Raw genomic sequence first — 108,949 nt, forward strand, 5'->3', positions numbered from 1 at the left:
GATCGAGCAACATCGTCGTCTCCAGGTTGGGTGGTATTGCAACCTCAGTCTGGCCTCAGACTTGGTCGCTATCCACTCCCCATGGAATCTTCGCTACGCTCGCAATGACGAAAAACTACTTCCTGCCGCCCCGCGTCAGCAGAAACACGCCCTGCTCGCCGAACAGATTCCACACCCACCACGGCATCCGCAGCCGCAGCGGGCGGCCGTAGAGGTCGAGCGCCTCGGCACGTTCCATCTTGACGTCGATCGCGTCGCAGAGCTCGACGAAATCCTTGATGGTGCAGAAATGAATGTTGGCGGTGTCATACCAGCTTGCGGGCAGATTTTCCGTGCGCGGCATGTGGCCTCCAATCAGGAGCTGGAGCCGCATCTTCCAGAAGCCGAAATTCGGGAACGACACGATGGCGCGGCGGCCGATGCGCAGGAGGTTCTCCAGCACGACCTTGGGCTGCCGCGTCGCCTGCAGCGTCTGCGACAGGATCACGTAGTCGAAAGCGTCGTCGGGATAATTGATGAGGTCGGTGTCGGCATCGCCCTGCACCACCGCGAGCCCCTTGGCGACGCAGCGGTTGACGCCCTCGCGCGACAGCTCGATGCCGCGGCCGTCGATGCCGCGGGTCTCGAGCAGCTGCAGCAGGTCACCCTCGCCGCAACCGACGTCGAGCACCTTCGAGCCCGGCTTGACCATCTCCGCGACCAGCAGATGGTCGGCGCGAAACTGACCGGATTGCCCGGTGGCAAGACCACCCAGCGGCAACGCTTCCTGTACAGACATGGCTATCCGTCCCTGAGGGTGAGTCCGCGGGCCTTGCCTGCCGATTGCAGGAAGGCGCGGGAGATATCAAGGAATTCGGGCACGTCGAGCAAGAAGGCGTCGTGGCCGCGATCGGTCTCGATCTCGGCGAACGACACCCGCGCGCTCGATGCGTTCAGCGCATGTACCAGCGCGCGCGATTCCGAGGTCGGGAACAGCCAGTCGCTGGTGAAGGAAACCACGCAGAAGCGGGTCTGGATTGCCGCGAACGCCTTCGCCAGCACGCCGCCATGGTCGCCGGCGATGTCGAAATAATCCATCGCCCGCGTCAGATAAAGATAGGAATTGGCGTCGAAGCGCTCGACGAAGGACGAGCCCTGGTAACGCAGATAGGACTCGACCTGGAAGTCGGCATCGAACGAGAAGGTCGGCAGTTCGCGGTCCTGCATGCGCCTGCCGAATTTGCGATGCAGCGCGGCGTCCGAGAGATAGGTGATGTGCGCCGCCATCCGCGCCACAGCGAGGCCGCGATGCGGATGGAGGCCGTGCTCGGCATAGCCGCCACTGTGCCAATCGGGATCGGCCATCACGGCCTGCCGGCCAAGCTCGTGGAACGCGATGTTCTGCGCCGAGTGCCGCGTCGAGCAGGCAATCGCCAGCGCGGAGAACACGCGACTCGGATACGCCGCGGTCCATTGCAGCACTTGCATGCCACCCATCGAGCCGCCGACCACCGCGAACAGCGTGTCGATGCCGAGCCGGTCAATCAGCATGGCCTGCGCGCGCACCATGTCGGGGATGGTGATGACAGGAAAATCGAGGCCCCAGACCTTCCCGGCCGCGGGATTGATCGAAGCCGGACCGGTCGAGCCCATGCAACCGCCGATCACGTTGGAGCAGATGATGAAGTAGTGTTGAGGATCGATCGGTCGGCCGGGGCCGACCAAGGTGTCCCACCAGCCGGGTTTGCCGGTGACGGGATGGACGTTGGCAACATGCTGGTCGCCGGTCAGCGCATGGCAGAGCAGAACAGCGTTGGAGCGATCGGCGTTGAGCACGCCATAGGTTTGATAGGCGATCTGGAACGGGCTGAGATCGACACCGCAATCGAGCCGCAGCGGCTGCTCCGTGCCGAACTGCGCGACCTGCGAGCTCGGATGATCCACCTCGTGCGACCGCTCGTCGGCAGTGATCGCGGGACTCGGAATTGACTGGACGCCAACCATCTGACCATCGACCTTGTTTGCGATCGTAGTGGTGACCGCATTGACATCAGGCCATAAAAAACCCGGCCTGAACGATAGGTTCGGCCGGGATCGAAAGGGTCCCCGGCCTGTTTAGCGAGTTTTTTAACGTGGCTGCAAGCCGGCCGGCTCAAATGACCACGGAACGCGTAAAAGCTACCGTCTTGGACGGTTTTCGTCAAGTCGCGGCCCGGATCAACCAAATTCGCCTGTCGCGCCATCGGTGGAACGGGTCCCATTTCCCTTTGCATTTCTCTTTGCTTTCGCGGCCCTGACTGCCTAATCAGGACAGATAGCAGCGGTGTCGGCTCGACTGATCCGCATTGGAACGCCCTCAACAACGCCTGTCAGACATGTCCCAACGTCCGCCCGCGCCACCATCTCTCCAGGAATTGCGCAAGGAGATCGACGCGATCGACGAGGGCATGCACCGTCTGTTGATGCAGCGCGGCGACATCATCGATCGCCTGATCCAGGTGAAGCAGACCCAGGAGGTCGGCTCGGCGTTCCGTCCGGCGCGCGAGGCTTCCATGATGCGTGACCTCGTCCAGCGTCATCGCGGCATCCTGCCGCTCGACACGGTCGAGAGCATCTGGCGCGTCATCATCGCGACCTTCACCTATGTCCAGGCGCCGTTCTCGGTGCACGCCGACATCTCCGCAAGCGAGCCGGCCATGCGCGATTCCGCGCGATTCCATTTCGGCTTCACCGTGCCTTACGTCGCGCATTTCAGCGCGCAGGCGGCGGTCGAGGCCGTCGCGAAGTCCAAGGGCGATCTGGCACTGGTCTCGGCGACCTCGAGCCGCACGCCATGGTGGCTGTCGCTGGAAGAAGCCGGTGCGCCAAAGATCATCGCGCGGCTGCCCTTCGTCGAGCGCGCGGACCATCCGGCGGCGTTGCCCGTGTTTGCGGTCTCGCGCGTCGCCGACAGCGCCCTGGTGACGGAGGTCGAGACCTTCAGCGTGCGCGTGTCGGGGTGGAACGCCGAGGTCGCGCGCGCCCTGTCGCCGCTCGCCGAGATCGTGGCCGTGCCCGATATCGCCTTCGACGGCGCCGCGCTGCTGGTCTCGATCACCGCGACGAGCAGCCTCGACAAAATCAAGACTGCCCTGATCGAAGCGGGGGCCTCGGTGCGCTCCACGGCCCTCGTCGGCAGCCACGCAACGCGCTATACGGTGCCCCCGACCGGGTCGAAATCGTAAGTCGCGAACCGCCTAAGCCACTCCGGAGTTGAAGATGTCCCGCCCCATGCCGAATCCCGGCATTCTCGATATTGCGCCCTACACACCCGGCAAGAGTCCGGTGGCGGAGCCGGGCCGCAAGGTGTTCAAGCTCTCGGCCAACGAGACGCCGTTCGGGCCCTCGCCGAAGGCGATCGAGGCGTTCAAGAACGTTGCGGATCATCTGGAAGACTATCCGGAAGGAACCTCGCGCGTGCTGCGCGAAGCGATCGGGCGCACCTTCGGGCTCGATCCCAATCGCATCATCTGCGGCGCCGGCTCGGACGAGATCCTCAATCTGCTCGCCCACACCTATCTCAGCCAAGGCGACGAGGCGATCTCCACCACGCACGGCTTTCTGGTCTACCCGATCGCGACCATGGCGGTCGGCGCCAGGAACGTCGTTGCAGCGGAGAAGAACCTCACCTCCGACGTCGACGCCATTCTCAAGGCCGTGACGCCGCGGACAAAACTGGTCTGGCTCGCCAACCCCAACAACCCGACCGGCACCTATCTCCCGTTCGACGAGGTCAAGCGCCTGCGCGCCGGCCTGCCCTCGCACGTGCTGCTGGTGCTGGACGCAGCCTATTGCGACTACGTCTCGCGCAATGATTACGAGATGGGGATCGAGCTCGTCGCCACCACCGAGAACACGGTCGTGACGCACACCTTCTCCAAGATCCATGGTCTTGCGGCGCTGCGCATCGGCTGGATGTTCGGCCCCGAGCACATCATCGACGCGGTCAACCGCATCCGCGGGCCCTTCAACGTGTCGACGCCGGCGATGTACGCTGCCGTTGCCGCGATCGAGGACACCGGTCACCAAGCCATGTCGAAGCAATTCACCGAGACCTGGCGCAACTGGCTGACCGAGGAGATCGGCAAGCTCGGGCTGAACGTGACGCCGAGCGTCGCCAATTTCGTGCTGATCCACTTCCCGACCGAGGGCAAGACCTCGGACGCGGCCGACGCCTTCCTCACCAAGCGCGGGCTGGTGCTGCGCGGGTTAAAGAACTACGGCCTGCCGCATTCGCTGCGCATGACCATCGGCACCGAGGAGGCCAATCGTCTCGTCGTCGAGGGCCTGCGCGACTTCATGGCCGGCAGATGAGCGCGACCCCGCACTTCCAGCGCGTCGCGCTGATCGGCTTCGGCCTGATCGGCGGCTCGATCGCCCGCGCTGCCAAGCTCCAGGGCCTGGCCGGCGAAATCGTCACCACCGCGCGCTCGGAGAAGACGCGCGCACGCGTGATGGAGCTCGGCATCGTCGACCAGGTCGTCGCGACCAATGCGGAGGCGGTGAAGGACGCCGATCTGGTCATCCTTTGCATTCCCGTCGGCGCCTGCGGGCCGGTGGCGCAGGAGATCGCCGCGCATCTCAAGCCCGGCGCGATCATCTCCGACGTCGGCTCGGTCAAGGGCGCTATTGTCAGGGACATGGCGCCGCATTTGCCGAAAGGCATCCATTTCGTGCCGGCGCATCCCGTCGCAGGCACCGAGCATTCGGGCCCCGATTCAGGCTTCGCCGAGCTCTTCATCAATCGCTGGTGCATCCTGACGCCGCCGGAAGGCGTTGATGCCGCTGCCACCGATCGCCTGCGCGCGTTCTGGACGGCGATGGGTGCCAAGGTCGAGGTCATGACGCCAGATCATCATGATCTCGTGCTTGCGATCACCAGCCATCTGCCGCATCTGATCGCCTACACCATCGTCGGCACCGCCGACGAGCTCCAGCAGGTGACGGAGTCCGAGGTCATCAAGTTCTCCGCCGGCGGCTTTCGCGATTTCACGCGCATCGCCGCGTCCGATCCGACGATGTGGCGCGACGTGTTCCTCGCCAACAAGGAAGCCGTGCTGGAGATGCTCGGCACCTTCACCGAGGACCTAGCCAAGCTGACGCGTGCAATCCGCCGCGGCGACGGCGAGGCGCTGTTCGACCATTTCACCCGCACCCGCGCCATCCGCCGCGGCATCGTCGAAATTGGCCAGGATTCGGCCGCGCCCGACTTCGGCCGGCCGCATGCGGCGCTGAAAAAGCCGTAGCCACGCTCTCACCTCCTTATTGCGAGGAGCGCAGCGCAATCCAGACTGTTTCCGAGGAGAAAGTTTGGATTGCTTCGCTTCGCTCGCAATGACGGAGGAATCAATACAGCGGCGGGATCTGGCCGACCTTGATCGGGCCGAGCAGCACAGCGCCGTCGACGAATTTCAGCGGGAAGCTGCGGGCCTTCTTGCCTTCCAGCGTGCTCTCGGTGCCAATCGAATTGATGCCGGCGGCAACGCCGGCATTGGCATTCTGCTTGATGACCTTGCCGAGCCCGGGAACGGCACGGTCGAGTGCACCGAACAGATTGTTGAGGTCCTGCGACTTCACGCCGGGGGCGACGCGATCGAGAGTGGCCTGCGGCACACCCTCCTCCAGCATCTTCTCGATGCCGAGCGCGGGGATCACGCGCTCGAGGCCCGTCACCGTCATCTGCAATTCACCGTCGAGTCGGCCATTGGCCGAGAGCCCGAGCGTGCCGGCCGCGACCGCGATCATCTCGCCCTGCTGGATCCGCGACTGCACGATCTCGATATGGCCGCCGGCGGCCTGGATCTCGCGGAAGCGCTGCGGCCACGGCTTTGGCGTGAGGTCGGACAGACCGGTGATCTTCGCCCGCGTGTCGGCCTCGAACGGCTCGGCGAGCAGCGGATGAACGCCCTGGATGCTGCCCTGCGCGATCTGAAACACGGTCTCGATCACGGGATGATCGGACGGCGATCCGTCCGCGAGGCGTCCATGCAGCTCGACCTGTTTTGCGCGCGCGAGCGGCACCTGCACCGTGCCGTCGAGCCGGTTGACGGTGGGATCGTCGAATACGACGGAGGCGCGCTCGGGCACGGCGGGCAGGCCGACCACGCTGCTGCGACCCTTGCTCCAGTTCACCACGAAAGTGCTTTGCGTGACGCCGTCGGTGAGCGTTGCCGGCGCAGAGAACTCGGCGATGATGCGCTTGGGATCGTAGACCTGGGCGACGACCAGGATGTTGTCGAGCTTCGCCGTGAACGGCGTCTTGCTGGCGTTCTGCGATACCAGAGCGACGCTGGCGCCGGAACATTGGACCTCGAAGCGGAACGGGAAGCCTGCGATCGAGCGCTTCGCGCAATCATAGATGCGGCCGGATTTGGCCTCCTGCGCGCGCCAGGCGTCGGCGGCGATTTCGGCCTGCGACGCGGCATAGAACCAGAAGCCGCTCCACGCGACGGCGAGGATCAGGAGGATAATGGGGGCAATGAAAAGGCCCCAACGGGAGCGCCGGCCTGCGGCAACGGTCATATCGGACATGCGGCGATCCCTTTGACCCCTGATTTTGTCAAATGTAAGCGAGGTACAGCTACAACGAAAGGCGGAGAATTCGCTTCGCTTGGGAGCGCGGTTCTGGTAGCCGTGCCCGAAATGTCGGAAATCACCCTTCCCTCCGTCACCGCAGCCAAAGGCGACCTCTGGGTGTTCGGCTACGGCTCGCTAATATGGCGGCCGGGCTTCGAATTCGAGGAACGCGTCCCGGCGCGGCTGGTCGGCGAGCATCGCGCGCTCTGCGTCTATTCCTTCGTGCACCGTGGTACGCCCGAAAAGCCGGGTCTGGTGCTTGGGCTCGACCGCGGCGGCGCCTGCCGCGGCATCGCCTTCCGTGTTGCCGAGAAGAGCCGCGTCGATGTGGTCGCCTATTTGCGCGCGCGCGAGCAGGTGACGTCGGTCTATCGCGAAGTCACGCGCTCGGTGTGGCTGGAGAACGACGCGCGGCAGCGCGTCTCCGCGCTCGCCTATGTCGTCGACCGCGGCCACGTGCAATATGCCGGTCGGCTGTCGCTCACCGACCAGCATCGCCACGTGCTCCAGGGCCACGGCCAGTCCGGCGCCAACCGCGACTACGTGACCGCGACGGTGAAAGCAATTGAGGCCGAAGGCTTTCGCGACACGCAGCTGCATCAGCTCGCGACCATGCTGCATGGTGATGCGCATTCCCCGCACGCGCCGGCTCCCACAGAAGATCGAGAGAGCCGCTAATTCTCCGACGGCGCATAGCTCGGCGAATTGCCCATCAACTGCTCCTGCTCCTTGCGGCCCGCTTCGACGAGGCGGCCGGTCGCGTCTTCGATCGCCGTTTGCACGCGGGAGAGAAACTCGTCCTTCCGCAGGCCCGGCGGCAGCGGATCGAGGAACTCCACCACCAGCGTGCCGGGATAGCGCATGAACGTGCGGCGCGGCCAGAACAGGCCGGAATTGAGCGCGATCGGCAGGCACTGCGCGCCGCAGGACGAATAGATCTGCGCAAAGCCGGTCTTGTAGTCCGGTGGCGCGCCCGGTGCGCGGCGCGTGCCTTCGGGAAAGATCACGAGCTGCCCGCCGCTGCGCACCGCCTCGCGCGCCCGCCGCGTCATGTCCAGCAGCGCCTTGACGCCGGCGTTGCGGTCGATCGCGATCATCCCGGTCTTGACCAGGAACTGGCCGAACACCGGGATCTGCATGAGCTGACGCTTGAGGATGAAGATCGGGCGATCGAAGAAGCCGGGCAAGACGAACGTCTCCCAGAACGACTGGTGTTTCGCGACGATCACCAATGGCCCCGTCGGGATCTTCTCGACGCCGCGGAATTCCACCTTGATGTTGCAGACCGCCCGCATCAGGAACAGCGTCGCCTTCGCCCACCATTGCGCGACCGTGAGCATGGCGCGCGGCGGCAATGCGAAGGTCGGCAGCGCCACGATCGCGAGGCACACCAGCACGGTGTAGAACAGCACGTTGAACACGAGCGATCGCAAGAAAATCAAGAACATCGAGGATCCAATCAATTGCCGATCAATTGGCCTGTGCGGTGGCGGGACGCTTCGGCTGCAGCCCGGGAGGCTGCTCCGACATCTCGGGCGAAAGGTCAATCCCGAAATCCTCCAGCCGCACCCTGAGCTCGGCCGCGATGTACTTGACATATTCGGACAGCAGCAGCCGCAAGGTGGACGCCGAGGTCCACCACGGCTCCTCGCGCCATTTTTCGCCGACCACCACGAACGGGACCAATGTAGTCTCCGGCATCGCATGCGAGAATTCCACCAGCGCGCGGGGCATGTGATAGTTCGAGGTGACCACGATCAGCGATTTGAAGCCGCGCCCCTCGGCCCAGCGCCGCGCTTCCGCGGCATTGCCGCGGGTCGAGACCGCGGTGCGGTCGAGATCGACGCAGCAACGCATGAAGGACTGGCTCTCCGGCAACGTTCGGGAGATGTCGCTCGCCGTCGAGGTCGGGTGCACGCCGGAGATCAGGAGCCTCCTGCCGTAGCCGGCAGCGAGCAGCTCCATCGCATCCGAGACCCGCGAGGAGCCGCCGGTCAGCACCACGATGCCGTCCGCCTTGCGGTCCGGCGCGATCTCGGCGCCGCGCAATTGCGACAGGAACGCGATGAAGCCCGCCGCCGCGCCGACGAAGGCGAGCGCAATCGTCGACATCACGGCCGCGCGCAGCCAACCGCGCGGCAGTTTCGGCGATCGATCGTCGGTCGGCGCGGTCATGCGATGTCGGTGGTCCCTTCCCCGGACGATTTTAGGACGTTTTGAGGCGAAGTGGAGTCCGGTTTATCGGCCTCAATCGACATCGTTCAGTGTCGCGAACAGTGTCTGGCGCGAGGCGACTGCGGTGATGGCGCCGATCAGCACGGCCTGCACCGCGAGCACGATGTAGCCCGACGGTCGTAGCGAGAAGGTGCCGAGCAGCGCGGCGAACTGATCGCCGACGGGGGTGCCGGAAAACCACCCTGCAATCGACTCGGAGAAACCGAACACCAGCATGGCGGCGCCGCCTCCGATGACGCCGCCCTCAAGGCCCAGCCTGAGGAAATGGCGCAGGAAGCGGTTGGCGATATAACGGTCGCCGGCACCGACGAAATGCAGCACCTCGACGATCGGACGGTTCGCCGCCATGGCGCCGCGGGTCGCGAACGACACCGAGATGATGGTGGCGATAATGACGAGCGCGAGGATGCCGAGGCCGGCGAGCACGGTGGCGTTGGTCATCGAGCGCATGCGCTCGATCCAGGCGCGGTGATCGTCGACGCTGGCGCTTGGCGCCACCTGGGTCACGCGGGCGCGCAAGGCGCCGAGATCGAGCGGCGTGCCGGGTTGCACGCGCGCGATGATCATGCGCGGCACCGGCAGATCGTCCAGCGACAGGCCGGTGCCGAGCCAGGGCTCGAGCAACTTGCCGCTCTCGTCCTTGGTGAACGGCTTGACCTCGACGATGCCGGCTTGCGCGCGCATGGCCTCGGTCACCGCCGCGGTGTCGCGTTCGAGATCGCGTCCCGTCTGCGGCCGGACCTGGATGGTGATTTCGCTCGCAACGTCCGACTGCCATTCGGCGGCGGAGGCGCTCACCAGCAGCACCGTGCCGGTCGTCATCGACGCCAGGAAGGTCATGATGGCGACGACGGCGACCAGCGCGCGGCCATGGATCGAGGCGCGCGGCACGATCGGCGACATGTTGCGCGCCTTGGCCGGCAGCTGCGGACGCTCCTGTCCGAGGTCGACCAGCACGCCGCGCTCGTCGGGCCTACTCATAGACGTGCAGCCGTCCCTGGTGCAGCACGAAGCGGCGCGCCTCGTACTGGTCCATCAGGGCGATATCGTGGGTGGCGATGATGACGGCGGTGCCCGATTTGTTGAGCTCGATGAACAGCCGCAGCAGGCGGCGGCCGAGCGTCGGATCGACGCTGCCGGTCGGCTCGTCTGCCAGCAGCAGCTGCGGCCGCGAGATCACGGCGCGCGCGATCGCCGCGCGCTGCTTCTCGCCGCCGGACAGGATCGGCGGCAGCGCGTCCATGCGCTCGCCAAGCCCGACCCATTTCAGGAGGTCGATGACCTCCTTGCGGTAGCTCGATTCGCTGCGGCCCATGACGCGGAACGGCAGCGCGACGTTCTCATATGTCGTCATGTGGTCGAGTAAGCGGAAATCCTGGAGCACGATGCCGATGCGCTTGCGCAGATCCGCGACCTCGTCCTTGCCGAGTTGCGAGATGTCGTGGCCGAACAGATTGACGAGGCCGCGCGTCGGTCGATGCGAGAGGAACAACAGGCGCAGCAGCGAGGTTTTGCCGGCGCCGGACGGGCCGGTGAGAAATTGAAAGGAATGCGCCGGGATATGGAAGCTGAGGTCGCGCAGGACCTCGGGCCCCAGGCCGTAACGCAGTCCGACATTTTCGAACCGAACCAAGTTCAGCTCCGTTCGAGTGAGGGCGCGGGCCACACGGCTGTGCTCCGCCACACGCGATCAACGGGTTTTGCGACCGTTATGGTTTCCGGTTCGTTAACGGTCGCCCTGTAGCATAATTGGCAGCATTCCTGTCCCTCGGTTCTCCGCGACCGTGTCATCGTCAAGTCCCGTCCATGCATCAAGGCTCGTCCATGCATATCGTCTGCCCTCATTGTACGACATCCTACGCCATCAAGCTTGCGAGCCTCGGGGTGAACGGACGGACGGTCCGCTGCTCCCGTTGCAAGGAGACCTGGGTTGCCCATGCCGAGGATGCCATCGAGGAGGCGTCCATCCCGGCAATGGCCGCGGCCAGCCAGGCCGACGACCAGTCCGATCTCGCCGAGCAGTGGAACTCCTATGCCCGGGACGACGGCGCCGCCGATGCGCCCGTTGTCGACAGCCCCTCGATCGCCAGTGACTGGCCGGACGAGGAGGCGAGGGACACCGAGGACGAATGGTCGGCGGCGGCCCGGTCCGCCGAGGAGGAAGTCGTCGGCGAACAGCACCAATCCTGGTTCCGCGGCCTGTTCGGCCGCCGGCGCGGCGCGCGGGTGAGCCGTCCGGTCGCCGTCACGGCGCCGCGAAAATCCCATTTCGGCCTGCCGACAGCCTGCGCCGCCATGGGCGCGCTGGTGCTGGCGCTGATGATCTGGCGCGGCGACATGGTGCGGCTGCTGCCGCAAACGGCCGCATTCTACAAGATGGTCGGCCTCGAAGTTAATCTGCGCGCGCTGGCCTTCAAGGACGTCAAGCTTTCCAGCGAGACCGTGGACGGTAAGCAAGTGCTGGTGATCGAGGGCGTGATCGTGGGCCAGGGCAAGAAGCCGCTCGACATTCCCCGGCTGCGCTTCGCGGTGCGCGACGCGCAGGGCGCGGAGATCTACGCCTGGAACACGGTTCTGGAGCAGACCGTGCTACAGCCCGGCGAGCGCGCCTTCTTCCGCTCGCGCCTGGCCTCGCCGCCGCCGGAGGGCCGCAATATCGACGTTCGCTTCTTCAACCGGCGCGACATCACCGGCGGCAGCGTATAATCGGTTTCGCAGCTCTCGCAGGAAAAGCTGGTCGCGAGGTTGGTCTCAAGGTTGGTCTCATGCCCAAAATCCTGATCGCCGACGACGAGGATTCGATGCGCCAACTGGTGGCGCGCGCCATCGCCATGGACGGCCATGAGATCGTCACCGCGCAGGACGGCGCCGAGGCGCTTGAAATCCTGACCCGCGCGGACGGCGCATTCGACCTGCTGCTCACCGACATCCAGATGCCGGTGATGGACGGCATCGCGTTGGCGCTTTCCGTCGCACGCGATTTCCCCGACCTGACCATTCTGCTGATGACCGGCTTTGCCGACCAGCGCGAACGCGCCTCGAACCTCAACGCGCTGGTGCATGACGTCGTGACCAAGCCGTTCTCGGTCGCCGACATCCGCACGGCGGTGGCAGATGCGCTGGCGGCGAAGAAAGCATAGCGGCGGGCAGGATTGTAGCCCGCATGAGCACAGCGACATGCGGGACCGGCGGCCCCGGATATCGCTGCGCTCATCCGGGCGACGAAAGCTGCGGCAGCCTCTAAAAATCCTTCAGCAGCCGCTCGATATAGTCGAGCTCGATCTGCGGGCGCGAGCTATCCCCCAAGCGGCGGCGGAGCTCTTCGAGGATGCGGCGGACGCGCTGGGCGTCGATCTCGCCGGGGATCTTGACCGTGTAGTCGTCGCTTAGATCTCGGCCGTGAAGGGGGCGGCCGAGCGGATCGGTCTGATTGCCGCCGCTCTGCTGACGGCCGGCACGATTGCCGGGACCGTCGCCCTGCCCGTCGCCATCGCCGTGCTGCATCGCCTCGGCCATCTTCTGCGCGCCCTTGCGCAAGGCGTCGAGAGCTTTCCCTTGCGCGTCCACGGCGCCGTCGGAATTGCCCTCGCCAAGCTGCGAGCCGGCATCGCCCATGGCCCCGTCGGCAGCGTCCAGACTGCCGTCGTCATCGCCCTGGTCGCCGTCCTGATCGCCATCCTGGCCCGGCTGTCCCTGCTCACCTTGCTGGCCCTTCTGGCCTTTCTGATTCTGACCCTTTTGCCCCTTCTGCGTGAGGCCGCGCTTGGCGAGCTCGTCCTGCAGCTTCTTCAGGCGGTCGCGCAGCGACTGCTGATCCTGCTGGAGGTCCGACATCGACTGGTCGCCCTGCTGCTTGCCGCGCGAGCGCTCACGCCGGGAGTCCTGGCCCTGCTTGAAAGTCTTGTCGCGCAATTGCTGCTGCTTGCGGATCATGTCGCTGAGCTCGTTGAGCGCCTGCTCCATGTCGCTGTCGCCGGACTGTCCGGGCTGCGCCATCTGGAGATTTTCCATGATCTGCGCGAGCTGCTCGAGCATGCGCTGGGCCGCCTCGCGATTGCCTTCGCGCGCCGCCTTCTCGATCTGCTTCAGGAGCTCGTCCAGGTCGCGTTGCGTGATGACGGAACGATCGCGATTGGAGGATTGGCTTTTTTCCGTCGCGCGCTTGTAGTCCTCGAGCTTCTGAATCGCATCGGATTGGTTGTTCAGGCTGCGTCCGGACTCCTTTTGCCTGAGGCTGTCGCCGGACTCCTGCATCGCCTTTTCCGCGCTGTCGAGCAGCGCGTCGGGATCCTGATCCTGCTGGGCCGAGACCGCAGCGGGGAAGCCTCCCAGGAGGAGGGCGAGACAGGCGATCGACATCGCCTTCAAGGCTGGCACGCGCGCTAGCTTCCGCATTTCCGGTCCCGCGTAAACTGATTGGCCCCGTCCTCGCCCCCCTTCGCCCGGCTGCCCGCCGACTTCCGATAGGCCTGCAGCTGCTGGCGCAAGACGTCCTGCTGCTGCGCCAGCTCTTCGAGCTGCTCGGGCGTGGCATGCTGGGTCTTTTGTCGCAGCTCGACCGACTTGTCGAGAATGAGCTGAACCTCTGCGGGGAACGGCTGCCGGGGTCCAAGCGGATTCTGCTCGGCGCGCCGCGCGAGATCGCGCACCTTGCCGGCCATCGCCTCGCGCAGCTTTTGCGTCAGCGCTTTGATCTCCTCCTCACTGGCGCCGCGTTCCAGCGCCCGCTTGAGCGCATCCTGCGCCGAGCGCAGCGCGGCGTTGACGCTGCCGGCGGCACCGTCGTCCTCTATGGTGACCGCAAACGCCCACATGCTTCCCACCACCTCGCGCAGCGCGTCGTCGGTGCGGGCGGCTTCCACCTGGAGCGCCAGGCTGCGCAGGCCGAGATAGCAGCCTGCATCCGGCGTGAACAATTCGGGCGCGATCATCAGCGCGTCGAGCGCGGCATAGACATCCGAGTTCTTGTTGGCGTCGAGCGCGAGGATGCGGCGCTGCTCGATCAGCGCGCGCGCCAGCGAGTTGGTGAACAGCCGCTCGGGCAGGCGCATGTTGAAGGGTTCGCTTTTGGCCTCGTTGCCGGCCTCGTCCTTGGCGGTGAGGGTCAGCGTGACGTCGGCGCCGGCATAGGGGTCCTCGCTGAGGTCCTTCACCGTCTGGCCGACGCCGTTGCGGGTGCGCGCATTCGGCAATACGAGCGGGAATTGCGGCGGCTGGAATAGCGGCCGCGCGGCGACCTTGGTGTCGGCATCCCTGCTACCGTCTTTGGCTTCGGCGGGCCGCAGGCCGATTTGCGCGGCGGCGCCGGTGACGCCGTAATCGTCCTCGATCTTGTAGGAGAGCTGGAGCCCACCGCGGGCCTGACGCTCGGGATCCTTCGCAAGGGCGATCGTCGGCGCGCGGTCCGGCGTTGCCGCAAACGCCCATTGCGGCTGGCCGGAGGGCGCGCGGACATGCGCGGTGCCGTCACCGGTGATGGCAAAATGCTTCTCGTTGGTGCCTTTGGGCGTGGCTTCAGCGGGGGCGACCTCCTTGAGGCCGCCGGAGATCACGACATCGAGGCTGCCGCCGGAGGAGCGCACGATCAGGGTCGAGCCGGCGGGAACGGCAAGCGGGCCGCTGGCGGGCAGCGCCGCGGCCTCCTTGTTGGCGGCCGACAGGATGACCGGCGGCTTGCCGGTGTAGAGCGGCGGCGTGACCCAGGCGTCAACGCGAACGTTGGTCGGCGCCAGCACGCCGTTCCAGTCGAAGGCTGCGCCCAGCCGCATCGCACGCTCGTCGCCGGCGGCGAAGAAGGTCGCTACCAACATCACCATGACCAGCGCGCGGAGCGCCCAGGGATCATGCAGAGCGAGCCGCGGGTTCGGCAGACCGGCGCGGATGCGCTTGATCGAAGCCAGCGTGCGCTCGCGCTGTGCCTGCCACAACGCCTGCGCAACCGGATCCCGCGAGCTCAACGTGTCCGTGAGCGTGGTGGCCGGCCGATGACGGATGCCGGAGCCGCGGTCGAGCCGGGCAAGCGCCTCCTCGCGGCTCGGCCAGCGGAAGCGACGCACCGGGAACAGGACGGCAATCGCCATTCCGGCGAAAACGACGAGACCGATAGCGCGGGCAACGAACGGCAGCACCAGCCAGAGGCCGGCCCAGGACACCACCAGGAACAGGCCGACGACGGTGAGAAGCCGTGCCAGATTCGGCCAGCCACGCTCCCACGCGATGGCATAAGTGGCCCGCTTCAGGGCCTGCGCCAGCTTCAGCCGCGACAGAGCGTCGCCATCGCGGATCGGGTCTGACGGCTCGGGGATGACGCCGTTCAATCAACTCTCCAGGTTGCCCGGTAGAGAAGCTACCACAACGGCAGCACCGAGGCATCCGTTCCTGTGCGGGAGACACCCCTTTTCCCGCATAACACGAGGACGTGACTGCCCCGCCGCAACCCCCTAATTTCCGCGCCGCCATCCAAGGAAACCGAAGGAAACGCCATGGACAAGAAGATGCACGACAAGGGCCTGGAAGTCCGCAAAGCGGTGCTGGGCGAGGCCTATGTCAACAACGCCCTGAAGAGCGTCGATGATTTCAACCGTCCGTTCCAGGAGATGCTCAACGAATATTGCTGGGGCACGGTGTGGGGCCGCGAGGAGCTGCCGCGCAAGACCCGCAGCATGCTCAACATCGCGATGATCGCGATCCTCAACCGCCAGCACGAATTCCGCGCGCATCTGAAGGGCGCACTGACCAACGGCGTCAGCCGGGACGAGATCCGCGAGATTCTGATGCAGGTCGCAATCTATGGCGGCATGCCGGCGGCGGTCGACAGTTTTCGCATCGCGCGCGAGGTGTTCGCGGAGATCGACGGGAAGGCGTGAGCTAGACTAAACCGCTCTCAACTCTATTGCTCCGTCGTTGCGAGCGAAGCGAAGCTTCGTCGCTTCGCTCCTCGCAATGACGACGGGAAGGAAAACACCATGGACATCGGATTCATCGGCCTCGGAAACATGGGTTTCCCGATGGCGCGGCGGCTGATCGAGGCGGGACACAAGCTGATCGTGTTCGACACGCGCCAAGAGGTCCTCGACAAGCTGGTGGCGCGCGGCGCCAGCGCTGCGACATCACCGAAAGACGTGGCCGACCAGGTCGAGACAGTCATGGCCAGCCTGCCCTCGCTGCAGGCTTCGCTCGCGGTTGCGACGGGGCCGAACGGCGTGATCGAGGGAAGCCGCGCAAAACGCTTCATCGATCTCTCCACCGTCGGCTCGCAGATGGCGGCGAAGATTCACGGCCTGCTCGCCAAGCATGACATCGTGCAGATCGACTGCCCTGTCTCCGGCGGCGTCGGTGGTGCCGAGAAGGGCACGCTGGCGGTGATGGTCTCTGGGCCGAAAGCAGACTTCGAACTGCTCAAGCCCGCGCTCGACGTCATCGGGAAGGTGTTCTTCATCGGCGAGAAGCCAGGCGCGGCGCAGACCATGAAGCTCGCCAACAACTTCCTATCGGCAACCGCGATGGTGGCGACGTCGGAAGCCGTCGTGATGGGCGTGAAAGCCGGGCTCGATCCCGCCGTGATGATCGACGTCATCAATGCCGGGTCCGGCATGAACACCGCGAGCCGCGACAAATTTCCGCGCGCGGTGCTGCCGCGAACGTTCGACTTCGGTTTCGCCACCGGACTGATGGTGAAGGACGTGCGGCTGGCACTGGAGGAGATGAAGCAGCTCGGCCTGTCGATGGAGGTCGCGGATGCGGTCGGCCGGTTGTGGGAGACCGTGATCAGCGCCGAAGGCGCCGAGTCCGATTTCACCGCGGCGATCAAGCCGATCGAGAAGAAGGCCGGTGTTGTGGTTGGCGGGACAATCGCCCGCAGCTAGGACCGGCGCAAGCGCAGCGCTGGTGACTGGCACTGCGCTGCGCTGCTTGGCTCGGTCGATCGAGCGTGGAAGGAAGCCTATGTGTGGGCCGGGCACGGCGTGCGCCTGCGGCCGGGTTCGATGTCTTGACGAAGATGCGGCTCAAGCCTTGGCGAGGTAGGGAATCGTGCCGGCCAGATCGGTGTCGTCGATCAGCTGGAAGCGGCTCTCGCTGCCGCCCCGGCGCGCCGCGGCGAAGCGGCCATAGGCCGGATCGGTCACGAAGGATTCCGCTGCCTTCGCCGTTGGAAACGACATGATCGCGATCAGGGAGGTGTCGAGGGGAGCGCCTTCGAGGGTTTTCACGTTGCCGCTGCGGGAAAGATATTTGCCGCCGTGCTTGTGCACCAGTTCGTGGACGGACGCCGCGTAATCCGGCACCCACTTTCCGTCAGTCACTTTAATGTCCGCGATCAGATACGCTGTCATGTCGTGTCTCCTGGCTCGAGTTCAGCTCCGCCTTGATAGGGGCGGGCATGACTTGGGTGCCAGAACACGGCGGCGGCTCGCCAGTACGGGAACTGTAGCGGGCCGATATAAATACTGAATCGAGCCGCCCTGCATCAGCTCGCCAGCTTGCGTTCCTTGGCGAACGGGCTGAGGCCCAGCCAGCTTTGCATGGCTGCGGCAAGCTGCCGTTCGCCAGTAAGCAGCATCCGCCGGCTGGCGATGGCCGCGCGCACGGTATCGAGCCCCATCCAGATCGCCGTCATGGTGCGCAGATCAACCGACACGTAAAGATCGACGTCGAAACCGGGATCAATCGAGCAGAGGTCGACGCTGTCGTCGGGATCGACAATCAGCCACCACAATCGCTGCGTTGAGGGCAATTCCGGATAGGCGAACTGCAGCACGCTGCGGCGGCTCGGCATCGGAGTCGTGTTCAGATTCCGCCGCATGTCCCACATCAGCAGCTGGACATCGAGATGCTGAAGCGACAGATCCGATTCGATGCGGCGCTGCCCCCAGATGCCGAACGCCTCGACGATGGGACCGAGTTCGCGTCCGGCGGCGGTCAGCTGATACTCGATCACGCCGCGCTCGGAAGCCGACGGCTGGCGGATGACGATGCCTGCGGCTTCGAGCTCCTTCAGGCGCTGCGAAAGCAGCGCAGGCGACATGCGCGGAACGCCGCGGCGCAACTCGTTGAACCGGGTCGAGCCGGCGACGAGCTCACGTAGCAGCACGACGGTCCAGCGCGTGCATAATATCTCGGCCGCCATCGCGACCGGACAGAACTGCCTGTAGCTGCCGATAGTCATGCGGGCCTCCGTGACAAGCGAGAGCGGAACCTTAGGGCCGATGCGCGCGGCTTCCTAGTTCAGATTCTGTATTGCGCTCGGTTCATTTGCTGAACTGGCCGCGGACGGCGGGCATCGTCTATCCGACCGGCATTGCAAGCCAGACCGGCCGCCGTCGCGTTCCATCAGACAACGGAGATTGATATGAAGAAGCACGTTTCAGCGGCGTTCAGACCCCTTGCCTCGCTAAACAAGGCGGCGATTTGCGTGATCGGCCTCGGCGCCGGCGTGATGCCGGCTTCCGCAGCCAACCTGACGCGCAGCATTGAGGTCAGCGGCGCAGCGGCCGAGGTGTGGTCTGTCATCGGTCCATTCTGCGCGATCAAGGACTGGCTGCCGCCGGTCGGCATGTGCATCGAGGACGGCAAATCGCCGCCGACCCGAACGCTCGTGACCAAGGACGGAAAGGCCGCGTTCGTCGAGGCGCAGACCGGGCGCGACGACAGAAGCTACAGCTATTCCTACGCGTTCCTAACCAGCCCGTTGCCGGTGAGCCAGTACAAGTCGACCATCAAAGTCACCGCGAGGGGCGAGGCGGTATCGGTGGTGACCTGGACCGGAATCTATACCCCCGTTCCCGGCAAGGAGAAGGACGCGATCGACGCTTTGAGCGGCGTCTACGATTCCGGCCTCGCCTCGATCAGGGACAAGTTCAAGAAGTAGGCCGGACGCCTAGCCGGCTGGATGAGCGCGGACGGTGTCCGCGCTCATCGGGCGCAAGGCGCCGACGTGATGCTCACAGCCACGGCGCCGGCGTATCCATCGCGATCAGCTGCTCGACCTCGATGCGCGGACGCACGACCGCGTATTGGTCGCCCTTCACCAGCACCTCGGGCACCAGCGGCCGCGTGTTGTAGGTGCCGGCCTGCACCGCGCCGTAGGCGCCTGCGGTCATGATGGCGAGCAGATCGCCAGCCTTCGGCGTCGGCAAAGTGCGATCGAGGGCGATGTAGTCGCCGGTCTCACAGACCGGGCCGACGACGTCAGCCGCGATCGTGGCCGCGCCCTTCGCCGGCTGTGTCACCGGCAAAATATCGTGATGGGCTTCGTACAGCGTCGGGCGGATCAAATCGTTCATGGCGGCGTCGATGATGACGAAGTTCTTGCCGTCACCGTGCTTCACATAAATGACCTTGGCGACGAGGATGCCGGCATTGCCGACGATCATCCGGCCCGGCTCGAACATCAGCGTGCAGCCGAGATTGTGGCTGACGCGCTTGACCATGGCGGCATAGGCGTCGGGCGCCGGCGGCGCCTCGCGGTCCATGTAATAGGGAATGCCGAGACCGCCGCCGAAATCGACATGCGAGATGTTGTGGCCGTCTGCGCGCAGCGTCTGCACGAATTCGGAGAGGATGCGGAACGCGATCTCCATCTTGGAGAGGTCGGTGATCTGGCTGCCGATATGCACGTCGGTGCCTGTGACCTCGATGCCAGGCAGCTTCGCGGCGCGCGCATAGACCTCGCGGGCATAGGCGATGGGGATGCCGAACTTGTTCTCGGACTTGCCGGTCGAAATCTTTGCGTGCGTGCCGGCATCGACATCAGGATTGACGCGGATCGAGATGCGCGCGGTCTTGCCCGCCTCGGTCGCGAGCCGCGACAGCAGCTCGAGCTCGGGCTCGGATTCGACGTTGAGGCAGAGGATGTCGGCGGCCAGCGCCGCTCGCAGCTCGTCTTCCGTCTTGCCGACGCCGGAGAACAGGATCTTGCTTGCCGGGATGCCGGCGGCCAGCGCGCGCTTCAATTCGCCGCCGGAGACCACGTCCGCGCCGGCCCCCAGCTTGGCCAGCGTGCGCAGCACCGACTGGTTGGAGTTCGCCTTCATGGCGTAGCAGACCAGCACCTTCTCGCCGGCGAAGGCGTCGGTGAAAACGCGATAGTGTCGCTCAAGCGTTGCGGTCGAATAGCAATAGAACGGCGTGCCGACGGTTGCAGCCAGCTCGGACAGGTTAACCGCCTCGGCGTGCAACACGCCGTTGCGATAGTCGAAATGGTTCATGGCGTTGGCTCGGTTGCTCCAGCCTATCGGCTGGGTCTTTCGTCCAGGAGCGGGTCGAGGATGAACGGTCTCTTTTTGCCCTTGGTCGCCGCCGGCGCGGCGTCCGCGCCGTAGGTGGGATTGAACACGCTCGGCGTCTTCTGGGCTTCGGTCTCGGTGTCGGTCGGCGGCGCGACGTTGGCCGTGGACGCGCTGGAGGCGGTCGGCGGCAGATCCAGCGGGCCCTTGCGGCCACAGCCGGCAAGCGCGAGCGCCGTCAGGCTCAAGACAATGATGGCCCACCCCGAGCCGGCCGGGCGAAACTTTGACGTCACGACGAAATCCCCACTATGCGGCGCACCATACAGAGATTGGCGCGCTCTGGCGAGAGCCGGATGACCATGAAACATAAGCGAAATTTTGCCCCTCAGCCCAATTTTCGCTCTTTTTCCAACCGCTTCAGCCAGGCCTTGGCCTGCGATGCCACGTTCTTCGGCGCGGTGCCGCCAAAGCTGGTCCGGCTCTTCACCGACGATTCGACCGAGAGCACGCCGAGCACGTCTTTCGTGATGTCAGGTTCGATCGCCTGCATCTCCCTCAGCGGCAGTTCGTGCAGCGCCACGCCGCCCTCGGCGGCTTTCGCGACGATGCGGCCGGTGACGTGGTGGGCCTCGCGGAACGGCATCTTCAGCGTCCGCACCAGCCAGTCGGCAAGGTCGGTCGCGGTGGCGTAGCCTTCGCCTGCAGCAAGCTTCATCTTCGCTTCATCGGGGACGATATCGCGGACCATGCCGGTCATGGCGCGGATCGCGAGCGACAGCGCGGCGAAGCCTTCCATGGCGCCTTGCTTGTCCTCCTGCATGTCCTTTTGATAGGCGAGCGGCAGACCCTTCATCACGATCAGCAGGCCGTTGAGCGCGCCGATGACGCGGCCGGTCTTGGCGCGCACCAGCTCGGCGGCGTCAGGATTCCGCTTCTGCGGCATGATCGAAGATCCGGTGGTGAACTTGTCGCTGAGGCGGATCATGCCCACCAGCGGCGAGGTCCAGATCACGATCTCCTCGGCAAAGCGCGACATGTGCACGGCGCAGATCGAGGCCGCCGACAGCGTCTCCAGCACGAAGTCGCGATCGGAAACCGCATCGAGCGAATTCGCCATCGGACGATCAAAACCGAGCGCCTTCGCCGTGGCGTGCCGATCGATCGGGAATGAGGTGCCGGCGAGCGCGGCAGCTCCGAGCGGAGATTCGTTGAGCCGCTTGCGCGCATCCTGGAAACGGCCGCGATCGCGCGCGGCCATCTCGACATAAGCGAGCAGATGATGACCGAAGGTCACGGGCTGCGCGGTCTGCAGATGAGTGAAGCCGGGCATGACCGTTCCGGCATGCTCCAGCGCGCGCTCCACCAGCGCCTGTTGGAACGCGGCGAGCGCGGCGTCGGTCGCATCGAGAACATCGCGGACATAGAGACGGAAATCGGTCGCGACCTGATCGTTGCGCGAGCGCGCGGTGTGGAGACGGCCGGCGGCCGGGCCAATCAGCTCGGACAGGCGGCTCTCGACATTCATGTGAATGTCCTCGAGCGCACGCTTGAATTCGAAGCTGCCCTTGCCGATCTCTGACAAAATCGTGTCTAGACCCTTGCCGATATTTTTCGCATCAGAGGCCGTGATGATGCCCTGTGCGGCAAGCATCGCGGCGTGGGCCTTGGACGCGGCAATGTCTTGGGCAAAGAGGTGACGATCGACGTCGATGGAAACGTTGATCTCTTCCATGATCTCATCGGGACGTTCCGAGAACCGGCCGCCCCACATCTTGTTGCTCATGATCGCCTGCTCACGCCTTGCCTGTCGCCGCCGCACGTTTGCTGACTGCTGCCAGCCGTATTAAGAGGCCTCTGATAGCCATATCTGCGACCGGATGACAAACGATATGCTCGACCCCAACGACATGCTCGACCCAAGGAAAGCGCGGTTAGCCACGCGCCGGATCCCCGTCGTCATCGCCACCGTGGTGGTCGGGGGCCTGGCAGGCTTTGCTGCGCTGTACGGGCTGGGCCTGAGCCGGGCTCCATCCGGCGATCCGGCCTGTCGGGCGGCCGTGGCGACGGCCTCGCGGATCGCCCCCCTCGCCCATGGCGAGCTGGCGGCCCTGACCATGGCGAGCGCGCCGTTGAAACTGCCGGACCTCGCCTTCGAAGACGCCGACGGCAAGCCGAAGAAGCTGTCCGACTTCCGCGGCAAGACGCTTCTGGTAAATCTCTGGGCCACCTGGTGTGTGCCCTGCCGCAAGGAGATGCCGGCGCTGGACGAGCTTCAGGGCAAGCTTTCGGGCCCCAATTTCGAGGTGGTGGCGATCAATATCGACACCCGCGACTCCGAGAAGCCCAAGACCTTCCTGAAGGAGGCCAGCCTGACCCGGCTCGGCTATTTCAACGATCAGAAAGCCAAGGTTTTTCAGGATCTTAAGGCGATAGGCCGGGCGCTGGGCATGCCAACCTCGGTGTTGGTCGACCCGCAAGGTTGCGAGATCGCGACGATCGCGGGACCGGCGGAATGGGCAAGCGAAGACGCGCTCAAGCTGATCCGGGCTGCGACAGGCAAAGCCGCCGCGGCGTTCTAGGCGGAAATATTGAGATTGCCGCCGACGCCGGCACCGACATTGGCGAGCGAAGGTTGTCCGGCGCCGAGCAGCGTCAGGACGGTGGATTTCTCCGCATCCGCGCTCTGCTTCATCAGCGTCGCCGAGATATTCGACTGCAGCGCGCCTTGCTGAGCGGCCAGCATGCTGCTGACCATCGCCATCATGTCCATTACGCGAACCCTCGTACTGGGCGTAACCTAGAGGCGAGCGGTTAACGCGACATGAATTGTCACGAAGCGGATGCACGCAGGATGGGTGGTGCCTGTGTCCCGGGCGCGGCGCGACGCAGAGCCGGGATCCATGCTTCAGCTTGCACGCGGCCTCTGGGCTCCCGGCCTGCAGCGCTTCGCGCTGCGTCCGGGGCACAAGACCCCTCTACCTTGTCGGAACCGGCTTGGCGCCGCGGTAGTCGTAGAAGCCGCGCTGGGTCTTGCGGCCGAGCCAGCCCGCCTCGACGTATTTCACCAGCAGCGGGCACGGACGATATTTGGAGTCGGCGAGACCCTCGTGCAGCACCTGCATGATGGACAGACAGGTATCGAGGCCGATGAAATCGGCGAGCTCCAGCGGGCCCATCGGATGATGCGCCCCGAGCTTCATCGCCGCGTCGATCGCCTCGACGTTACCCACGCCTTCGTACAGCGTGTAAATCGCCTCGTTGATCATCGGCAGCAGGATGCGGTTGACGATGAAGGCCGGGAAATCCTCGGAGACCGCGACCTGCTTGCCGAGCTTGGCGACGAATTCCTTGGACGCCTCGAAGGTGTGGTCGTCGGTGGCGATGCCGCGGATCAGCTCCACCAGCTCCATCAGCGGCACCGGATTCATGAAGTGAATGCCGATGAAGCGCTCGGGCCGGTCGGTGGCGGCGGCAAGCCGCGTGATCGAGATCGAGGAGGTATCGGAGGCGACGATCGCCTCCGGCTTCAACACCGCACAGAGCTCGTGGAAAATCTTGCGCTTGACCTCTTCCTTCTCGACCGCGGTCTCGATCACGAGATCGCAGTCCGCGAGATCGTCCAGCTTCTCGCCAGCCACGATGCGCGCCATCGCCGTGGCTTTGTCGTCCTCGCTGACGGCCTTCTTGGAGACCTGGCGCGCCAAATTGCCGTTGATCGTGGCCATGCCTGACTTGAGGCGGTCGGCCGAAATGTCGTTGAGCACGACGTCGAAGCCGGCCAGCGCAGCGACATGCGCGATGCCACTGCCCATCTGCCCAGCGCCGATCACGCCGACCTTCTTGATTACTGCCGCCATAATATCATCCACCGGAACGGCGCGCTGCTAACCGCGCCTGCCTATCCCCTGAGCCGGGAAGTCTGATTTAATCAGAAACTCGATTAGATCAGAATCCTGCCTCGAAACCTAGATTGGATCGCTTCGAAGGCGTGCCCCACGCCAAAGAAAACGCCATAAAAAGCAACACCGGCCGGAGTTTATACCTCCGGCCGGTGTTTTTACGCGTTTTACTTGCCGAGCTTGCCGAGTTCGGCCGTCAGCTCCGGAACCGCCTGGTAGAGGTCAGCGACCAGGCCGTAATCGGCAACCTGGAAGATTGGCGCGTCCTCGTCCTTGTTGATCGCGACGATCACCTTGGAGTCTTTCATGCCGGCCAGATGCTGGATCGCGCCTGAAATGCCGATCGCGACATAGAGCTCGGGGGCCACGACCTTGCCGGTCTGGCCGACCTGCCAGTCGTTGGGCGCATAGCCGGCATCCACCGCCGCCCGCGAAGCGCCGACGCCGGCGCCGAGCTTGTCGGCGAGCGGCTCGATGTACTTTGCGAAGTTCTCACGGCTCTGCATGGCACGACCACCGGAAACGATGATCTTGGCCGAGGTCAGCTCCGGACGGTCGCTCTTGGCGACTTCCTCGCCGACGAAGGACGACAGGCCCGGATCGGCGGCCGCTGCGACGCTTTCGACCGACGCGCTGCCGCCTTCACCCGCCGCAGCGAAGGTGGAGGTGCGCACCGTGATGACCTTCTTGGCGTCCTTCGACTTCACCGTCTGGATGGCGTTGCCGGCATAGATCGGGCGCTCATAGGTGTCGGGGGCGACCACCTTGGTGATCTCCGAGACCTGCATGACGTCGAGCAGCGCGGCGACGCGCGGCATCACGTTCTTGAAGCGCGAAGTCGCGGGAGCGACGAACGCGTCATAGGACGGGGCCAGCGAGACGATCAGGGCGGCCAGCGGCTCGGCAAGATCGTGCGCGTAGAGGTCGCCCTCGGCGACGAGCACCTTGGCGACTCCGGCAAGCTTCGCGGCAGTATCCGCCGCAGCCTTGGTGCCCTGCCCGCCGCCGGCAACCAGCACGTGGACGTCACCGCCGAGCTGGGAAGCTGCGGTCAGCGCCTTGTTGGTGGAGTCCTTGAGGACCTCCTGTTCGTTTTCGGCAATCAGCAACGTCGTCATCAGAGCACCCCGGCTTCGTTCTTGAGCTTCGACACCAGCTCGGCGACGTCCTTGACCTTGACGCCGGCCTTGCGGCCCGCGGGCTCCGTCGTCTTGAGAACTTCGAGGCGTGCGGTGACGTCGACGCCGTAGTCGGCGACGCTCTTGTCCGCGATCGGCTTCTTCTTGGCCTTCATGATGTTGGGCAGCGAGGCGTAGCGCGGCTCGTTGAGACGGAGATCGGTGGTGACGATCGCCGGTCCCTTCAGCTTCACTGTCTGCAAGCCGCCGTCGACTTCGCGGGTGACCTTGAAGTCAGAACCATCGACCTCGAGCTTCGAGGCAAAGGTCGCCTGTGACCAGCCGAGCAGCGCGGCCAGCATCTGGCCAGTCTGATTGCTGTCGTCGTCGATCGCCTGCTTGCCGAGAATGATCAGGCCCGGCTGCTCTTCGTCAGCGATCTTCTTCAGTATCTTGGCGACCGCGAGCGGCTCGACCGCGCCGTCGGCCTTCACCAGGATGCCGCGATCGGCGCCCATGGCGAGACCAGTGCGGATCGTTTCCGACGCCTGCGCCGGTCCGATGGAGACCACCACGACTTCGGTCGCCTTGCCGGCTTCCTTCAGGCGCAGCGCTTCCTCGACTGCGATTTCGTCGAACGGGTTCATCGACATTTTGACGTTGGCGAGTTCAACGCCCGATCCATCGCTCTTGACGCGAACCTTGACGTTGTAATCGACCACCCGCTTTACCGGCACCAAGACCTTCATCGATCCTCTTTCACTCAATTCAGGAGGGGGGTTATCAACTGGCGCGGAACCTAAAGGCCTGATCAGGCCCGGTCAACGCGCGAAGGGGGCTAATTTTGCCTCCCAGAAGTGCGCCGCTCAACGGGTCAGCGATTCTGCCCGGGAACCCAGAGCACGTCGCCGGCGCCGTCATGGTTGGCAGCACGGCTGGCCACGAACAGAAAGTCCGACAAACGGTTCATATACTGGATGCCAGCCGCGCCGACGGGCTCGCCGGGCCGGGCCGCCAGTTCCACCATCACGCGTTCCGCCCTGCGGCAAATCGTGCGGGCGACGTGTAGGTAGGCGGCAACCGGCGTCCCGCCCGGCAGCACGAAGGAAGTTAGCGACGTCAGCTTGTCGTTGAGCGCGTCGATGTCGCGCTCCAGCCGCTCAACCTGGCTCGCCACCACCCGCAGCCGCTCAGCTTTGCCTTCACGCTCCGGGACCGCAAGGTCGGCGCCGAGATCGAACAAATCGTTCTGGATCCGCCCGAGCATCGCGTCGAGCTCGGACGCGTCCTTTGTGTACAGACGAACGACGCCGATCGCAGCATTGGTCTCGTCGACCGTGCCATAGGCCTCGATGCGCAGATCGTATTTCGGCCGGCGCTCGCCCGAGCCGAGCGCTGTCGTGCCGTCGTCACCGGTTTTCGTATAGATGCGGTTGAGCACGACCATGTTAACGCCCCATCGCCCACACGGCGAGCATCGCGATGACGATCGCCACGAACTGAAGCAGCACGCGCCAGCGCATCAGCTTCTGCGAGGTGTTGGGCGAGCCGCCGCGCATCATGTTGATGAGACCGAGCAGCAGCACCAACGCCACGGCGCCGACCGCGATTGGCAGGATGAAAGTACTCAGGAGGGATGCCATCCGAGGGTAGATAACACCCTGCGCGCCGGTCCGCCATGGCGTTCCCGATCTGGCTTTTAAGCCAATAATATCAGAAGCTAGCTGGATGAATCTGGATTTGCGCGAATTGCCCATCCTCCTCGCCGATCTCCGCTTGCGGGGCGAGGCCGGAATGCGCTTCCCGCGCGCGGGAAGAAGAAGCGGCAACAGCAGTGTAGGTGGCACGTGAAGGCGATCCGCACCATCTACGTCGTCGTGATGGACGCGTTCTACACGTTCCTGGCCGACGATGGCTGGGCGATCGCGAGCCACATCGCACTGTCGACGCTGATGGCGCTGTTCCCGTTCCTGATCGTGCTGACCTCGCTGGCCGGCTTCTTCGGCTCCAAGGAACTCGCGGACCAGGCCGCAAGCCTGATGCTTCAGGTCTGGCCCAAGCAAGTCTCCGATTCGATCTCGGGCGAGGTGCACGACGTTCTGACCACGACCCGCTCCGGCGTACTGACCGTCGGCGCAGTGCTGTCGGTCTACTTCGCCTCGAACGGCGTCGAGGCACTCAGGGTCGCGTTGAACCGCGCCTATGCGGTGGTCGAGATGCGGCGCTGGTACTGGCTACGGCTGGAGTCGATCGGCTACACGCTGGTCGCCGCCTTCACAGCACTTGCCATGGCGTTCCTGATCGTGCTCGGCCCGCTCCTCATCGAGGCGGCGCGGCGCCACATTCCGCTGTTCGTCGAGTCCAACGAGAGCATCCTCACCTGGCTGCGCTACGGCATCACCGTGGGCGCGCTGGTGGTGGCGCTGCTCATCCTGCACGCCTGGCTGCCGGCGGGGCGGCGCGGCTTCCTCCAGATCCTGCCCGGCATCGTGTTCACCATCGTGGCGTCGCTGATATCAGGCATCGTGTTCGGGCAATATCTGGCGCGCTTCGCCAACAATTACGTGACGATGTATGCGGGGCTCGCCTCGGTGATCATCGCGCTGGTGTTCCTGTACTTCATCGCCGCGATCTTCGTTTTCGGCGGCGAGCTCAACGCCGCGATCATCAAGTCGCGGCTTCCTCACGGCGTGTCGCTTCAAGCAGCGCAGTCGCTAAAGCCCGCGGAGACACAGGCTTGACCAGAAAAGCGTCGGCGCCGGCCTCGCGTGAGGCGACTTCGTCCTCGCCGCGACCGGACACCCCGATGATGGGGATCTGAGCCAGCGGCTTCGCCATGGTGCGGATCCGCCTGATCGCCTCGACGCCATTGATGCCCGGCAGCACCATATCCATCAGCACCGCGTCGAAGGCGCCTTGCGCGAGCCGGTTCACCGCGTCCTCGCCGCGCCCGATGAACTCGGCATGATGGCCGAGCTCGGTCAAAATGGTGTTGAGCACGACGCGGCCGAACGGATTGTCCTCGACGCTGAGCACCCGCAGCGCCGCGACCGCATCCGCCTCGGCTTCGCCCTTCGATTTGCGGGGCTTGCCCGATCCCGTCGCGTCCAGTGACATCGTCAGCGTGAAGGTGGCGCCGCCACCGCGACGTGGGGCGACGGTGATGTCGCCGCCCATCGCGCGCGCCAGTTGCTTCACCGAGGACAGGCCCAAGCCCGCGCCGCCGAAGCGCGAGGCGATGGTGACATTGGCCTGGGTGAACGGGCGGAACAGCCGCTTGATCTCGGCCATGGTGAGGCCGATGCCGCTGTCGGACACCGCGAAGGCGACACCGACCCTGCCTTTGCCCTTTGTTTTGCCCTTGCTCTTGTCCTTGCTCTTGGCGGAACGCCAAGGCGCGACCGCGAGCGCCACGCCGCCGTGCTCGGTGAATTTCACGGCATTGTCGATCAGATTCTCGAGCGCTGCCCGAAGGCGGACGGGATCACCGACCACCAGCCCCGGCAGCTTCTCGGAGATGTCGACCTCGGCCTGGAGGCCCTTGGCCGCAGCGCGACCGGCCAGCGAATCGCCGGCGTTGCGGGCCAGCGTCCGCAGGTCGAACAAATCCTGCCGCAGCGTGCTTCCACCCCCGACCCCCTTGCCGGCCCCCTTGCTGGATCTGGCCGCATCCACGAACAGAGTGGCAAGGCTGGCCAGATGCTCAGCACCGGCCTTGATCGTGTCGGCCCAGCGCCGTTCCCGCTCGCCGAGATCGGAGGTCGCGAGCAGGTCGCTGATCGCGAGAATACCGGTCAGGGGGGTGCGGACTTCATGGGCAAAGGCGGCAAGCGCGGCCTGGACTACGTCCGGCTTGGCCGCCTTGGTGCTGCGCTTAGGCAGCCGGGCGGCCGGCCCTGACCGCTTCCGAGCCACTCGCTTGGACGTCCGCGTAGTGCGCGCTGCGCGCGTTTTCGCCGCCATAACTCCCCTTCGAAGTATCCCCTTCGAACCCCGGGCCGTCGCGCGAGCATGGCATGGCGGCACGCCCGGAGTCACGGCGGCGTTTGGCTAACCCCCAGAGAAACTTAACCTAATCCCACCAACCGGCGGATACCGGCCGGCGTGACGTCTGCCGCGCGCAACTCGCGCAGACCGGTCGCCCGGGTCGATTTCGACAGCTTCCGCCCCATCTCGTCGCAAATCAGCCGGTGATGGTGGTAGGCGGGCTCCGGCAGGCTGAGCAGTATCTGAAGCAGGCGGTGCACCGAGGTGGCGTGAAACAGGTCCTGGCCCCGTACGATCTCGCTGACGCCCTGGAGCGCGTCGTCGACGACCACCGACAGATGGTAGCTGGTCGGGGTCTCCTTGCGGGCCAGAATGACGTCGCCCCAGGCTTCTGGCCGCGCCGGGACGATGCCGCGCTCACCATCGGGCCCCGCGCCCAGCTCGTTCCAGGTCAGGCCGGCGGCGCGGCGGCAGGCGGCCGCCATGTCGAGCCGAAGCGCATAAGGCGCACCGATGTCGATGAGCCGCTCGCGCTCGCCGGCGGACAGCGATTTTCCGTCGCCGGGATAAAGCGGCGCGCCGTCGGGATCGCGCGGCCATGGCCCATCCGCTTCGCGGGCCGCAACCCGCCTTGCGATCTCGGCGCGGCTTTCGAAGGCGGGATAGACCACGCCGAGCGCCGAGAGCCTGTCCAGCGCCGCGCGATACTCGCCGAGACGCTCCGACTGCCGCCGCACCGGCGTCTCCCAGGCGATGTCGAGCCAGGCGAGGTCCTCGTAGATCGCCGTCTCGAACTCCGGCCGGCAGCGCGTCGCATCGATATCCTCGATCCGCAGCAACAGCCGCCCGCCGGCGTCGCGCGCGCGGTCGGAATTCAACAGCGCCGAATAGGCGTGGCCGAGGTGCAGGTGGCCGTTCGGACTGGGGGCAAATCGGAAAACGGGTGGCGACATATGCACAGATCTCGTCATGGCCGGGCTTACCCGATCATCCATCTTCCAAGACTCTGTTACGATAGGAGATGGATGCGCGGGTCAAGCCCGCGCATGACGAGTTGAGCAAGCAATGACCATCCACCTCGAAACCCAGTCCGATCTCGAAGAGGCCGTCCACGCGCTGATCAAGCGCGATCCGCGGCTCAAGCCGGTGCTCGCGACGGCCGGCATGCCGGCATTGCGGCGGCGCGAGCCGGGTTTTGCCGGGATCGCGCATATCATCTGCGGGCAGCAGCTCTCGACCGCGAGCGCCGCGGCGATCTGGGGCCGGCTGTCCACAGCGTTTGATCCGTTCGATCATGAGGCGGTGCGCCGCGCCCGCACCGACCGGCTAGGGCGGCTCGGTCTGTCCGCCGCCAAGATCAAGACGCTGAAACATCTTGCGCGCGAGATCATCGCGGAGCGCGTGAACCTCGACGTGCTGGCGGAGGAAGATGCCGACGCCGCGCATCACACGCTGATTTCGCTGCCCGGCATCGGCCCCTGGACCGCAGACGTCTATCTGCTGTTCTGCCTCGGCCATGGCGACGCCTGGCCGGCCGGCGACCTCGCCGTGCAGGAAGGCATCCGCATCGGGCTGGGTTTGCCGGCGCGGCCGACGGAGAAGCAGATGGTGCCGCTCGCCGAACCCTGGCGTCCCCTGCGCGGCGCCGCCGCGCATCTGTGGTGGAGCTACTACCGCGCGGTGAAGAAGCGCGAGGGCGTGCTGACGGCCTGAGCAGCCGAACGGCGTTTTAAACTATGTTGCTGTTGCAAAAGCATCATCGGTGAATGATGAGATGCCGACGAACAGAGCCGGGATCAAAGCCATGACATCGATCGACTTCGTCGTTGCGAAAGATGACCTCGACCAGTGCAAGGTGATCGCGACCGAGCTTCCCGGCGCGGATGCGCTGCCGCCTGACGCCCTGCTCGTGAAGGTCGAGCGCTTCGCCTTCACCGCCAACAACATTACTTATGCGGTGATGGGCGACGAGTTGAAATACTGGCAGCTCTTTCCCGCGCCGAACGGTTTTGGCAACATTCCGGTGTGGGACTTTGGCGAGGTGATTGCCTCCAGGCATCCGAACGTCGCCGTGGGCGAGCGGCTGTTCGGCTATTTCCCGATGGCGACGCATCTCGTCATTGAGGCCGCGGACGTCAACTAGCGCGCTCTTCGTGACGGCGCCGAGCATCGCAAGCAGGTGTCGCCGGTCTACAATCTCTATTCCCGCGTTACGGGCGATCCTGCCTTTGCCGGCCATCAGGGCGACCTTCAGGCGCTGCTGCGGCCGCTATTCATGCTGTCGTTCCTGGTCGACGATTTTCTCGCCGAGAACGACGATTTCGGCGCGCGGACCGTGCTGCTGTCGAGCGCTTCAAGCAAGACCGCGTTCGGGCTCGCACATCTCCTGCACACGCGCGGCCGTAGGGTGATCGGACTGACCTCGGCCGGGAACACGGACTTTGTCACGTCGCTCGGCCGCTATGACCAGATCGTCACCTATGACCGCGTGACGTCGCTGCCGCCGGACGTTCCCGTCGCCTTTGTCGACATGGCCGGCAACAGCGCCTTGCGCGCCGGACTGCACCGACATTTCGGTGAGCGGATGAAATGCTCGGTGCGCGTCGGATTGACGCATCGCGCCACTGACGCCGACGAAGGCGAATTACCCGGTGCCAAACCGCGCTGGTTCTTCGCGCCCGACCAGATCCGCAAGCGCGCCAAGGAATGGGGCCCGGGCGGCATCGAGCAACGTTTTGGTACGGCATGGTCCGGCTTTGCGTCGCTCCTGGAGAGAAGCCTGACCGTGGTCGATAGCCACGGCCCCGAGGCGGTGCGGCAAATCTACCTCGACACGCTGAAGGGCCGTATTCCGCCTGAGCAGGGCCACATGCTCTCGCTGCTCGGGTAAAGCGCTTTTGGCGTAGGCTTATCCAGTATAGCGTCGACCTCAGAGGAAACGCCGCGAAGACGGCAAGAGGTCGCGCATGCTCGACAAGACCAAGGATATTTATGCATCTGCGCAAGCCTGGCTTGATCAGTTCGAGCGCACGCTGGGTGAGGCCGGCACGCTGGATGGGCTGTTCCTCGCCGACAGCTTTTGGCGCGACGTCCTGGCACTGAGCTGGAACCTGCAAACTATCGCCGGCCGCGACTCGATCAAGCGGGAGCTGACAACGCTTGCGGCAAAGGTCGCGCCGGGCAGCTTCAAGATCGCGCCGAACCGTGCGCCGCCGCGCTGGGTGACGCGCGCCGGCACCAACAATATCGAAGCAATCTTCAATTTCGAAACCGTACTGGGACGCGGCAGCGGCATCGTCAGGCTTATGCCCGACGCTGCCGACGGCGACCGGTTGAAAGCGTGGACGCTACTCACCGCGCTCGACGAGCTCAAAGGGTTCGAGGAACAGATCGGCACCTCGCGGCCGCGCGGCCAGGCCTATTCGCGCGACTTCCGTGGACCGAACTGGCTCGACCTGCGCAACGCCTCGCGCGACTACACTAATCGCGATCCCGTCGTGCTGGTGGTCGGCGGCGGCCAGGCCGGCCTTGCGATTGCGGCAAGGTTGAAGCAGTTGGGAGTCGACACCCTGATCGTCGATCGCGAGGCGCGGATCGGGGACAATTGGCGCAAGCGCTATCACGCGCTGACCCTGCATAACCAGGTGCAGGTCAATCATTTGCCCTACATGCCGTTTCCGCCGAGCTGGCCGACCTATATCCCCAAGGACAAACTCGCCAACTGGTTCGAAGCTTACGTCGATGCGATGGAGCTGAACTTCTGGACCGGCACCGAATTCGAGGGCGGCGCCTACGACGATGCAAAAGGCCACTGGACGGTCACACTGCGGCACGCCAACGGCAGCAAGCGCATCATGCATCCGCGCCATGTGGTGATGGCGACCGGCGTCAGCGGCATCGCAAATGTGCCTGTTATTCCGACCCTCGATAACTTCAAGGGCACGCTGCTGCATTCGAGCCGCTACGAGGACGGCGAGAACTGGACAGGCAGGCGCGCCATCGTCATCGGCACCGGCAACAGCGGCCACGACATCGCGCAGGATCTCCACTCCAGTGGCGCGGAAGTGACGCTGGTGCAGCGTTCACCCACGCTCGTCACCAATATCGAGCCGTCGGCCCAACTTGCTTATGCCACCTACAACGAAGGCACGCTCGAGGACAATGATCTGATCGCGACCTCGATGCCGACGCCACTCGCGAAGAAGACCCATGTGATGCTGACGGAGCAGTCGAAGGAGCTCGACAAGGAGCTGCTCGACGGACTCTCCCGCGTCGGCTTCAGGCTCGATTTCGGCGAGGCCGGCACCGGCTGGCAGTTCAAATACCTCACCCGCGGCGGCGGCTATTACTTCAACGTCGGCTGCTCCAACCTGATCGCCGAAGGCGCGATCAAGCTCAGGCAGTTTTCCGATATCGAGGGTTTCGTCACCGAGGGCGCGCGAATGAAGGACGGCACGACCCTTCCGGCCGACTTGATCGTGCTCTCGACCGGTTACAAGACGCAGGAATATCTGGTGCGGAAACTGTTCGGCGACGACGTCGCCGACCGGGTCGGCCCGATCTGGGGCTTTGGCGACGGCCTCGAGCTGCGCAACATGTATGCGCGCACCAGGCAGCCCGGCCTCTGGTTCATCGCCGGCAGCCTCGCACAATGCCGGATCAACTCGAAATATCTCGCACTCCAGATCAAGGCGATCGAGGAAGGGATTTTGGCGTGTGAGGCGGGCGCAACTTGAGCCTCTCCGTCATTGCGGATGCAAACGAGCACGACAGAAATAGCCATAGGAAGGGACTACCCATGCCAGCCATTCTCGGCACCGGCGAACACCGCTACCGCGTCGTCGAAAATTTCGCGAAACTTCCCGACGGATGGCAGCTCACCGACGTCGCTTCGGTCGCGGTCGACAGCAAGGACCGCATCTACGTCTTCAATCGCGGGGCCCATCCGATGGTCGTACTGGACCGCGAGGGCAGTTTTCTCGGCGGTTGGGGCGAAGGTCTGTTCTCGCGCGCCCATGGCCTGCACATCGATGCCGACGACAATCTCTATTGCACCGACGACGGCGACCACACCGTGCGCAAATGCACCACCGACGGCAAGGTGCTCCTGACGATCGGCATTCCCGAAAAACCATCACCGTTCATGAGCGGCGATCCCTTCCACCGCTGCACCCACACCGCGCTGTCGCCGCAGGGCGAAATCTATGTCTCCGACGGCTATGGCAATGCGCGCGTGCACAAGTTCACGCCCGATGGCAAGCTGATGAAGAGCTGGGGTGAGCCCGGCACCGATCCCGGCCAGTTCAACATCGTGCACAACATCGCCACCGACTCCGACGGTTTTGTCTATGTCGCCGACCGTGAGAACCACCGCGTGCAGGTGTTCGACGGCAACGGCAGGTACGAGACGCAGTGGAACAATCTGCACCGCCCCTGCGCGCTGTGCTGTTGCGGCGGCGGCAAAACCCCGACCTTCGTCATCGGGGAACTCGGCCCCGGCCTCGCCGTCAACCGCAAGGTGCCCAATCTCGGCCCGCGGCTGTCAATCGTGGATGCGAAGGGCAACCGCATCGCGCGGCTCGGCGGCGAGGAAGGCCCCGGCGTTGCGAGCGGAAAGTTCTTGGCCCCGCACGGCATCGCGCTGGATTCTAGAGGCGACATCTATGTCGGCGAGGTCGGCGTCACCGACTGGAAGACCAGCTTTCCGGACGAGGAGATGCCGGCGGCGGTGCGCGGGACGCGATGTTTGCAGAAGCTGGAGCGGGTGCGGGAGTAGCTGCCCCAGCAACGCCGCGACGCGCTGTCAGGAAGACGCCGGCTCCCCCGACGTCGTCCTCATTCCCGTAAATCACGGCGTTTTTGGGCGCTTTGCCACTCCCCGGCCGCATTGCTTTGCGCCGGAATAACTCGCTCAACGGGCTTCACAATCCCGTCACGCTGCATGTAGTATGTCAGTACATGCTGCTTCGCAGCGTACATTGGAGGCCAGGAGCGTTACTTGAACGCACATGTCTCGCAAGGTCATTGGCCGGTGTTGGTGCTGAATGCGGACTTCCGGCCGCTGAGTTACTATCCACTGTCTTTGTGGTCGTGGCAGGACGCGATCAAGGCGGTGTTCCTCGACCGCGTCAACATCGTCGCGCATTACGATCAGGCGGTGCATAGTCCCACGCTGCAAATGCAGCTGCCGAGCGTCGTCTCGCTCAAATCCTTCGTCAAGCCGACCACCCACCCCGCCTTCACCCGGTTCAACGTCTTCCTGCGCGATCGCTTCAACTGCCAATATTGCGGCTCGCCCGAAGACCTCACCTTCGACCACATCATCCCGCGCAGCAAAGGCGGCCAGACCACTTGGGAGAACGTGGTCGCGGCCTGCTCGCCTTGTAATTTGCGCAAGGGCAATCTCACGCCGGTCCAGGCAAAAATGTTTCCGCGCCAGCACGCCTTCGCGCCGACCGTGCACCAGCTCCACCGCAACGGCCGGCTGTTTCCGCCAAACTATCTGCATGATAGCTGGCTGGATTATCTCTACTGGGACACGGAGCTGGATCCGTAGGGTTCAGAGGCAGCGCCTCACACCCCGATCGCATTCCTTGCCACCACGTCGCGATAGAACGCCGCACTGAGTTTCGGCACGCGCCGCTCGCTCGCATCGGAACGGGCAAGAGCAGCCCCGCGACCGTGCGCCAATTCGGGAGCGCAGTGCGCAGGCGCGACCCACATTTCCGTGCGCTTAAAAAAAGAAGCCACGGCCATGGACAGGGCCTAGCGGGGCGAGCGCCGGGGGACGGAACCCGAAGCGCCGGCATCCGTTCAGAGTCGAGGCCGGATGTCTTGCGAGCGCCGACTGTCCGCGACAGACATATATGGCCTCGCCACAGCAAAAGGGGAGAATGGTTATGCCTACAAGCGAGACGGATCACGTCTACAAAATCCTGGAACTGGTCGGATCGTCGGAGACCTCGATCGAGGATGCGATCAAGAACGCGATCAGCCGTGCCGCCAAGACTCTTCGCGAGATGAAATGGTTCGAGGTGGTGCAGACGCGCGGCCACATCGAGAACGGTGCCGTGCGCCACTACCAGGTCACGCTGCGCGTCGGCTTCACGCTGGATGGATGATACACGGCAACGCCAGGCGTCGTGCACCCTGTCCTGACCGCCGCAGCTGCGGATGACGTTCGCGACGCACGCGGCGGCCATAAAGACGGAACTCTGGGCGCTCAGCAATCCGGCGCTGTCTCGCATTTGTCTCCTGGGTTCGGGCAAGATATGACTAAGGATCACGGCCGGATGTTCGGCCAATCCGAGCGTGCTGCTGTGACTGGTGGGATCAAACTCGTCCTCTTCGACATGGACAATGTCCTCTGCGACTACGACAGGGGAAAGCGTGTCGCATGGCTGGCGAAGCTTGCGGGGGCCACGAGCGAATTCGTCCACAAGGCGATCTGGGACAGCGGCTTCGAACTGCTCGGAGATTCCGGCACTCTCGATGCCGGGGACTATTTGCGGGGTTTCGGCGAGCGCATCGGCTATCCGCTGTCACTGGACGAGTGGATCGAGGCGCGACGCCGTTCAATGCAAGCCGATCCTGAGATGCTGGAGATTGCCGGCAGCTTATGTAAAGCCGTCGACATTGCCGTCCTGACCAACAACACCACGCTGGTCGCCGACCATATCAATATGCTGCTGCCGGAATTGCCGCCGCTGTTCGGCGCGCGAATCTACACGTCGGCCCGGTTCAAGACGGCGAAGCCGGACCCGCGCTGCTACCGCCTCTGTCTGTCGGAGCTCGACGTGAGGCCGGAGAACGTTCTGTTCGTCGACGATCTCGTGGCCAATGTCGCCGGCGCGCGCGAAGCGGGTCTGTTCGCGCATCACCACACCTCGGTGGAGACTTTCAGGCTGGCCCTTTCGGAGTACGGCCTGCTTCATGCATGAATACGCGCTTCGCTTTCCTCGGCCTCACGCCAGATGGCACGCCACAAAATGCCCCCCTGCGCCTTCCCTCAGCTCAGGGGCGCTCTCCGAACAGCGCGGCTGGGCGATCGGACAGCGGGTGTGGAAGTGGCAGCCTGACGGCGGCTTCATCGGGCTCGGGACGTCGCCCTTGAGACGGATGCGCTCGCGCTTGAGCCTGGGATCGGGCACTGGCACGGCGGACAACAGCGCCCTGGTGTAGGGATGCTGCGGGTTACGATAGAGATCGCTGGCCTTGGCAAGCTCGACGATGCGGCCGAGATACATCACCGCGACGCGGTCGGAGATGTGCTCGACCACCGACAAATCATGCGCGACGAAGAGATAGGTGAGGTTCAACTCGGCCTGAAGATCTTCCAGCAGGTTGATGACTTGGGCCTGAATCGACACGTCGAGCGCCGACACCGGTTCGTCGCAGACGATCAGTTTCGGCTCGACCGCGAGCGCACGCGCGATCACGATGCGCTGGCGCTGGCCGCCGGAGAATTCGTGCGGATAGCGGCGCATATGCTCGGCTTTGAGCCCGACCTTCACCAGCAGGCTCGCGACGCGATCCTCACGCTCCTTGGCCGATGAGCCAAGCTTATGGATGATCAGCGCCTCGCCGAGGATCGCGCCGATTGTCATGCGCGGGTTGAGTGAGGCGAAGGGATCCTGGAACACGAGCTGCATGTTCCGCCGCATCGCGCGCAAATCAGTGCCGCCGAGCTGGCGGACGTCTTGGCCGTCGAACACCACCTCGCCGTCGGTCGGCTCGATCAGGCGCAGCACGCAACGTCCCGTCGTCGACTTGCCGCAGCCGGATTCGCCGACCAGGCCGAGCGTCTCGCCGCGATTGACCGAGAACGAGACGCCGTCGACCGCGTAGACGCTGCCGACCTGGCGCGACAACAGCCCGCCGTGTACGGGGAAATATTTCTTCAGGCCGCTGACGCGCAGCAGGGGTTCGCTCATGCCGCACCTTCCAACTGCGTATCGCCGAGATGACAGGCCATGCGGTGGCCGGGCGCGATCTGGCGCAGCAGCGGCTCCTTCTCGGTGCAGACGTTCATGGCGTGGCGGCAGCGCGGGGCGAAGCGGCAGCCGACCGGCGGATTGATCAGGATCGGCACCGAGCCGCCAATCGCCTCCAGGCGCGTCTTGTGCTCGCTGTCGAGATCGATGCGCGGGATCGAGCGGATGAGTCCTTGCGTATAGGGATGGCCGGGATTGCTGAAGAGGTCGTCGACAGGCGCCTCCTCCACCACCTTGCCGGCATACATCACGACGACCCGCTGCGCGGTCTCGGCGACGACGCCCATCGCATGGGTGATCAGCATCACCGCCATGCCGAAGCGTTCCTTCATGTCCTGCAGCAGGTCGAGGATCTGTGCCTGGATGGTGACGTCGAGAGCCGTGGTGGGCTCGTCGGCGATGATCAGCTTCGGCTTGCAGGCGAGCGCCATCGCGATCATCACGCGCTGGCGCATGCCGCCGGAGAACTGGTGCGGATAGTTGTGCACGCGGCCTTCGGCGTTGGGAATCTGCACCAGCTTCAACATCTCGATGGTGCGCTCGAGCGCCTGCTTCCTGGTCACCGCTTCGTGGCGGCGCAGGCTCTCGGCGATCTGCTCGCCGATGGTGAGCACCGGATTGAGCGAAGTCATAGGCTCCTGGAAGATGAAACCGATTTCCTTGGCGCGGATCTCGTCGAGTTGACGGCTCGTCAGCGGCACCAGATCGCGGCCCTCGAAGATGATCTCGCCCGCCGCGATGCGGCCCGGCGGCATCGCGATCAGCTTCAGGATCGACATCGCGGTGACGGTCTTGCCGCAGCCGGATTCGCCGACGACACAAAGCGTCTCGCCCCTGTTGATGGAGATGTCGACGCCGTCGACGGCCTGGAGGATGCCGTCGTCGGTGGAGAAGTGGGTCTTCAGTCCCTTGATCTCGAGCAGCGGCGCCATCAGATCACCCGCCGCGCATCGAGCGCGTCACGCAGGCCATCGCCGATGAAGTTGATGGCGACCACCGCGATGAAGATCGCGCCGCCCGGAAACAGAGCCCAGTGCGGCCCGATGTCGAGAAAGTCCTTGGCGTCATAGAGCAGCCGACCCCAGGTCGGTGTATCCGGAGGGAAGCCGAGGCCGAGGAAGGACAGTGTCGATTCCGCGATGATGGCGGCGGCGACGTCGATGGTGCCGGCGATGATCACCGGACCGAGCGCATTGGGCAGGATGTGGCGGACCACTTGCCGCACCGGGCTCGCCCCGAGCGCGCGCGCGGCTTCGACGAATTCCTTCTCACGGATCGACAGGAACTGCGCGCGAACGAGCCGGGCGACCGGCATCCAGCGCAAGCCACCGATCACGAGTACGATCAGGATGAAAATGCCGCCCTCCGGGCCGAACGCGGACTTCAGCCCGTCGCGGAACAGATAGATCAGCAACAACAGCAGGGGCAATTGCGGCAGCGACAAAAAGAGATCGGTGAGCCACATCAGCCCATGCCCGAGCGCGCCGCGCGACATGCCGGCGAGCGAGCCGATCAGCACGCCAACAAAGACCGAGACCAGCATCGCGGCGAGGCCGACCGCGAGCGAGATGCGCCCGCCATAGATCATGCGGGCGAGGATGTCCTGTCCGAGATCGTCGGTGCCGAAGGGATGGGCCAGCGACGGCCCCTGCATGCCCGCCACAATATCGATGTCGTCGATCTTGACCCGCCAGACAAAGGGGCCGGCCACCACCGCCAGGATCAGAATGAGGAGCAGGAACGCACTGACCACGGCAAGCTTGTGGCGGCTATAGCGCCGCCACGTCTCGCGCCAGGGCGAGTAGACCCGCCGCTCAGCGGAGGGAGATGCGAGGGTCAAGCCAGCCATAAAGAACGTCCGCGATGAGATTGAACAGCACGACGAGGCACGCAAAGACGAAGGTGACGGCCATCACCACCGGCGTGTCGTTTGAAAGGATGGAGGAGATCAGCAGCGAGCCGATGCCGGGGATGCGGAAAATCTGCTCGGTGACGATGGCGCCGCCGAACACCGCCGGGATTTGCAACGCGATGAGCGTGACGACCGGGATCATCGCGTTGCGCATCACGTGCTTGACGATCACCCGTCGCTGGCCGATGCCCTTGGCGCGCGCGGTGGTGACGTAATCCAGCCGAATGACGTCGAGCATCGCCGAGCGCACGAAGCGCGTCATCGACGCAGCCTGGAACAGGCCGAGCACCGCTACCGGCATGATCGCCTGACGGATCATCTCCAGCACCCAGTGAACCCCCGTGCCCTTGATGTCGGTCGTGTAGACGAAAGGCAGCCAGTCCAGCGTGACCGAGAAGATCAGGATGAACAGGATGCCGGTGAAGAAGGTCGGCAGCGAGAAGCCGACAAAGGCGAGCGTGTTGGCAACCTGGTCGAACAGCGAATAAGGTTTCGTCGCGGCATAGACCCCGACCGGGATCGCGATCAGGAGCGCCAGAATCTGCGCCGAGCCGATTACGTAAAGCGTCGTAGGCAGTCGCTGGAGAATGAGCGTGTCGACGTTCATCCGGCTGACGAAGGAGAAACCCCAGTCGCCGTGCAGCATGGCGTTGAGCCAGTGCAGGTAACGAAGGTAGATCGGATCGTCGAGGCCGAACCTCGCCCGAAGCGCGGCTTGCACTTCGGGCGGCACGTTCGGATTGGTCGCCAGTTCCGAGAACGGATCGCCCGGCGCTAGTGCGAGCACGACGAAGAGCACGAGCGAAATTCCGAGCAGGCTCGGAATCGCGATCAGGAGGCGACGCAGGACATACTGACTCATGAGAGAAGGACCCGCTCTAGGCGCGCGTGATCATTCCTCGCGATACCAGTCGAACAAATTGTCGGTCTCGTTGGCCCAGCCGGAAATGACCGGGCGCAGATTGGTGGCGGCCGCCTCGACCTTCAGGCGGTGCTGCACCGGGATGAACACGGTGTCCTGGTACATGAGGTCATTGGCCTTGATGTAGAGCGCCGCGCGCTTGACCGGATCCATCTCGCCGTCGGCGGCCTGGATGGTCGCGTCGTAGTCCTTGTTGACCCAGCGCGGGAAGTTGGTGCCCTGCCACTTGTTCTCCTTGGTGGCGACAAGGTTCGAAAGGTAGCGACGCATGTGTTGCGACGGATCGGGCTGGCTCAGCGGGATCTGGAACATCTCCATGTCGGCGTAGAACTTGGAGTAGGTATCGGGATTGCCGACGTCGGAGGAGAAGAACACGGAGGCGACGACCGATTTCAGCTCGACTTCGATGCCCGCCTTCTGGCAGGCCTGCTTGACGATCGCCTGGGTCTTCTGGCGCGGGCCGTTGATCGAGGTCTGGTAGACGAGCTTCAGCTTCTTGCCGTCCTTCTCGCGGATGCCGTCGGCGCCCGGCTTCCAGCCGGCATCGTCGAGGATCTTCGAGGCCTTCTCCACGCTGAACTCCCATGAGGTGTTCTTGGAGACGAATTTTTCCGGCCCGTTGAGGAAGTTGGCGGAGGTGCGGCCGGCGCGGCCGTAGATCGCCTTCTTGACCGACTCGCGATCGATCAGCAACGAGAGCGCCTTGCGCACCGCCGGATCGGAAAACAGCGGGTGCTTGGTCTTCATCGAAGAGCGTTCGCCATCGACCTCGGTGTTGGGATCGGTGAAGTTCAGTGCGATGAATTCAGTGTCGCCGCCGACTGCGTAGACGGTCTTTCCCTTGCCGCCCTTCTCCAGGCGCAGCAGCACGTCATCCTCGACCTGAATGTTCCAGCCGAAATCATACTCGCCGGTCTGGATCACCGCGCGCGCGGCAGAGACGGCATCGCCGCCGCCCTTCATCTCGATCGAATCGAAATAGGGGCGGTTCGCCATGTGATAATCGGGATTGATCACGCCGCGGACAACATCGCCCGGCTTGAACTCGACGAACTTGTAGGGGCCGGTGCCGACCGGCGAGAGGTTGCTCGGCGCCTCCCGCGATTTGGACCCCATATAGTCCTTGAACAGATGTTTCGGGATGAGGGTATTGGGAGCCCCGACAAAGGCGTCGGCCCAGAACGGCGTCGGCTTGTTGAAGACGATGCGGACCGTGAGGTCGTCCACCTTCTCGACCGTGATGTCGCGGAGCGTCCCGATCGTCAGCGCGGAGGTCGCCGGATCCTTGCCATATTCCCAGTTGAACACGACGTCGTCGGCTGTGAACGGCGTGCCGTCATGCCATTTGACGCCGGGTTTGAGCTTCCAGGTCACCGACTTGCCGTCGGCGGCGAGGCCGCCGTTCTGGATCGAGGGAATTTCGGCGGCCAGAACCAGCTTCATGTTGCCGTCGGGATCCCAACAGGCGAGGGGCTCGTAGAACAGGCGCGCGCCGTCCTGGTCCTTGGTGCCGGTGGCAAAATGCGGATTGAGCAGGGTCGGCCCCTGCCACCACAGCAGCTTGAGCGCACCACCGCCGCCGCGCTTGGTCGGCTTGTAGGTCGAGACGCCCTCAGCCATCGCGACACCGCCAAGCGCGAGAATCTGGTTGGCCAGAGGCGCGGTGAGACCCACGGCAGCCAGGCGCTGAATGAAGCCGCGGCGATCCATCCGCCCGTCCTTCACGTCACCGATCATCGAACGTAGTTCTTTATCCAGCATGGTTGTCCCCCGTCTGGTTCCCGTATGGATGCAGGCGGTCGCGCGAGGCGACCACCGGGCTTGGCTGGCGGTAGATGGCACCCCGAATGGGGTGCGCGTCAACAGCGAGCGTGTGTATGCAAACGGTCTTCTGACTGTCTGTTGGGCAAAACCATATTCCGCAGCCCATCCGTTCGGCAATCCAGCATCAAAACAAGCTGGATTCCGCGCTGCACTGCAGAAAATTTGTTCGCCGGATCAGACGAAGTATCGAGGCGAAATTCTACGCCACGGACATGTCGAGCGGTGGCGCGATGTGGTCCGGCAGCGGACAGACGTAAGGCGTCTTGGCCGTCCGCTTCTCGAGGTCAGCCTTGGCGGCCTTGATCAGCTCCGGCTCCGTCAACGCCTTGATGCCGATGCCGGCCATCGCCTTGGCGGCCTGCGCCATGGCCTTGTGCGCATGCGCGCTCTTGCCCTGCGCAACCACCTGCCAGGTATGGAAAGGCGTGCCGATTGCAACCGTGGGTGAATGGACCTGCACGGTCGGCACCACCCAGCTCACATCACCCACATCGGTCGAGCCGACCTGCGGGTTACGCTTGGCATCGAGCGGCACCAGGAAGTCGGCCAGCGGCCGATCGGTCGGCTCCATGCCGATCGCATAATAGACCGCGGCGATGTCCTTGTCGCTCAGCGTCGCGCGGATTTGGGTCGCGAAGGTCTTGTCGGCGTCGTCGAAATGCGGCGGGCCGAGCTCTTCCATGACCCGGTGCAGCGCCTGCTCCAAGGGAGCATTGGGCAGGATGTTGGAGACCGCGGAAATGACCTTCATCTCCATCTTGGTCTCTGTCATCAGGGCTGCGCCCTGCGCGATCTTGTTCACGCGCCCGACCAGCTCGTTCATGCCGGACAGGTCGCGGGCGCGGATCGAATAGCGCACGCGCGCATGGGCCTGCACCACGTTCGGCGCGATCCCGCCGGTATCGAGCACCGCGTAGTGGACGCGAGCATCGCTCGGCATGTGCTCGCGCATATAGTTCACGCCGACATTCATCAGCTCCACCGCGTCGAGCGCGGAGCGGCCGAGATGCGGCGAGGCTGCCGCATGCGAGGTACGGCCGGTGAAGATGAAATCGGCGCGCGTGTTAGCGAGGGACGGCGTCACCGCCACCTCCCATAAGCTGCTCGGGTGCCAGGTGATGGCGACATCAGCGTCCTCGAACGCGCCGGAGCGGACCATGAATGCTTTTGCTGCGCCTCCTTCTTCCGCCGGGCAGCCGTAATAACGCACGCGGCCCGGCAACTTGTTCTCGGCGAGCCAGTCCTTCACCGCGGTTGCGGCCAGCAGCGCCGCCGAGCCGAGCAGATTATGACCGCAGCCATGGCCATGGCCACCGGTCTCAATTGGCCGATGTTCCGCGACGCCCGCCTCCTGGCTCAGGCCCGGCAGCGCGTCGTATTCCCCCATGAAGGCAATGACCGGTCCGCCCTCACCCCACTCGCCCAACACCGCGGTCGGAATGTCCGCGACGTTCTCGGTGATGCGAAAGCCCTGATGACGCAACTCGGCGAGATGCTCTGCGGCTGACCGCGCCTCGGTGTAGCACACCTCGGGCATGCCCCAGACTTTGTCACTGAGGTCGATGAAACGCGCCTTGATCGTGTCGATGCCACGCCAGATGTCGCTGCGGTTGTCCATGCTTCGGTCCGTGATCCCTGCGTCAAACGAAGCGGCAATGGTTAGCAGCTTCATTGTACCGCGCCTAGCACCTCGCCGAACAGCAGCCATGCGGCCAATACCGGAGGCCGCTCTGCCGACCGAGCATGAACCGTTCCATTGCCGTTCAAAGATTTCACACGGCGTTCTCCGGAATTGTTGGGGAACGAGGCTTTCAAGACGGCCTCCTCCAGCCTAAATTATGCGTGCTTCGCGCGCCGTTCCGCTAGCCACGGCGGAGCAATACTCTCAGCCAGGAGAACTCGATGCCCGCCCTGACCGAATGGAGAGTACCGCTGGCCAATCAGCCGCGTGCGAGCGATTATGGTTTCGATCTCGACCGCGCGCTCGCGTCCGTGGTCGGCCTGCATGCCATCATCCCGCCGGACGCCTTCAGCGCCGAGACACTGGGCACCGAACGCGCCGGCAACGGCGTCGTGATCGACGACGGGCTGGTGCTCACCATCGGTTATCTCATCACCGAAGCAGAGTCCGTGTGGCTGCATGTCGGAGACGGGCGCGTGGTGGAGGGACATGTGCTCGGCTTCGATGCTGTCACTGGCTTTGGCCTGGTGCAGGCGCTCGGCCAACTCGACGTCGAACCCTTGCCGCTGGGTATCTCGGCCGAGACCCGGCTCGGCGACCGCGTCGTGGTCGGCGGCGCCGGCGGACGCACGCGTTCGGTTGCGAGCCAGATCGTGGCCAAGCAGGAGTTCGCCGGCTATTGGGAATATCTGCTGGACGAGGCCATCTTCACCCTTCCCGCACACCCGAACTGGGGCGGCACGGCGCTTCTCAACGAGCGCGGCGAGCTGATCGGCATCGGCTCGCTCCAGCTCGAACGCGAGCGCGACGGCAAAGCCGAGCACGTCAACATGATCGTACCGATCGACCTGTTGAAACCGATCCTGGATGATTTGCGCAAGTTCGGCCGCGTCAACAAGCCGGCACGGCCATGGCTCGGACTCTATTCGACGGAGATCGACAACCGCGTGGTGGTGATCGGGATCTCCGCCAACGGCCCGGCCGCCCGTGCCGAGCTCAAGACCGGCGACGTCATCCTTGCCGTGGACGGCGAGAAAGTCACGAGCCAGACCGGCTTCTACAACAAGATGTGGGGGCTCGGCGGAGCCGGCGTCGACGTGCCGCTGACTGTCCATCATGAAGGCGTCACCTTCGACGTCACGGTGACCTCGACCGATCGCTTCAAGCTCTTGAAGGCGCCGAAGCTGCACTGACAAACCGAACTCAAGCAAGGAAGCGACGATGACCGAGGCCGTCGTTGACGACATCGTGGCCGTGCTGCCGCCGCTGCTCAACGCGCTGGAAGCACTCGGCTTCTTCCAGCGACATTTGCACCCGCCGGCCTTTGCCACCGTGATGAATGCGATCGGCGCGCCGGATGAGGCGCTGCAATCAGCCCGCGCGGCGATCAACGCCTGGCCGGAACAGTTCACCGGACTGCGCGAGCGGCTCGATCGTGCCTGCGACGAGACGCTCGCCGCCTTTGCCGGTATACGCGAGGTCGAGCGCGGCAATGGCGATCTCGTTGCGGTCTTCCGCGCGCTACGCCACGTGCCGCGCGCGCAGGAGGCACTTTATCCGCTGACGGCGCAGTTTCCGCCGGTGAGCGGCTTCTTCCTCGACGCCGCCAATCGCGAGAATGCGGACCTGTTGTCGCGGCTGGAAGCCGGCGCGGGCGAGCACACCGGCATCATCCACGACCACAATGAGCCCGGCAGCCGCGGCGGCTTTTCGGTCTACGTGCCCGAATATTACACGCCCGACCGCGCCATGCCGCTGGTGATGGCGCTGCACGGCGGCAGCGGCAACGGCCGCGGCTTTCTATGGAGCTGGCTGCGCGACGCCCGCAGTCTTGGTGCGATCCTGGTGGCGCCGACCGCGACGGGCCCGACCTGGGCGCTGATGGGTGACGATTCCGACACGCCCAACCTCATGCGCATTCTCGAAACCGTGCGCAACCGCTGGACCATCGACGCCTCGCGCATGCTGCTCACCGGCATGAGCGACGGCGGCACCTTCTGCTACGTCACCGGGCTAGAGGCCACCTCGCCCTTCACACATCTCGCGCCGGTGTCGGCGACCTTTCATCCGCTGATGGCGGAGATGGCCGACGCCAAGCGCCTGCAGCGTCTGCCGATCTTCATCACCCACGGCAAGCTCGACTGGATGTTTCCGGTGCAGACCGCGCGGCAGACCCAGGCAACGCTCTCCGCCGCCGGCGCCGTCATCACCTATCGCGAGATCGACGACCTCAGCCACACCTATCCGCGCGAGATCAACGCGGAAGTGGTGCAGTGGCTGAACGCATGGCCGACGCCATCATAGCAAGCCCTGCCGCAGAGACACATCGGGCAACACGCCGACACGATCCCGAGCCTCACGCAGGATTCGGCGATCGGCAGCACCCAAGCTGCGAAGATCTCCATCCTCGAAGAAGCCTAACGCGCGCAGCACTTGCGCTGGCTCACCGCCAAACATTCCCCTGAATGCTGCGAGCCCGCGTGGCAGCGACACTCCGGCAGAAACCATTTCAGCAATGTCCCGATAGTCCTTGGCCTCAGCACGATCGAGCGTGGCCTTGAGCTTGGTCGCCAGCAAGTCTTCCAACGACGCCACGAGTATCATGCCGTCGGCCGTCTGCATCGGGTCGTTGACGCGACCAAATCCGATATGTCCGGAAAAAGGAAATTTTCACCGAGCCCGAGGGCATATCGGCCAAGATGACCATCGTATTGGGCGCATCCTGAAGGATGGCAGCGCCGTTGAGGAAGCCGAACTGCGCGCGGACGTCCCCCTTGTCCAGTGGAGCGGAGCAAAAGAAGTCGAAATCGAGCGACTCTCGATGTCCGAGTTGGAGCGCCACGGCGGTGCCGCCATAGAGGACGAGTCGCAGACGCAGCGCCGGAGCAAGTAAGGGCCAAACTTCGCGCTGAGCGGCAGGCAGGATCGATAATTTTGGCTCAAAACGTCGCGGCATCGAACGCCCTTCGTGGCGCATGCTCCGGCAGCGCTGCACCTGTCGCAAAGGACAGGCGCCCGCGCCAGAATTCCCAGGAACGATCGCTGAACCAACCGGGCTCGGCGTGCAGCATGACATCGACGAGATGCGCGCTCCCCAGCGCTGCCTCCAACTGGAGAATGTCGTCGTACGTTCCGAGGTTCATGATTTGCGAAACGATGCGCCGCTCGGCAAATGGCTCCCCGTCGACCGGTCGCCACCAGAGATATTTGCGGCCGAGCTCGCGGATCAGGCTTTGTGCAGTGTCGCTTGTCATTGGTAGGAGTATAGCGTTTCCAGCCACCTTAATCCACGACCATACGGCCGATCCGGTCCGAACTTGCCTCCCGGTTGCCGACGGAACTGTCCTTGGCGATCCACGTTATCGCCCGTCACCGGAGGTTCGCCATGCAGACTTTTTTCGGAATGATCTTGGGCGCGCTGCTGCTCGGCTGCGGCGTGTACGTCTATGACTCCATGCAGACGTCGTCGGTCGCCAATGGCGAGGTCGCGACGACCAATCGCACCATCGTGAACTGGGATGTCGCCAAGGCCGACTGGGACGCGCTACGCGATCGCGCGCACAAGGACTGGGTCCGCATCTCCTCGAAATAACAACACCGTATCGAGAATGAGGCGCCGTCGCGGGTCCGCGGCGGCGCCTTTCTGTTGCGCAGTGAAGATCGCTCGCGTCAGTTCATCTTGGCCTTGCGGGCGTCGGCGATGATCCGCTCGAAGTCGTTGATGCTGAGCACGCCAGGCACGCGGTACTTGCCGACGATAAAGGACGGCGTGCCGCGGAAGCCGAAGGCCTCAGCCTGTTCGTTATTGCGCTTGAGCACGGCATCGATGTCCTTGCCATGGTCGGTGAGATCGCGCTTCAGGCGGTTCATGTCGACGCCGGCGGCCGCGAGCAGCTCGTCGAGGCGCGACTCGGTCAGGCGCGAGCTGACACCCATCATGGCGTCGTGGGCCGGATGATATTTGTCCTGGTATTTTGCCGCGAGAGCGATCCGGGCGGCCGTGACCGAAACGGGCCCGAGAATCGGCCAGTCCTTCATCACCAGCCTGACCTTGCCGTCGTCCTGGACGACCTGACGCAGCTCCGGCTCGAGCTTGCGGCAATAGGGGCAATTGTAGTCCGACCATTCGATAATGCTGATGTTGCCGTCGGGATTACCGGCGACGGGAACGTCGGGGTCGCGCAGCACCTTGGATTCGGTCAGCACCTCGTCATTGTCGGTGGCCGCCAACGCCGAGGCGATCGCGCCTGTCGCGAGCGCGCCGGCTCCGATCAGCGTCAATGCCGCGCGCCGCGTCGGCAAAAGGCTCTTGTTCCTGATTCCGGCCATATCTCGCCCCGTTTCGGTCCCATCGCCGCAAATACGGCTCGGGGCCGGGAATTGTTACGCGTCATATAATGCGTTGCGGGCGCGATGTCATCGCCGCGCTATGCGGGGATCGCGGCCGGCGCTTGCGAAGCCGTAACGCGGGGCAGCATCGCCATCAGCGTTCCGGTCATTGTGGCGATCAACGTGCTCTTGCCGTGCTGCTCGGCAAACGCCTTGGCCTCGCAAAAGGTCAGCGTGCGGCCGGGCTTGACCACCTCTGCCTTGAAGACGAAACGCTCGCCCCGGGCCGGTGCGAGCAGCGTCGTCTTAAACTCGACGGTGAGGATGTCCGCCTCGCGCGGCATCAGGGTGAAGGCGGCGACGCCGCAGGCATTATCGAGCCCAGCTGTAATAATGCCGGCGTGGATAAAACCGTTCTGCTGCGTGAGGGCCGGCGAGTGCAGCATGGCCAGCTCAACCTCGCCCGGCGCCAGGCGGACGATCACAATGCCGAGCGTGTGCATCGCCGGCTGGCCGTCGAACATGGCGACGGCAGCCGCGCGATAACCCGGGTTCTTCGGCTCGTATGCGGCCATGGCTCAGGCCTCCGCCGGCCCGGCGAGATGCCTCATGGCGATCTCGCGGATGGCATCCGTGAACGGCACCGATTTGCGCTGGCTACGGTCCATGTGCACGACCGTGATCTCGCAGAATGCGGCGATCTCGCGGGTCCCGGCATTCATTGCCTTTGATTCTGATACGGTAGCGTATCAGCCTCGTCCCGCGTTAGCAATACGGCACCGTATCAAGCACTGGTGAGGCTTCCTTCATGAGCGACGGCAAGGGCGATGTCTGGGTCGAGGCGGGGTTCACCGAGCTCGCCCGATCGGGGGTCGAGGGGGTGCGGGTCGAGGTGCTCGCCAAGAACCTGGGCGTCACCAAGGGCGGCTTCTACCGCCGCTTCGCCGACCGTGCCGCACTGCTCGGTGCCATGCTGGAACGCTGGCGCGAGGGGCGCTCAATGGCGATCGCGCAGCAGACCAGCCTCGATGGCGAAGAGCCCCGTGAGCGGCTGAGGGCTGTGATCCAGCTCTATTCCGAGCGGCTCAATCCGGACGGGATGGCCATCGAGCTTGCGATCCGGCAATGGGCCCGTTCGGACGAGGGCGCCGCGGCAGCGGTGGCAAGCGTGGACGCAGCGCGGCTGAAGCACGTCGCCGAGCTCTACCGCGCGACTGGCCTGGAAGCCGAGGCGGCTGAAGCGCAGGCCTTCCTGTTCTACTGCTTCATCTTCGGCCAGAGCCTGCTGTTCGTCGAGCGCGGCCCGCGCAAGCGATCGCAGCTCGTGGCGAAATCGGCCGAGAAGCTACTAGATTAAAGCGAGAGGCCGGAGCTTGGCTCCGGCCTCTGCATCGTCGTGAAGCTTCAGGCGGCGCCCTTCAGCTTCTTGTTGCATTCGCTGTAATAGCCGCCGCCCTTCTCGATCCACTTCATGCCGCCATTGCCGTTGGTGGCCTTGTTGGCGTTGTACTGGTCGACGCAGGTGTGGAGGCGCGCCTTGCCCGCGGTCTCCTTGGCGTATTTCGGATCGACTGCGTTCGGATAGATCGCAGGGCCGGCCGGCAGGGTCGGGGCGGCAGCGGGGGCTGCCTCCTTCTTCGCCTGCTTCGGCTCGGCGGGAGTCCCGGGCGCGGCAGGAGCAGCCGCGGTCGGAGCGGCGGCAGGCGTTGCGTCGGCACCGCACTGAGCCTTGCGGAAGTCATTCCACTTCGTGGTGCCGAGCGAGCCGTCCTTCTTGGCGGCCTGATATTTCGCGCTGCACTCCTGGGAAGTCAGCGCCTGCGCCGGCGCACTCGCCACCAGCGCGGCAAAGCCCGACAGCGCAACTGCACACAGCATTTTTGATTGAATGGTCATCCGTGGTCCTCCTCCTTGATCTTCCCCCGAGGGAAGTGAAACGAGGATTGCTATCCTAACGTGCCGCCGGCTTGCGACAAGGAAGCGATGGCTCCTGCCGCCAAAATATAGTGATCCCTCCCGTTCAGATTGTTCATGTTGCGTTCAGCAATGCGAGCCGACGTTCCCAACCTTTCGCAATTCTCGCAAAGAAAAGAAGAGTGCAACACCATGACCTTCACCTCTCGCCTCGCCGTCGTCGCCCTCGCCTCCCTGCTCGCCACCGGCACCGCCTTCGCGCAGACTGCCGCGCCGGCGGCCAAAGCCGACACCAAGACCACTGCCGCGCCCGCCGATAAAAAGGCGCCGAAGGAGCACTCGGCCGAGTCACTCGAATGCTCCAAGCAGGCGGATGCCAAGGCATTGAAGGGCAAGGAGCGCAAGAAATTCCGCCGCGAATGCATGAAGGAAGCCAAGGCCGGCACGACCGCCGCCCCCGCTGACAAGAAGTAAACCCATCACGGTCTTTGCCGGCTCTCGGCGAGAGGCGCGCGCATTGCGGCATGACGTGGCCGCAATTGTGCGCCTCTTGCTGATTTGCGATAAGGCGGTGTGAAGCAAATCACCGCCTCCCTGCCGTTCGAATTGCCAAGCCGTGCCAAGATCTTGAGCACAGTGGAAACGCTCGTCATCGGCACCGCGGGAGGCCTCGCGTTTCTGCTCGCGGGCCTTCCCGGCGGATTGATCTCGGGCTCGATGATCGCGGTCGGGATCGCTGCGATCGCCGGACGCCAATTGACGCTGCCGCCGATCCTGACCCAGACCGTGCTGGTGCTGCTCGGCATTTCGTTAGGGTCAGTCGTCTCGCGCCATCTGCTTCAACAGGTCGGTGCCTATCCGCTCACCATCGGCCTGCTTGCGCTCGCGACCTTCTGTTCGACCTTCGGCTCGAGCTATTATCTTCAGTGCGTCCACGGCTGGGACCGCACCTCGGCCTTCCTCGCCGGCAGCCCCGGCGCGCTGTCGCAGATCACGATTTTGGCGGTCGAGCGCGGCGCCGATTTGCCGGGCATCGCGGTGGTGCAGACCATGCGCGTCATCATCCTCACCGCGGCGCTGCCGATGGTGCTGGCGTTCGCCGGCGTCGCGCCCTCCGTCGCGCCTTCCCTGACGACGACGATCGCCTCGCCGCTCGACCTCGTCGAGTTGGTCGCGGCCTCGCTGGCCGCGGCGCTCCTGCTACGGCTGATCAGGTTTCCGGCGAGCTGGATGTTCGGCGCGATGATCGGCTCAAGCGTGCTGCATGGCGCCGGCTGGGTCGAGGGCGGTCTGCCGGACTGGGTACGCGGCGTGGCGCTGGTCGGCATCGGCGCCCTGATCGGCAGCCGCTTCGCGCGGATGCGGATCAAGACGCTGGCCGGCCACATCAATGCGGCACTGGGTTCGTTTACTGTCGCCATCGCCGTCTCCGCGATCTTCATCGGCATCGTGGCGCTCACCACACAGGTAAAATTCTCCGACGTGGTGGTCGCCTACGCACCGGGCGCGATGGACGCCATGCTGGCGCTGGCCCTGACGCTGCACATCGACCCGATCTTTGTCGGCGCACATCACCTCTCGCGTTTCGTCTTCGTGACGATCGCGACGCCGGGCATCGTGCACCTGTTCGGCCGCACGCAGGACGATGTGGATGATTAGCTAGCGCTTCGCCGTCCGCACAAATCCCCACGCGGCGATCGCCGCCATCAACAACGAGATCAGCAAATTGTAGCCGGCGAGCGAGAGGCCGAGGAAGCGCCACTGCACCTCATCGCAGCGGACCACCTTCACGGTGTCGAGCCGCGACAGCAGATCGGTGGCGCTGCCGAGATTGACGACCGGACCGGAGCAGTCGGTCGGTCCTTTCCAGAAGCCCCATTCGACGCCGGAATGATAGGCGCCGAGCCAGGCATTGGCGAGGCTCGCCAGCGCAAGGATCGCAAGGCCCGCAAGCAACAGCGGTCTCGGCGCACCGCCCCGCACCGCGAGTGCGATGAGCAGGCCCAGCGGGATCGCAAGGTAATAGGCGTAGCGCTGCTCCAGGCAGAGCGGACAGGGCACGATCCCGAGCACCAGCTGGAAGAACCAGGCGCCCGCGATGGTCGCGGCTGCAATCAGCGTGATCGCGAGCGAAGCGGCCAGCGCCGGGTTCGTGGCCGCCGGTTTGAACGCAGATATTGCGGCACTCTGGGTCGTCACGGCAGCCTCTTTCGGATGGACGCTGACTTTAAGCCTCTAACCCCGCCCCATGCGGCTGTCGAGAACGGCGGGATCACTTTGGCGCGGGTTGACCCCGTCCGGTCCATGGCTATAGTCCGCCGGCTTCGCGACGCCCTGTTTGGGGCTGACCGAGGGCCCCTGTGGCGGAACTGGTAGACGCGCTCGACTCAAAATCGAGTTCCGCAAGGAGTGCTGGTTCGATTCCGGCCAGGGGCACCAGCCTTCGCTGCTTCGCAGCTACGGCTTCGCAAGCCAGGCTAAATCCTATCCATGCGAAGCAGCGAAGGCTGTCCCGCCGAAGCCTTGGCGGAGGCGGACTGGGTCAACGAGTCCAGTCCCTCCCCCTCCACTAGCCATCGTCACATCCCCACTGTATAAGCCGGTAGCTTCTTCACTTGACCGAAGAGGCTCACATGAACGACCTGCACGCGTGGCTTTCGCAACAGCACCACGGCCTGCGAACCTTCCGTATCTTTCAGCAAAAGCTCGAAACGCTCGGCCGGGACGATCCTTCCCAGCGCGGGCTGTGCCGCATGTTGAGCGGCCTTGTCGACAATTATGTCGAGGCCTTTGACGAGGCCCCGCTGCCGGTCGAAATCGCCGATGGCGCGTATCACCGCCTGCTCACACTGGTTGAGGGCATCGACCTTCAGGGCGATGCCGACCGCCGGCTCGCCGACATCAACCGCGTGGCGGAGACTCGGATCTGGCAGTAAGGCGGAAGTGCCACTCGCCGCAGGCGTTCGACTTCGTCCGGCCAGTGCCTATATCGTGTGGCAACGCGTACTGATGCAGCGAGCAGCTTCAATGGCCAGGAGACGCACGACGGAAGCGGACGCCGACGACCTCCCCCGCTTCTTCGTCTGGGTCCGGGGCCTCGAAGGCCCCGAGCCGCAAAAATGGATGGCGATGGATTTCGGCGTCCGCGACTGGAAGCGGCCGCTGGTGCTGGCGTATCTGGAACTGCCGGAGGGCGAGCGACACTTGCCGTTGTCGGCGCTGGCCCGGCGATATCCGGCGCCGCGGGGAGAGGCTTCGTAGAGATGCCTTTCGGGAGAGATTTCGAGGGTCTCCTCCCGTAAGTCAACCCATCTGTGGCCTACCTCACTTCCCCCGTGCCGCCGTCGGCGTCAGGCCGAACCTCCGGCGGAAGCAGCGGTTGAAATAAGACAGGTCGTTGAAGCCACAGGCGAAGGCGATGTCGCTGATGCGGTCTTCGCGATGGGCGAGAAGATCGGCGGCCTTGCGCAGGCGCAGCTCGTTGAGGCGCATGGTGAAGCTGGCGCCGGCCTCGAACAGCAGCTCGTTGACGTAGCGTTCGGAGAGGCCGGCAGCGGCGGCGAGTCTTTGCGCGGAAAACTCCGGCTCGTGGAAGCGCGCCTCGAGGATCGACAACACGGCCTTGAGCCGCACGGCGCGCAGGCCCCGGCGTCGCGCGGCGACGGCGACATCGCTGCGGGCGCCGAGACCGATCGCCGCGAGGTCGAGCAGATGCGCGGCGATGGCCATGCCGGCTTCGTCCGCAGCGGTCGAATGGCGCAGCAGGAGATCGCTGTAGTCCATCGCCAGCGACAGCGCGCCGCCGGGCTCGAGCTCACAGCCGACGAGATCGTCGACGTTGGCGACCATCGCGCGCAGCGTATCGACCGGCAGATGCACGTTGGTGAAGCGCTTGTGGCTCGCGCCGTCGGCGGCGAAGAACGGCTCGTCCAGCTTGAGCAGCACCATCGATCCCGGCCGCATGGTGAATTCGCGGCCGCGATGGACCACCTGCGATGGGCGATCGCCCGTGCTGCGGGCGAGGCAAAAGCGGTCGTCGCCGGTCTCGAGCACCTGACGCTTTTCGCGCCGGACCGTGACGAAGCTGCCGTCGCAGCGTCCGAGCATGGTGGTGCCGATATGAATTGAGTTCATCGTGGCGCGAAGCGGCACGTCGGACGCCGGATCGAGCTCGCCGGTGTTGGAGAAATGCTCGAATAACTCGGCGAAGCGGATGAAGCGCTGCCGGTCGGACAAGTCCTGCGGCAGCATGTCGGTCGAGAGCGCCTTCCTGATGACGGACATCGAAAGAACTTCCAAAGGGACTTTTGGGAAAAGCTCGTGCACGGAAGCGTGCCGAAACTGTCGGGCCTGAAATGAACGCCTTCCAAACACCAGGGAGCGGCAAGCTATCAGCACGCCAACGTGAATCAAGCTGCGCCGGTCAGTCCAAGCTGCGTCGCCGTCGGCCAGTCCAAGACGGCCCGCACAGCCGGGCCCTATTCAGGCGGCGGGTGCGACTTCTCGGCACATAGGGGACTGCATCCGGGCAAACGGGCGGCCCCAGCCTGACGCCTGCTGGAGGAGACGACGACATGCGAACCTCTCTACCCCGCAGCCTCGTGCTCGGCGGCGCCATCGCGACCAGCCTCTGCATCGGTTACGCGCTGGGCGCGCAGCCGCACATGGACGAAGCCATCGCGATCCTGCAATCGGCGCGCGTCGAGCTCGGCAAGGCCGAGCCGAACAAGGGCGGCCATCGCGAGAAGGCGATCGGGCTGATCGACCAGGCCATCGCCAAAGTGCGCGCCGGCAGTGCGTTCGCCGCCGGCCATTGAAAGCAGCGTCATTCGGGAGGACAAGACATGATGCGAACAATGTTTGCCGCAGCTCTCGCGCTCGGCGCGATCACAGGCTCTGCCCAGGCCATGCCGCTCGCCCCGCTCGGTGCGGGCGCGAATGGCGACGTCATCGCAGTCGCCGGCGGCTGCGGCGCCGGCTGGCACCGCGGTCCCAATGGCGGCTGCCTCAGGAACTATGCCAACCCGGCCGCGCATGCTTGCCCGCGCGGCTACCATATCGGCCCTGGCGGCGCGTGCCGTGGCAATGGCCGGTAAAGGCTGAACACTCCGCCTCTCCTCGTTCGCCGGGAGGCCCCTGCCGCGACGCGTTCCTGCTTGCTACCTCAGCGGGATCGTGTGCAGAATGCACCTGCATTTTCACGACGCAACCATTGCATCCATTAATTGACTCCGGGGAGTGCTGCCCGGCTCGGGCCTGAAGCGCGCCCCCGTCGAATTGCCGGAGGGGCTCATGCCACACCATGATGGTGCGCCGAACGCCGATTCTGCCGGACCGGAACAGGCGCATATCGAGACGCATGCCGGCGGGACCACCACCGCCATCCCGCCAAAGCGCAAGCTGGTGTTGTTCGCCGACGGCACCGGCAACGCGTTCACCAGCCAGGAATCCAGCGTCTGGCGTCTCTACGAAGCGCTCGACCACACCCAGCCGGACCAGATTGCCTACTACATCAAGGGCGTCGGCACCGCCGGCTGGGCGCCGCTCGCCGCGCTCGACGGCGCCACGGGCATCGGCGTGCCCGGCAACGTCCGCAAGCTGTACCGCTTCCTGTGCTGGAATTGGCGAGAGGGCGACGAGATCTACATCTTCGGCTTCAGCCGCGGCGCCTTCACCGCGCGCACCCTGGCATCGCTGATCGCGAGCCAGGGCCTGGTGCCGGCGGAAATCGGCGGCACGCCGGTGTCGCATGAGGAGATGGAGCGCAACGCCATGGCCGCGTGGCGGGAATACCGTCGCGATACCGTGCCGTTGAAGAAGAGCCTGCCGACGATCTGGATCGCGCGCTTCATCCGCGATGTCCTGCTCTATCTCTATCATGCGATCTGCCGGCACCGCTCCTACGCCGATGTCCGCTCGGCGATGAACGGCCGCAAAGAGATCGACATCGAATTTCTCGGGCTGTTCGACACGGTCGAGGCTTTCGGCGTCCCGATCGAGGAGCTACGGGTCGCGATCGACTGGGCGATCTGGCCGATCTCGTTCCGCAATCACCGGCCTTCGCGCAAGGTGAAGCACATCTCGCATGCGCTGGCGCTGGACGACGAGCGAACCACCTTCCATCCGCTGCGGATCGACCAGAGCCATTTGGCGCCCGACCAGACGGTCGAGGAGGTGTGGTTCACCGGCGTGCATTCCGACATCGGCGGCGGCTATCCGGAATCCACGCTATCCTTCGTGCCGCTGGTCTGGATGGCCGATCAGCTCGACGGACGGCTCCGCTTCCAGGACGGCGAGATCGAACACTTTAGGAAATACCAATCGGCGACCGGACCGAAGCACGATTCGCGCAGCGGCGCTGCCGTGCTCTACCGCTACGGGCCGCGCCCGATCCTCGCTGGTCAGGTCAATGGCGGGCTGCCGGTGGTGCACTTCGCCGTCATCGAACGCATGCTGTTCGGCTGCGACGACTACGCGCCGATCATGCTGCCGGCGGACGCGCTGGTGCTGACGCCCGATAGCAGCAAGCTGAACCTCGTCGAGGACGGCACGCGCGAGGCCATGAAACAGGCCTATCTGGCGAAGGCCCAAGACCCGCGGCGCGAGACGGAGGCCGAAGCCTTCACCCGCATGAACACGCCCAGTGCCGAAATGGCCAGGCTCACCCGCGACACCGTGTGGTGGCGGCGCGTCGCCTATTTCTCGCTGCTGTTCATGGTCGGTGTAATCGCGGTCTGGCCGTGGATCGCCCGCAGCCTGATCGGGGTGTCGAAGGACAATGGTCTGCAAGGCACAATGGTGCTGCACGCCATCGCCACCATCGATTGGCTCGTTGGCGCCGTGCTGGGGCCGCTGGCCAATCTTGTCAGGAATGTCCTGCCATCCTATGCGGCGCCGTGGCTCGACATCACGCTGTACTATCCGTTCGCGACCTCGATCGTCCTCGTCATCACCTACCTGATCTGGCGCAGGAACACGGTGCTCCGCGACACCATCCAGGAACGCGCGCGGCTGGCCTGGAGCAGGCCACACCGCATGGCAAGCCAGCGGCATCTCGACGAGCCCGGCTTGCTGCTCCGCTTCGCCCGATGGATGCGGCTGAATGCGGGACCGGCGCGCCTTCTCTTCACCAAGCTCGTGCTGCCCGGCATCTTTCTGTTCATCATCTTCTACTCGGCCCTGCTCATTGGGCGACCAGCGTCTTCACCGCCCGCACCGCGACCGGAAATATCTGCACGACTCCGGGGTCAGAGGCCGGCACGCCGGTGCTCGACGAACCGATCCATGCGCGCGGCCGCTTCGCGACGAAGGAGTTTTGCTGGTGGAGCGGCCTTTCGGTCGAGAAAGGCCGCTCATACCGCGTCTGGGTCGAGATCGAGGATCCCTGGTTCGACCGGACCATCTTGAGCGGCACAAATGGCTTCAAGACCTATTTCACGGCTCACTACCTCGCCCTGCCGACGCTCCGTCAGTTCGGCGCCGCCTGGTTCCAGCCCGTCGTGCGCGTCGGTACGAAGGGAATGAGCGACGTTCCGCTGAAGGCCGTCTACGTCATGCCGGCCGACGAATTGCCGCGCCGGATGAATCCGACCATTCCGGTCGAAGACGATGCGGATCAGACCAAAGGCAGGTATCCGACCCAGCTCGACAAGACGAAAGGGTTCGCGGCACTTCCCGACGACGATCCGTTCAAGCTCTCAGTGCGCAAGCTCGGGCCCTTCGAGCCGGTGCCGAATGATCCGACCGCGCGCGCGATCTGGGACGAACAGAGGCTGTCGGGACGGCTGGTCGCGGAATTCGTCGCGCCCGATGCCGGCGATCTGTTCTTCTACGTCAACGACGCCGTCCAGATTTATCCGACGCTGCTCCCGGCCGCGTTGCGCCCGGCGAAGCTCGACGTTGTCCTGGGGCCCTATGAGCAGTTCTACAAGAACAATGCCGGCACCGCGCGCATTGTCGTGCAGCGACTGCCGAGTCCGCCCATGCCGCAGGATAAACCGGCCGCGACGAAGCCGTAGACACCGCGTCGCGGATGCCAAGTGGTCGCCGTGCGCCCCCATGATTATGGGTGTCGCGGTGTCCGCGCCGCGGCTAGGCTTAGGCTCTCGCCGCGGGGGACACGCGGTGCAGGACGATGATCATGACCGAACAGGGCGAGACGGGTGAAGCCATCACCATCCTCCTCGTCGAGGACGACGCGCCGACTTGCTGGCAGCTCCAGCACTCGGCTCCTGGCGCGAGCGCGCGACCGCGCAATTGCGCCCGCACGAGATCGCGCTCGACTGGCAGGTGCGACGCCGCGCGCTGCGGGGCGACACTCAATCTCAGTCCGGATTCCTCAGGCACGCGCGTGCGGCTGCAATTGCCGCAGATTTTTCCCGACAGCGATGCTGCCAACGGCTGAAATGCCCCCCCTCCGAACGTGTGGGACGCGCGGAGAGAGGGACGGGCCGGATAATTTGCCTGCGGAGGACGGGGGGTTCGTCCGCAAGGCTCCTTCGCCCGAACTCTTTCGTCGTTCTCAGCGCACGCCGACGCGATTGACCGGACCACCGCCATTCATCGGCGTGCCCGCGCGCACGCCGACACCGGGCGCACCGACACCCGGCGTCGCCACCACGACCGCGGCGGCCGGCGCAACCACCACCGCTGCTGTCGGCCGCACCACGCAGCCCTTGGGTATGCCGACCGTCTTGCAATAGACCACAGCTTGCGCCGGGCTCGTGCCCAGCGACACCATCGCCGCACCTGTCAGCGCCAAAATCGTCAGCCCGGCGCTCAGCGCTCCCGCTCTTTTCGACATCTTGCTCTCCTGCTTCCCGTTCGGCGTCCCGATGCAATCACCGGGTCTCGCAGCCGACGTGCAGCCTGAATGACAAAAGACGGCGCGCGGATACATGCCATGAAAATGGGGGTACGGCGTCCGGGCGGGCGGGCCGATGCCATGAACATGGCATGGACCAGCGTGCGGCCTTCGCGAGATGGTCCGGCTCGCTTGATCCCAGGCGAGGCCAACGACCTTCTCAAAGAGGTGTTTTATGAAATTTTCGATTCTTACCGCGCTGCTGCTCGCCACCACCGCCCTGCCCGCCGCTGCGCAATCCGGTCCGACCCCGCAGGAGCAGATGGCCTGCCGCAGCGATGCCGGCAAATTCTGCGCCGAACACATCGGCAAGCCGCCGCAGATGAATGCCTGCCTGCGCGAGAACAAGTCGAAGCTTTCGGATGGCTGCCGCAAGGTCGTGGAGTCCCACGGCGGGTGAGCAATTGCGTCCACCGCACAAATCTCGCCGGCGCTATTGCGTCAGGCCGTAGACGTCAATGCGCCCGTCATAGGTCGGGCGATAGATGCGGCCTTTCCAGACGATCGGACGATTGAACTTGGGATGCGTGAAGGCATGCTCGGGTCCCCAGTTCTCGCTGTCCCAGATCACCTGGAGCCGCCTGGAGCCGTCGGGATTGGTGGCGAAATTCTGCGCGTCGTAGATCAGGAAGCGGCCCGGACTGAGCAACATGTTGCTGTCCTGATAGGGCACCATCGCCACGATGATGCCATCAGCGCCGTTGTTGGCGGCAAGCGTGATGCTCCAGCCGGGCATGCCGCCCGGCGGACGCGGCGATTGCGGCGAGGCGATCTCATTGCCGCCGGCGAGATAGGCCGTGGTCCCGTCGGCTGCGATCGACCACGCCCGCAAGGCGCTGTTCTCGCCGCCGACAAAATGCATCGTGCCGTGGACGGCGGACTGAAACAACAATGGCGTGCCATGCAGGTGACGCGTCGCGCCGCCCGGAAACAGGTTCAGCTCCATCGGTGACGCCGGCGCCGGCGGCACGCCAGGATCGAAATACGTGTACAGGATCGGCGGCATGCGAAGCTTGTCGTAGTTCGCCGCAAAATGGCCGGCCGCAAGATCGCCCGGTTGCGTGTCGCCAAGCGCATTGGCATTGCCGGTGTAGAGGACTCCATCCTTGCCCGCTGCCAGCACGGCATGGGCGGAAGCGACATAGACCGGACCGCCGGAACCGAAATCCTGGTCGCTCCACATCGACTCGTTCATCGCCTCCATGTGATGCGCCACGATCGGCGCGATCTGCGCATCGGTTGCACTGCGACCTGACGTGACCGCGACATGCGGCATCTCGCGCGCATGACGAGGCTTGAGCGGCATTCCCATGCGCCTGGCATGCGCAATCACGGAAGGCAGGGATACGTTGGACGGCAACGCCGCCTCGTCATCGTCGTCCGCGGCCGCTGCGACCGCGGCGGCGCCGACCCGGTTAGCGTCGGTCCATGGCGCCCACCACGACATGACCTCGAAATGCGCGTGGTTTCCCGTGCGCAAGGCGAGCCGCACGATGCTCTCGCCGAAATCGCCGTGTTGCGGCGAGAACGCCCCGTTGCCGGTGATGATATAGATCGAACCGTCGGGAGCAACGGCAGGTCCCGCCCCGCTCTGCCACAATCCGCCGCCGGAGCCGGTGACGGTGGAGCACCATGTGGCAGCGAGCCGCCAGGCATGGACGTCCACCGCAATCAACCAACCACGCGCCGTCTTCGACGTCTCCGCGATCGTGCCGAAGGGAATCAGCACGTGGTTCTGCGTCAGCGTCAAGGCGCTACGCTGCTTGCGTTGCGCCGAGACGAATTTCTGCATCGGCAAGCCGCCCGGCGGCGTGTAGACCGCGCCCTCGAGGTTCAAGAGCCCGTGCACCTTCGAGCCGTCGCGAATCCGCAGCGCTGCGAGAAAGTGCTGCCCCTTGGCGACGCTGCCGTCATTGCTGATCCAGGCGCAGGCATAGAGAATACCTGCGCCTTCATCGATCACGGGCGTCGAGAGAATGCCCCAACGGACGTTGGTCATGTGGCCGTCGATCGCCCTCGTTCCGACGATCGGACGTCCGAGATTCGTCGCCCAGATCTGGTGGCCGGTCACAGCGTCGAATGCATAGACCCAGTTGCCCATGCTGGCCTGGAAGATCAAATCGCGGGTCTTGCCATCGGCCATGTGCACGCCGCCGACCGCCAGCGGCTGCGCCTCGAGCCTTGGATCGTCGGGAATCCGAAGGCTGAAGAGTTTGACGATGCCCTTCGTGCGGACGGCGGTCGCCGTCAGCACCGTTTCCGAATTGTTCGCACCGGTACGGGCGTGGTCGTAGCTGCGGGTCGTGACGGAAGTGGGCATGGTTAGCCCCCGAATGCCAAAACGCTTCCAGCGACAAGCAGACAGGCCCCGGCGAACGACCGTCCGCTTTCAGTACTCGCGTTGCACCAACCGGACGCCACGGCTCCGCACGAAAATCCGAGGCCAGCCATCGCGGCGCTCGACAGCGCCACAAGGCCGACATGGTCCGGCGCGTGCGACACGATATTGTCGATCGCAAGCAGCGGCGGCAGGACGTAGACCCAGCCCGCCGCCTGTATCAGGCGATGTGCGATCGGAAGACGCAGGACCAACAACGCGCCACACGAGATCAGCGCGACCGCGGCAAGACCGCCTTCGGCGGGCACACCGACACCGAGCGCAGAGCCTAGTGCGTCACAAACGCCGAACATCAGAATCAGAGGCAGCGCATGCCATCGCGGAACGATGAATGCGAGCGCGAAGGCCACGATGAGGCTATCGGCGGACGTCCACAACAGATGCACTGACATGGAAACCATGACGCGGCCTCTGGCTGGCTACGTCAATCATGCATTGAACGGAGATCGTCTGGAAGTTGAAAGTGGAGGCAAGCGCCTCCCCGGAACGAACCGCCGCTCACGATCGCGTGCGCGGCGGCGGACAGCGTAGTTTCAGGCGCTAATCGTCGTCGGCGCCGAACATCCTGATCTGCGGGAAGCCAATGCCCGGACGGATCACGACGTCCCGAGTGCTGGAATCTTCACGAACGTTGCGCGCGACATCGTCCCAATCGGTCTGATCGCGCATGCCGCGTTGCTCGCGGGGGTCGTAACGACGGCGCTCGGCCCAACGCTCGCGGCGATCCATCCGGCGCCGTTCGGACGTGGCACGCTTCACGTCAGAATCCCTGGCCTTGGCATTGGCATTGTCCTTGGCATTGTCAGATGAAGAGGACGGCACCGTCGAAGCCTGCTGCTCGGCGGGTTTTACGACTTGCGGAGGCGAAGCGGCTGCCGGCTTGAATTGCTCCTTGGGCGGCTCGACTGCGGCTGCTTGCGGGGGATGCGGCGCGGGCGATTCAGCGTTTGCCTGGGTAGTCTGCGTCTCGGATTTGGGCTCAGGCTTTGCTTCGTCCTGCGCCTGCGCAGGCACGACGACTATCGCGCCGAACGTTTTTGAGCCGGTGAGATATTGGACGCGCTCCAAGGGCGCACTCGTTGTTGTCGGTGCGGCGACTGGTTCAGCACGCTGCGCCATCTTGCCGGTATCCGGCCCCTGCTTGGGCGCGATTGGGTGCATGATATTGCCGGCGACGATGCCGCCGCCGAGACCAATCGCCATGGCGGCGACGATCGTTCCGGCACCGACGAAATAAGCTATCGAGGCGCGCATCGATCCACTCCCTCTTTGGAGCGGGTAACGCCTTGGGATTGCCCGATGTTCCAGAAGCGAGCGCGCGGTTCCCTAATCTATGCGTCAGATTTGCTGCGCGACCTTCTCGAGCCCGATGATGCGGGCAAGCTTGCGCACTTCCTCTTTCTGGTCGTCACGCAGCTGGAACAGCAGCGGCATCGCGGCCGACTTCAACTGCTGGACCTCGTCGCAATTGGGATCGATCGGCACGCCCTGCACGTTCGGATTGGACAGCTTGTTTGCCGAGATCTTGCGGACAACGTTGCGCAGCGCTGTCTCGACCGAAGGCCAGTAATATTCCTGCGACGACGACAATTTCAGACGGTCCCGGATGCCCGAGATCTGCACGTCGGAAAGCAGCGAATAGGATTTCTGCGGCTGCGGCTTGGCCACGACCTTCGGCTTGGCCGGGACTTCGACGGCCGGAACCTCTGAAGCGGCCGGAGCCTCGTTCACGTTCGCCTTGGATGTCGGGAAATCGGACGGCGTGGCGGCAGCGAACGCCTGGCGCAGCGGCTCGGCCAGCACGGGCGTTTGCGAGAGCTTGTCGGCTGGAACCTGAACCGGGTCGATTGCGGCCGAAGCCAGCGCCAGCGTCGGAACCAGACGGTCGGCCTTGGCAGCCCGGTTGGTTGCAAGCGGCTTAGGCGGCGTCTGCGAGATCATCTCAGCGCTGACGCTTGGCACGCTGTCACGGCCGAGAATGGCAGTGGTGGCGGCGCCGAGGACGAGGAAGCAGGTCAGCACGACGATGGTGATGGCTTTCGACAAACGTCTCTCCGCGTCCGACTTCAAGTCCACGTGATCACTGCTTGGAAACTGGGCGATAATTAAGGCCTAACCGAGCCATTGCGGCGGCAATCGCGCAGACTGCGGCGACATCGCCCGAAAAACTCAAGAAGATCAGGCAGCTAGCGCCAGATCGTAGGCGTCCTGGATGTCGGCCACGATCTCCGAGGCCTCCCAGACGCCGCGCGGCTCGACCGATTGCAACGTCACCGTCCAATTGCCGCCCCGGCGGGTGCGGGGGACACTGACAATGTCGAAGCGCACACTGCGGCACAGCGGATGGCGGGCCAGCGCATGGGCTACGCGAACGCGAATTTCGTCCAGTGAAGCCGCCGTCTTGGCGTTGAGATAGTCGAAGTCCATCGCCTGTCCCTCTCGGTCCTGATTGGCGCCGTGAGAGGGATTCTTGCCGGGCGTTGGTTAATCTGCCGTTAAGTGAGGGGCTTCGAAGGAGCGCTCGATTAACTGTGATGGGGACAAAAGGCCCCTGCCGGCCACCGCAGTTTTACGGGGAGAGGCGGTCACCCCGCCTCTCGATACTCGGCGACCGTCCGCGCGACGAGATCGTCGACCGCCATCACGTCGGTCACGCCCGATATCGAATGCCCGCCGCTCCAGATATCGCGCCAGCGCTTTGGGCGGCTCTCGCGTGCGTTGACGTCGATGTCCTTGCCGATGTCGATCGCGCCCCGCGCCGGCAGATCGTCGGGGTCGAGACCGGCTGCCACGATCGACGGCTTGAGCATGCTGGTCTGCAGGCCCGTGAACGCGGTGGTCAGCAGAATGTCGTCCGCGCTGCCGTCGACCAGCATTCGCTTGTGACGCTCGTCCGCCATGCTCTCGCGCGTCGCTATGAATTTTGTGCCCATGTAGCCAAGATCGCAGCCGAGCACTTCGGCCGCATGCAGCGCGCGGCCGTCGCTGATGCCGCCCGCGAGCACGACGATGCCATCGTAGAATGCGCGCACTGCCCGGACGAAGGCAAACGGGTTGAGCCAGCCGGTCTGCCCGCCGGCGCCCGCGGTGAGCAGTACGAGCCCGTCGGCGCCGGCCTCCGCCGCGCGCCGGGCGTGGCGGATCGAGGCCACGTCCGCCAACACCAGCGCTCCAGCTTCATGCAGCGGCTTCAACACCGGCTCGGGCGATCCAACAGAGGTAATGACGATCTCCGGCTTGTGGCGCAGCAGCACAGCGAGATCCTGCTCCAGCCGCGCGTTGGAGCGATGCACGATCAGGTTCGGGCAGAGTGGCGCGGCCGTGCGACCGGTTTGATCCTCGCGATGCCGCAGCCGCGTCTCAATTTCGGTGAGCCACGCCTCAAGCTGTTCCGCGCTACGGCAGTTCACAGTAGGGAAGCTGCCGATCACACCGTTACGGCAGGCCGCGACCATGAGCTCGACGCCCGACACCAGAAACATCGGCGCCGCGATCAAAGGCAGACTGAGACGATCGCGAAAGCGTTGCAGTCGATCGGACGTCACGAACCTCCCTGTCACTCTTGCCTCCTTGCGCGGGCTTTGTCGTTCCATCCCGCATTCCCTGTGCTAGCCTTGCGCGCAACATTGGCACGTCAAAAGCCGATGACAAAGCAATGAGGAAACATATGTCCGATCCGCTCCACGCATCGTCTCCGGCTTGTGCGCAGACGCTACGGGCACTGTCGCGCTATCCTGGCCGCACCGCTTTCGCCTGGCCCGGCGGATCGCTGAGCTATCAGGGCACAATCGACCTGATCGGACGCATCCAGAGCGTATTCATGCGCCTTGGATTGCAGCCCGGCGCGCGTGTCGCTCTCCTCACCGCCAATCGCGCCGACACCTGGTGCGCCGGTGTCGCCGCGCAATTGTCCAGGCTCTGCATCACCTGGCTGCATCCTCTGGGGTCGCGAGGAGACCAGCTCTTCCAGCTCGAGGATTCCGGGGCCGAGATGCTGGTGGTCGATGCGGCCTCCTTCCGCGAGCGCGGCGGCGAGCTTGCCGCACAGGCGGGGCAGCTCAAGGCGGTCTTCACCATGGGACCGGCCGACTATGGCGTCGACCTGTTGCAGGCGATCGAGATCGAAGGCCACGCCACCGCGCTGTGCCTCGCCGGCGCCGACGATCTCGCGACGCTGAACTACACCGGCGGGACGACCGGAAAATCCAAGGGCGCGCTGCGCTATCATCGCGAGAACAGCGGGGCGGCAGGTGCGATCCTCGCCGACTTCGAAATTCCAGAGGCGGCGCGCTATCTGACGGTCGCTCCGATCAGCCATGTCGCGGGCACAAAGGTGCTGCCGACCCTGATGCGCGGCGGCACCGTCCACATGCTGAAGGGTTTTGATCCCGAGGCGGTACTGGCCACCATCGCGCGCGAGCGGATCAATTTCACATTGTTCGTGCCCACCATGATCTACGTGCTGCTCGATCATCCCGCGCTGGGCAAGACCGACCTCTCCTCGCTCGAGCTTGTGCTCTATGGCGCCTCCGCGATGTCGCCGAGCCGGCTGATCGAGGGGATCGAGCGCATCGGGCCGGTGTTTTCGCAGCTCTACGGCCAGACCGAATGCTATCCCGTCTCGGTGCTGCGCAAGGCAGATCACAATCCCAAGACGCCGGAGCTGTTCCTGTCCTGCGGTTTCCCGATCGCGGCTTGCGAGGTCGAGATCCTCGACGACAACGACCAGGAGGTGAAGACGGGCGAAGCCGGCGAGATCTGCGTGCGCGCTCCACATGTCATGGCGGAGTACTGGAAGCGGCCGGACATCACCGCCGAAACGCTGAAGAACGGCTGGGTGCATACCGGCGACATCGCGCGCAAGGACGATCGCGGCTACATGTTCATCCTCGACCGCAAGAAGGACATGATCGTCTCTGGCGGTTTCAACATCTTTCCACGCGAGGTCGAGGACGTGCTGTCGCAGCATGCGGACGTGGCGATGGTCGCGGTCGTCGGTATCCCCGACGAGAAATGGGGCGAAGCCGTCACCGCCGTCGTCGTCCTGCGCGAGGGCGCAAAACCTGATGCCGATGAGCTGATCAATCTGGTGAAGACGCGAAAGGGCTCGGCGCATGCGCCGAAGCAGATCCAGTTCGTGAAGCAACTGCCGATGACCGGCGTCGGCAAGGTCGACAAGAAAGTACTGCGCGCGAGCTTTTGGGGCGGACGGGACCGGATGGTGGGATAGACACCCCGGAATTCTACGGTGTCGTTGTGGCCCCGGCACCACAACGCGCAACGGAGTGAGTGCCGGCGATGCCCACGCAATTGCGGGCGAATCAGGGAATCAACTAGACCGCTAGCGGGGCTGGGAAGCGGAGTGTGAAATGAGAGTCGCTTCCCTGGAAAGTGCGTTGGCCGCGGTCACGTTGATCACGGCCATCATCGTGGTGCTGTGGGAGATCAAGATCTTCTACGGCGTGTGAACAGGCAGGATGCCGCGCCGAACAAGAGACCTTCGAACAGAAGGCTCGCGACCAGGCATCCCTTCCGCGGCGGCGGAAGCCTGCCGTTCAACCGGCCAAGGGAGCGATCGCGGCGCTCGCCGTCACGCTCACCGCTTCTCGATCACCAGGCTTTGCACCGCGCGGCCGAAATAGCCCTGCCGGTCGGCGAGCCGCGACATCGCAAGCCCGGCGCCGTCAGGACCGATCCAGGAGTCGCCGTCGAGCAGGATCCATTCGCCGATGGGCTGGCGCGAAAAGCTGACGGTGAGGTCGGCGTTGATGTAGGTCCAGGCGCGGAAGTCGAGCGTCGAGGCGGTGCCGTTGGAGAAATCGGCGGCGACCACGGCGCGCATCGCCTGCGAGAGCGCTTCGCCTGCGATCAGGGGATGGTCGACCCGAAACCAGATTGCGCCCGCGCCAGCCTGGCCGAAGCGGCCGCGCGCGGCGCGCATCGAGACCGAACGTACGAACGGGCTGGTGGCGGCATGACCGTCCTCGACCAGCGAATCCTCGGGCGACGGCAATTCGACCGGCAGCGCCTTGACGTCGTCGGGGAGCGCCAGCGCCTGGCGCTTGATCTTGAGCACGGTCGCGCCGACGACCTGCACGCCGTCGGCGAGCAGCTTGACCCCGCAGAGCTGGATCTTGCGGCCCTCGCGCAAGATCTCGGTCGCAATCGTGAGCGGCGCCACCGGCACGGGGCGCATCAGATCGATGGTGACGCGCGCGATGTCCATCGTTACAGGCGTCGGAATGCGCTCAGCCGCCCACGTCACCAGTGAGGCCGGCGCCGAACCGTGCTGCATACGCCGGTCCCACGGGCCCGCGGCGTCCGGGCTGGTGACGACGCTGTTGCCGTCGACGCGGTAAATGGGGGTCATGCCGTACTCGATCTCGGGTGGCGTTCCCCGGACGCAGCGTAACGCTCTTGCGGTGCGCTGCTGATCCGGGGTCCAGTTGTCGTGGCGATGGGTCCCGGCTCTGCGGCGCGGCACCATAGCGCGTCGAAGACGCGCGTGAACGCGCTTATGACGCCGCACCGGGTCCGGGACACCACAGCGATCACAACGGCGGATCGACGGCTTCGTCGTATTCCTTCTTGAATCGCGCGATCATTTCGGCGGCGGGCACGATGCCGTCGATGCTGCCGACACCCTGGCCCGAACCCCAGATTTCTTTCCAGGCTTTTGGCTTGGCGCGCTCGCCGGAGGCGTCGGTGCCGAAGTTCATCTTGGAGGGATCGGAGGTCGGCAGGTTTTCCGGATCCATGCCGGCGGCGAGGATCGACGGCTTCAGATAGTTGCCGTGCACGCCGGTGAAGAGGTTGGAATAGACGATGTCGTCGGCGTTCGCGCCCGCGATCATCTCCTTGTACGTCTCGACCGCATTGGCTTCCTTGGTGGCAATGAAGGCCGAGCCGATATAGGCAAAGTCGGCGCCCAGGATGCGCGCAGCGCGGATCGCCTTGCCGTTGCCGATGGCGCCTGACAGCGCGATCGGGCCGTCAAACCATTTTCGCGTCTCGGCAACGAAAGCCAACGGCGAGATCGTGCCGGCATGGCCGCCGGCGCCGGCCGCGACCAGGATCAGGCCGTCGGCGCCCTTCTCGATCGCCTTGTGCGCGAATTTCTGGTTGATCACGTCGTGGAAGACGATGCCGCCCCAGCCGTGCACCGCCTGATTGAGCTCTTCGCGCGCACCGAGCGACGAAATGACGATCGGCACCTTGTACTTGGCGCAGAGCTGCATGTCGTGGTCGAGCCGGTTGTTCGACTTGTGCACGATCTGGTTGACCGCGAACGGCGCCGACGGCTTGTCGGGATGGGCGCGGTCATAGGCCGCGAGCTCTTCGCTGATCCGCGCCAGCCACTCGTCGAGCAGTTCCGGCGGCCGCGCGTTCAGCGACGGAAACGATCCGACCACACCCGCCTTGCACTGCGCGATCACAAGATCGGGCACCGAGATGATGAAGAGCGGCGAACCGATCACGGGGATCGACAGGCGTCCCTTGAACAAGGCAGGCATGGACATTGCGAGAAGGTCCTCTGTTGGCGGTCAAATGGAAGTTGGGGGCCATACCAACAAGGCAATCTTTCCACTGTCAAGTATTGCGTTCTGACGCCATGACGGACGCCGTTACCGCAATTCCAAGCTACGGAATTCGCTGCGGGGCCGACGACATCACGCAATCAGATCCGGATTGATCAGCCGCTCGAATGAGAACATCTCGTCCCATGTCTCCTGCGTCAGCAGCTTGCGCTCGACCACGACGATCTGGTGCAGCGATTTGCCGCTCTTGTAGCCCTCGCGCGCGATCTCGGCGCATTGCTTGTAGCCGAGCAGCGGCTTCAGCACGGTGACGATGCCAAGCGAATTGAGCACCATGTTGCGGGTGTGCTCTTCGTTGGCAGTGATGCCCACGACGCAATTCTCGCGCAGGCTGTTGACCGCGCGCTCCATGGTACGGATCGAGAAGAACAGCGCGAACGAGATCACCGGCTCCATCACGTTGAGCTGGAGCTGGCCGGCGGACGCTGCGAGCGTCACCGTGGTGTCGAGCCCGATGACGAGGAAGCTGGTCTGGTTGACGACCTCGGGGATCACCGGATTGACCTTGCCGGGCATGATCGAGGAGCCCGGCTGAAGCTGCGGCAGGTTGATCTCGTTGAAGCCCGCACGCGGCCCCGAGGCGAGCAGGCGGATGTCGTTGCAGATTTTTGTCAGTTTGCTCGCGGTGCGTTTGAGCACACCGGAGAGCTGCACATAGGCGCCGGTATCCGACGTCGCCTCGACGAGGTCGCCGGCGAGGATGAAGTCGATGCCGGTGAGCGCGCTCAGGTGCCGGACCGCAAGTTTTGGATAGCCATGCGCCGCGGTGACGGAGGTGCCGATCGCAGTGGCGCCGAGATTGACCTCGCGCAGCAACGCGCGCGCCTCCGAGATGCGATCGACCTCCTCGCCCATCGTGGTGCCCCATCCGCGGAATTCGGCGCCGAGCGACATCGGCACCGCGTCCTGCAAATGTGTGCGGCCCATCTTCAGCACGCGCTCGAACTCCCGGCCCTTGGCGAAGAACGCCTCCTGGAGCTGGCGTAACGCGGTCATGTAGCTCTCGAGCCGCAGGATCAGCGCCAGCCGAAAGGCAGTCGGATAGGTGTCGTTGGTTGACTGGCCGTAATTGACGTGATCGTTGGGGCTGACATGCTGATAGTCGCCCTTGGCAAAGCCGAGCGATTCCAGCGCGAGATTGGCGATCACCTCGTTGGCGTTCATGTTGGTGGAGGTGCCGGCGCCGCCCTGGATGAAGTCGGTGACGAACTGGTCCATCATGTCGCCGGCGATGACGCGGTCGCAGCCCACGATGATGGCTTCCGCGACTTTGGTGTCCACCGCGCCGAGATCGCGATTGGCCATGGCCGCAGCCTTCTTCACGTAACCGAGCGCCTTCACGAAGTAAGGCTCCTGGTTCATCGGAATGCCGGTGATGTGGAAGTTCTCCTTCCCGCGGATGGTCTGGACGCCGTAATAGATGTCGTCGGCGATCTCACGCTGTCCGAGGAAGTCCTGCTCCGTACGGCTCATGGGCGCTCCTTGCTTGCTCGCGCGACGTCCTCAGTTCTGGCACAACGCGCTGGTGACGAAGGTATCAGTGCGGCAGTCGTCCGGCTTGCGTTGCCTGCCCGGGATCAGAACCTTGGCCGAGCATTTCTCCGCGGAATCGGCATTCAGGCTCTTGCCTTCCGTGTAGCCCTTGCTCTGGCAGAGTTTGTCGGCGGCGAGCTTGCAGTCGGGCGCGCCGTTCGACGAGGCCGGACAGGCCACGCGTCCCGACACCATGCTCGACGGCTTCGCCAGGCGCGACAAATCGTTGATGGTCTCGCTCGGGCTTTTGATCGGCGGCAGGATCGAGGGCAGCTTGTCGAACAGCTTGCCCATTTCGTTGATCAGCCCGGGATTGTCCTCACGCGCCGGCCGTGACGAAGGAGCTGATGTCGAGCGCGGCGGCGCGGCCTGCGGTCCTTGCTCCTGCAAGTCGAGCGCTGGCGGCGCGGATTGCGGCCATCCGGTACCGCCAGCAGCCAGCAGGAGCGAAAGCACCGCAAATATCAGCGTCCCCGGTCGCAGGACCGGAATGCCGGATCGAAGCATCATGACGGCAACCGTAGCCGAACCTGGCGCGGCCGCAAAGCGCCTCGGGCTAGATCAATTTGGGTTAGATCAACTTGATCGCGATCACAAAGCCGAGCACCAGCACGGCGGCGCCGATCGCCACCCAGAGACCGAGATGCTTCTCGATCCTGACCCGGATCCAATCGCCATAGCGATTGAGCAGGATCGCGACGATGAAAAAACGACCGCCGCGCGCGACGATCGAGCAGATCATGAACAGGACGAGATTGTAGCCGGCAAAGCCCGAGGTGATCGTGACGAGCTTGTAGGGGATCGGCGTCAGTCCCTTGAGCAGGATGATCACCGCGCCCCACTCGGCATAGGAGGCGCGAAAGGCATCGACCTTGTCGCCGAGGCCATAGACCTGGATCAGCCAGTGACCGACCGAGTCGAACAGCAGCGCGCCGATGGCATAGCCGAGCAGGCCGCCCAGCACCGACGTCGCGGTGCAGATCGCCGCATAGATCCAGGCGCGCTGCGGGCGCGCCAGCGACATCGGAATCAGCATCACGTCCGGCGGGACGGGAAAGAAGGAGCTTTCTGCGAAAGCCACGGCACCCAGGATCCAGAGCGCGTAAGGCTTGTGAGCGGCGTCGATGCACCAATCGTAGATACGTTTCAGCATGGCGCCGCGATGAAGCACCATCGGACGGATTTGTCCATCGCCAGTTTTGTGACGTTTCTAGTGGCGCTTCCGCGCCACGCGACCCTCGATCGCGACAATTGGCCGCCTGGCGGCCACGCGCGGTGACGCAACTTTGGGCAGCTTCATCGCCGATTTCGGCAGCTTCTCGGCGATGCCGAGCATGTCTTCCCGCCGGGTCATTTCGCGCCAGACGTCCTCGGGACGCACGCCGGCCGAGGCCCAGAGCACAGTGAGATTGTAGAGCAGATCGGCGCTTTCCCGGATCACGGCTTCGCTGTCGCCATTGACCGCATCGATGACCACCTCGATGGCCTCTTCGGCCAGTTTTTTCGCCATTTTGGAGGGCCCACGCTGAAACAGCCGGGCTGTACGCGATGTTGCCGGATCAAGGTCCCTGGCCGCGAGTACAGCCAGATATAGCCGCTCAAGCGAATCACTCATGGTCCTGAAAACTACTCTAAACCAATGGCGGGCGCGTTAACGTCTGACAATAAACTGCCAAACAGGCCATCGCGGCAAGCGCGACGGCCTGTTGTCGTCAATTCTTCGTAGCCGGGCTTAGTAACAGGTCGAGGCGTAGCCTTGGCCACCCTGCGCGGACTGATAAGGACCGCCGCAACGGTGGAACGGGCGCGGACCAATATACGAGTCGCTGCCGTAATAGACCGGGCCGTCATCATAGTAGGCCGGCCCGCCACCGTAATAGGCCGGGGCATCATAGGCGTAGGCGTCACGGCTCGCGGCGATCGCAAGCCCGGTGCCGATGGCGCCGGCAATGGCCGCGCCGGCAAGGGCCGCACCGCCGCCGCCATGCCAGTGGCGGCCGCCGGCGTATGAGGCGGTCGGGGCGACCGCGGTCAACGCCAGCACCGCGGCGGTTGCAATAGCGGCCTTGCAGCCGGCAAACTGCGAAAAGCTGTCAAACATGTCCTGGACCCTCCTTGGGACCTCGAATGGTGCCTGACGACAGGCTCATGTCTTTCAAACACCCACATCCCATCTTGGGTTCCCCAACCCCAACACAAGCTGAACGGGGTTGCGTGATCGTGACGCAACCGCCGCTCATCCGCCGTTCATGTTGGCGCGGAGAGACTGCTCCGCCAGCCGGCGCTGCGAGCGTCACGAGATCACAACAAGGCGAGACCGGCGCGACTGATGTTCAGATTCAAGACGACCGCCCTTCGCTGCCTGCAAGCCCTTGCAATCTCGCTTGCCGCGCTGACTGCACGCGATGTCACGGCGGCTGAGACCGCCGCGCCCTCTATTGCGATCCACTTCGCCTTCGACCGTCCGATCGATGCAAGCATGGCGCCGTTCTTCCTGGCTGCAAAGGACGGCAGCTTCGGCGCCGAACGTCTCAACGTCTCCTTCAGCAGCACGGCCGGATCGCCGGAGGCGCTCGCGCGCGTCGCCAAGGGCGAAAGCGAGCTCGCGCTGGTCGACATCAACGAGCTGATCCGCTTCCGCGATAAGGACGATGCGGCACCGGTCAAGGCGGTGTTCCTGCTGTTCAACCGTGCGCCCTACGCGATCGTCGCCCGCAGGAGCCGCGGCATCCATCTGCCGCCCGATCTCGACGGCAAGACCGTCGGCGTCGCCGATAGCGACCTGTCGATGCGGCTGTGGCCGGCGCTAGCGCAGCAGAACGGCATCAACACGGCGCACATGAAATTCCACAGGATCAGCGCCGCCGTGCGCGAGCCGATCCTCTCCGCGGGACAGATCGATGCCGTCGCCGGCTTCAGCTATCTCTCGGCAGTGAACCTGCGCGATCGCGGCGTACCCGGCGGCGATCTCGTCGTGCTTCGCTATGCCGACTATGGCTGCGAGGCTTATGGCTTTGCCGTCGTGGTCAACCCGGCTTTCGCCGCGGCCAAGCCGGACGCCGTGAAGGGATTCGTCCGCGCATTGATCGCAGGCATCAACGCGACCGTGAAAGAGCCGGCGCGTGCGGCGGACGAAGCCGCGAGCCGCATCGACGACGGCGACCGCAATCTCGAATTGGCGCGCCTGCGCACCGTCCTCGTCGACAATATCCAGACCGACGAAGTCCGTCGCAACGGCCTCGGCGGCATCGATCCCGCGCGCATGGACCGCTCGATCGACCAGATCGCGCAGGATTTCAAATTCCGCAAGAAGCCGGTTGCGGGGGATATCTTCGACGACCGGTTCCTGCCGCCGGTTGCAGGGCGGCTGATCAACTGAGCATCGTGGTGCACCACTTTCGAATTTGAAAACGGTGATGCCTATCGGGTCGATTTCGAACAAGATCACTAACACCGAGCCGAGATTGACTCGGCGTGGAGCTGCCATGGTCGAATATCCTGCCAAGCGAAATCCCCGCCGCTGTCCCGTTCATCCCGGCGCGGTGCTTCGCGAGGACATGCTGCCGGCCTCAGGCAAGACCAAGGTTGAGATCGCGCGCCTGTTAGGCATCTCGCGGCAGCATCTTCACGACATCATGGAAGAGAAGAAGCCCCTGTCGCCGGAGGTAGCGGTCCGTGTCGGGAAGCTGTTTGGAGGCGGCGCCGGGATCTGGGTCCGGCTGCAGGTTGCCCACGACACGTGGCACGCGGAACAGACGGTGGACGTCAGCCATATCCCCACGTTGAAGGTGGCCTGAGCCGTCCACACCAATGTAGTCTTGCAGCCGTTCAACTGGTTGACTGACGACCTTCCCACGGTTCAGCGTATCGCATGCCCATCCTCCGTCTCTACACCCGCGTTCTCGAACTGCTCGGCAAGGAAGCAGGGCTCGGCTGGCTGCTGGCGTTTGCCAATCTCCTGCTTGCCGCCTCGCAGTTCGCAGAACCCGTGCTGTTCGGCCGGATCGTCGACGTGCTCTCCGGCAAGACGGTTGCCGGATCGGACTCGGCCTGGCCGTTTCTGATGGCCTGGGTCGCATTCGGGCTGTTCACCATCGCCTGCAGCGCGCTCGTGGCCTTGCAGGCCGACCGGCTCTCGCACCGCCAGCGCCAGGCGGTGCTGACCGACTATTTCGAGCACATCCTGCAATTGCCGCTGACCTTCCATTCCGGCACACATTCGGGCCGGCTGATGAAGGTGATGCTCAACGGCACCGATGCGCTGTGGCGGCTCTGGCTCGGCTTCTTCCGCGAGCACTTTGCCGCGATCCTGTCGGTCGTGGTGCTGCTGCCGCTATCATTGTACCTGAACTGGCGGCTCGCGATCCTGCTGTTCGTGCTTTGCATCGTCTTCACGGCGCTGACGACCTTCGTGGTGCGCAGAACCTTCGGCATGCAGATGGAGGTGGAGGAGCACTATAGCGAGCTCTCCGCGCGGGCTTCCGACGCCCTCGGCAACGTCGCGCTGGTGCAGAGTTTCGTGCGCGTCGAATCCGAGGTGAAGGGCTTGCGCTCCGTCGCCGACCAGTTGCTCGCGGCGCAAATGCCGGTGCTGTCGTGGTGGGCGCTCGTCACCGTCATCACGCGCGCCTCCACCACCATCACCGTGCTCGCGATCTTCACACTGGGCATCTCGCTGCACGACCAGGGGCTGACCTCGGTCGGCGAAATCGTGATGTTCGTGAGCTTCGCGACGCTTCTGATCCAGAAGCTCGAGCAGGTCGTGAGCTTCATCAACAACGTATTCATGGAAGCCCCGCGCCTGCGCGAGTTTTTCAACGTGCTCGATGCCGTGCCCGCGGTGCACGACCGACCCGATGCGATCGACGCGGGTCGGCTCTCCGGCCTCGTCGAATTCAACGACGTCACCTTCTCCTATGACGGCAAACGGCCGGCGATCGAGGATCTCTCCTTCACCGCTCTGCCAGGCCAGACCATTGCGCTGGTCGGCGCGACCGGCGCCGGCAAGTCGACGGCGATTGCGCTGCTGCATCGCGCCTTCGATCCGCAGTCCGGCTTCATTAGGATCGACGGCATGGACGTGCGCGGGGTGACGCTGACATCGCTGCGGCGGAACATCGGCGTGGTCTTTCAAGAGGCGCTGCTGTTCAATCGCTCGATCGCGGAGAATCTGCGCGTCGGCAAGCCGGACGCCACTGAGGCGGAGATGCGCAAGGCGGCAGGGCGCGCACAGGCGCTCGAATTCATCGAGCGCAGCGGCGGCTTCGAGACCAATGCCGGCGAGCGCGGCCGCATGCTGTCCGGCGGCGAGCGCCAGCGACTGTCGATCGCCCGCGCACTGCTGAAAGATCCGCCGCTCCTGATCCTGGACGAGGCGACCAGCGCGCTCGACGCCGTCACCGAGGCCAAGGTGAATGCCGCTCTCGACGAAGTGATGAAGGGGCGCACCACCTTCGTGATCGCCCACCGTCTCTCCACCATCCGCAATGCCACGCGGATCCTGGTGTTCGAGAACGGGCGTGTGATCGAAAGCGGAACTTTCGATGAACTCGTGGCCAAAGGCGGCCATTTCGCCGAGCTCGCCAGGGCCCAGTTCATGGTTCGGGAGAACGCACGGGCCAGCGTGACAGCTGCTGAGGCTGCCGCGACTGCCGCCCGGTCGCCTTAGCAAGTCTTCATGGGACCGTCGAAATTCGGCCTATTTCATTGCGGAATACCCCGCTGATGCCCCTATTCCCGACGCACCAGCCGGTATAGGTTTGCGACGCCGCAAGCGGCGGCGCTGGATTCAGAACCGAACATCAGATCACGAGAGCCGACCGGAACCGGCGGGTCTCCAAGGACCGGAATCGGATAGTGCACGCTCTTCGCCCGCTGCTTCGTAAATCCCTGTTCAACCTGTTCGCTGCGACACTCGCATGCGCCGCATCGCTCGCGCCGCGCGCGGCGAGCGCCGAAGCATTGCTGCTGATCGAGGCCGACACCGGCAAGGTGTTGCAGGCGGAAAACGCGACCATTCCCTGGTATCCGGCTTCCGTCACCAAGATCATGACCGCCTATGTCACGCTGAAGGCGGTCAAGGACGGCAAGCTTACGCTCGACACGCTGATTACGGTGTCGCCGACAGCGGCCTCGCAATCGCCCTCGAAGATGGGATTCCGTCCGGGAACACAGCTCACCGTCGACAACGCGCTGAAGATGATGATGGTGAAGTCGGCGAACGACATGGCCGTTGTGCTCGCCGAAGGCGTAGGCGGCTCGATCGACGGCTTCTCCGCGATGATGAACGACACCGCGCAGAGACTCGGCATGACGCAGACGAGCTACGTCAATCCGAACGGTCTGCCTGCCGACGGCCAGATCACGTCGGCGCGCGACCTCGGCATTCTCGCGCGCTCGTTCCTGCGCGACCTGCCGGAATACGAATACTTCGTGCACATCCCGGCGATCCGCTTCGGCAAGCGCGTCACTGGCAATTTCAACAAGCTGATCGGCCGCTATCCCGGTGCCGATGGTTTCAAGACCGGCTTCATCTGCGCCTCGGGCTACAACCTCGTTGCGTCGGCGACACGCAATGGCCGGAGACTGATTGCGGTGGTGCTCGGCGCCAATTCCGGCACCGCGCGCGCGGTGAAGGCAGCCCAGCTGCTCGAGCGCGGCTTCTCGCAAGACAATCTCACCTGGCTCCGCCCCTCGCTCGGCACCGTCGAAAAGCTGGTGCCGGTCGACGCCTCGCCGCCGAACCTGCGCGAGGACATGTGCGGCGGCCATCGCAAGCGGCCCGCCAGCGACGACGACGACGCACTGATCGCCACCAATGGCGGCACGAGCGGATCGGCCTCCGCCACCGGCGGCGAAGCCCAGGTGACGTTCTTCACCGCTGGGCTTCAACCTCCCTTGATGAAGGCCTCCGAGCTGATGGCCACGGCCGCGGCGGCCGCGGAGCCCGTGCTGGTCTATACCGGCCCGACCCGCACCGGTACCGCCCTGATCGCCGCGGTCGCGGCCGATGCCGACCAGCAGGCCACCCCAAAGCCGCGTGGCAAGAAGTCGCGCGTCGCCAAGAAGCCTGACGCGGCCGACAAGCCGAAGGATGCCAAGACGGACGCCAAGACTGAGGCCAAGACCGAGGCCAAGACCGCGGCGGCGAAGCCGGTTGCCAAGCCAGCCGACGGCAAGAGCGCTGCCAAGCCGGCCGGGACCAAGCACGCTGCGGCCAAGTCGGATTCAGCAAAGTCCGATGCGGCGGCAAAACCTGCGGCAAGCGGCGATCAGGCACCCAAGCCCGCCAAGCCAAAGGCAGCGACCAAGCCCGCCGCCAAGCCGGCCAACAACAGTTAGCGGCGCGCCGAGCTGAGACCACGCCCACTTTGCACTGCGGCCGCGCGGTTTGGCAGGATTCCGGTAGCCACTCCCTGGCCTTTGCCCTAAGTCACGACGACTTGCCACCCGTTCCGGCAAGCTCGATACTGGCGGCAATGAGGCAAGCCCGAGACACAACGGGCTCTGGTAAATGAGGGGAGTTTTCGATGGAGCGCATCTGGCTCAAGCAATATCCGCCCGGCGTGCCTGCTGATATCGAGCCGACGCAATACTCATCGCTGGTCGACCTGTTGGAGGAGAGCTTTTCGAAGTTCGCCGACCGCAAGGCGTTCATCTGCATGGACAAGTCGATCAGCTATCGCGACCTCGATCAGATGTCGGTCGCGCTGGCCGCATATCTGCAAGGCCGTGGGCTCCAGCGCGGTGCTCGCGTCGCCCTCATGATGCCGAACGTGCTGCAATATCCGGTCGCGACCGCCGCGGTGCTGCGCGCCGGTTTCGCCGTGGTCAACGTCAACCCGCTCTACACACCGCGCGAGCTCGAGCACCAGCTCAAGGATTCCGGCGCCGAAGCCATTATCGTGCTGGAGAATTTTGCCCATACCGTCGAGCAGGTGATCGCGAAGACGCAAGTGAAGCACGTCATCGTCGCCAGCATGGGCGACCTGCTCGGCTTCAAGGGCGTGATCGTCAATCTCGTCGTCCGCCGCGTCAAAAAGATGGTGCCGGCCTGGTCGCTGCCGGGCGCGGTGTCGTTCAACGATGCGTTATCGGCTGGCCGCGGCGCGACGTTCAACAAACCGAAACTGTCGCCCGGCGACGTCGCCTTCCTGCAATATACCGGCGGCACCACCGGCGTCTCCAAGGGCGCCACCCTGCTCCACCGCAACATCGTCGCCAACGTGTTGCAGAACGACGCCTGGCTCCAGCCGGCGATAGTCGCACCCCCGCATGTCGATCAGCTCATGATCGTTTGCGCGCTGCCACTCTACCACATCTTCGCGCTGACGGCCTGCTACCTGCTCGCGGTGCGCGCCGGCGGCTGTAATCTGCTGATCCCCAATCCGCGCGACATCGCAGGCTTCGTCAAGGAGCTGGCAAAATACCAGGTCAACAGCTTCCCGGCTGTGAACACGCTCTACAACGGATTGATGCACCATCCCGATTTCAAGAAACTCGACTTCTCCAAGCTGAAGATTTCCAACGGCGGCGGCATGGCGGTGCAGCGCCCCGTGGCCGAGCAATGGAAGGAGGTGACCGGCTGCTTCATCGCCGAAGGCTACGGCCTGTCGGAGACATCGCCGACGCTGACCTGCAATCCCGCGACCACGACCGAGTTCTCGGGATCGATCGGCATTCCCGTGCCCTCGACCTGGATTTCGATCCGCGACGACGACGGCAACGAGCTGCCGCTCGGCCAGCCCGGCGAGATCTGCGCCAAGGGCCCGCAGGTGATGTCGGGCTACTGGAACAGACCGGACGAGACCGCGAAGGTGATGACCGCCGACGGCTATTTCCGCACCGGCGACATCGGCGTGATGGACGAGACCGGCTACACCAAAATCGTCGACCGCAAGAAGGACATGATCCTGGTCTCCGGCTTCAACGTCTATCCCAACGAGATCGAGGAAGTGATCGCGAGCCATCCGGGCGTGCTCGAATGCGCCGTGATCGGCATTCCCGATTCCAAGTCGGGCGAGGCGGTGAAAGCGTTCCTGGTCAAGAAGGATCCGAACCTCACGGCCGAAGCCGTGATCAAGTTCTGCCAGGAGCAGCTCACCGGCTACAAGGTGCCCAAGCAGATCGAATTCCGAACCGACCTGCCGAAGACCAATGTCGGCAAGATCCTGCGCCGGCAATTGCGCGACGAGAAGAAGGCGGAGGCGGCGTAGCCGCTCCCTGGATTCATGCCTGACGCAGGCGACATCACGCCGGCCGGCATTCTCGCGTTCTGGCGGGAGGCCGGTCGCGAGCGCTGGTACAAGCACAGCGACGCTTTCGACGCGGAGGTCAGGCGTCGCTTTCTTCTGCTATGGAAGAGGGCGATCGCCGGCGAGCTGGCCTCCTGGGAAGACAGCGACGAGGGCGCGCTGGCGCTCGTCATTGCGCTCGACCAGTTTCCCCGCAACATGTTCCGCGGCACGCCGGAAGCCTTTGCCAGCGACGCGCTGGTGCGCAACGTCGCCCGCCGCGCAATCGAGAGGGGCACAGATCGCAGGATCGATCCCATCCTGCTCGAATTCCTCTATTTGCCCTTCATGCATTCCGAGCACCTATCCGACCAGTTGCATTGCGTCGCGCTGTTTCAGAACACCGACGACGCCGAGAACCTGAAATACGCGCGGGAGCACGCCGACATCATCCAGCGGTTCGGCCGCTTCCCCCACCGCAACCGGCTCCTGGGACGCGAGACCACCGAGGACGAGCAGGCCTTCCTCGACGGCGGCGGTTTTGCCGGCTGATGACATAACGGTGAAGGACCGCGCCCCTCGCCGCCTCCCAACCTGCAACATTGTGCAGCGCCGCCGCACGGTCTAAAAAGCGGGACCGATTTTCAGGGAGACTTCACGATGACAATCCAGACTGGCGACAAGCTGCCCGAGGCGAAATTCCGCGTGATGACGGCGGAAGGTCCGCAGGTGAAGACCACCGACGATATCTTCAAGGGCAAGAAAGTGGCGCTGTTCGCGGTGCCCGGCGCCTATACCGGCACCTGCCACAAGATGCATCTGCCGAGCATCTTCCTCAACGCCTACGCCATGAAGGACAAGGGCGTCGAGACCATCGCCATCGTCTCCGTCAACGACGCCTTCGTCATGAACGCCTGGAAGCGCGACACCGACCAGCGCGACGAGGCCATCTTCCTCGCCGACGGCAATGCCGACTTCGCCAAGGCGATCGGCATGGAGCTCGACGCCTCCGGCAACGGTCTCGGCATCCGCTCCAAGCGCTATTCGATGCTGGTCGAGGACGGCGTGGTCAAGAAGCTGAACCTCGAGGCGATGCCCGGCAAGGTCGAGGTGTCCGGCGGCGATACGCTGCTCGGGCAGCTGTAAGGCGGCCAGCGCTTTTAGCCTTAACCACAACTGTCATCGCCCGCGAAAGCGGGCGATCCAGTACGCCGAGACCTCTCGGCTGAATGATAAGCGTCTCTGGAATACTGGATCGCCCGGTCAAGGCCGGGCGATGACAGTTGAGAATGAGGCGACGACGCCTCGCGCTACTCCGCCACCCGCTGCTGCAATCGCGCCTTCACGATCCCGTCGCGCGCGAGCTGATCGGCGCGTTCGTTCTCGGGATGCCCGGCGTGGCCCTTGACCCAATGCCAGCGCACGTCATGCGCCTTCAGCGCGGCATCGAGGCGCTGCCATAGCTCGACATTCTTCACCGGCTTCTTGTCGGCGGTGCGCCAACCATTGCGCTTCCAGCCATGGATCCAGCCGGTGATGCCCTGGCGGACATATTGGCTGTCGGTGTAGAGATCGACGGTGCACGGTTTCTTCAGTGCTTCCAACGCGGAGATCGCCGCCATCAACTCCATCTGGTTGTTGGTGGTGTGACGCTCGCCGCCGTTCAGCTCCTTTTCCTTGTCGCCGAACTTCAGGATCGCGCCCCAGCCGCCGGGCCCGGGATTTCCCGAGCAGGCGCCGTCGGTATAGATCGTGACAACTGGAATCTCGCTCACGCGACCAGTCCTGACGGCATCAGCCCATAGTCGCGCACGGTGGAAACACTCTGATGGAAGCGCAACTTGCGGACATATTCCAGCGGATCCTTCGGCCGAACCAGTGCGCCAGGCGGAACGTTGAGCCAGTCGACCAGCCGCGTCAGCAGGAAGCGGATCGCGGCGCCGCGCGCGAGCAGCGGCAGTGCTGCCTCTTCCGCCTCGGAGAGCTTTCGCACGCGGCCATAGGCATTGAGGAAGGCGCGCGCCTTGGTGACGTTGAAGGAATGATCCGGCTCGAAACACCAGGCGTTGAGGCAGATCGCGACGTCATAGGCCAGCATATCGTTGCAGGCGAAGGTAAAGTCGATGATCCCCGAGAGCTGGTCGCCGATGAAGAAGACGTTGTCGTTGAAGAGGTCGGCGTGGATCACGCCTTCGGGCAAAGGCTTCGGCCAGACCCCGCTCTCGAGGTAGTCGAGCTCGGCGGCGAGGAACGCGCGCAAGCCGGGCTGCACCTCGTCGGCCCGGTGTGACGCCGCATCGAACAGCGGCCGCCAGCCCGAGACCGAGAGCGCATTCGGACGCTTGATCGCGAAATTGGCGCCGGCAAGATGCATCTTCGCCAGCGCCCCGCCGACGCCCGCGCAATGGGTCGCGCTCGGCTTGCGCGGCCAGACGCCTTCGAGAAAGGTGATGATCGCGGCCGGCCGGCCCGACAGCTCGCGCAGCGCCTCGCCGTCTCTGCCCTTCACCGGCAGCGGGCAGTTGATGCCGTGCTCGGCGAGATGCGTCATCAGCGCGAGAAAGAACGGCAAATCGTTCTTCGCCACGCGCTTCTCATAGAGCGTGAGGATGAAGGAGCCCTGGGTCGTATGCAGCAGGAAGTTTGAATTTTCGACGCCCTCGGCGATGCCCTTGTAGGAGAGCAATTCGCCGAGATCGTATTGGTTCAGGAAGTCCGCAAGCTCGTCGGCGGCAACGTCGGTGTAGACCGCCATGAAGGTCTACTCGGCGGCGGCTTCGGGGCGCACCTGACGCGGCAGCGGGAAGAACTCGTTCTCTTCCGCGGCCGAGACCGTCTCCACATGCAGCGTGAAGCGCTCGGCGAACGCGTCCATGATCTCCTCGACGATCACTTCCGGTGCCGAGGCGCCCGCGGTGATGCCGAGGCTGGTGATGTTCTCGAAGCGCTTCCAGTCGAGGTCGGCGGCGCGCTGCGCCAGCACCGCGATCGGGCAGCCCTCGCGTTCCGCGACTTCGCGCAGGCGCTGCGAGTTCGACGAGTTCGGCGCACCGACCACGATCAGGGCATCGACCACCGGTGCCACCTTCTTCACCGCGAGCTGGCGGTTGGTGGTGGCGTAGCAGATGTCTTCCTTGTGCGGCCCGTTGATGTTCGGGAAGCGCTCCTTCAGGAGTGCGACGATCTCCGCGGTGTCGTCGATCGACAGCGTGGTCTGAGTCACGAAGGCGAGGTTGTTCGGATCCTTCGGCGCAATGGTCTTGGCGTCCTCGGCGGTCTCGATCAAGGTGACGGCGCCGACGGGGAGCTGGCCGAGCGTACCGACCACCTCAGGGTGATGGGAATGGCCGATCAGGAAGATTTCGCGGCCGCGCTTGAAATGGATCGCGGCCTCGCGGTGCACCTTGGTCACCAGCGGGCAGGTCGCATCCAGCGAAAACAGATTGCGGGACGTGGCGTCGGCCGGAACGGATTTCGGCACGCCATGGGCCGAGAACACCACCGGCGCGGTGGTGTTCTCCGGGATCTCGGCAAGCTCCTCGACGAAGATCGCGCCCTTCTTCTTCAACCCGTCGACGACGTATTTATTGTGCACAATCTCGTGGCGAACATAGACGGGGGCGCCGTATTTATCGAGCGCCCGTTCCACGGTGTCGATCGCCCGGACCACCCCGGCACAGAAGCCACGGGGAGAACAAAGCACGATCTTAAGGTCTGGTTTGGCTGACATTGAGCGATCTCGGGACCGAATCACCCCGCCAAATGGGCGGGAAGCGGTCGATGGATGAATAGGGCTTGGGAACGAGCTTACAGCGACTTCAGAGGGAATTGGGCCCCCTTTCGGGCGCTGTCAAGGCACTATCTATAGCAGAACCATTGCGTGACTACCCCCTCCGGGCTTATATAGCCCGAATTCCCAGTCATCGCTGATGACCACCGGTTTCGCCTCCAAAAGGGGTGGGCGAAGCACAAAGGAGATTTGCCATGAGCAACGCACCGCTGATGCCCAAGGCGACCGCCGTTTGGCTGCTCGACAACACCGCGCTGACCTTCGACCAGGTCGCCGATTTCACCAAAATGCACCCCCTTGAGGTGCGCGCGATCGCCGACGGCGACGCGGCGCAGGGCATCAAGGGCATGGATCCCCTCTCCAACGGCCAGCTGACCCGCGAGGAGATCGAGAAGGGCGAGAGAAGCCCGGACTACCGGCTCCGCCTCCAGGAGAGCAAGGTGGTGCTGCCACCGCAGCCCAAGCGCAAGGGTCCGCGATACACCCCGGTCTCGCGCCGCCACGAGCGCCCGAGCGCCATTCTCTGGCTGCTGCGCAACCATGCCGAACTCAAGGACGCCCAGATCATGCGCTTGGTTGGCACCACCAAGAGCACGATCGCCAGCGTCCGAGACCGCACCCACTGGAATACCTCGTCGCTGACCCCCATCGACCCCGTGACCCTCGGTCTCTGCTCGCAGATCGAACTCGATTTCGAGGTCGCGCGCGCCGCCAAGGAAAAGCCGATCGACGCAGCCTATGGCGGCGCAACCCTGCTGCCGGCCTCCGAGACCACCAAGAAGGACGAGTTCGCGCCGGCGGAGAAATCCAGCGACGACCTCAACGTCGACGCCGTGTTCGCCAAGCTCAAGACGCTTGGCGGCAAGAAGCAGGAGGAAGATGAGGAGTAATCCGTCGTCTTCAGTCGTCATCGAATGCAAACGCGGCGGGAAAACCCGCCGCGTTTTTTTAGTGTGACGCAAGGACGGAACAGGTGGAAGCAGCCTCTACGGCCGGTCCGGATGGTTCAGCATGTATTCGCCGAGGTCGCGCTGGCGACGGTCGGCCCGGGTGGTCGCGGCGCTGCGCTGGACGTCGCGGTCCTTGCGGCAGGCCACGTATTCGGGCGAGCCCAGCGCATTGCCACGGCTCTGGCAGACCGCGTCGTCATCGTCGCCGCCCATTGCCACCGGCGTCTGGTAGCGCGCGGAGCAAGCGGAAAGGGCGATGGCGAGCAGGACAGCTGCAAGCAGGCGCGGCGTGGCGGCGAGTGGCATCCGAGATCCTTATTGGCCCGGCCTTGTTTAGCGCGGAATGAGGAGATTGTAAGTCGTTTGCACCGTCATTCCGGAGCGGTCCGCAGGACCGAACCCCTAATGACGACGGAAAACTCACACTCTCCCCTTCAGCGCCTCCCCGATCTCGTCGAGCACCTTGGGGTCCTCGATCGTCGCTGGCATCGTCCAGGTCTCGCCATCAGCGATCTTCTTGATGGTGCCGCGCAAGATCTTGCCCGAGCGCGTCTTGGGCAAGCGGCCGACAATGATGGCGAGCTTGAACGCGGCGACGGGACCGAGCTTGTCGCGCACCAGCGCGACGATCTCTTTCTCGATCTCGGCGGCAGCCCGCTTCACGCCAGCCTTGAGCACCAGGAAGCCGCAGGGTACCTCGCCCTTGATCGCGTCCTTGACGCCGAGCACGGCGCATTCGGCGACATCGGCATGCGAAGCCAAAATCTCCTCCATGCCGCCGGTCGAGAGCCGATGGCCGGCGACGTTGATGATGTCGTCGGTGCGGCCCATGACGAAGACATAGCCGTCCTGGTCCTTGTAGCCGGCATCCGATGTTTTGTAGTAGCCGGGGAATTCGGTGAGATAGGCTTCCTTGAAACGTTCGTCTTGGTTCCACAGCGTCGGCAGGCAGGCCGGCGGCATCGGCAGCTTGATGACGATCGAGCCCATGGTGTTGGGACCGATCGGCTTTGCGGCCTCGTCGACCACGTCGACCTGATAGCCCGGCATCGGCACCGTCGGCGAACCATGCTTCACCGGCAGCATGCCGAGCCCCACCGGATTGCCGGCGATGCACCAGCCGGTCTCGGTCTGCCACCAATGGTCGATCACGGGCACTTTCAACTGCTGCTCCGCCCATTCCACCGTCGGCGGATCGGCGCGCTCGCCGGCAAGGAACAGCGTGCGGAATGTCGAGAGGTCGTATTGCCGGATGAATTTTCCTTCCGGATCATCTTTCCGGATCGCGCGGAACGCGGTCGGCGCGGTGAAAAAGGCGACCGCCTTGTGCTCGCTGATCACGCGCCAGAATGCCCCCGCATCGGGCGTGCCGACCGGCTTGCCCTCGTACATGATCGAGGTCGCGCCGTGCAGAAGCGGACCGTAGACGATGTAGCTGTGGCCGACCACCCAGCCGATGTCGGAGCCGCACCACCAGATCTCGCCCGGCTTAACGCCATAGAGGTTGAACATCGACCATTTCACCGCGACGAGATGGCCGCCATTGTCGCGCACGACGCCCTTGGGAATGCCGGTCGTGCCTGACGTATAGAGGATGTAGAGCGGATCGGTGGCAGCGACAGGCACGCACGGCGCCTTCTTGCCGTCGTTCATCGCCTTGCGGCGCAGGCCCGCCCAGTCGTAGTCGCGTCCTGGCGTGAGGTCGCAGATGAACTGCGAACGTTGCAGCACGATGCAGGCCTTCGGCTTCACACCTGCAAGCCTGATCGCCTCGTCGAGCAGCGGCTTGTACTGCACGATGCGCCCGGGCTCGATGCCGCAGCTCGCCGACAGAATCAACTTTGGCTGCGCATCGTCGATGCGGCTGGCGAGCTCCTTCGCGGCAAAGCCGCCGAACACCACGGAGTGCACCGCGCCGATGCGCGCGCAGGCGAGCATCGCAACGACGGCCTCCGGTACCATCGGCATATAGAGGATGACGCGATCGCCCTTGGCGACACCAAAATCCTGCATGATGGCAGCGAGCGCCTGCACCTCGGCCAGCAGTTCAGCATAGGTGAACCTGGTGACCGTGTTGGTCAGCGGCGAATCATGGATCAGCGCGACCTGTCCGGCGCGGCCGCCCGCGACATGGCGGTCGAGCGCATTGTAGCAGGTGTTAACCAAGCCGCCGCTGAACCAGCGGCCGTAGACGCCCTGCGAAGCATCGAAGATCGCCTTCGGCGGCTCGATCCAGTCGATCTCCTTCGCCGCCTCAGCCCAAAAGCCCTCAGGGTCGGCCAGCGAGCGCGCATAGACGTCGTGATAGCTGCTTTTCCCCTGGACATTCATGCTTGCGCTCCCGTTCCCTTTATTCGCCTGGCCTTGACCTTTGGCGGGACAAACGTCCCGCCATGACAGGGATCAAGTACCGGGCTTGTTTGGGGGGTATTTTCCCGGGAACGGGCCGCGGTTCAAGCTGAAAGAACGGTGCTCAGCTATCCATCGCATTCAGCCGCTGTAACCGCTCCTGCATGACCTTTCTCAGGTCATAGCCCGGCCGGCGGAAGCTCGTATTGCGGGTGGCGAGGAAATCGCGCTGGCTGCGGCGGAGATCGCCGGCCGAGCGGGAGCCGGCCGACTTCAATACGCGTTCGTAGGTCTCGGCAATCTGGCGGTCGAGCACGCCCAACTGTGGATCGGCGCAGATCATCTTCTCGACCTCGCGCTTCGCCGTGGCACAATCGAACGACGGGCCATTGCCGGAATTCGCCGCGAGCGGCCGCAGCGGCTCGGCGCCGAATTTCGCGATCTCCGCGATCATGGTGCGGCGGCCGCTGGCGGCATTGTCGTTGCCGGGATCGAGCCGCAGCGCGGTCTCGTAATCGGCCAGCGCCTTCTTGCGCTCGCCCATCTTCTTGTAGAGCACGGCGCGGTTGTTGTAGGTCTGCGCGAAAGTCGGGTCGAGTTTCAGCGCGGCCTCGTAATCGCTGAGCGCAGCACCAAGCTCGCCCTTGAGATGGTAGGAATCGCCGCGATTGGTGAAGAAATTCGGCCGCGGTGCCAGCCGCAGCGCCTGATCGTAATAGGCAATTGCCTTGTCGTACTCGCCCATCGCGGCCAGCGACAGGCCGCGATTGTCGTAATATTCGGGCACCTTCGGATCGAGCCTGATCGCCTCGCCGTCGTCGGCAACCGACTTGTCGAGCTGACCGAGCTTCTTGTAGGCGGCGCCACGATTGGTGTAGCTGCGCGGCCGGTTCGGATCGAGCCGCAGCGCCTCGCTGAGATCGCGAATCGCCTTGTCGTTGTCGCCGCCGAGATAGTAGGTCACGCCGCGGTCGGACCAGGCCTGCGCATTGTCAGGCTTCAGCTTGATCGCCTGGTCGTAGTCGGAAAGCGCGCGGTCGAGCCGGCGCTGGTTGGTGTAGACGACGCCGCGCAGCTCGTAAGACTCGGAATCTTGCGGATCGAGCTCGATAGCCCGGCTGAGATCCGCCGCGGCGCGGTTGAGATCGCCGCCGGCCTCGCGCAGGAGATCGCCGCGCAGGCGCCAGGCTTTTGCATTTTTGCCGTCGAGCGCGATGGCGCGGTCGATGTCCCGCAGCGCCTGCGTGAGGCCGCCTGAGGTCCGCGCACTGGCGTCGGCGCGCACCAGCAGTGCCGCGGCGCGATCGGAGGATGGATTTGAGGCCTGGTCGATGATGGCGCTGCATGCCGGGATCAGCTCGGCCGGAGCGGCCTTGCTCCCCATCACGCAATCGACGCCGGACAAGGCAGGAGCGACGAGGACGACGCTCATTGCCGCGCTGAGCAGGAAGGAGCGAAGCGAGATTTTTGCAAACGAGAACATTTGCGCGGAAAGATGCGTGCCGCACATGGCATAGGGCTCCGAGACATCAGGCTTTCACCATTGTCGCGGCGGCCAAAGAATCGCTTCAAATCGGGCGTGTCAGGGGCGCACCGACCCCTCCCTCCCTCGCCCCGCTCTTGAGGCGGCAGACGAGGAGCCTCAATAGCCATCCACCCCGTTCAGCCGCAGCAGCCGCTCCTGCATCGCCTTCTTCAGATCGTAGCCGGGCCGGCCATATCCGGCATTGCGGCGGGCAATGAAATCGTCCTGCTCGCGCTGAAGCGCCTTCGCTTCGCCCGCATTGCGGGCCTCGCGGAGCACACGGGCATTGGAGGCAAAAACCTCGCGGTCGAGATCGGCGAGCTCGCGGTTGGCGCAGATCGCCTTCTCGACGGGGCGGCGCGCACCCTTGCAACTGAAGCTGGGCTTGCCTGCGACCGCCATCTGCGCGCCGATCCGCTCGATCTCGCGCGCCATCGCCTTGTGATTGACCTTGGCCTTCTCGTGGTTCGGATCGATCTTCAGCGCTGCGCCGAAATCCTGCACCGCCTTGGGCTTGTCGCCCTTCCTCAGCCAGAGCTCGCCGCGCGCGTTGAAGATATCGGCGAGGCCGGAATCAAGCAGAAGAGCGCGGCTGTCGTCGGCGATCGCGCGGTCGACCTGGTCGTGCCGTGCATAAAGCCCGCCGCGCGCGATCAGCGCCTTGATCAAATCGCCTTTCACCGTCTTCTCGTTGTCGATCACGGCGGCGCAGGCCGTGGCGGCCTTGTCGATGTCGTCGGCCGCTGCAGCAGCAAGGCACGACGCGACGTCGACCTGCGGGACCGCGGCCGGTTCGCCGCCGGTCGCTGCATGAGCCGCGGCGAACGAGAGCGCAAAGAGCAACCCGGCGCCGAACCATTGAATGAGAAAACGCATGCTCGTCACAGTCGGAAAGGCCTGAGTTAAGGTCCGGGTTAAGGTCTTGCCTCGGGGCCGCACTATCCATCATACGGCCGGATTGGTGCTAGCTTGTGGCGCCGCTCAATCGGTTTGGGGATCAACGTGTCGACTTTCGAATGGATCATCGTGCTTCTGCTCGGCGCCGTTGCATTATCGGCGCTGGCGCGGCGGATCAAGGTCCCCTACCCGACCTTTCTCGCGATCGGTGGCGCGCTGATCGCCTTTGTGCCGTCGAGCCCGTCCTGGACGCTGGAGCCCGACCTGGCATTGGCTCTTTTTGTCGCACCGGTCCTGCTCGATGCCGCCTTCGACACCTCGCTGCGCGATCTGCGCAACAATTGGGTTCCGGTCTCCACCCTGGTCGTCGCCGCCGTCGGCCTGACCACGGCCGGCGTGGCCTACGTCGCGCACCGGCTGATGCCGGACATGCCCTGGGCCGCCGCGGTTGCGCTCGGCGCCATCGTGGCCCCGCCGGATGCAGCCGCCGCGGTCGCAATCCTGAGCCAGGTGAAGTTGCCCTATCGGATGGTCAAGGTTCTGGAAGGCGAGAGCCTGCTCAACGACGCGACCGCGCTCTTGATCTATCGCATCGCGGTCGGCGCCGTCGCCACGGAGCATCTGGCATGGAGCCAGGTCGCGCCGACCATGGCGCTGGCGCTGGTCGGCAGCGTCATCGCGGGATTGGTCGCAGGCCGCATCATCCCGCTGTTCATGAAACGGGTAAAGGAAGCGCCGAGCGCGATCATCGTGCAGTTCGCCACCACCTTCATGGTCTGGATTGCCGCCGAGCATCTCGGCCTCTCCGGCATCCTCACCATCGTGGTCTACGGCATCACCATCGCGCGCACGGCGGGGGCACGCATGCCGGCGCGGCTGCGGGTGCCGTCCTATGCGGTGTGGGAGACCATGGTGTTCGTGCTCAACGTGCTCGCCTTCATGCTGATCGGCATGCAGATGCGGCCGATCTGGACGCGGCTCAATGCGGACGTGCGCTGGGAGTATTGCGTGGCCGCGGCCTGGATCCTGCTCACGGTGGTGCTGGTGCGGGTCGCTTGGATCACATTCTACCGCACGACGCTGCGCGCACTGATCGCGCACGGGGTCTATCACCCGAAGGATCCGAAACAGGTCGCCTCGCCCAAGGGCGGCCTCATCGTCTCCTGGTGCGGCATGCGCGGTCTCGTCACGCTCGCGACCGCCTTTGCCCTGCCGGAAAACTTTCCCTATCGCGACTTCATCGTCTTTTCGGCGTTTGCGGTCGTGCTCGGCACGCTGGTCGTGCAGGGCCTGACGCTGCGGCCGCTGATCCTGGCGTTCGACCTCAAGGACGACGATCCCGTCGGCATCGAGGTCGCGCGCGCCCGTGCAGTCGCCTATCGCGCGGCGCTCGACGCGATCGAGGACGATCCGTCGGAGGAGGCTGAAATCCTGCGGCTCGAATATCGCGCCATCCTGATGCAGACGGACGACGATCCGAACGGCGGTGTCGCCAACGGCGAATTGCCCGCCGATCCCCTGCGCCGCCGGGGTATCGCGGCCGCGCGAAAGTCGATCTTCGACCTCCGCGCCACCGAAGTAATCGGCGACGATGCATTTCATCGGATCGAGGAAGAGCTCGATCGCGCAGAATTGAGCGCGGGGGGTTAAATCCTATCGCCCCTGACATCCGCCCCGCCTGCACAGGTGGCCAGGGGCTTGAACCAAACCGCGCCTCTTCAGACTCATTCCAGATGACGACCCTAATCGACGACCGTCGTGTGCGCGCGCGAGATGCGTCGCCCGCACGATATTTTTATCTCCACATGGCACTGGCCTGCGCGGCCACCGCTTTTCTCGGCTTCGCACCGACCTATTTTGTGCCGCTCGCGCAACGGACATTGTCCGCAAGCCCCGTGATTCATTTTCACGGTCTCTTGTTCTTCACCTGGTCTCTCTATTTCGTGATCCAGGCCTGGCTCGCGGCCTCAGGCCGCGTGCTCAATCACCGCGCGATCGGCATCGCCGGCGTTTCGCTCGCGACCGCGATGACGATCTTCGGCTTCCTCGCATCGGTGCATGTGATGCAGCATTCCGCCGCGCTCGGACAGAAAGGGGCCGGCATCGCCTTCTCGATCGTGCCGATGAGCGGGATCGCGTTCTTCGCAGTGGTGTTCATGCTTGCGATCATGAACACGCGAAAGCCCGAGATTCACAAACGCCTGATGCTGCTAGCCGCGGTCTCCATCCTCGATGCGGCGATCGCGCGCTGGTTTCTCACCTTCCTTGCACCTCCGGGACCGCCCGGGCCGCCGCCGGTGCCAGTTACCATCGCGCCGGCCGTGGTCGCTTCGCTGCTGCTCGTCGTCGCCATGGTACGCGACTGGCGCACCGAAGGCCGGGTGCATCCGGTGTACATCTACGGTACGCTCGCGATGCTGGCGGTGAAGGTGCTGAACTGGCCGATCAGCGAGACTGCGGCGTGGCATTCGTTTGCCGGCGGGATTCTGGCGCTGGCGCAGTAAGGGCCCGGGCTGTCGTCCTGGTGCAAGCCAAGGCGACGAGGAAGGGAGCTACGCCCCCGCCTTGCACGTGATCCCGCCGTCCACCACCAGCTCGATCCCCGTCACATATTTCGCTTCGTCCGACGCCAGGAACAGCGCGGCGTTGGCGACGTCCCAGGCCTCGCCCATGTGGCCCATCGGCACCTGCGCATCGCGGGCGCGCCACATCGCCTCGATGTCGCCCTTGGCGTAGCTGTTCGCAAGACCTGCGGAATGTTCCACCATCGGCGTCTTCATCAGGCCCGGCAGGATTGCATTCACGCGCACATGGTTCTTCGCAAACTCGATCGCGGTGGAGCGCGTCAACTGGTTCATCGCCGCTTTGCTGACGTTGTAGCTGACATAAGAAATCCCGACATGGCGGATCGATGCGATCGAGGAGATGTTGATGATCGAGCCGCCGCCCTGCTTCACCATCACGGGGATGACGTGCTTCATGGCGAGATAGGCGCTCTTGAGGTTCACGGTGAAGACGCGGTCCCAGCTCTCCTCGGTCACCTCGACGACGCTGCCCATCTCGGCGATGCCGACATTGTTGTCGAGCACGTCGATGCGGCCATAGGCCTTGAAGCACGCCGCAACCATCGCCTCAATCTCGGAAGACCGCGAGACGTCGGCGGTAAACGCGGTCGCCTTGCCGCCTTCGTCCGTGATGATCTTCGCGGTCTCTTCAGCGGCCGCGCCGTTCCGATCGACGCAGAACACCTGCGCGCCCTGGCGCGCAAAGGTGACCGCGGTGGCCTTGCCGTTGCCCCAGCCCGGCCCGATCGAGCCGGCGCCCACCACCATCGCAACCTTGCCCTTGAGCCGGTCCATCGCGGGTCTCCCTTATTTCTCTTGTTCTTCGCACATGCTCATCTTCGTAACGTTAGCACCGATCGGATGCCCGACAATCTCCGACAACGTCTGGCACTTACCGTCATGGCAAAGCCGCCATTCGCCAGCCGCGCCGGAATTGCCCAGCACCACCTCCGGCATCGGCGCGCCCGCAGGCCTCCACTGAAACCAGCCGTCGACGAGCCGCGCCTCGGGCGGCGGCTCCATGCCGGGTCCGGTGCCCTTCACCCGCGCCTGCACCAGTTCGAGCCCCGCGGGGGTGACGCGCCAATCTTCCTGCCAATCGACCTTCGCGATCGAATGTGTCCACACCAGCGTGAAGGCGGACAGCGCCAGCGCCTTCACGCCTGAGGCTGTGGCGAAGCAGAGGCTCACATCGCCTCGACCGGCGCCGGCGGACGCTGCCGCCACTGCCACAGTACGATCGCCGCGGAGAGCAGGAAGCCCGCGGTGTCGCTGAACGGGAAGTCGCCGAGCAGGCAGAGCGCTGCACCGAGCGCGACCAACCGTTCGAGGAACGTCAGGCGCGTGAACAGGAAGCCGATCGCGACCATGCCGAACAGCGCGATCGCCACCAGCGCCTTGAAGGTCGCCAGCGCCACCGCGCCGTAGAAGCCGAACCTGGCGGCCATGGGATCGCCGGCCTGCAGCATCAGCGCCGGCGAGTAGACGAAGACGAACGGGATCACATAGCCGGCGAGCGCGATGCGCATCGCCTCCCAGCCGATCTTGTCCGGATTCTCCTTCGCGATCGGTGCCGCGGCTAACGCCGCAAGCGCCACCGGCGGCGAGAGGTCGGCCATGATGCCGTAATAGAACGCGAACATGTGGCTCGCGATCAGGGGAACGCCGAGTTTCGCCAGCGCGGGCGCCGCGAGCGCTGCCGTAATGATGTAGGTCGGGATGGTCGGGATGCCGGTGCCGAGCAGGATCGACAGCAGCATGGTCATGATCAACGCCAGGAACAGGCTCTTCTCGCCGAGGCCGATCACCCAGCCGCCGAAGATGGTGCCGACGCCGGTCTGTGACATCATGCCGATGATGACGCCGACGATGGCGCAGGCCATGCCGACGGTGATGGCGGATTTCGCGCTTTCAGCCAGTGCATCGCGGCAGGCGCGCAGGGCGGAAAATCCGCCGCGCACGAACGCAGTGATCACGATCAACGCGACGACGACGCCTGCGACCGGCACGATCTGAAGGCCGTCACGCGACAGCGCGGCAACAACGAGCGCGAGCCCGATCCAGAAGATGCTGCGGACCGCCATCGAAGATGCGCCCGTCGTGATGGCGGTGCCAAGGATCAGCCCCACTGTGAGCGCGAGGCCCATGCTACCGGCATAGAGCGGCGTAAAGCCTTCGAACAGCATGTAGACGAGGGCTGCGAGCGGCAGCACAAGGTACCAACCCTTCACCAGCGCCTTCCAGGCGCTCGGGGTCTCCGACTTCTTCATGCCGGTGAGGCCGTGCTTGCCGGCTTCCAGATGCACCATCCAGAAGGCGGAGGCGAAATAGAGCATCGCGGGAATCGCCGCCGCTTTCACGATCTCCGAATATTGGACGCCGAGCGTCTCCGCCATGATGAAGGCGACCGCGCCCATTACCGGCGGCATGATCTGCCCGCCCATCGAGGCTGTCGCCTCGACGCCGGCCGCGAACGCGCGGCGATAGCCGAACCTGATCATCAGCGGAATCGTGAACTGGCCGACGGTGACGACGTTGGCGACGCCGGAGCCGGAGATCGTGCCCATCATGCCCGAGGCGAACACCGCGACCTTGGCAGGTCCCCCGCGGGTACGGCCGAACAGGCCGAGCGAGACGTCGGTGAAGAGCTGGATCATGCCGGCGCGCTCCAGGAACGAGCCGAACAGGATGAACAGGAAGATGTAGGTCGCCGAGACGTAGATCGGCACGCCGTAAAAACCTTCGGTGCCGAACGACAGATGCGTGACGATCTGGTCGAAATCATAGCCGCGATGGTTGAGTGGCGACGGCAGATATTGCCCGAAGAACCAATAGACGAGACAGGCGCCGCACATCAGCGGTAGCGCCGGCCCCATCAGGCGTCGCGTGCCCTCGAAAATCAGCACCGCAAGCAACGTGCCGACGGCGAGATCGAGGCGGGTCGGATCGCCGTCGCGCGCAATCAAGTCCGCGTAAAAAATCCACTGGTAGAGACCGCAGAAGAAACCCGCGCCGCCGATCACCCAGCCGAGCGCGCGTCCGGCGGCGCTCTTCGCGGTGAAGTTTGCGATCAGGCCGAAGGTGAGAAGAACGAGGAAACCGACATGGACGCCGCGCACCACCTGGCTCGGGAGGTAATTGAAGGCGGCGACATAGAGCTGGAACGTGGCGAACGCGATGCCGATCCAATAGGCGAGTGTGCCCCACCAGCCAGGGCCAAAGCCTTCCGGGAAACCGTGCTCGAAATTGTCGAACTCGACCTTGATGGGCGCCGCGGTGCCCTCTGCCTGCAACATCGATATGTCCCCGCCCCCGATCGGGCGTTCCTACAGCATTCGCGCTGCATCCTGAATACGTTATGCCCGGGCTTGTCCCGGGCATCCACGATCTTTCTCGCCTGGCCTTAGGACGTGGACGGCCGGGACATCTGCGCGAAGACGCGCTTCGCGCTTTTGCCCCGGCCATGACGTCCGATAATGAGGGCCGACCTTACTTGATCAGCCCTTTTTCCTTGTAATAGCGGATCGCGCCGGGATGCAGCGGAACCGGGCTGCCGCTGGCCGCCGTCTCGAGCTTGATCTCCTTGCCGGCCGCATGCGCATTGGCGAGTTCGGGCAACGACTCGTAGACCAGTTTTGTCATCTGATAGGCGAGATCGTCCGACACCGCCGAGCTGGTGACGAGATAGTTGACCACGGCCGCGGTCGGCACGTCCTTGTCCTGCCCGGTGTAGGTGTTGGCGGGAATGGTCGCCGCGATGAAGGGCAGGCCGATCTTGTCGACGGTTTCCTTCGGCACCGACACCACCGTGATCGGGCTCGAGGTCGAGAGATCCTTCAGCGAGGCCACGCCGAGGCCGGCCGATTGCAGCGTCGCGCCGAGCTGGCGGTTCTTCATGAGATCGACGGATTCGGCAAACGGCAGATACTCGACCTTGCCGAGATCCTTGTAGCTCATGCCGGCCGCCGCCAGGATCGCGCGCGAATTGAGCTCCGTGCCCGATTTCGGCGCGCCGACCGACAGGCTCTTGCCCTTGAGGTCCGCCAGCGTCTTGATGCCGCTCTCGGCAGTCGCGACGATCTGGATGTAGTTCGGATAGATCGCGCCGATGGTCCTGAGCTTGTCGAGCTTGGTCTTGAAGCCCGCCTCCTCCTCGCCGTCCCAGGCGGCTTTCAGCGAGTCGCCGAGCGTGAACGCCAGCTCGCCGCGGCCCTGCTGGAGCAGGATCAGGTTCTCGACCGACGCCTTGGTGGCCTGCACCTGCGTCTTCACGTTCGGAATCTTGTCGCCGTAGATCTTCCCGATCGCAACCCCGAGCGGGTAGTAGACGCCGGAGGTACCCCCGGTCAGCACGTTGATGAAGGATTGCGCCTGCGCGCAAGGTGCCGACGCCGCCAGAGCAAGAGCCGCGGCCACGCCGAAAATCGTTCGTTTCATGATCTTTCCACTCCCCAAACCGGCCGGGAAGTTGGCCGGATGAGGGGAGCGGGTCAACCCATCCAAAAGTCAAAACGGGACTGCGGTAAATGGCTGTCCTGGCTTGATTTTTGGGGAACCGAGCAGATGCGGCGAGGTGGCGCAGCCAGGCACGCTTAAGTGGGATCAATCACTCACGCAGCAGGCTCGGTGCAACCTCTCCCGCGTGCGGGAGAGGTCGGCGCGAAGCGCCGGGTGAGGGCTTTCTCCTCTGGGGGTTATCCCATTGCGGATACCCCCTCTCCCGAACCTCCCTCGCAAGCGAGGAGGGAGCGCACCGTCACTCGCAAGCCTTCACTGGCAAGCCCTTACTGGCAAACCCTCATTGGAAGGTCATGTCCAGGCATTTGGAGATGTCGGAGCCGAGGCCGGAGGAGATGATGATGCAGCCGCGGACCTTCTGCGCGCTGACGTCGGCGGCCCAGACCGAGTAGCCGCCGGGGCCGAAGAACGAATTGGTGTTCGGCGGCTCGGTCTCGGTCGCGTCGAAATCGTAATGGCCGTCGGTCTCGAAGACGCGCGGCTTCTTGGTGCAGCCGCCGTCGGTCTGGACGTTGATGACTTCCTTGTTGTCACGGGTCAGCGCCAGCGAGACCTGACAGCGGAAATATTCCGAAGTCTTGGTATTGAAGAGGTAGGTGTAGGACTTGCAGGTCGCGGTGTTGAGCTTGCCCGGGGCCAGGCCGCGGCTGCACGAAATCCGCTGGTTGTGGCTGAGCTGGTAGTCATCGGCCCGGGCGGCCGGCGCCAGCGCCGTCACCAGCAGCGCGGCGGCCCAGCAGGCTTTAATGACATGGTGCATCCGAATCATCCCTACCCAATATTTTGTCGAATTGCGTTCTAGACGGAAAGCGGAACATAGTCGCGCGGGGACGATGGGAAAATCACAAACTGCTGGGCAAGACGTGATGCGCTGCGGCACTTACGCAGGTTGACCTGTAAATGCCGTTCGTGATTTGTTCAAGACGGGCAACCCCAATGGCGGGGAGGATGGATGATGATATTTTCAAAGAAGACATTTGCACTTGTTTCGGCTGCACTCGTAGCAGTGCTCGGTACGTTCGCGGCTCCCACATCGGCGCAGACCGCGGCCACGCCGTGGGAGCTGAAGCCCGACACGGGCTATGCTTATGACAAGGAAGGCAAGACCTTCTCCTACAAGATGGGCACCAGCAATGCCGGCGAACTTCTGAAGGGTGCCAAGAAGGTGCCGAAGGGCACGCTGTTCTTCATCGGCCACAACGGCCAGCTCTATATGCGCAGCGGCCCTTATCTGGAAGGCGACGGCAAGTTCAAGTTCGGGGCGGATCAGTAGGGGCGGCGCGTTACACTCAGTGTCATCGCCTACGAAAGCGGGTGATCCAGTATTCCAGAGGCCGTGATGGGGATACGGAGAAGCCGTGGCGTACTGGATGCCCCGGTCGAGCCGGGGCATGACATCGACCTGTTCTGACGCCAGCTAAAACGCCCCCGCCAGATCCCGCGCGCCGGCATTGTTGCTGTTGCTGTCCATCCGCGTATCCGTCACCGCCAGCAGCTTCGCCACCGTGTTGTGGCGGATCGCGACCGGGTTGCGCTCGTAGCCGCCGCGCTGGAAGAAGTTCGAGGTCGGCACCTGCTCGCGCATCGCCTGCGGCATCGTCACCATGTCGAGGCCGGTGCCGTCGCCGGTGAGGTTCATCATCTCGAGCTCGGCGGCAGTGAGCGGACGGCTGTACCCCTTGGTGCGCGCGAACAGCACCGAGGTGAGCAGCTTGTGGGTCTGCAGCATCGGCCCGATATCGATGTCGAGCACCATGGCATGCATGGCCCAGCCTTGCGCGGTGTTGCCGATCTTCTCGTGCTCCGACCAGGAGTCGGGCACCGACTTGGCATGCGCCACCATTTTCTTCAGAACCGTGAGCTTGTGCTCGAGCGACTGGCGCGCCGGTCCCGAGGTCCGCGCTACCTTGTCGGAGAGCGCGCGGATGAGTTCATGGCCCTGCTCGGCCAGCAGCTCGACGCTGTTTGTGGTCAGCAACTGGTTGTATCCCATCGCGGTCGAGATCGCGCGCTTGCCGCCATGCTCGATGCCCGCCTGCACGTCGTAATTGCCGGTGCCGCCGGTTTCGAACGCATAGACCCGCACCGCCTGCTCGCGCGTCAGCCCCGAGGCCAGCGCGTAGCGTGCATAGACGCGCTTGAACTCGACTTCACTGGACGGCCGTTGCGGCGTGAACTGGTAGAGCTCCTGCGCCGCGCGCAAGAGATCGGCGACCACGGGTATCGGCTTTCTGGTGGGACGGTCCGGGGTTTCCTCCGGCTCCGGATTCACCGGTCGCTTCGGCCCGTTATAGAGCGGCGGATGCTCCAGCACGTAGTCCTCTAGCGTGACCTGCTGTCCGCTGCGCCGCTTGGCGTTGCGGCCACGACGCTTCTCGGAGATCTGGCTCCAATAGGCGCCGGCCTCCTCATCGAAGGCGCCGCGTGCCGCCTGATATTCCTGCAGCTTGCGGCGATACTCGAGCACCGCCGGCGACGCTCCACCCTGCGCAAAGAACTGGGCTCTGGCATTGCTGACGGCCGGCGGCAGCGCGTCGGATTCGCCACCGCGCGCGGCGGGCGCAAGCAGGACGAACGCGAATGGAACCAGCCTCACGGCATTTCGAATCGATCGATGCATGCCCCCTCTTAGCAGCTAGCCGGTAACCGTCACGTTAACGCGCCGTTTACCTCTTTTTTCGTCTCTTGCATCACTTCCAGGCGAATACCGGCTGTTCCAGCTCGATGACACGGGTGTGCCGTCCCGCCAGTACTTCGCGGAACTGGTAGATCAGCGCCGCCGTCGGTGCGTGGATCAGGCTCGTCTGATGATGGAAGCGGATCACACGGCGCGTGCTCTCGGGGATCGCGACGAAATCGAAGGCGTCGTCGCGCTCGATCGTCGCGAGAGCGATGCGGTGAACCGAAGCCACCTCGTCCGGATTTGGTTCGATCGCAGCGCTGTCGGCGGCCCAGACCACGACGGGCGTGATCAGATAGCCGGAGCGGGTCGGATAATCGTCGAGCGTGCCGAGCACCCCTGCACTGGTGAGACGGAGGCCAAGCTCCTCGTCGAGTTCGCGCAGCGCCGCTTCGACCGGCGTCTCGCCGGCATCGCAGCGTCCGCCGGGCAAGGCCCATTGGCCGCGATGAGCGCGCAGATGCGATGCACGCAGCGTGAGCAGCAACGCCGTGTCGTCGCTCTCGCTGGCCGCGGTCAGCGCAACCACCACCGCGGCGCGCTTCAACGCCGCCGGCGCTTCATCCTCCGGCAACCGCGTGAAGGCCGCGCAGGCGGCCGCGATATTCCGTCGTGTGGCATCGTCGAACGGTCTCATGATGCTTGACTACACCACGTCCCGCCCCGATGAAATGAGATCGCAAGGCCCACGCAGGAATGGACGACCACATGACCAACAAGACGGCCGCAAGGCTCAAGTCAGACGGCTGGACCATCCTGGAGACCACGGGCTTCATGCACCTGATCGGTCCCCTGTGGGAGCGCAAGGTCGACGGCCAATACCAATTCGCACTTGCGACCGAGGACAAGCACCACAACCGCCGCGGCATGGTCCAGGGCGGCGTGATGATGACGTTCGCGGACCGCACCTGCGGCATGACCGCCCGCTACGTCTCCGGCAAGGAGTTCATGGCGACGGTACAACTCGACACCCATTTCGTCGAAGCCGGCCAGATCGGCGACATCCTGATTTCCCGCCCACGCGTGGTGCGCTCGACGCGCAGTCTCGTCTTCATGAGCACCGAGGTGACGGTGGACGGCCGTTGCGTGGTGATGGCAAACGGCGTGTTCAAGATCTTGAAGGGGCCGGGGTAGATCGATTGATCAGGCCGCCACCGCTGCCCAACTCCGTCATTGCGAGCGCAGCGAAGCAATCCAGATTCTTTCCGCGGATGCATCTCTGGATTGCTTCGCTGCGCTCGCAATGACGGAGCTAGGTGGATATGCTGTTGGCCAATGAAGCACTGAGGAGCCAGCCCATGCAATACCGCCAGCTCGGCCGCAGCGGCCTCAAAGTGTCGCCGATCTGCCTGGGCACCATGATGTTCGGCGGGCCGACCGATGAAGCTGCCTCAAAGCGCATCATCGCGAAAGCACACGAGGCCGGCATCAATTTCATCGACACCGCGGACGCCTATTCGAAGGGTGCATCCGAAGAGGTCGTGGGGCGCGCGATCGGCAACAACCGCCATGCCTGGGTGCTTGCGACGAAGCTCGCCAACCCCATGGGCACCGATCCAAACCGTGTCGGCCTGTCGCGGCGCTGGGTGTTGCAGGCGGCGGATGAAAGCCTGAAGCGGCTCGGCACCGATCACATCGACATCTACTATCTGCACAAGGAAGATCATGCGACGCCGCTGGAAGAGACGGTGCGCGCGATGGGCGACCTGATCCGCGCAGGCAAGGTGCGCTATTTCGGCGTCTCGAACTACCGCGCCTGGCGTGTCGCCGAAATCTGCAACATCTGCGACCGGCTCGGCATCGACCGGCCCGCGGTGAGCCAGCCCTATTACAACGCCATGAACCGCATGCCAGAGGTCGAGCACTTCCCGGCCTGTTCCTATTACGGCCTCGGCATCGTGCCCTACAGCCCACTGGCGCGCGGCGTGCTGACCGGCAAATACAAGCCCGATGCAACTCCTGACAAGGAGACGCGCGCGGGCCGTAACGACACCCGCATGATGCAAACGGAATGGCGGCCGGAATCGCTTCAGCTCGCGCAGGAGATCAAGACCCATGCCGAGAAGAAGGGCATCACCGCCGGCCAGTTCGCGGTCGCCTGGGTGCTGAACTCCGCCTTCGTCTCCTCGATCGTCGCTGGCCCCCGCACCGAGGAGCAATGGGACGGTTACATCAGCGCGCTCGACTACCGCTTCACTGCGGATGATGAGGCGCTGATCGACCGTCTGGTGACGCCGGGCCATCCCTCGACGCCGGGCTACAACGACCCCGCCTATCCGATCGAGGGCCGCCGCGCGCGGACGGCTTGAATCGCGGAGACGACGATGGCGCTTGACGACCGCTACGGCCTGCCGCTCTCCACCACCTCGCATGAAGCGGCAAGCGCTTATCGCGAGGGCATCGACCTCATGCTGGCGGGCTGGACCGGCACGGCGGAAGCGCTGGAGCACGCGATTGCGGCCGATCCGGACTTCGCGCTTCCCCATATCGCCCGCGCCCGCGTCCATGCCTTCTACCAGCAGGGCGATCTCGCGCGAAGCAGGGCGGCGCTCGCGCGCGGGCTCGTTGCGAAACACGGCACGGAACGCGAGCGTTCGCATGTCGAGACGCTGGCGCTGGCAATCGAGGGCCGGCTGCCCGAGGCGATCGCGGCGACGATGAAGCACGTCGAGGCGTGGCCGCGCGACGCATTGGTGCTGTCGCTGCCGCTCGGCGCGTTCGGCCTGTTCGCCTTCTCCGGCATGGCCGATCACGACCGCGCGCGGCAAGAGCTGTGCGAGCGCGTCGCCCATCACTATGGCGAGGACTGGTGGTTCCTCACGATGTACGGCTGGGCGATGACCGAGAACGGCGACGTCGCGCGCGGCCGCGGTGTCACCGAGCGCGGCTTCGACCTGCGCCGGCAGAATGCCCACGCTGCGCACGCCGTGCTGCATGCGATGTTCGAGGACGGTTCGATCGCGGCGGCCGACCGGCTCGTCGACGACTGGATCCCCTCTTACGACCGCGGCGGAATTTTGCACGGCCATATCCGCTGGCATCAGGCGCTCGGCGCGCTGGAGCATGGCGATGCCGCGCGGGCGATTGCGATCTATGCCGATGTGCTGCAGCCAAAAGCCACGCAGGCGCCGCCGCTCAACGTCGTCACCGACGCCGCGTCCCTGCTCTGGCGCCTGTCCGCTTACGGCCACGCGGTGCCGAGAGCGCTGTGGGTCGAAGGCGATGCCACCGCGCAAAAACTGTTTCCGAAATCGAGCCTGCCCTTCGCCGACATCCACATGGCGCTGTTCGCGGCTGCGACGCAAAATCGCGAGGCGCTCGCCGCGCGTCTTGCCGTGATCGAGCAGCGGCTCACTGAAGGCAAGCTGCCGGCGGGTCCCGTGGTGCCGGCGGTCTGCCGCGCCCTGGCAGCCTTCGCGGACGAGGATTACGCGGCATGCGTGCAAATGCTCGCGCCGGTTCTCAGCGAGGTCGTGCGCCTTGGCGGCAGCCATGCCCAGCGCGAGTTGATCGAGGACACCTTTATTGTCGCTCTGATGCGCAGCGGCGCGCTGCCCCGCGCCCGCGCCCTGCTCGATGCCCGCCTGCACCGCCGCCCATCCTTGCGCGATACGCGCTGGCAGGCGGCGATGGGGTAGCCTTGCCACGAAAAAAACACCCGGCTGACGGAAAGTGCCAGCTGGGAATGGGTTGGCGACAGGGCAAATCGCCGTTGGGGTGACGCGGTGGTATTCCAGGCGGGTTCGGCAGAACAAACGGGATCGCAACCAATTTGCGGTTCGCTGGTTATCGGACGGAACTTTTCCGTGGTTCCCAGGCATGTGAGCCTTCCGATGCGCCTCTGCCGCCCAGTGCTCGCTGCCGCCCTTCTCGCCTTGGCAAGCCCTTGTCTTGCCGAATCTGCCGCGCCGATCGCGGTCAACAACCCGCTCGGACAGCAGACCGCTTTTATCGACCTGTTGGCGCTGATGTCAGGCCACTGCAAGACGTTGAAAGTCGCCGGCCGCACCTTCGCCTGCAAGACGGTGGCCTACGCCCATGGCGGCAGCGGCCGGGTCAATTTCGCGGTCGCAGTCGACGATCCCTCCGATGACAATCACGTCGTGTCGTTCTCCGGCGAGAACGGCAAGCGCGCCGACGACAATTCCTACGAGCTGCCGATCGACCGCATGCTGCTCAACTCCAAGGACCGTCCCAAGGTCGACGGGCTGCCGGTGCCGGCCGAGCAGACCTCCACCGGAGTTTGCCGGCAGACCGGAAATTTCGCCGCTAAGAAGGTGACAGACGTGACCTGCTCGGCCACCGACAGCGAAGGCCGTCGCTACGAGCTGCTGTTCGTCTCCGACGGCACGCCGGTGAGCGTGCGGCGTATCAGGCAGTCGGCGCCGTCGATCCAGGATCCGTTCAAGTAGCGGCGCGCTCCGGCTTTCGTCAGGGCGATCCGCATCCGTGAGGGATGTGGGCGCGTAGCCCGGATGGAGCATAACGCAGTCCGGGAAAGTCTCGTAGCGAGCAGCGGGCTCGGATTACGCTGCAGCGAAATCCGGGCTACGGACCTTCCGTCGCAAAACGAGGGAAGATTGACATTGCGCGTTGTCTTCTTCGCCTCGCATAGTCGGTGCAGCAAGCAAGTCCGAAAGCCGCTCCTGATGCCTCACCCCCTCCCCGCCCTCATCGTCGTCGACGTCCAGCGTGCGTTCGACGAATGGGAAGCAGCGGGCAAGCGGCGCAACAATCCGGATGCGGTGGGGCGCATTGCCGATCTCCTGAAGGCGTTCAGAACGGGCGGCGCGCCGATCTTCCACATCCGTCATGAGGGCACCAGGCCGACATCGTCGTTTCTTCCCCAAAACTCCGGCTACGCCGTCAAAGACGAGGCGCGCGAGCAGCCGGGCGAGACGGTGATCGTCAAGCGCGTCAACAGCGCCTTCATCGGCACCGATCTGGAAAAGCGCTTGCGCGCAGGCGGCATCGGCACGCTCGTTATCTGCGGCGCCACCACCAATCATTGCGTCGAGACGACGACGCGGATGGCCGGCAATCTCGGCTTCGACGCGCATCTGGTGCGCGATGCGACCTGGACCTTCGAGCGGGTCGGGCCGGATGGCGACAAGCATTCCGCCGAGGAGATCCATGCGATGACGCTGTCGAATCTCAACGGCGAATTCGCACGCATCGTCACCACCGATGACGTGGTTGCGTCATTCGCGGCAGACTGATGGCAGAGTTGCGATCTACGCCGGTGATGCGACAATAAATCTCACGAAACGCACACAGTCGCGCGAATCATACATCCATGAACTGCGTCGATGAACTGCGTCGTTTCGACGCCCGCACTGGCTGGAACGCGCAGCCTGCCCATCTGTTGTCACACGACATTCAACTGGAGTGATGACATGAAGTATCTCTTTGTCGCGATGGCCGTCGGTGCCGCGGCGCTTGCCGGCGGGACGGCGGCAAACGCGGCCAACAATTCAAGTGCGAAGCAGAACGCGCAAGGCCAATCGACCGATATCAGCGCGCAGCACAGGCACCACTATGGCCATCGCCAGCATTGGCGTCCTCACCACCATCGTGGCTATCATCGTCCGCACTACCGCAGCTACGGCTATTACCCGCGGCATCACGGCTATTACGGCGGAGGACCGTACGGAGCTTACGGCCGCGGCGGTCCTGGCGTGACGTTCAGCTTCGGCGGCAGCCGCTGGTAAGACGCAGACCCGTAAGACGAAGGCCCGCGGGGATGCGGGCCTTTTTCTTGCTTGTCAGCTATCCCCGCAAGATCATACGCGCCGTCTCCAGACCGCTCGCCAGCGCCGCTTCGACTGTGCCCATGTCGGCTCCGCGATAGAGCGCCTCGCCGGAGAACAGCACCGGGCTGTCGGCGCGCGCAAGGATCGTTTGCGCCTCGCGCGTTCGCGGCGTCGCCCAGGAATAGGCGCCGCAAGCGTAGGGATCGTGCGCCCAGTTGGTCGCAGCGGCCGCCACGAGCTCACGCGCAATCTCTCCGCGCGGCTGCTTGAAAATGGCCGCCAGCGAATCGAGCCCGGCATCGACCAGCGCTTGCGGGTCGAGGTGCGACAGCGCTGCCGTGCGCGGGCCGCCGAACCAGCCGGTAAGCACGGGATGCCCGTTCGGATATTGCGTCCACCACACCGGGATGGCCTGGTCGGACAAAAGGAAGGTCATGTTCGCGAGCTCCTGCTTGCGCTCGCGCCACCATGGCCGTGAGAAGCGCAGCAGGATTTTGATCACGTTGCCGAAGCCGATCTCGTCGGCAGCCGCGGCTTTCCCGCGTGCGCTCTCCGGAAGCGCGATGTCGCGCAACAACGGCAACGGAACAGTGAGGATCACACGACCGCAGCCCTGCACGTCGCCGCCGGCGCAGCGGACCGCCATCGTGCCGCCGGCCTCCTCGATCGCCAACACCACGCAACCGAAGCGAAAAATCACGCCAAGCCTGCGGCACTCCGCCGCCAGGAAGTCAATCAGCGCACCATAGCCGCCATTGATGCGCGCCTGCGGAGAGTGCCCGCCATGCATCCATTCCTCGCGCAGCGCCAGCGTCGAGGCGCGCTCGGGGTCGGCGGCATCGTAGCCTTCGACCATTCGCTCGATCGAATGGCGCAGCTGCGCGTACTCATCCCCGGCAAAATGCCGGCGCAGGAATTCAGCGACGGTGAGGTCGTCGTTCAACTCCCGAAGCACGGCTTGCAGCTCCGCTTCATGCGGATCGTGGCCATCCTCACGCATGATGTCTGCGCCGTCAAAGCTCCACCGCTCGCCTTCGATCCCCTGAAGGGGTAGCCCGGCCTCACGCAACAACGCGCGCGTGACCGGCGCCTCGCCGTGGACGAATTCGGCACCGCCATCGGCGGGGTAGCCGAACTCTGAAATCGACAGCGGATGGATTCGGCCGCCGCAGCGCTCGCGCGCCTCCAGGATCGTCACTGTCCTGCCCGCGCGGACAAGCTCGCGCGCCGCCATCAGGCCGGCCGCGCCCGCGCCGACAATGACGATGTGCTCTGATTGTCCCGGCATGTAGCTGCTTTACGTGCCCGTCGCCTGTGGGTCGTTCTGGATGAGATAGCGCAGCAGCAGCACGCCGCCGCCGAGCGGCCGCGCGCTTTCCAGCGTCATCGCGGTCAGTGGCGCGCGCTGCTCGCTGTCCGCGTCGGTTGAATCGAACACGAAGGGTGCGCCCTTCGCGCCATCGATCGCAGGGCTCAGGATCAGATTGAATTCGTCGATAAGGCCGGCGCGCAGGAATGCGCCATTGGCGACGCCGCCGCCCTCGACCAGCAAGCGCTTCACGCCCAGCTCGCGATTGAGAATGTCCAGCGTCAGCGCGAGGTCGATCTCGGACTTGCCGGCAAAGATATAGGACACGCCCTCGCCGCGGAGCCCGGCGAGATGGGAATCGGAGACGCTCTCGGTCAGCACCACGACGATCGGATCGCCGCCGATATCGGAGCGGCCCCAGCCGATCTTGCCCTGCGCATCGAGCACGACGCCATAGGTTTTCGCGTCGCGTCGCGCGAACCAGTTTTCGCGCGGAAGTTTCGCGTCCGTCGTCGTGGGATAGGGCTTGCCCTTGGCGAACTCCGAGCCGGTGACGCGGCCGATCACCCAGGCATCGCCGCCGAGCTCGTCATGGATCTTCTCGAACCAGTCCGTCCCTGCCGCCTTCGGGCGCCAGCGGCTCGGATGGGTGCGGCCGTCCAGGCTGGAATGCATCAGACAGATCACGTAGGGCTTCATGCGAATCTCCGGTCGGAATTCAGGCGGCCGGCCCATTCCCGTTGGCCCGATCGTTCACGATCACCGCGAGGGGATTGAGCTTTGGCGGCGCGACGAGTTTTAGTGTGTTGGTGTCGCGATGGTTGAACGGCGCGCCGCGCACGAACAACTCGGTCTGGATCAGATAGGTCCAGCTGCCGTCGCCGTTGAAGGTGATGTCGCAGCGGTAAGCATCAGTGCGGAACGCTTGTTCCAGAAAGTCGGTCGAGCAGATCCCGTAAGCGGTGTCGCCGCGCTTCGCTGTAACGGAGATCTCTTTGTCGTCCGGCCCGGCCTTGCCCGACGCCAGCAGCACCTGCCCGCGCGGGATCGCCAGCGTCTGCATGATCAGCCCGGTCGCGGGCTCCCACAACCAGTAGCCGACCTGGTCATGGAAGGTGATGTCTTCCTCGGGCGTGTTGATGTGGATGTGATAGCGCAGCCCGTAAAGCAGCTGCGGCCCGTTAGCCTGCGGATCGATCGGGTCCATCCGGATATGCTCGATGAAGGTCCGCCGCTCCGGCCCCTCCGCCTTCGGATTGATGTCGATACCCTTGTCAGCCTGCCAGACGCCGGCGAGACGGCGGAGCGGACCGAGATTGGCAAGACCGTCGGGCGAGACGTCCGCGGGCTCGGTGAAGATGTCGGCGGGAAGGGGCAGCATGGATGTCCTCGCGTCGTTGCGAGGCAGGAATAGCATGAGAGCGCGGGCGTGGCTCGTGCTCAAGCCTCACAATCGCGAATGGACACAAGCGCCACGCGCAGACGATACATGACGCGAAGCGGAGCCGAACCTCCTGAGTTCGGCTCCGCCGCCAGGACGTCTAGTAACGGTGGTCGCGGACCTCAGGTTGATTCCGGTGATCCCGGACGATGCCGACGCTTCCCAAGATTTTGTGTTCGGCGCGCCCGTTGCGCCGCCGGCAGCTGGTATTTGCGCGCCGGCGCTGACGCCGCTGAAGTTTCCGGTGTGAACGCCCCCTCAAGCAGCTTCCGACGTTGATCTCGCACGCTGCTCGAGCACGCCGATCGTCGAGACCAAATTGTCGCGCCGGGCGCGAAGGTTCAGTGCGAGAAGCGGATATTCCGGCTGATGCACGTCGAACACGCGCGCTCGGGCTTCTTCCTCGAGAATGTCGGTGTTGATGAGTCGAACGCGCCACCACAAATCGGCGATCAACCCATCGAGCCGGAGTTCGCCGGCAGCACCAGAACGGGACACATCTTGCATCGCTTGCCTCAACTTGAAACGGCCTCTCTACCAAGGCCGGACTTTGGTCCTGACTGAGCAAGCAGAGTGCCAGCAATGGGCGGGCACGATCTGGTTCCGGAATTAAGCTCGGGGCTGCGCATGACGAACTGCTGAACGGACGCTCTTGTCGATCCTCAGCGTTGGCGGCGGAACGGTCGATGACCCTCGAAACGTCTCGGCTTAGCTCTTGGGAAGCACCATCCTGCCCTGTGTAGCAATGCCACCCCACTTGGCAGACCAGCTGACTTCCGGGGCGGAGGATCGCTTGATACCCTTCTGATCCCACGCCCCCTGCAGCGCAAACAGGGCGCCTTGGGGATCGACACATCGCACGATCCAGCAACCATCGGGCAACTCGATTGGTTCCTGGAGAACCCGACCCCC

The 108,949-nt window shown here is 64.5% G+C and carries 119 protein-coding genes, 1 tRNA gene, 3 pseudogenes and 1 riboswitch (1 of these 124 cut by a window edge); of the genes and pseudogenes, 53 read left to right on the top strand and 70 right to left on the bottom strand.

Translation table 11 applies throughout. The annotated features are described in order from the left end of the window. Positions 1-115: 115 nt before the first annotated feature. On the bottom strand, positions 116-778 hold the full coding sequence (gene metW / locus ABIB06_RS24410; protein ID WP_247339962.1) for a methionine biosynthesis protein MetW: 663 nt from the start codon (positions 776-778) through the stop codon (positions 116-118). Between the two features lie 2 nt (positions 779-780). Next, entirely contained in the window at positions 781-1,983 is a 1,203-nt protein-coding gene (metX, locus tag ABIB06_RS24415) for a homoserine O-acetyltransferase MetX (RefSeq protein WP_247445158.1), read from the bottom strand. Between the two features lie 90 nt (positions 1,984-2,073). Further along, positions 2,074-2,153: riboswitch (SAM riboswitch) on the bottom strand. A gap of 201 nt (positions 2,154-2,354) precedes the next feature. Here metX and ABIB06_RS24420 point away from each other — a divergent pair. Genes ABIB06_RS24420 through ABIB06_RS24430 form a run of 3 tightly spaced genes read left to right on the top strand, consistent with a single transcriptional unit; the run spans position 2,355 to position 5,264 of the window. Continuing rightward, entirely contained in the window at positions 2,355-3,203 is an 849-nt protein-coding gene (locus ABIB06_RS24420) for a chorismate mutase (RefSeq protein WP_354050295.1), read from the top strand. Positions 3,204-3,237: 34 nt separating this feature from the next. Beyond that, the gene (gene hisC / locus ABIB06_RS24425) at positions 3,238-4,332 is read left to right on the top strand and encodes a histidinol-phosphate transaminase (protein WP_354050296.1); all 1,095 of its coding nucleotides are present in this window, start codon (positions 3,238-3,240) and stop codon (positions 4,330-4,332) included. Further along, complete coding sequence (locus tag ABIB06_RS24430) at positions 4,329-5,264, top strand: prephenate/arogenate dehydrogenase family protein (protein ID WP_247445161.1); 936 nt, start codon at positions 4,329-4,331, stop codon at positions 5,262-5,264. Before hisC ends, ABIB06_RS24430 begins: the two co-directional genes overlap by 4 nt. 100 nt (positions 5,265-5,364) lie before the next feature. Here ABIB06_RS24430 and ABIB06_RS24435 read toward each other — a convergent pair whose 3' ends face one another. Then, a complete protein-coding gene (locus ABIB06_RS24435) occupies positions 5,365-6,549 on the bottom strand; it encodes a DUF2125 domain-containing protein (protein ID WP_354050298.1) in 1,185 nt (394 codons plus the stop codon). Between the two features lie 111 nt (positions 6,550-6,660). Here ABIB06_RS24435 and ABIB06_RS24440 point away from each other — a divergent pair, with 111 nt between their 5' ends. After that, on the top strand, positions 6,661-7,272 hold the full coding sequence (locus ABIB06_RS24440; protein ID WP_354050300.1) for a gamma-glutamylcyclotransferase: 612 nt from the start codon (positions 6,661-6,663) through the stop codon (positions 7,270-7,272). Here the strand turns inward: ABIB06_RS24440 and ABIB06_RS24445 are convergent. From ABIB06_RS24445 to ftsE, 4 genes are all read right to left on the bottom strand, one after another. Continuing rightward, complete coding sequence (locus tag ABIB06_RS24445) at positions 7,269-8,042, bottom strand: lysophospholipid acyltransferase family protein (RefSeq protein WP_354050301.1); 774 nt, start codon at positions 8,040-8,042, stop codon at positions 7,269-7,271. The two genes, ABIB06_RS24440 and ABIB06_RS24445, sit on opposite strands and share 4 nt — an antisense overlap. Before the next feature lie 22 nt (positions 8,043-8,064). Then, a complete protein-coding gene (locus tag ABIB06_RS24450; RefSeq protein WP_354050303.1) occupies positions 8,065-8,769 on the bottom strand; it encodes a YdcF family protein in 705 nt (234 codons plus the stop codon). 72 nt (positions 8,770-8,841) lie between these two features. Next, the gene (locus tag ABIB06_RS24455) at positions 8,842-9,810 is read right to left on the bottom strand and encodes a cell division protein FtsX (RefSeq protein ID WP_354050305.1); all 969 of its coding nucleotides are present in this window, start codon (positions 9,808-9,810) and stop codon (positions 8,842-8,844) included. Next, positions 9,803-10,462 (bottom strand): cell division ATP-binding protein FtsE, encoded by a 660-nt coding sequence (gene ftsE, locus ABIB06_RS24460; RefSeq protein ID WP_247339925.1) that lies wholly within the window; start codon positions 10,460-10,462, stop codon positions 9,803-9,805. The genes ABIB06_RS24455 and ftsE overlap by 8 nt, the downstream gene beginning before the upstream one ends. A gap of 191 nt (positions 10,463-10,653) precedes the next feature. Between ftsE and ABIB06_RS24465 the strand changes: the two genes are divergently transcribed. Together ABIB06_RS24465 and ABIB06_RS24470 are read left to right on the top strand one after the other, a co-directional pair. Then, positions 10,654-11,535: an MJ0042-type zinc finger domain-containing protein gene (locus tag ABIB06_RS24465; protein WP_354050308.1), complete on the top strand. Its 882-nt coding sequence runs from the start codon at positions 10,654-10,656 to the stop codon at positions 11,533-11,535. 59 nt (positions 11,536-11,594) lie between these two features. Continuing rightward, positions 11,595-11,969: a response regulator gene (locus ABIB06_RS24470; RefSeq protein ID WP_211381237.1), complete on the top strand. Its 375-nt coding sequence runs from the start codon at positions 11,595-11,597 to the stop codon at positions 11,967-11,969. A gap of 100 nt (positions 11,970-12,069) precedes the next feature. Here ABIB06_RS24470 and ABIB06_RS24475 read toward each other — a convergent pair whose 3' ends face one another. Both ABIB06_RS24475 and ABIB06_RS24480 read right to left on the bottom strand, forming a co-directional pair. Beyond that, positions 12,070-13,224, bottom strand: coding sequence for a DUF4175 family protein (locus tag ABIB06_RS24475; protein WP_354070180.1), 1,155 nt, complete (start codon positions 13,222-13,224; stop codon positions 12,070-12,072). Then, a complete protein-coding gene (locus ABIB06_RS24480; RefSeq protein ID WP_354050310.1) occupies positions 13,212-15,146 on the bottom strand; it encodes a TIGR02302 family protein in 1,935 nt (644 codons plus the stop codon). Before ABIB06_RS24480 ends, ABIB06_RS24475 begins: the two co-directional genes overlap by 13 nt. Before the next feature lie 165 nt (positions 15,147-15,311). On the opposite strand from ABIB06_RS24480, the gene ABIB06_RS24485 reads away from it, so the two are divergent. Further along, positions 15,312-15,695, top strand: coding sequence for a carboxymuconolactone decarboxylase family protein (locus ABIB06_RS24485; protein WP_027514149.1), 384 nt, complete (start codon positions 15,312-15,314; stop codon positions 15,693-15,695). A 99-nt stretch (positions 15,696-15,794) separates the two neighbouring features. Further along, a complete protein-coding gene (locus ABIB06_RS24490; RefSeq protein WP_354050312.1) occupies positions 15,795-16,694 on the top strand; it encodes an NAD(P)-dependent oxidoreductase in 900 nt (299 codons plus the stop codon). A 141-nt stretch (positions 16,695-16,835) separates the two neighbouring features. Here ABIB06_RS24490 and ABIB06_RS24495 read toward each other — a convergent pair whose 3' ends face one another. Together ABIB06_RS24495 and ABIB06_RS24500 are read right to left on the bottom strand one after the other, a co-directional pair. Beyond that, the gene (locus ABIB06_RS24495) at positions 16,836-17,162 is read right to left on the bottom strand and encodes a DUF1330 domain-containing protein (RefSeq protein WP_018453248.1); all 327 of its coding nucleotides are present in this window, start codon (positions 17,160-17,162) and stop codon (positions 16,836-16,838) included. 134 nt (positions 17,163-17,296) lie between these two features. Then, complete coding sequence (locus tag ABIB06_RS24500; protein WP_247339915.1) at positions 17,297-17,995, bottom strand: winged helix-turn-helix transcriptional regulator; 699 nt, start codon at positions 17,993-17,995, stop codon at positions 17,297-17,299. Positions 17,996-18,178: 183 nt separating this feature from the next. On the opposite strand from ABIB06_RS24500, the gene ABIB06_RS24505 reads away from it, so the two are divergent. Then, positions 18,179-18,697, top strand: a complete 519-nt coding sequence (locus tag ABIB06_RS24505; protein WP_247445171.1) for an SRPBCC family protein — start codon at positions 18,179-18,181, stop codon at positions 18,695-18,697. A gap of 73 nt (positions 18,698-18,770) precedes the next feature. On the opposite strand, the gene lysA is transcribed toward ABIB06_RS24505, so the two are convergent. The 3 genes from lysA to argH form a co-directional block, all read right to left on the bottom strand. After that, entirely contained in the window at positions 18,771-20,036 is a 1,266-nt protein-coding gene (gene lysA / locus ABIB06_RS24510) for a diaminopimelate decarboxylase (protein WP_354050315.1), read from the bottom strand. Positions 20,037-20,059: 23 nt separating this feature from the next. Continuing rightward, complete coding sequence (gene lptM, locus ABIB06_RS24515; RefSeq protein WP_247323420.1) at positions 20,060-20,350, bottom strand: LPS translocon maturation chaperone LptM; 291 nt, start codon at positions 20,348-20,350, stop codon at positions 20,060-20,062. Positions 20,351-20,442: 92 nt separating this feature from the next. Beyond that, positions 20,443-21,840, bottom strand: coding sequence for an argininosuccinate lyase (gene argH, locus ABIB06_RS24520; protein WP_354050317.1), 1,398 nt, complete (start codon positions 21,838-21,840; stop codon positions 20,443-20,445). Positions 21,841-21,946: 106 nt separating this feature from the next. On the opposite strand from argH, the gene tlpA reads away from it, so the two are divergent. Beyond that, complete coding sequence (gene tlpA, locus ABIB06_RS24525) at positions 21,947-22,636, top strand: thiol:disulfide interchange protein TlpA (RefSeq protein WP_502916592.1); 690 nt, start codon at positions 21,947-21,949, stop codon at positions 22,634-22,636. Here the strand turns inward: tlpA and ABIB06_RS24530 are convergent. The 6 genes from ABIB06_RS24530 to ABIB06_RS24555 form a co-directional block, all read right to left on the bottom strand. After that, the gene (locus ABIB06_RS24530) at positions 22,633-22,827 is read right to left on the bottom strand and encodes a hypothetical protein (RefSeq protein WP_247339907.1); all 195 of its coding nucleotides are present in this window, start codon (positions 22,825-22,827) and stop codon (positions 22,633-22,635) included. The genes tlpA and ABIB06_RS24530 overlap by 4 nt on opposite strands. A gap of 205 nt (positions 22,828-23,032) precedes the next feature. Next, entirely contained in the window at positions 23,033-23,914 is an 882-nt protein-coding gene (locus ABIB06_RS24535; protein WP_247339905.1) for a 3-hydroxybutyryl-CoA dehydrogenase, read from the bottom strand. Positions 23,915-24,123: 209 nt separating this feature from the next. Continuing rightward, positions 24,124-25,074, bottom strand: coding sequence for an electron transfer flavoprotein subunit alpha/FixB family protein (locus ABIB06_RS24540; RefSeq protein ID WP_354050319.1), 951 nt, complete (start codon positions 25,072-25,074; stop codon positions 24,124-24,126). Then, the gene (locus ABIB06_RS24545; RefSeq protein ID WP_247339903.1) at positions 25,074-25,823 is read right to left on the bottom strand and encodes an electron transfer flavoprotein subunit beta/FixA family protein; all 750 of its coding nucleotides are present in this window, start codon (positions 25,821-25,823) and stop codon (positions 25,074-25,076) included. Before ABIB06_RS24545 ends, ABIB06_RS24540 begins: the two co-directional genes overlap by 1 nt. Positions 25,824-25,948: 125 nt before the next feature. Next, on the bottom strand, positions 25,949-26,521 hold the full coding sequence (locus ABIB06_RS24550; protein ID WP_354050322.1) for a cob(I)yrinic acid a,c-diamide adenosyltransferase: 573 nt from the start codon (positions 26,519-26,521) through the stop codon (positions 25,949-25,951). Position 26,522: 1 nt separating this feature from the next. Then, positions 26,523-26,717: a twin transmembrane helix small protein gene (locus tag ABIB06_RS24555; protein WP_247339988.1), complete on the bottom strand. Its 195-nt coding sequence runs from the start codon at positions 26,715-26,717 to the stop codon at positions 26,523-26,525. 204 nt (positions 26,718-26,921) lie between these two features. On the opposite strand from ABIB06_RS24555, the gene ABIB06_RS24560 reads away from it, so the two are divergent. After that, positions 26,922-27,815 (top strand): YihY/virulence factor BrkB family protein, encoded by an 894-nt coding sequence (locus ABIB06_RS24560; RefSeq protein WP_247339897.1) that lies wholly within the window; start codon positions 26,922-26,924, stop codon positions 27,813-27,815. Here the strand turns inward: ABIB06_RS24560 and ABIB06_RS24565 are convergent. Both ABIB06_RS24565 and gluQRS read right to left on the bottom strand, forming a co-directional pair. Continuing rightward, positions 27,742-29,037 (bottom strand): ATP-binding protein, encoded by a 1,296-nt coding sequence (locus ABIB06_RS24565; protein ID WP_354050324.1) that lies wholly within the window; start codon positions 29,035-29,037, stop codon positions 27,742-27,744. The two genes, ABIB06_RS24560 and ABIB06_RS24565, sit on opposite strands and share 74 nt — an antisense overlap. 104 nt (positions 29,038-29,141) lie before the next feature. Beyond that, on the bottom strand, positions 29,142-30,014 hold the full coding sequence (gene gluQRS / locus ABIB06_RS24570; RefSeq protein WP_354050326.1) for a tRNA glutamyl-Q(34) synthetase GluQRS: 873 nt from the start codon (positions 30,012-30,014) through the stop codon (positions 29,142-29,144). A 112-nt stretch (positions 30,015-30,126) separates the two neighbouring features. Here gluQRS and ABIB06_RS24575 point away from each other — a divergent pair, with 112 nt between their 5' ends. The 7 genes and pseudogenes from ABIB06_RS24575 (at position 30,127) to ABIB06_RS24605 (ending at position 37,001) form a co-directional block, all read left to right on the top strand. Further along, positions 30,127-30,774, top strand: coding sequence for a DNA-3-methyladenine glycosylase family protein (locus tag ABIB06_RS24575; protein WP_247445176.1), 648 nt, complete (start codon positions 30,127-30,129; stop codon positions 30,772-30,774). A 91-nt stretch (positions 30,775-30,865) separates the two neighbouring features. Beyond that, positions 30,866-31,951 (top strand): annotated as a pseudogene (locus ABIB06_RS24580) (DUF2855 family protein). A gap of 76 nt (positions 31,952-32,027) precedes the next feature. Further along, positions 32,028-33,797, top strand: a complete 1,770-nt coding sequence (locus tag ABIB06_RS24585; RefSeq protein WP_354050327.1) for a flavin-containing monooxygenase — start codon at positions 32,028-32,030, stop codon at positions 33,795-33,797. A 62-nt stretch (positions 33,798-33,859) separates the two neighbouring features. Next, the gene (locus ABIB06_RS24590) at positions 33,860-34,837 is read left to right on the top strand and encodes a peptidyl-alpha-hydroxyglycine alpha-amidating lyase family protein (RefSeq protein ID WP_354050329.1); all 978 of its coding nucleotides are present in this window, start codon (positions 33,860-33,862) and stop codon (positions 34,835-34,837) included. Between the two features lie 222 nt (positions 34,838-35,059). Beyond that, positions 35,060-35,617, top strand: coding sequence for an HNH endonuclease (locus tag ABIB06_RS24595; protein WP_247445180.1), 558 nt, complete (start codon positions 35,060-35,062; stop codon positions 35,615-35,617). A 343-nt stretch (positions 35,618-35,960) separates the two neighbouring features. Then, entirely contained in the window at positions 35,961-36,182 is a 222-nt protein-coding gene (locus tag ABIB06_RS24600; protein WP_247339886.1) for a dodecin, read from the top strand. A gap of 171 nt (positions 36,183-36,353) precedes the next feature. Then, positions 36,354-37,001 (top strand): HAD family hydrolase, encoded by a 648-nt coding sequence (locus ABIB06_RS24605; RefSeq protein WP_247339987.1) that lies wholly within the window; start codon positions 36,354-36,356, stop codon positions 36,999-37,001. A 24-nt stretch (positions 37,002-37,025) separates the two neighbouring features. Here ABIB06_RS24605 and ABIB06_RS24610 read toward each other — a convergent pair whose 3' ends face one another. The 6 genes from ABIB06_RS24610 to ABIB06_RS24635 form a co-directional block, all read right to left on the bottom strand. Then, the gene (locus ABIB06_RS24610; RefSeq protein WP_247339884.1) at positions 37,026-37,994 is read right to left on the bottom strand and encodes an ABC transporter ATP-binding protein; all 969 of its coding nucleotides are present in this window, start codon (positions 37,992-37,994) and stop codon (positions 37,026-37,028) included. Then, the gene (locus ABIB06_RS24615; protein ID WP_247339882.1) at positions 37,991-38,986 is read right to left on the bottom strand and encodes an ABC transporter ATP-binding protein; all 996 of its coding nucleotides are present in this window, start codon (positions 38,984-38,986) and stop codon (positions 37,991-37,993) included. The genes ABIB06_RS24610 and ABIB06_RS24615 overlap by 4 nt, the downstream gene beginning before the upstream one ends. Further along, positions 38,986-39,903 carry an ABC transporter permease gene (locus ABIB06_RS24620; RefSeq protein ID WP_354050333.1) on the bottom strand — a complete coding sequence of 306 codons (918 nt, stop codon included), beginning with the start codon at positions 39,901-39,903 and terminating at the stop codon, positions 38,986-38,988. Before ABIB06_RS24620 ends, ABIB06_RS24615 begins: the two co-directional genes overlap by 1 nt. Beyond that, complete coding sequence (locus ABIB06_RS24625; protein WP_247339878.1) at positions 39,869-40,828, bottom strand: ABC transporter permease; 960 nt, start codon at positions 40,826-40,828, stop codon at positions 39,869-39,871. Before ABIB06_RS24625 ends, ABIB06_RS24620 begins: the two co-directional genes overlap by 35 nt. 30 nt (positions 40,829-40,858) lie before the next feature. Further along, on the bottom strand, positions 40,859-42,649 hold the full coding sequence (locus tag ABIB06_RS24630; RefSeq protein WP_247445185.1) for a peptide ABC transporter substrate-binding protein: 1,791 nt from the start codon (positions 42,647-42,649) through the stop codon (positions 40,859-40,861). 262 nt (positions 42,650-42,911) lie between these two features. Next, positions 42,912-44,330, bottom strand: a complete 1,419-nt coding sequence (locus ABIB06_RS24635) for a M20 family metallopeptidase (RefSeq protein ID WP_354050335.1) — start codon at positions 44,328-44,330, stop codon at positions 42,912-42,914. A 284-nt stretch (positions 44,331-44,614) separates the two neighbouring features. Between ABIB06_RS24635 and ABIB06_RS24640 the strand changes: the two genes are divergently transcribed. Further along, the gene (locus ABIB06_RS24640) at positions 44,615-45,586 is read left to right on the top strand and encodes a S1C family serine protease (protein ID WP_354050337.1); all 972 of its coding nucleotides are present in this window, start codon (positions 44,615-44,617) and stop codon (positions 45,584-45,586) included. Between the two features lie 28 nt (positions 45,587-45,614). Next, positions 45,615-46,697, top strand: coding sequence for a phospholipase (locus tag ABIB06_RS24645; RefSeq protein WP_354050339.1), 1,083 nt, complete (start codon positions 45,615-45,617; stop codon positions 46,695-46,697). On the opposite strand, the gene ABIB06_RS24650 is transcribed toward ABIB06_RS24645, so the two are convergent. Genes ABIB06_RS24650 through ABIB06_RS24660 form a run of 3 tightly spaced genes read right to left on the bottom strand, consistent with a single transcriptional unit; the run spans position 46,692 to position 47,647 of the window. Then, positions 46,692-47,015, bottom strand: coding sequence for a nucleotidyl transferase AbiEii/AbiGii toxin family protein (locus ABIB06_RS24650; protein ID WP_354125677.1), 324 nt, complete (start codon positions 47,013-47,015; stop codon positions 46,692-46,694). The genes ABIB06_RS24645 and ABIB06_RS24650 overlap by 6 nt on opposite strands. Then, complete coding sequence (locus ABIB06_RS24655) at positions 46,930-47,370, bottom strand: nucleotidyl transferase AbiEii/AbiGii toxin family protein (protein WP_354125678.1); 441 nt, start codon at positions 47,368-47,370, stop codon at positions 46,930-46,932. The genes ABIB06_RS24650 and ABIB06_RS24655 overlap by 86 nt, the downstream gene beginning before the upstream one ends. After that, a complete protein-coding gene (locus tag ABIB06_RS24660; protein ID WP_247339866.1) occupies positions 47,333-47,647 on the bottom strand; it encodes a hypothetical protein in 315 nt (104 codons plus the stop codon). Before ABIB06_RS24660 ends, ABIB06_RS24655 begins: the two co-directional genes overlap by 38 nt. A 131-nt stretch (positions 47,648-47,778) precedes the next feature. On the opposite strand from ABIB06_RS24660, the gene ABIB06_RS24665 reads away from it, so the two are divergent. Then, positions 47,779-47,985 carry a hypothetical protein gene (locus ABIB06_RS24665; protein ID WP_028159206.1) on the top strand — a complete coding sequence of 69 codons (207 nt, stop codon included), beginning with the start codon at positions 47,779-47,781 and terminating at the stop codon, positions 47,983-47,985. Between the two features lie 77 nt (positions 47,986-48,062). On the opposite strand, the gene ABIB06_RS24670 is transcribed toward ABIB06_RS24665, so the two are convergent. The 3 genes from ABIB06_RS24670 to ABIB06_RS24680 form a co-directional block, all read right to left on the bottom strand. Beyond that, positions 48,063-48,722: a DsbA family protein gene (locus ABIB06_RS24670; protein ID WP_354050342.1), complete on the bottom strand. Its 660-nt coding sequence runs from the start codon at positions 48,720-48,722 to the stop codon at positions 48,063-48,065. A 98-nt stretch (positions 48,723-48,820) separates the two neighbouring features. Continuing rightward, positions 48,821-49,297, bottom strand: a complete 477-nt coding sequence (locus ABIB06_RS24675) for a PaaI family thioesterase (RefSeq protein WP_354050344.1) — start codon at positions 49,295-49,297, stop codon at positions 48,821-48,823. A 3-nt stretch (positions 49,298-49,300) separates the two neighbouring features. Beyond that, positions 49,301-49,444 carry a hypothetical protein gene (locus ABIB06_RS24680; protein WP_502916573.1) on the bottom strand — a complete coding sequence of 48 codons (144 nt, stop codon included), beginning with the start codon at positions 49,442-49,444 and terminating at the stop codon, positions 49,301-49,303. A gap of 86 nt (positions 49,445-49,530) precedes the next feature. Between ABIB06_RS24680 and ABIB06_RS24685 the strand changes: the two genes are divergently transcribed. Continuing rightward, positions 49,531-50,079, top strand: coding sequence for a TetR/AcrR family transcriptional regulator (locus ABIB06_RS24685; RefSeq protein WP_247445193.1), 549 nt, complete (start codon positions 49,531-49,533; stop codon positions 50,077-50,079). Positions 50,080-50,126: 47 nt separating this feature from the next. Here ABIB06_RS24685 and ABIB06_RS24690 read toward each other — a convergent pair whose 3' ends face one another. Further along, positions 50,127-50,618, bottom strand: a complete 492-nt coding sequence (locus ABIB06_RS24690; RefSeq protein ID WP_354050346.1) for a hypothetical protein — start codon at positions 50,616-50,618, stop codon at positions 50,127-50,129. 210 nt (positions 50,619-50,828) lie between these two features. On the opposite strand from ABIB06_RS24690, the gene ABIB06_RS24695 reads away from it, so the two are divergent. Together ABIB06_RS24695 and ABIB06_RS24700 are read left to right on the top strand one after the other, a co-directional pair. After that, on the top strand, positions 50,829-51,110 hold the full coding sequence (locus tag ABIB06_RS24695; protein ID WP_247445196.1) for a PsiF family protein: 282 nt from the start codon (positions 50,829-50,831) through the stop codon (positions 51,108-51,110). 99 nt (positions 51,111-51,209) lie between these two features. Continuing rightward, positions 51,210-52,295, top strand: a complete 1,086-nt coding sequence (locus ABIB06_RS24700) for an AbrB family transcriptional regulator (protein ID WP_354050347.1) — start codon at positions 51,210-51,212, stop codon at positions 52,293-52,295. On the opposite strand, the gene ABIB06_RS24705 is transcribed toward ABIB06_RS24700, so the two are convergent. After that, positions 52,296-52,835 (bottom strand): disulfide bond formation protein B, encoded by a 540-nt coding sequence (locus ABIB06_RS24705; protein ID WP_247339850.1) that lies wholly within the window; start codon positions 52,833-52,835, stop codon positions 52,296-52,298. Positions 52,836-52,990: 155 nt separating this feature from the next. On the opposite strand from ABIB06_RS24705, the gene ABIB06_RS24710 reads away from it, so the two are divergent. The 3 genes from ABIB06_RS24710 (at position 52,991) to ABIB06_RS24720 (ending at position 53,897) form a co-directional block, all read left to right on the top strand. After that, positions 52,991-53,075: transfer RNA gene (locus ABIB06_RS24710), tRNA-Leu, on the top strand. Positions 53,076-53,269: 194 nt separating this feature from the next. Further along, entirely contained in the window at positions 53,270-53,572 is a 303-nt protein-coding gene (locus ABIB06_RS24715) for a hypothetical protein (protein ID WP_247339849.1), read from the top strand. 91 nt (positions 53,573-53,663) lie between these two features. Then, entirely contained in the window at positions 53,664-53,897 is a 234-nt protein-coding gene (locus ABIB06_RS24720; protein ID WP_247339847.1) for a hypothetical protein, read from the top strand. Between the two features lie 63 nt (positions 53,898-53,960). Here the strand turns inward: ABIB06_RS24720 and ABIB06_RS24725 are convergent, their stop codons facing one another. Next, positions 53,961-54,920 (bottom strand): helix-turn-helix transcriptional regulator, encoded by a 960-nt coding sequence (locus ABIB06_RS24725; protein ID WP_354050349.1) that lies wholly within the window; start codon positions 54,918-54,920, stop codon positions 53,961-53,963. Between the two features lie 290 nt (positions 54,921-55,210). On the opposite strand from ABIB06_RS24725, the gene ABIB06_RS24730 reads away from it, so the two are divergent. From ABIB06_RS24730 to ABIB06_RS38930, 6 genes and pseudogenes are all read left to right on the top strand, one after another. After that, a complete protein-coding gene (locus ABIB06_RS24730; RefSeq protein WP_354050351.1) occupies positions 55,211-55,453 on the top strand; it encodes a hypothetical protein in 243 nt (80 codons plus the stop codon). Positions 55,454-55,480: 27 nt separating this feature from the next. Next, positions 55,481-55,732, top strand: a complete 252-nt coding sequence (locus ABIB06_RS24735; protein WP_502916572.1) for a GCG_CRPN prefix-to-repeats domain-containing protein — start codon at positions 55,481-55,483, stop codon at positions 55,730-55,732. A 196-nt stretch (positions 55,733-55,928) separates the two neighbouring features. Continuing rightward, positions 55,929-58,043 carry a T6SS phospholipase effector Tle1-like catalytic domain-containing protein gene (locus tag ABIB06_RS24740; RefSeq protein WP_354050353.1) on the top strand — a complete coding sequence of 705 codons (2,115 nt, stop codon included), beginning with the start codon at positions 55,929-55,931 and terminating at the stop codon, positions 58,041-58,043. After that, positions 58,040-58,654 (top strand): hypothetical protein, encoded by a 615-nt coding sequence (locus ABIB06_RS24745; protein ID WP_354050354.1) that lies wholly within the window; start codon positions 58,040-58,042, stop codon positions 58,652-58,654. Before ABIB06_RS24740 ends, ABIB06_RS24745 begins: the two co-directional genes overlap by 4 nt. 122 nt (positions 58,655-58,776) lie before the next feature. Further along, positions 58,777-58,858, top strand: a pseudogene (locus ABIB06_RS24750) (DNA-binding response regulator); the annotation flags it as partial. A gap of 2 nt (positions 58,859-58,860) precedes the next feature. Beyond that, positions 58,861-59,040: pseudogene (locus ABIB06_RS38930) on the top strand (hypothetical protein); the annotation flags it as partial. A 117-nt stretch (positions 59,041-59,157) separates the two neighbouring features. Here ABIB06_RS38930 and ABIB06_RS24755 read toward each other — a convergent pair. After that, positions 59,158-59,439 (bottom strand): hypothetical protein, encoded by a 282-nt coding sequence (locus ABIB06_RS24755; RefSeq protein WP_354050355.1) that lies wholly within the window; start codon positions 59,437-59,439, stop codon positions 59,158-59,160. A 235-nt stretch (positions 59,440-59,674) separates the two neighbouring features. Between ABIB06_RS24755 and ABIB06_RS24760 the strand changes: the two genes are divergently transcribed. Continuing rightward, positions 59,675-59,899, top strand: a complete 225-nt coding sequence (locus tag ABIB06_RS24760; protein WP_354050357.1) for a cysteine rich repeat-containing protein — start codon at positions 59,675-59,677, stop codon at positions 59,897-59,899. Positions 59,900-59,932: 33 nt separating this feature from the next. On the opposite strand, the gene ABIB06_RS24765 is transcribed toward ABIB06_RS24760, so the two are convergent. The 6 genes from ABIB06_RS24765 to ABIB06_RS24790 all read right to left on the bottom strand — a co-directional run bounded on the left by ABIB06_RS24765 (position 59,933) and on the right by ABIB06_RS24790 (position 65,442). Then, entirely contained in the window at positions 59,933-61,819 is a 1,887-nt protein-coding gene (locus ABIB06_RS24765; protein WP_354050359.1) for a PQQ-binding-like beta-propeller repeat protein, read from the bottom strand. A 2-nt stretch (positions 61,820-61,821) separates the two neighbouring features. After that, positions 61,822-62,298: a hypothetical protein gene (locus ABIB06_RS24770; RefSeq protein ID WP_354050361.1), complete on the bottom strand. Its 477-nt coding sequence runs from the start codon at positions 62,296-62,298 to the stop codon at positions 61,822-61,824. A gap of 139 nt (positions 62,299-62,437) precedes the next feature. Continuing rightward, complete coding sequence (locus ABIB06_RS24775) at positions 62,438-63,151, bottom strand: hypothetical protein (protein ID WP_354050363.1); 714 nt, start codon at positions 63,149-63,151, stop codon at positions 62,438-62,440. An 84-nt stretch (positions 63,152-63,235) separates the two neighbouring features. Beyond that, positions 63,236-63,943, bottom strand: coding sequence for a hypothetical protein (locus ABIB06_RS24780; RefSeq protein WP_247445213.1), 708 nt, complete (start codon positions 63,941-63,943; stop codon positions 63,236-63,238). A gap of 132 nt (positions 63,944-64,075) precedes the next feature. Beyond that, positions 64,076-64,324 (bottom strand): hypothetical protein, encoded by a 249-nt coding sequence (locus ABIB06_RS24785; protein ID WP_247339825.1) that lies wholly within the window; start codon positions 64,322-64,324, stop codon positions 64,076-64,078. A 158-nt stretch (positions 64,325-64,482) separates the two neighbouring features. Next, complete coding sequence (locus ABIB06_RS24790) at positions 64,483-65,442, bottom strand: NAD(P)H-dependent flavin oxidoreductase (RefSeq protein WP_354050470.1); 960 nt, start codon at positions 65,440-65,442, stop codon at positions 64,483-64,485. A gap of 122 nt (positions 65,443-65,564) precedes the next feature. Here ABIB06_RS24790 and ABIB06_RS24795 point away from each other — a divergent pair, with 122 nt between their 5' ends. Further along, on the top strand, positions 65,565-67,127 hold the full coding sequence (locus ABIB06_RS24795; RefSeq protein WP_354050365.1) for an AMP-binding protein: 1,563 nt from the start codon (positions 65,565-65,567) through the stop codon (positions 67,125-67,127). A gap of 366 nt (positions 67,128-67,493) precedes the next feature. Here the strand turns inward: ABIB06_RS24795 and ABIB06_RS24800 are convergent, their stop codons facing one another. The 7 genes from ABIB06_RS24800 to ABIB06_RS24830 form a co-directional block, all read right to left on the bottom strand. Continuing rightward, positions 67,494-68,267 carry a thioesterase family protein gene (locus tag ABIB06_RS24800; RefSeq protein WP_247445215.1) on the bottom strand — a complete coding sequence of 258 codons (774 nt, stop codon included), beginning with the start codon at positions 68,265-68,267 and terminating at the stop codon, positions 67,494-67,496. A 181-nt stretch (positions 68,268-68,448) separates the two neighbouring features. Further along, on the bottom strand, positions 68,449-69,417 hold the full coding sequence (locus ABIB06_RS24805) for an NAD(P)H-dependent flavin oxidoreductase (RefSeq protein ID WP_354050366.1): 969 nt from the start codon (positions 69,415-69,417) through the stop codon (positions 68,449-68,451). A gap of 150 nt (positions 69,418-69,567) precedes the next feature. After that, on the bottom strand, positions 69,568-70,968 hold the full coding sequence (locus tag ABIB06_RS24810) for an aspartate ammonia-lyase (protein ID WP_247339821.1): 1,401 nt from the start codon (positions 70,966-70,968) through the stop codon (positions 69,568-69,570). Positions 70,969-70,998: 30 nt separating this feature from the next. After that, positions 70,999-71,538, bottom strand: coding sequence for a hypothetical protein (locus tag ABIB06_RS24815; RefSeq protein ID WP_354050367.1), 540 nt, complete (start codon positions 71,536-71,538; stop codon positions 70,999-71,001). A gap of 61 nt (positions 71,539-71,599) precedes the next feature. Continuing rightward, positions 71,600-72,202 carry a YqaA family protein gene (locus ABIB06_RS24820; RefSeq protein ID WP_247351210.1) on the bottom strand — a complete coding sequence of 201 codons (603 nt, stop codon included), beginning with the start codon at positions 72,200-72,202 and terminating at the stop codon, positions 71,600-71,602. Between the two features lie 36 nt (positions 72,203-72,238). Continuing rightward, positions 72,239-72,643, bottom strand: a complete 405-nt coding sequence (gene hisE, locus ABIB06_RS24825) for a phosphoribosyl-ATP diphosphatase (protein ID WP_247445218.1) — start codon at positions 72,641-72,643, stop codon at positions 72,239-72,241. Positions 72,644-72,760: 117 nt separating this feature from the next. Then, positions 72,761-73,129 carry a hypothetical protein gene (locus tag ABIB06_RS24830; protein WP_354050370.1) on the bottom strand — a complete coding sequence of 123 codons (369 nt, stop codon included), beginning with the start codon at positions 73,127-73,129 and terminating at the stop codon, positions 72,761-72,763. Between the two features lie 228 nt (positions 73,130-73,357). Here ABIB06_RS24830 and ABIB06_RS24835 point away from each other — a divergent pair, with 228 nt between their 5' ends. The 7 genes from ABIB06_RS24835 (at position 73,358) to ABIB06_RS24865 (ending at position 81,407) form a co-directional block, all read left to right on the top strand. Continuing rightward, on the top strand, positions 73,358-74,407 hold the full coding sequence (locus tag ABIB06_RS24835) for an ABC transporter substrate-binding protein (RefSeq protein ID WP_354050372.1): 1,050 nt from the start codon (positions 73,358-73,360) through the stop codon (positions 74,405-74,407). A 106-nt stretch (positions 74,408-74,513) separates the two neighbouring features. Beyond that, positions 74,514-74,825, top strand: a complete 312-nt coding sequence (locus ABIB06_RS24840; protein ID WP_247351214.1) for a HigA family addiction module antitoxin — start codon at positions 74,514-74,516, stop codon at positions 74,823-74,825. 74 nt (positions 74,826-74,899) lie between these two features. Beyond that, positions 74,900-76,696, top strand: a complete 1,797-nt coding sequence (locus ABIB06_RS24845) for a glucan ABC transporter ATP-binding protein/ permease (protein ID WP_354050373.1) — start codon at positions 74,900-74,902, stop codon at positions 76,694-76,696. 188 nt (positions 76,697-76,884) lie between these two features. Next, entirely contained in the window at positions 76,885-78,369 is a 1,485-nt protein-coding gene (locus ABIB06_RS24850; RefSeq protein WP_354050375.1) for a D-alanyl-D-alanine carboxypeptidase family protein, read from the top strand. Between the two features lie 188 nt (positions 78,370-78,557). Continuing rightward, complete coding sequence (locus tag ABIB06_RS24855) at positions 78,558-80,243, top strand: long-chain fatty acid--CoA ligase (RefSeq protein ID WP_247351218.1); 1,686 nt, start codon at positions 78,558-78,560, stop codon at positions 80,241-80,243. A 15-nt stretch (positions 80,244-80,258) separates the two neighbouring features. Further along, positions 80,259-80,813, top strand: a complete 555-nt coding sequence (locus ABIB06_RS24860) for a DUF924 family protein (RefSeq protein ID WP_354050377.1) — start codon at positions 80,259-80,261, stop codon at positions 80,811-80,813. 108 nt (positions 80,814-80,921) lie between these two features. Further along, a complete protein-coding gene (locus ABIB06_RS24865; RefSeq protein WP_247351225.1) occupies positions 80,922-81,407 on the top strand; it encodes a peroxiredoxin in 486 nt (161 codons plus the stop codon). 164 nt (positions 81,408-81,571) lie between these two features. Here the strand turns inward: ABIB06_RS24865 and rnhA are convergent, their stop codons facing one another. The 3 genes from rnhA to ispH are packed head-to-tail and all read right to left on the bottom strand — an operon-like array spanning position 81,572 to position 83,991. Further along, complete coding sequence (rnhA, locus tag ABIB06_RS24870) at positions 81,572-82,036, bottom strand: ribonuclease HI (RefSeq protein WP_247351227.1); 465 nt, start codon at positions 82,034-82,036, stop codon at positions 81,572-81,574. Next, a complete protein-coding gene (locus tag ABIB06_RS24875) occupies positions 82,033-83,016 on the bottom strand; it encodes a homoserine kinase (protein ID WP_354050379.1) in 984 nt (327 codons plus the stop codon). The genes rnhA and ABIB06_RS24875 overlap by 4 nt, the downstream gene beginning before the upstream one ends. A gap of 6 nt (positions 83,017-83,022) precedes the next feature. Further along, entirely contained in the window at positions 83,023-83,991 is a 969-nt protein-coding gene (gene ispH, locus ABIB06_RS24880; protein WP_247351230.1) for a 4-hydroxy-3-methylbut-2-enyl diphosphate reductase, read from the bottom strand. Between the two features lie 254 nt (positions 83,992-84,245). Here ispH and ABIB06_RS24885 point away from each other — a divergent pair, with 254 nt between their 5' ends. Beyond that, complete coding sequence (locus ABIB06_RS24885) at positions 84,246-84,941, top strand: DUF1013 domain-containing protein (RefSeq protein WP_354050382.1); 696 nt, start codon at positions 84,246-84,248, stop codon at positions 84,939-84,941. Between the two features lie 96 nt (positions 84,942-85,037). On the opposite strand, the gene ABIB06_RS24890 is transcribed toward ABIB06_RS24885, so the two are convergent. From ABIB06_RS24890 to ABIB06_RS24905, 4 genes are all read right to left on the bottom strand, one after another. Continuing rightward, the gene (locus tag ABIB06_RS24890; RefSeq protein ID WP_247351234.1) at positions 85,038-85,307 is read right to left on the bottom strand and encodes a hypothetical protein; all 270 of its coding nucleotides are present in this window, start codon (positions 85,305-85,307) and stop codon (positions 85,038-85,040) included. Between the two features lie 114 nt (positions 85,308-85,421). Then, the gene (locus tag ABIB06_RS24895; protein WP_354050384.1) at positions 85,422-87,332 is read right to left on the bottom strand and encodes a propionyl-CoA synthetase; all 1,911 of its coding nucleotides are present in this window, start codon (positions 87,330-87,332) and stop codon (positions 85,422-85,424) included. Positions 87,333-87,474: 142 nt separating this feature from the next. Continuing rightward, positions 87,475-88,860, bottom strand: a complete 1,386-nt coding sequence (locus ABIB06_RS24900; protein ID WP_354050385.1) for a tetratricopeptide repeat protein — start codon at positions 88,858-88,860, stop codon at positions 87,475-87,477. Between the two features lie 132 nt (positions 88,861-88,992). Then, positions 88,993-89,751 carry a tetratricopeptide repeat protein gene (locus tag ABIB06_RS24905; protein ID WP_354050386.1) on the bottom strand — a complete coding sequence of 253 codons (759 nt, stop codon included), beginning with the start codon at positions 89,749-89,751 and terminating at the stop codon, positions 88,993-88,995. 126 nt (positions 89,752-89,877) lie between these two features. Here ABIB06_RS24905 and ABIB06_RS24910 point away from each other — a divergent pair, with 126 nt between their 5' ends. Together ABIB06_RS24910 and ABIB06_RS24915 are read left to right on the top strand one after the other, a co-directional pair. Beyond that, positions 89,878-91,422, top strand: a complete 1,545-nt coding sequence (locus tag ABIB06_RS24910) for a cation:proton antiporter (protein WP_354050388.1) — start codon at positions 89,878-89,880, stop codon at positions 91,420-91,422. A gap of 83 nt (positions 91,423-91,505) precedes the next feature. Continuing rightward, positions 91,506-92,276: a hypothetical protein gene (locus ABIB06_RS24915; protein ID WP_247445233.1), complete on the top strand. Its 771-nt coding sequence runs from the start codon at positions 91,506-91,508 to the stop codon at positions 92,274-92,276. A gap of 48 nt (positions 92,277-92,324) precedes the next feature. On the opposite strand, the gene ABIB06_RS24920 is transcribed toward ABIB06_RS24915, so the two are convergent. The 5 genes from ABIB06_RS24920 to ABIB06_RS24940 all read right to left on the bottom strand — a co-directional run bounded on the left by ABIB06_RS24920 (position 92,325) and on the right by ABIB06_RS24940 (position 97,614). Further along, entirely contained in the window at positions 92,325-93,131 is an 807-nt protein-coding gene (locus ABIB06_RS24920; protein ID WP_354050389.1) for an SDR family NAD(P)-dependent oxidoreductase, read from the bottom strand. A gap of 12 nt (positions 93,132-93,143) precedes the next feature. Further along, the gene (locus ABIB06_RS24925; protein ID WP_354050472.1) at positions 93,144-93,563 is read right to left on the bottom strand and encodes a DUF1850 domain-containing protein; all 420 of its coding nucleotides are present in this window, start codon (positions 93,561-93,563) and stop codon (positions 93,144-93,146) included. Further along, complete coding sequence (locus ABIB06_RS24930; RefSeq protein ID WP_354050391.1) at positions 93,524-95,632, bottom strand: TRAP transporter permease; 2,109 nt, start codon at positions 95,630-95,632, stop codon at positions 93,524-93,526. The genes ABIB06_RS24925 and ABIB06_RS24930 overlap by 40 nt, the downstream gene beginning before the upstream one ends. A 193-nt stretch (positions 95,633-95,825) precedes the next feature. Next, positions 95,826-96,773: a TAXI family TRAP transporter solute-binding subunit gene (locus ABIB06_RS24935; RefSeq protein WP_247351256.1), complete on the bottom strand. Its 948-nt coding sequence runs from the start codon at positions 96,771-96,773 to the stop codon at positions 95,826-95,828. 361 nt (positions 96,774-97,134) lie between these two features. After that, entirely contained in the window at positions 97,135-97,614 is a 480-nt protein-coding gene (locus ABIB06_RS24940; RefSeq protein WP_354050393.1) for a hypothetical protein, read from the bottom strand. Between the two features lie 195 nt (positions 97,615-97,809). Between ABIB06_RS24940 and ABIB06_RS24945 the strand changes: the two genes are divergently transcribed. Beyond that, entirely contained in the window at positions 97,810-98,127 is a 318-nt protein-coding gene (locus ABIB06_RS24945) for a hypothetical protein (RefSeq protein WP_247445462.1), read from the top strand. A 144-nt stretch (positions 98,128-98,271) separates the two neighbouring features. Here the strand turns inward: ABIB06_RS24945 and ABIB06_RS24950 are convergent, their stop codons facing one another. After that, positions 98,272-99,474 carry a hypothetical protein gene (locus ABIB06_RS24950; protein ID WP_354050395.1) on the bottom strand — a complete coding sequence of 401 codons (1,203 nt, stop codon included), beginning with the start codon at positions 99,472-99,474 and terminating at the stop codon, positions 98,272-98,274. Positions 99,475-99,544: 70 nt separating this feature from the next. Beyond that, positions 99,545-100,174 carry an NUDIX hydrolase gene (locus ABIB06_RS24955; RefSeq protein WP_502916574.1) on the bottom strand — a complete coding sequence of 210 codons (630 nt, stop codon included), beginning with the start codon at positions 100,172-100,174 and terminating at the stop codon, positions 99,545-99,547. Positions 100,175-100,242: 68 nt separating this feature from the next. Here ABIB06_RS24955 and ABIB06_RS24960 point away from each other — a divergent pair, with 68 nt between their 5' ends. The 6 genes from ABIB06_RS24960 to ABIB06_RS24985 all read left to right on the top strand — a co-directional run bounded on the left by ABIB06_RS24960 (position 100,243) and on the right by ABIB06_RS24985 (position 105,245). Further along, positions 100,243-100,668, top strand: a complete 426-nt coding sequence (locus ABIB06_RS24960; protein WP_354050399.1) for a PaaI family thioesterase — start codon at positions 100,243-100,245, stop codon at positions 100,666-100,668. A 164-nt stretch (positions 100,669-100,832) separates the two neighbouring features. Continuing rightward, entirely contained in the window at positions 100,833-101,843 is a 1,011-nt protein-coding gene (locus tag ABIB06_RS24965; RefSeq protein ID WP_354050400.1) for an aldo/keto reductase, read from the top strand. 15 nt (positions 101,844-101,858) lie between these two features. After that, a complete protein-coding gene (locus ABIB06_RS24970; protein ID WP_354050402.1) occupies positions 101,859-103,172 on the top strand; it encodes a tetratricopeptide repeat protein in 1,314 nt (437 codons plus the stop codon). Between the two features lie 195 nt (positions 103,173-103,367). Beyond that, positions 103,368-103,946, top strand: coding sequence for a hypothetical protein (locus ABIB06_RS24975; protein WP_354050404.1), 579 nt, complete (start codon positions 103,368-103,370; stop codon positions 103,944-103,946). A gap of 237 nt (positions 103,947-104,183) precedes the next feature. Next, positions 104,184-104,753, top strand: coding sequence for a cysteine hydrolase family protein (locus ABIB06_RS24980; RefSeq protein WP_247445243.1), 570 nt, complete (start codon positions 104,184-104,186; stop codon positions 104,751-104,753). 177 nt (positions 104,754-104,930) lie between these two features. Continuing rightward, the gene (locus tag ABIB06_RS24985; protein WP_354050408.1) at positions 104,931-105,245 is read left to right on the top strand and encodes a hypothetical protein; all 315 of its coding nucleotides are present in this window, start codon (positions 104,931-104,933) and stop codon (positions 105,243-105,245) included. A 58-nt stretch (positions 105,246-105,303) separates the two neighbouring features. Here the strand turns inward: ABIB06_RS24985 and ABIB06_RS24990 are convergent, their stop codons facing one another. From ABIB06_RS24990 to ABIB06_RS25000, 3 genes are read right to left on the bottom strand one after another with little or no spacing between them, the layout of a single operon-like run. After that, complete coding sequence (locus tag ABIB06_RS24990) at positions 105,304-106,575, bottom strand: flavin monoamine oxidase family protein (RefSeq protein ID WP_354069899.1); 1,272 nt, start codon at positions 106,573-106,575, stop codon at positions 105,304-105,306. Positions 106,576-106,584: 9 nt separating this feature from the next. Next, positions 106,585-107,295, bottom strand: a complete 711-nt coding sequence (locus ABIB06_RS24995) for a RibD family protein (protein ID WP_354050412.1) — start codon at positions 107,293-107,295, stop codon at positions 106,585-106,587. Between the two features lie 19 nt (positions 107,296-107,314). Then, entirely contained in the window at positions 107,315-107,977 is a 663-nt protein-coding gene (locus ABIB06_RS25000; protein ID WP_354050414.1) for an FABP family protein, read from the bottom strand. 169 nt (positions 107,978-108,146) lie between these two features. On the opposite strand from ABIB06_RS25000, the gene ABIB06_RS25005 reads away from it, so the two are divergent. Then, positions 108,147-108,287: a hypothetical protein gene (locus ABIB06_RS25005; RefSeq protein WP_354050416.1), complete on the top strand. Its 141-nt coding sequence runs from the start codon at positions 108,147-108,149 to the stop codon at positions 108,285-108,287. An 8-nt stretch (positions 108,288-108,295) separates the two neighbouring features. Here ABIB06_RS25005 and ABIB06_RS25010 read toward each other — a convergent pair whose 3' ends face one another. Both ABIB06_RS25010 and ABIB06_RS25015 read right to left on the bottom strand, forming a co-directional pair. Next, positions 108,296-108,544, bottom strand: coding sequence for a hypothetical protein (locus tag ABIB06_RS25010; protein ID WP_247445247.1), 249 nt, complete (start codon positions 108,542-108,544; stop codon positions 108,296-108,298). 201 nt (positions 108,545-108,745) lie between these two features. Further along, on the bottom strand, positions 108,746-108,949 hold the final stretch of the coding sequence (locus ABIB06_RS25015; RefSeq protein WP_354050418.1) for a VOC family protein. It continues 660 nt past the right edge of the window; the window shows 204 of its 864 coding nt (coding positions 661-864); its start codon lies off the right edge, out of view — the gene reads right to left on this strand; its stop codon occupies positions 108,746-108,748.

It is taken from the genome of Bradyrhizobium sp. LB8.2, assembly GCF_040548035.1.
Classification (GTDB): Bacteria; Pseudomonadota; Alphaproteobacteria; order Rhizobiales; family Xanthobacteraceae; genus Bradyrhizobium.

What these genes read in the sequence shown, in the direction of transcription:
- metW (WP_247339962.1), bottom strand. Translation starts at nt 778, where the DNA reads ATGTCTGTACAGGAAGCGTTGCCGCTGGGTGGTCTTGCCACCGGGCAA.
- metX (WP_247445158.1), bottom strand. Translation starts at nt 1,983, where the DNA reads ATGGTTGGCGTCCAGTCAATTCCGAGTCCCGCGATCACTGCCGACGAG.
- ABIB06_RS24420 (WP_354050295.1), top strand. Translation starts at nt 2,355, where the DNA reads ATGTCCCAACGTCCGCCCGCGCCACCATCTCTCCAGGAATTGCGCAAG.
- hisC (WP_354050296.1), top strand. Translation starts at nt 3,238, where the DNA reads ATGTCCCGCCCCATGCCGAATCCCGGCATTCTCGATATTGCGCCCTAC.
- ABIB06_RS24430 (WP_247445161.1), top strand. Translation starts at nt 4,329, where the DNA reads ATGAGCGCGACCCCGCACTTCCAGCGCGTCGCGCTGATCGGCTTCGGC.
- ABIB06_RS24435 (WP_354050298.1), bottom strand. Translation starts at nt 6,549, where the DNA reads ATGTCCGATATGACCGTTGCCGCAGGCCGGCGCTCCCGTTGGGGCCTT.
- ABIB06_RS24440 (WP_354050300.1), top strand. Translation starts at nt 6,661, where the DNA reads ATGTCGGAAATCACCCTTCCCTCCGTCACCGCAGCCAAAGGCGACCTC.
- ABIB06_RS24445 (WP_354050301.1), bottom strand. Translation starts at nt 8,042, where the DNA reads ATGTTCTTGATTTTCTTGCGATCGCTCGTGTTCAACGTGCTGTTCTAC.
- ABIB06_RS24450 (WP_354050303.1), bottom strand. Translation starts at nt 8,769, where the DNA reads ATGACCGCGCCGACCGACGATCGATCGCCGAAACTGCCGCGCGGTTGG.
- ABIB06_RS24455 (WP_354050305.1), bottom strand. Translation starts at nt 9,810, where the DNA reads ATGAGTAGGCCCGACGAGCGCGGCGTGCTGGTCGACCTCGGACAGGAG.
- ABIB06_RS24465 (WP_354050308.1), top strand. Translation starts at nt 10,654, where the DNA reads ATGCATATCGTCTGCCCTCATTGTACGACATCCTACGCCATCAAGCTT.
- ABIB06_RS24470 (WP_211381237.1), top strand. Translation starts at nt 11,595, where the DNA reads ATGCCCAAAATCCTGATCGCCGACGACGAGGATTCGATGCGCCAACTG.
- ABIB06_RS24475 (WP_354070180.1), bottom strand. Translation starts at nt 13,224, where the DNA reads ATGCGGAAGCTAGCGCGCGTGCCAGCCTTGAAGGCGATGTCGATCGCC.
- ABIB06_RS24485 (WP_027514149.1), top strand. Translation starts at nt 15,312, where the DNA reads ATGGACAAGAAGATGCACGACAAGGGCCTGGAAGTCCGCAAAGCGGTG.
- ABIB06_RS24490 (WP_354050312.1), top strand. Translation starts at nt 15,795, where the DNA reads ATGGACATCGGATTCATCGGCCTCGGAAACATGGGTTTCCCGATGGCG.
- ABIB06_RS24495 (WP_018453248.1), bottom strand. Translation starts at nt 17,162, where the DNA reads ATGACAGCGTATCTGATCGCGGACATTAAAGTGACTGACGGAAAGTGG.
- ABIB06_RS24500 (WP_247339915.1), bottom strand. Translation starts at nt 17,995, where the DNA reads ATGACTATCGGCAGCTACAGGCAGTTCTGTCCGGTCGCGATGGCGGCC.
- ABIB06_RS24505 (WP_247445171.1), top strand. Translation starts at nt 18,179, where the DNA reads ATGAAGAAGCACGTTTCAGCGGCGTTCAGACCCCTTGCCTCGCTAAAC.
- lysA (WP_354050315.1), bottom strand. Translation starts at nt 20,036, where the DNA reads ATGAACCATTTCGACTATCGCAACGGCGTGTTGCACGCCGAGGCGGTT.
- argH (WP_354050317.1), bottom strand. Translation starts at nt 21,840, where the DNA reads ATGAGCAACAAGATGTGGGGCGGCCGGTTCTCGGAACGTCCCGATGAG.
- tlpA (WP_502916592.1), top strand. Translation starts at nt 21,947, where the DNA reads ATGCTCGACCCCAACGACATGCTCGACCCAAGGAAAGCGCGGTTAGCC.
- ABIB06_RS24530 (WP_247339907.1), bottom strand. Translation starts at nt 22,827, where the DNA reads ATGGACATGATGGCGATGGTCAGCAGCATGCTGGCCGCTCAGCAAGGC.
- ABIB06_RS24535 (WP_247339905.1), bottom strand. Translation starts at nt 23,914, where the DNA reads ATGGCGGCAGTAATCAAGAAGGTCGGCGTGATCGGCGCTGGGCAGATG.
- ABIB06_RS24540 (WP_354050319.1), bottom strand. Translation starts at nt 25,074, where the DNA reads ATGACGACGTTGCTGATTGCCGAAAACGAACAGGAGGTCCTCAAGGAC.
- ABIB06_RS24545 (WP_247339903.1), bottom strand. Translation starts at nt 25,823, where the DNA reads ATGAAGGTCTTGGTGCCGGTAAAGCGGGTGGTCGATTACAACGTCAAG.
- ABIB06_RS24550 (WP_354050322.1), bottom strand. Translation starts at nt 26,521, where the DNA reads ATGGTCGTGCTCAACCGCATCTATACGAAAACCGGTGACGACGGCACG.
- ABIB06_RS24555 (WP_247339988.1), bottom strand. Translation starts at nt 26,717, where the DNA reads ATGGCATCCCTCCTGAGTACTTTCATCCTGCCAATCGCGGTCGGCGCC.
- ABIB06_RS24565 (WP_354050324.1), bottom strand. Translation starts at nt 29,037, where the DNA reads ATGGCGGCGAAAACGCGCGCAGCGCGCACTACGCGGACGTCCAAGCGA.
- gluQRS (WP_354050326.1), bottom strand. Translation starts at nt 30,014, where the DNA reads ATGTCGCCACCCGTTTTCCGATTTGCCCCCAGTCCGAACGGCCACCTG.
- ABIB06_RS24575 (WP_247445176.1), top strand. Translation starts at nt 30,127, where the DNA reads ATGACCATCCACCTCGAAACCCAGTCCGATCTCGAAGAGGCCGTCCAC.
- ABIB06_RS24585 (WP_354050327.1), top strand. Translation starts at nt 32,028, where the DNA reads ATGCTCGACAAGACCAAGGATATTTATGCATCTGCGCAAGCCTGGCTT.
- ABIB06_RS24590 (WP_354050329.1), top strand. Translation starts at nt 33,860, where the DNA reads ATGCCAGCCATTCTCGGCACCGGCGAACACCGCTACCGCGTCGTCGAA.
- ABIB06_RS24600 (WP_247339886.1), top strand. Translation starts at nt 35,961, where the DNA reads ATGCCTACAAGCGAGACGGATCACGTCTACAAAATCCTGGAACTGGTC.
- ABIB06_RS24605 (WP_247339987.1), top strand. Translation starts at nt 36,354, where the DNA reads ATGTTCGGCCAATCCGAGCGTGCTGCTGTGACTGGTGGGATCAAACTC.
- ABIB06_RS24610 (WP_247339884.1), bottom strand. Translation starts at nt 37,994, where the DNA reads ATGAGCGAACCCCTGCTGCGCGTCAGCGGCCTGAAGAAATATTTCCCC.
- ABIB06_RS24615 (WP_247339882.1), bottom strand. Translation starts at nt 38,986, where the DNA reads ATGGCGCCGCTGCTCGAGATCAAGGGACTGAAGACCCACTTCTCCACC.
- ABIB06_RS24620 (WP_354050333.1), bottom strand. Translation starts at nt 39,903, where the DNA reads ATGGCTGGCTTGACCCTCGCATCTCCCTCCGCTGAGCGGCGGGTCTAC.
- ABIB06_RS24625 (WP_247339878.1), bottom strand. Translation starts at nt 40,828, where the DNA reads ATGAGTCAGTATGTCCTGCGTCGCCTCCTGATCGCGATTCCGAGCCTG.
- ABIB06_RS24630 (WP_247445185.1), bottom strand. Translation starts at nt 42,649, where the DNA reads ATGCTGGATAAAGAACTACGTTCGATGATCGGTGACGTGAAGGACGGG.
- ABIB06_RS24635 (WP_354050335.1), bottom strand. Translation starts at nt 44,330, where the DNA reads ATGGACAACCGCAGCGACATCTGGCGTGGCATCGACACGATCAAGGCG.
- ABIB06_RS24640 (WP_354050337.1), top strand. Translation starts at nt 44,615, where the DNA reads ATGCCCGCCCTGACCGAATGGAGAGTACCGCTGGCCAATCAGCCGCGT.
- ABIB06_RS24645 (WP_354050339.1), top strand. Translation starts at nt 45,615, where the DNA reads ATGACCGAGGCCGTCGTTGACGACATCGTGGCCGTGCTGCCGCCGCTG.
- ABIB06_RS24650 (WP_354125677.1), bottom strand. Translation starts at nt 47,015, where the DNA reads ATGCAGACGGCCGACGGCATGATACTCGTGGCGTCGTTGGAAGACTTG.
- ABIB06_RS24655 (WP_354125678.1), bottom strand. Translation starts at nt 47,370, where the DNA reads ATGCGCCACGAAGGGCGTTCGATGCCGCGACGTTTTGAGCCAAAATTA.
- ABIB06_RS24660 (WP_247339866.1), bottom strand. Translation starts at nt 47,647, where the DNA reads ATGACAAGCGACACTGCACAAAGCCTGATCCGCGAGCTCGGCCGCAAA.
- ABIB06_RS24665 (WP_028159206.1), top strand. Translation starts at nt 47,779, where the DNA reads ATGCAGACTTTTTTCGGAATGATCTTGGGCGCGCTGCTGCTCGGCTGC.
- ABIB06_RS24670 (WP_354050342.1), bottom strand. Translation starts at nt 48,722, where the DNA reads ATGGCCGGAATCAGGAACAAGAGCCTTTTGCCGACGCGGCGCGCGGCA.
- ABIB06_RS24675 (WP_354050344.1), bottom strand. Translation starts at nt 49,297, where the DNA reads ATGGCCGCATACGAGCCGAAGAACCCGGGTTATCGCGCGGCTGCCGTC.
- ABIB06_RS24680 (WP_502916573.1), bottom strand. Translation starts at nt 49,444, where the DNA reads ATGAATGCCGGGACCCGCGAGATCGCCGCATTCTGCGAGATCACGGTC.
- ABIB06_RS24685 (WP_247445193.1), top strand. Translation starts at nt 49,531, where the DNA reads ATGAGCGACGGCAAGGGCGATGTCTGGGTCGAGGCGGGGTTCACCGAG.
- ABIB06_RS24690 (WP_354050346.1), bottom strand. Translation starts at nt 50,618, where the DNA reads ATGACCATTCAATCAAAAATGCTGTGTGCAGTTGCGCTGTCGGGCTTT.
- ABIB06_RS24695 (WP_247445196.1), top strand. Translation starts at nt 50,829, where the DNA reads ATGACCTTCACCTCTCGCCTCGCCGTCGTCGCCCTCGCCTCCCTGCTC.
- ABIB06_RS24715 (WP_247339849.1), top strand. Translation starts at nt 53,270, where the DNA reads ATGAACGACCTGCACGCGTGGCTTTCGCAACAGCACCACGGCCTGCGA.
- ABIB06_RS24720 (WP_247339847.1), top strand. Translation starts at nt 53,664, where the DNA reads ATGGCCAGGAGACGCACGACGGAAGCGGACGCCGACGACCTCCCCCGC.
- ABIB06_RS24725 (WP_354050349.1), bottom strand. Translation starts at nt 54,920, where the DNA reads ATGTCCGTCATCAGGAAGGCGCTCTCGACCGACATGCTGCCGCAGGAC.
- ABIB06_RS24730 (WP_354050351.1), top strand. Translation starts at nt 55,211, where the DNA reads ATGCGAACCTCTCTACCCCGCAGCCTCGTGCTCGGCGGCGCCATCGCG.
- ABIB06_RS24735 (WP_502916572.1), top strand. Translation starts at nt 55,481, where the DNA reads ATGATGCGAACAATGTTTGCCGCAGCTCTCGCGCTCGGCGCGATCACA.
- ABIB06_RS24740 (WP_354050353.1), top strand. Translation starts at nt 55,929, where the DNA reads ATGCCACACCATGATGGTGCGCCGAACGCCGATTCTGCCGGACCGGAA.
- ABIB06_RS24755 (WP_354050355.1), bottom strand. Translation starts at nt 59,439, where the DNA reads ATGTCGAAAAGAGCGGGAGCGCTGAGCGCCGGGCTGACGATTTTGGCG.
- ABIB06_RS24760 (WP_354050357.1), top strand. Translation starts at nt 59,675, where the DNA reads ATGAAATTTTCGATTCTTACCGCGCTGCTGCTCGCCACCACCGCCCTG.
- ABIB06_RS24765 (WP_354050359.1), bottom strand. Translation starts at nt 61,819, where the DNA reads ATGCCCACTTCCGTCACGACCCGCAGCTACGACCACGCCCGTACCGGT.
- ABIB06_RS24770 (WP_354050361.1), bottom strand. Translation starts at nt 62,298, where the DNA reads ATGGTTTCCATGTCAGTGCATCTGTTGTGGACGTCCGCCGATAGCCTC.
- ABIB06_RS24775 (WP_354050363.1), bottom strand. Translation starts at nt 63,151, where the DNA reads ATGCGCGCCTCGATAGCTTATTTCGTCGGTGCCGGAACGATCGTCGCC.
- ABIB06_RS24785 (WP_247339825.1), bottom strand. Translation starts at nt 64,324, where the DNA reads ATGGACTTCGACTATCTCAACGCCAAGACGGCGGCTTCACTGGACGAA.
- ABIB06_RS24795 (WP_354050365.1), top strand. Translation starts at nt 65,565, where the DNA reads ATGTCCGATCCGCTCCACGCATCGTCTCCGGCTTGTGCGCAGACGCTA.
- ABIB06_RS24800 (WP_247445215.1), bottom strand. Translation starts at nt 68,267, where the DNA reads ATGACCCCCATTTACCGCGTCGACGGCAACAGCGTCGTCACCAGCCCG.
- ABIB06_RS24805 (WP_354050366.1), bottom strand. Translation starts at nt 69,417, where the DNA reads ATGTCCATGCCTGCCTTGTTCAAGGGACGCCTGTCGATCCCCGTGATC.
- ABIB06_RS24810 (WP_247339821.1), bottom strand. Translation starts at nt 70,968, where the DNA reads ATGAGCCGTACGGAGCAGGACTTCCTCGGACAGCGTGAGATCGCCGAC.
- ABIB06_RS24815 (WP_354050367.1), bottom strand. Translation starts at nt 71,538, where the DNA reads ATGATGCTTCGATCCGGCATTCCGGTCCTGCGACCGGGGACGCTGATA.
- ABIB06_RS24820 (WP_247351210.1), bottom strand. Translation starts at nt 72,202, where the DNA reads ATGGTGCTTCATCGCGGCGCCATGCTGAAACGTATCTACGATTGGTGC.
- hisE (WP_247445218.1), bottom strand. Translation starts at nt 72,643, where the DNA reads ATGAGTGATTCGCTTGAGCGGCTATATCTGGCTGTACTCGCGGCCAGG.
- ABIB06_RS24830 (WP_354050370.1), bottom strand. Translation starts at nt 73,129, where the DNA reads ATGTTTGACAGCTTTTCGCAGTTTGCCGGCTGCAAGGCCGCTATTGCA.
- ABIB06_RS24835 (WP_354050372.1), top strand. Translation starts at nt 73,358, where the DNA reads ATGTTCAGATTCAAGACGACCGCCCTTCGCTGCCTGCAAGCCCTTGCA.
- ABIB06_RS24840 (WP_247351214.1), top strand. Translation starts at nt 74,514, where the DNA reads ATGGTCGAATATCCTGCCAAGCGAAATCCCCGCCGCTGTCCCGTTCAT.
- ABIB06_RS24845 (WP_354050373.1), top strand. Translation starts at nt 74,900, where the DNA reads ATGCCCATCCTCCGTCTCTACACCCGCGTTCTCGAACTGCTCGGCAAG.
- ABIB06_RS24855 (WP_247351218.1), top strand. Translation starts at nt 78,558, where the DNA reads ATGGAGCGCATCTGGCTCAAGCAATATCCGCCCGGCGTGCCTGCTGAT.
- ABIB06_RS24860 (WP_354050377.1), top strand. Translation starts at nt 80,259, where the DNA reads ATGCCTGACGCAGGCGACATCACGCCGGCCGGCATTCTCGCGTTCTGG.
- ABIB06_RS24865 (WP_247351225.1), top strand. Translation starts at nt 80,922, where the DNA reads ATGACAATCCAGACTGGCGACAAGCTGCCCGAGGCGAAATTCCGCGTG.
- ABIB06_RS24875 (WP_354050379.1), bottom strand. Translation starts at nt 83,016, where the DNA reads ATGGCGGTCTACACCGACGTTGCCGCCGACGAGCTTGCGGACTTCCTG.
- ispH (WP_247351230.1), bottom strand. Translation starts at nt 83,991, where the DNA reads ATGTCAGCCAAACCAGACCTTAAGATCGTGCTTTGTTCTCCCCGTGGC.
- ABIB06_RS24885 (WP_354050382.1), top strand. Translation starts at nt 84,246, where the DNA reads ATGAGCAACGCACCGCTGATGCCCAAGGCGACCGCCGTTTGGCTGCTC.
- ABIB06_RS24890 (WP_247351234.1), bottom strand. Translation starts at nt 85,307, where the DNA reads ATGCCACTCGCCGCCACGCCGCGCCTGCTTGCAGCTGTCCTGCTCGCC.
- ABIB06_RS24895 (WP_354050384.1), bottom strand. Translation starts at nt 87,332, where the DNA reads ATGAATGTCCAGGGGAAAAGCAGCTATCACGACGTCTATGCGCGCTCG.
- ABIB06_RS24900 (WP_354050385.1), bottom strand. Translation starts at nt 88,860, where the DNA reads ATGTGCGGCACGCATCTTTCCGCGCAAATGTTCTCGTTTGCAAAAATC.
- ABIB06_RS24905 (WP_354050386.1), bottom strand. Translation starts at nt 89,751, where the DNA reads ATGCGTTTTCTCATTCAATGGTTCGGCGCCGGGTTGCTCTTTGCGCTC.
- ABIB06_RS24915 (WP_247445233.1), top strand. Translation starts at nt 91,506, where the DNA reads ATGACGACCCTAATCGACGACCGTCGTGTGCGCGCGCGAGATGCGTCG.
- ABIB06_RS24920 (WP_354050389.1), bottom strand. Translation starts at nt 93,131, where the DNA reads ATGGACCGGCTCAAGGGCAAGGTTGCGATGGTGGTGGGCGCCGGCTCG.
- ABIB06_RS24930 (WP_354050391.1), bottom strand. Translation starts at nt 95,632, where the DNA reads ATGTTGCAGGCAGAGGGCACCGCGGCGCCCATCAAGGTCGAGTTCGAC.
- ABIB06_RS24935 (WP_247351256.1), bottom strand. Translation starts at nt 96,773, where the DNA reads ATGAAACGAACGATTTTCGGCGTGGCCGCGGCTCTTGCTCTGGCGGCG.
- ABIB06_RS24940 (WP_354050393.1), bottom strand. Translation starts at nt 97,614, where the DNA reads ATGCACCATGTCATTAAAGCCTGCTGGGCCGCCGCGCTGCTGGTGACG.
- ABIB06_RS24945 (WP_247445462.1), top strand. Translation starts at nt 97,810, where the DNA reads ATGATATTTTCAAAGAAGACATTTGCACTTGTTTCGGCTGCACTCGTA.
- ABIB06_RS24950 (WP_354050395.1), bottom strand. Translation starts at nt 99,474, where the DNA reads ATGCATCGATCGATTCGAAATGCCGTGAGGCTGGTTCCATTCGCGTTC.
- ABIB06_RS24960 (WP_354050399.1), top strand. Translation starts at nt 100,243, where the DNA reads ATGACCAACAAGACGGCCGCAAGGCTCAAGTCAGACGGCTGGACCATC.
- ABIB06_RS24965 (WP_354050400.1), top strand. Translation starts at nt 100,833, where the DNA reads ATGCAATACCGCCAGCTCGGCCGCAGCGGCCTCAAAGTGTCGCCGATC.
- ABIB06_RS24970 (WP_354050402.1), top strand. Translation starts at nt 101,859, where the DNA reads ATGGCGCTTGACGACCGCTACGGCCTGCCGCTCTCCACCACCTCGCAT.
- ABIB06_RS24975 (WP_354050404.1), top strand. Translation starts at nt 103,368, where the DNA reads ATGCGCCTCTGCCGCCCAGTGCTCGCTGCCGCCCTTCTCGCCTTGGCA.
- ABIB06_RS24980 (WP_247445243.1), top strand. Translation starts at nt 104,184, where the DNA reads ATGCCTCACCCCCTCCCCGCCCTCATCGTCGTCGACGTCCAGCGTGCG.
- ABIB06_RS24985 (WP_354050408.1), top strand. Translation starts at nt 104,931, where the DNA reads ATGAAGTATCTCTTTGTCGCGATGGCCGTCGGTGCCGCGGCGCTTGCC.
- ABIB06_RS24990 (WP_354069899.1), bottom strand. Translation starts at nt 106,575, where the DNA reads ATGCCGGGACAATCAGAGCACATCGTCATTGTCGGCGCGGGCGCGGCC.
- ABIB06_RS24995 (WP_354050412.1), bottom strand. Translation starts at nt 107,295, where the DNA reads ATGAAGCCCTACGTGATCTGTCTGATGCATTCCAGCCTGGACGGCCGC.
- ABIB06_RS25000 (WP_354050414.1), bottom strand. Translation starts at nt 107,977, where the DNA reads ATGCTGCCCCTTCCCGCCGACATCTTCACCGAGCCCGCGGACGTCTCG.
- ABIB06_RS25010 (WP_247445247.1), bottom strand. Translation starts at nt 108,544, where the DNA reads ATGCAAGATGTGTCCCGTTCTGGTGCTGCCGGCGAACTCCGGCTCGAT.